A 113,523-nucleotide genomic window follows, 5' to 3' on the forward strand; every position below is an offset into this window, starting at 1 on the left:
GTAGCTGTGGCCGCCGGGGCCCTTGAAGGTCACTTCGTAGCGGTGGCTGCCCGTGCCCAGCATCAGTACCGTGCCGTCGGCGGCGGGCTCCAGGCCGACCATGCCGTCGATGTCGAGGTTGTCGCGAAAGATCGCCTTGATGCCGCGCAGGTTGCCGAGCTCTTCCTCGCCCACGTTGCCCACGATGAGCAGGTCGCCCACGGTCTGGATCTTGTTGTCGTTCAGCACCTTGAGCCACGACAGCAGCACCGACAGGCCGCGCGTGTCGTCGGAGATGCCGGGTGCGTAGAGCTTGCCGTCGCGCTCCTTGACCTTCACGTCGGTGCCGGCGGGGAACACGGTGTCGAGGTGGGCGGAGATCAGCAGCTTCGGCCCGTTGCCCGTGCCCTTGCGCAGGCCGACCACGTTGCCTTCGGCGTCGATCTTCGCGTCCGTGAGGCCCAGCGCCTTCATGCGGGCCAGGAAGGCCTCGGCGCGCTTCTGCTCCTTGAAGGGCGGGGCCTCGATCTCGGTGAGCATCTTCAGGTCCTCGACCGAGCGGTCGTGGTCGGCCTTGACGGCCTCCAGCAGCTTCTGGATCGCGGGCGAGGCCATCAGCTGGGTGTAGGCCTTGTCCACTTCGGGCCGCACCTGCGTCGGCGTGGCGGCGACGGAGCCGCCCTGGGCATGGGCGATGCCGGTGGCCGCAGCGGCCAGGGCAAAGACGACCGAGGCGAGCGGGGCGAGGCGAAGCGGCGCGTGACGAGGCATGGTGCGGGGATGTCCTTGTATTTGAGGCGAACCAGGTCGAGGTGAACGGCGCCGCGGAAGCTGGCCGGGTGCGGCGTCGTCAGCAATTCTTATGGCTGTGTTAGGCGCGCGCTCTGGTTTAATCTTCCGCGTTGTCAGTTTTTCTAACGAGGCTCCCATGCGCCGCCACATTCCCAGCACCCGAGCGCTGCTGATATTCGACGCGGTGGCTCGCCACCACGGCGTCGGCAAGGCCGCCGAGGAGCTGTGCCTCACGCACAGCGCAGTGAGCCAGCAGCTGCGGCTGCTGGAGGAGCAGATCGGCGTGCGGCTCGTGCAGCGCACCGCGCGCGGCACTGAGCTCACCGAGGCCGGGCGGCGCTATCACGGGCAGATTTCCGGCGACCTGCTGCGGCTGCAGAACCACACGCTGGAAGCCATGGCGCAGCGCGCCGACGGCCTGCGCCTGCTGGTGGGCGCTGTGCCGGTGCTGGCCGAGGGCTGGCTCACGCCGCGGCTGCCCGAGTTCGTCTCGCGGAATCCGGGCTGCAGCCTGCACCTGCAGGTGTTCCCTACGCATCTCTACATGGAGGACCAGCCCTTCGACGTGGGCGTGCAGTACGACGACGCCGTATGGCCGGGCGCGAATGCGCAGCCGTTGATGGGCGAATCCTGCGTCGCGGTGTGTTCTCCCCGGGCGAAGGGGCGCGCGGCCATGGCTCGGGGTGACTTCCGCGCGGCACAGCTGCTGCAACTGCGCACGCGCATGGGGGCGTGGGAGGAGTGGTTCGGGCAGGTCCCGAACCTGCGCGCGCCGGACAACCTGGTGGCGGGGCACCGCTTCGACCTGTTCTCGTCGCTGGTCGCGGCGGTGCGGGCGGACCTCGGCGTGGGGCTCGTGCCCGACTACTTCGTGGAGCGCGAACTGCGTTCGGGTGAACTGGTGCTGGCCTGCCCGCATCGTGCACCCTCGAGCCGGGGCTACAGCGTGTTCGTGGCGCCAAGCCGCACGGATGACCTGCTGGTCGGCGCCTTCGTGGCATGGCTGCGCGCGGCGGCCGCGCCGCCAGTGCAGGCGGTGGCCGCCTAGGCGCGCTTGAAAAGCAGCACCGAGTTCGTGCCGCCGAAGGCGAACGAGTTGCTGACGGCGGCTTCGAGCGACGGTGCTGCCGCGTCGTCCTGCGTCACGAGGTTGAGCTGGCAGTCGGGGTCGATCTCGCGGCAGTTCGCGTTGGGCGGCAGCTGCCGCTGGTTCAGCGCGAGCACGGTGACGAGCGCCTCGATGGCGCCCGCCGCACCGAGCATGTGGCCATGCAGCGCCTTGGTGGAGCTCACGCGCAGCGCGTCGAGATCGTCGCCCCACACCTCGGCCAGCGCGTTGCGCTCGACCACGTCGCCGATGCGCGTTGCCGTGCCGTGGGCGTTGCAGTAACCCACGTCGCGCGGCTGCAGTCCGGCCGTGCGCAACGCGGCGCGCAGCGCGCGGGCCTGGCCCGGCGAGTCGGGCTTGGTGAGATGGGTGGCATCGCTGCTCAGGCCCCAGCCGGCCAGCGTGGCGTAGCTGCGGGCGCCGCGCGCGCGTGCGCGTTCTGCCGATTCGAGGATCAGGAAGGCCGCGCCTTCACCGAGTACGAAGCCGCTGCGGTCGGTGGCGAAGGGCCGCACCGCGCCGGCAGCCTCGCCGGGCTGGAAGCTGGCCAGCGTCTGCATGGCCTGCCAGGCCACCACCACGCCCGGCACGATCAGCGCCTCGCTGCCGCCGGCAATGGCGAAGTCGACTTCGCCGCGCTGCACGGCCTTGGCCGCCTCGGCGATCGCGACCGACGACGAGGCGCAGGCGACCGAATAGGTGAGCACCGGGCCCTGCACGCCCTGGCGCATTGCCACATGGGCGGCCGGCGCGTTGGGCATGAAGGCGGGAATGGTGAGCGGCGACACGCGGCCGTTGCCGCGGTAGGCCGCCTCGAGTGCCGCGGCTCCGCCCATGCCGCAGCCGGAGAAGACGCCGACGCGCTCGGGGTCGGCATCTGAAACGGCCAGGCCCGCGTCGCGCATCGCCAGGTCGGCGGCGGCCACGGCCAGCTGGCTCACGCGGTCGACGCCGGCGAGCTGCAGCTTGGTGAACCAGCGGGTTTCGTCGAATGCCGCGGTGGCCGCGGCTGCCGGCTTGGGCAGGTCGGGAAAGACGGGCTGTATGGCGGAGCGGCCCTGCAGCAGGGCCTGGAACAGGGCGCCGGGTTCGTCGCCATGCGGTGCGACGACACCCAGCCCGGTGACTGCGACCTCGTGGTTCACGCGGCTTTCGCGGCCCTGACCTTGTCGACCAGCAGCGCGAGTTCGGCCAGGGTGTCGATGCTCGCGTCCTCGTCGGGCATGGTGATGCCGAAATGGTCTTCGATGGCGAACAGAAACTCGGCGAGGGCCAGCGAATCGAGTCCGCCGGTTTCACGCATGGAGGCGTGAGGGTCGAGCTTCGACGGTTCGATGCCGTACTTCTCGTGGATCAGGTCCTGCAATTCCTTCAGCGAACTCATCGTGCAATGCCTGTCGTCGTGTGCCGTCCGATCGATCGCCGCCCTGTGCGGTCCTTGAGTCAATCGATCCCTTCCTCGTCGGCCAGTGGTGAGTGGTCAGTGTTTACGGATGATATCCGCTCCCACGCAAGGGGAATCCCTGCGCTCGCGCGCGCCCGGCCGCCAGCGCATCGAGGGTAGGGCGAACGCCATACCCAGCAGCGCCCCGGCCGCCACGTCGAGCGCCACGTGCTGCTTGACCGCCAGCGTCGAATAGGCGATGGCGGCGAACCAGGCCCAGTTCAGCACACGCCAGAAGGCCGGCGTGCGCGCCTCGCGCAGCACGTCCTCGATGCGGATGGCGGTGAAGATGGCCACCGCCACGTGCATCGACGGGCAGGCATTGCCCGCCGCGTCCACGCCCTGCAGCATCGCGAAGCCCGGGTAGCCGGAGACGTCGATGGCCAAAGGGGGTATCTGGGTCGGCCAGAAGTAGAAGATGCCCAGGCCGGTGACGCACAGCCCCCCGATCCACAGCCCGTAGACCACCAGTTCGCGGAAGGTGAGCTGCAGCCCCGGCGCGATGCCCACGTACACCCAGAGCGAGAGGTACGGGCCCAGCAGGAAGGCCTGGAACGGGATCAGGTGGTCCAGCGGCGTCAACGGCATCACGACGATCGGGAACGACGGATTGCGCAGCAGGTGGAAGTAGCCGATGAAGAACAGCCACGTGAAGACCGTGGTGCCGACCGCCTTCAGCAGGAAATGGCGGCGCACGCGCAGCCAGATGTCGGCGGTCCATGTGGGCGGCCTGGCGCCGGATGCTGCGTTCAGGGAGATCGGTGAGTGCATGGTGTTTGTCGGCCGCCGATCTTGCCAGAGCGCCGTGAAGCACCCGCCGCTGCGTCGCCGTGTCAGGCGGGCGCGGGCCGCTTGCGGTGCTGGAACGAGGTGGGCGAGCGGCCTGTGGCGGCCTTGAACATCGCGCAGAAGGCGCTGTCGGTGGCGTAGCCGCTGGCGGCGGCCACCTGGCTCACCGCCATGCCGCGCGCCAGCAGCGGCAGCGCGTGCGCCATCACGGCCTGCTGGCGCCACTGCTGCCAGCTCATGCCGAGCTGGTCGCGGAACAGGCGCGCCACCGTGCGCTCGCTGGCGCCGATGGCGGCGGCGCGCTCGGCCAGCGTGGCGCGGTCGGCCGGGTTGCGCAGCAGCGTCTCGCAGAGCTGGCGCAAGCGTTTGTCGGTGGGCAGCGGCACGTCGATGCGGATCTGCGTGGCGCGCTCCAGCTCGTCGACCAGCAGCGGCGCGATCATGCGTTCGCGCTGCGGCGCATGCGCGTCGGCCGGCGGCAGGCCGTCGGGCGTGGTGTCGAGCGCGAGCATCAGCGCGCGCAGCAGGGGGCTGATCTCGAGCACCTCGCACTTCTCCCACGAGGGCGCGATCCAGGCGTGCAGGTAGACGGTGCGCAGTTCCGCGTCCTCGATCAGCGTGATGCTGTGCGGCATGTTGGCCGGCACCCAGAGCGCCCGCGAGGGCGGCACGATGTAGCTGCCGTCCTGCGTGCTCAGGCGGATCACGCCGCGCGTGGAAAAGGTGAGCTGCGGCCACGGGTGCTCGTGCAGCTCGACGAGCGTGTCGGCGCTCAGGAAATGCTCCTTGGCGCGCAGCGGCCGCACCGCGTCGGGGGCGTAGAGGTGCGGCGTGAGGGAGGCAACGCTGTTGATCGGGGTGGGCCCGCGCAGCCTGGCGGCGGACGCGGCGCTCCTTGGGGGGGATGAGGCGGCGCTTGGCATGGTTTCGACAAATGTTGTCGCTGTATCGCCATTCTGCCGCTTCCCCGCCGCATAGCATCGGTGCCCGCCCCGTTTTTTTGTAGCAATCCATGTCTTCAACCTCGCCCACGAGCGCCGCTTCCTCCTCTCCCCAGACAACCCTGCGCACCGACGCCAAGCTCATCGGGCTGGTCGGCCTGGCCCATGCGGTCAGCCACTTCAGCCAGCTCATCCTGGCGCCGCTGTTCCCGTGGCTGAAGGACGCGTTCAACGTGAGCTATGTCGAGCTGGGCGCGGTGCTCACCGTGTTCTTCGTGGTCTCCTGCATCGTGCAGGCGGCTTCGGGCTTCATCGTCGACAAGCTGGGGCCGCGGCCGGTGCTGTTCGTCGGACTCGGGGCGCTGGGGCTGGCGGCCTTCGGCTACTCGGTGGCCCAGAGCTACTGGATGCTGCTGGTGTGCGCGGTTGTCGGTGGCATCGGCAACGGCGTGTTCCACCCGGTCGACTACACGCTGTTCAACCGCAAGGTCGCGCCGACCCGCCTGGGCCATGCCTACAGCGTGCACGGCATCACGGGCAGCCTGGGCTGGGCGCTGGCGCCGGCCTTCGTGGTGCCGATCGCCATCGCCTTCTCGTGGCGCGTGGCGCTGGCCTCGGCCGGCGCGGTGGCGCTGCTGGTGCTGCTGGTGCTGTGGGTCTACCGCAGCGTGCTGTCGCTCGACGCGGCGGCCGTGCACAAGGCCACGGGGCAGGGCGAGCACGCACCCGCCGGCGGCGAGTTCGACTTCCTGCGCATCCCGGCCGTGTGGATGTGCTTTGGTTTCTTCTTCTTCTATGCCGTGGTGATCAGCGTGGTGCAGACCTTCGCGCCCGTGGCCGCGGGGCACCTGCACGCCGTGCCGGTGGCGCTGGTGGCGGTGTGCCTCACGGTCTACATGGTGGCGAGCGCCGCGGGCATGGTGGTGGGCGGCTTCCTGGCTTCCGATCCCTCGCGCTGCGAGCGCATCGTGGGCGTGGGCTTCGGCGTCGCCGCTGCGCTGGCTCTCGCGCTGGCCTTCGCCGACTTTCCGCCGATCGTGGTGCCGGTGCTCTTCGGTGCCATGGGCTTCGTCTCGGGCGTCGCGGGCCCGTCGCGCGACCTGCTGGTGAAGAAATCGACCCCGCCCAATGCGACCGGGCGCGTCTACGGCGTGGTGTACGCCGGCCTCGACATCGGACAGGCCGTGGCGCCGCTGGTGTTCGGCCGGCTCATGGACCACGGCCAGTACACCAGCGTGATCGTGGGCCTGGCGCTGGTGCAGGGCGTGCTGATCGCCAGTGCCTTCAACGTGCGTCGCGTGCGGCGCACGGCGCTGGTGGTGCCGGCCTCCGCCTGAGTCTGCGGCCCACGCGGCTGAACGAAGTGCGGTCGATATCATCGACCGCATGCAAGCCTTGTATGTCTATGTGGTCGCCGGCGCCGTGCTGGCGGGTTTCGTGCAGGGCCTGTCGGGCTTTGCGTTCGGCCTGGTGGCGATGTCCGTCTGGGCGTGGACCCTGGAGCCACAGCTTGCCGCCGTGCTCGCCTTGTTCGGGGCGCTGACGGGGCAGGTGATTGCCGCGGTCACCGTGCGGCGCTCCTTCGACAAGAGCGTTCTCTGGCCCTTCGTGCTCGGCGGGTTGGTCGGGGTGCCGTTCGGCGTTTGGCTGCTGCCGCACCTCGATCTTGTCGTCTTCAAGCTTTGTCTCGGTGTGTTGCTGGTGCTGTGGTGCCCTGCGATGCTGATGTCGCAGCATCTGCCGAAGGTCGAGTTCGGGGGGCGCGCGGCTGATGCTGTGGCTGGTGCCATCGGGGGAGCTATGGCGGGCATCGGAGGGTTCTCGGGGACCATTCCTACGCTGTGGTGCACGTTGCGTGGGTTTCAGCGGGATACGCAGCGGGCTGTGATCCAGAACTTCAATTTGTCGATGTTGCTGGTGGCGTTCGGGATTCACGTTTTCAGCGGGAATATCGGGCGGGCTGTTGTGCCGTTGCTGGGGGTTGTTGCGCTGGCGGTTGCTGTGCCTGTTTTGTTGGGGGCTCGGCTTTATATCGGGATCAGTGAAGGGGCGTTTCGGAAGGTTGTTTTGGGGTTGTTGACGGCTTCCGGGGTGGCTTTGTTGGCTTCTGCTGTTCCTGCTTTGTTGGCTCGTGGCTGAGGTTTGTTGGTTGTTTGCTTTCCGAGGCCGGGAGTTCCGCCCGGCGGCGGACCTACTTTCTTTTGCTTCGCCAAAAGAAAGTAGGCAAAGAAAAGGCGACCCCACTGTCTGCGACCCCTTCGCTGTGCGAAGGGGCAACCTGCGGTGCTCGCGTTTCGCGGGGTCTCGCAGAACTCGCTTCGCTCAAACAGCTGCGATCCCTGATCCGCGAAACGCTGCGCTCCTCGGCGCAGCCAGAGGGAGGGGAGATGTGCGGGCCTTTGCTTCGCTCGGCCCCCAAGGCACAGCAAACGCTTCGCGCCTGCTGTGCTTGGAATAGAGCGTAGTGTCTGCAGGAGTCGCGGGGACTCAATATGTGGCCGAGCGAAGCGAAGGCCAATCCAGGCTGTTCAGAAGGCCGAGCGCAGCGATGGCCTGCTCGGTCTCCAACTCCCTTCTGGCTGCGCCGAGGAGCGCAGACGTAGGAGGGATAAGGGCCGCAGCTGTTTGAGCGAAGCGAGTTCTGCGGACCCCCTCCTACGTCGAGCACCGCAGGTTGCCCGTAGCGCAGCGAAGGGACGCAGACAGTAGGGTCGCCTTTCTTTTGCCTACTTTTCTTTGGCGAAGCAAAGAAAAGTAGGTCGGCCGCCGGGCCGAGACCCGGCCCCGGGAAGCAAACACTCCGCTTACCGAGGCAAAGCCAAAGCAAACGGCAAACTGACAACCCCCAGCAAGGTAGACAAAGTCACCAGCCCAGCCACGTAGGGCCCGTTGTACCCCATGCGAGCCGCCAACACATAAGCACTAGAAGCAGTAGGCACAGCAGAAAACGCCATCAACACAGCCCCCTGCGCAGCATCGAGCCGCAACAACCGAGCCAACCCCCAGGCCACCAACGGCAGGAACAGATGCCGTATAGCCAGCACGGACACCGCCAGCGTCTTCCCTGCCCCCAGAGTAGAGAACTTCATCCCCGCCCCCGCGGCCAGCAGCCCGAGCGCCAGCGACGCAGCCCCGATTCGCGTAAGCGTAGGCGTGGCCCACGTAGGCACCGTGAGCCCCAGCACATTGGCCAGCAACCCCGCCACGGTCGCGACGATCAACGGATTGCGCACCAGCTGCCGCACGAACCCCGTCTGCGCATGCCGCGTCATAGGCCACACGGCCGCGATGTTGAAGATGGGCACGCACACGCCGATCAGCACGGCGATCAGCAGCAGTCCCTCGGAGCCTCCGAGCCGTTCGGCCAGTGCCAGGCAGATGAAGGAGTTGAAGCGGAAGGCGATCTGCGCGCTGGCCGCGTGGTCGCGCCGGTCGATGTGGGTGCCCAGGCCCGGGATGAAGGGCAGGGCATAGGCCAGCGCGATGCCGCAGGCTCCTACGCCGAAGCCCGCGGTGAGCAGGCTCGAGGTCGCGCCGAAGTCGAGCGGGCTGCGCACGATGGAGTGGAACAGCAGTACAGGAAAGAGAAAGTAGTAAACCAGGCTCTCGACCTGGTCCCACACGCGACGATCGAGGGCGGTGTAGCGGCAAAGGAGCCAGCCGATGGCGATGAGGGAGAAGTCGGGGAAGAGCAGCTGCGCGTAATTCACCGCTTCGAGGATAAACCCGCTTGACCATGGGTAATCCAGAGCACGGAGAACGCCCCCGAGCCGCTAGCATCCGTGCTTCGTTTTTCGACATCGGTCGAGTCAGATCAAATAAGGAGTTTTCGATGCAACGTCGTCAATGGGGCGCAATGGTGGGAGCCGCGGCACTGGTCATGGTCGCGGGTCAGAGCTTTGCGCAGGGTTATCCCAACAAGCCCGTCGAACTGAGCGTTCCGTTCGCACCGGGCGGCACGACGGACATCGTGGCGCGCGTGATCTCCGATCCGCTGGGCAAGGTGCTGGGCCAGCCGGTGGTGGTGATCAACCGCGCCGGTGGCGGCGGCATCGTCGGCGCGGCCGAGACGGCACGCGCCACGCCCGACGGCTACAAGCTCGGCATCGCCACGGTCTCGAGCACGGCGGCCAACCCGGCCATCAACCCGAAGACGCCGTACGACCCGATCAACGACTTCACGCCGATCATCAACATCGCGGCCACGCCGAACATCATCGCGGTCAACCCGAGCTTCCCGGCCAAGAACTACGCCGAGTTCGTTGCCGAGCTGAAGAAGAATCCCGGCAAGTACTCGTACGCCTCGTCGGGCACGGGCGGCATCGGCCACCTGCTGATGGAGCTCTACAAGAGCCTGACCAACACCTTCGTCACGCACATCCCGTACCGCGGCGCGGGCCCGGCGCTGAACGACGTGGTGGCCGGCCAGGTGCCGATCATGTTCGACAACATCCCCTCGGCAATGCCCTTCATCCAGAGCGGCAGGCTGGTTCCCATCGTGGTGTCGGCCCCGCAGCGCCTGGCCGCGCTGCCCAACGTGCCCACCTTCAAGGAAGTGGGCCTGGAGCCGGTGAACCGCATGGCCTACTACGGCATCCTCGGCCCGAAGGGCCTGCCGAAGGAAGTGGTCGAGAAGATCAGCGCGGGCGTGAAGAAGGCCGTAGAAGAGCCGGCGGTGCGCAAGCGCATCGAGGACACGGGCTCGCTGATCGTGGCGAACACGCCCGACCAGTTCTCGGCGCAGATCAAGGCCGAGTACGAGGTCTACAAGCAGGTCGTGAAGAAGCAGAACCTGAAGCTCGACTGACGGTCGCTCCTCGCACCAGCGAAGCCGCCCGCGTGCCGGGCGGCTTTTTCTTTTTGCTATCTTGCAAGGCATGACCGAGGCCGCCCCGCAGACACAGACGAAGACACCCGAGATCGACGATTTCATCGACGCCCTGTGGCTCGAGGACGGGTTGTCGAAGAACACGCTGGCGGCCTATCGCCGCGATCTCGCGCTGTTCGCGCAGTGGCTGGCCGCGCAGCGCAGCGGCACCGCGCTCGACGCAGCGAAGGAAACCGACCTGCAGGCCTACATGGGTGCGCGCCTGTCCACCAGGGGCAAGGCCACGTCGGCGAACCGGCGGCTCACGGTGTTCAAGCGCTACTACCGCTGGGCGCTGCGCGAGCGGCGCATCACGGCCGACCCGAGCATCCGGCTCATGCCCGCGCGGCAGATGCCGCGGGCCATCAAGACGCTTTCCGAAAAGCAGGTCGACGACCTGCTGGGCGCGCCCGACGTCGAGTCGCCGCTGGGCCTGCGCGACCGCGCGATGCTGGAGCTGATGTACGCGAGCGGTCTTCGCGTGAGCGAGCTGGTCGCGCTCAAGGCGATCGATATGAGCCTCAACGACGGCGTGCTGCGCGTGCTCGGCAAGGGCAGCAAGGAGCGGCTCGTGCCTTTCGGCGGCGAGGCGCGGCGCTGGATCGAGCGCTACCTGGAAGAGTCGCGCCCGGCCATCCTCGACGGACAGCAGACGCCCGACCTGTTCGTGACCGCACGTGGCGCGGGCATGACGCGCGTGATGTTCTGGATCATCGTGAAGAAGCACGCCACCGCGGCCGGCATCCACGTGCCCCTGTCGCCGCACACGCTGCGCCATGCCTTCGCCACGCACCTGCTGAACCACGGCGTCGACCTGCGCGCGGTGCAGCTGCTGCTGGGGCACGCCGACATCTCCACGACGACGATCTACACGCACGTGGCGCGCGAGCGCCTGAAGCAGCTGCATGCGCAGCACCATCCGCGCGGTTGAGGGCGCGCGGTTTCTTTCCCCGAAAAACAAGGAGACACGATTCATGAAAAAGAAGATGGCGACGCTGCTCGCGGCAGCACTGCTGGCTGCGGGCACCGCTGCGTTCGCGCAGGGCTTTCCGACAGCCAAGCCCATCCGCCTGATCGTCGGCTATCCGCCCGGCGGCGGTATCGACTTCGCGGCGCGCACAGTGCAGGTGCCGCTGCAGGAGGCGCTCAAGCAGCAGCTGGTGGTCGACTACAAACCCGGCGCGAGCGGCATGATCGCGGCCACCGAGCTCACGCGCCAGCCCGCCGACGGCTACACGCTGCTGCTGGCCAACACGGGGCCTTTCGCCATCGCGCCGTACCTGCAGAGCAAGCCGCCGTACGACCCGATCAGGCAGTTCACCTACATCGGGCAGATCAGCCAGGGCAGCTACATCGCGGTGACGCGGCCCGACCATCCGGCGAAGAACCTCAAGGAGTTCGTCTCCTGGGCCAAGGGCCAGCCGGGCAAGGTCAACTTCGCCTCGGGCGGCAACGGCACCTCGACGCACCTCAACGGCGAGCTGATGAACCAGGTTACGGGGCTCGACATGACCCACGTGCCGTACAAGGGCAGCGCGCCCGCCGTGCAGGACCTGATCGGCGGGCAGACGCAGATCCTGATCGACGCGGGCAGCGTGCTGCTGCCGCAGGTGAAGGGCGGCAAGCTCAAGGCGCTGGCGGTGACCGGCCCGGTGCGCGATCCGCAGCTGCCCGACGTGCCGACGGTGAAGGAGCTGGGCCTTGCGGGCATGGAGTCGGTCGGCTTCCAGGGGCTGGTCGGGCCGGCCAACATGCCGAAGGAGGTCGTCGAGCGGCTTTCCGGCGAGCTGGCGAAGGCACTGGCGCAGCCGGAGATCAAGGCCAAGTTCGCGACGGCGGGCGCCGAGGTGCATTCGCTCGGCCCGGTCGAGTTCGCGGCTTTCGTGAAGGCGGACAATGAGAAGTGGTCCAGGCTGATCAAGGAGCGCAAGCTGCAGCTGGACTGACGCCATCCATCACGCAAGCAGGCAGACGATCCGGGCTGCCAAACACACGACATGAATTTCCTCGCTTCCTCGAAGCCCTCGCGCCGCACGGCGACCCGACTCCTCGCCGCCGCCGCGCTGTGCGCCGCATCCGGCGCTTTCGCGCAGGCCGTGCCCAAGACCGTGCGCCTCATCGTCGCCTACCCGGCGGGCGGCGTCAGCGACGTGGTCGCGCGCGCACTGGGCGACCGGCTCGCGGCGCAGATGGGTGTCACGGTGATCGTTGACAACCGTGCCGGCGCGAGCGGCGCCATCGGCATGGACGCGGTCGCCAAGGCCGCGCCCGATGGCGCGACGCTGGGCTTCTCGGCCATCAGCCCTCTGGTGCTGAGCCCGCACCTGGGCAAGCTGCCCTTCGATCCGCTGAAGGACGTGGCGCCGGTGGCCAGCGTGATGTATTCGCCGGTGCTGCTGATCGCCACGCCGGCGAGCAAGGCCAAGGACTTCAAGGCGCTGATCGACGATGCCAAGGCGCATCCGGGCGCGGTGCGCTGGGCGACCTCGGGGCCGGCCTCGCTCGGCCACATCGTGCTGGAGCAGCTGCGCGCGGCGGCCGGCGTCGACATCACGCACGTGCCCTACAAGGGCGGCGGACAGCAGCTCAACGACGCGATCGGCGGGCAGTTCGAGATCCTGTCGACCAACGCGAGCCCGACGCTCTCTTCGCACATCCAGTCGGGCAAGCTGCGCCCGCTGGCGGTGGGCGCACCCGCGCGGCTCGAAAGCCTGCCGCAGGTGCCCACGCTGGGCGAGCTGGGCTACAAGGCGGCCAACATCAATTCGCTGTTCGGCGTGTTCGCGCCCGCAGCCACGCCTGCCGCGCTGGTCGCGAAGTACAACGCCGAGATCAACAAGGCGCTGGCCAGCCCCGAGCTACGCGCCAAGCTCACGGCCACCGACAACGTGCCGACCGGCGGCACTTCGGCGGCGTTCGCGAAGGAAATCGCCAGCGAGTTCGAGAGCAACGGGCGCATCGTCAAGGCGGCGGGCATCAAGGCCGACTGACGCCTTCATGACACCTCGGCTTGTGGGTTGATCTTCCCTACCTTATAGTAGGTAGATGACCAACGCCACAGCCCTGGCCACCGGCAGCACCCGCGAGCAGATCCTCGCGGTGGCGCGCGGCTTCATCGAAACGCGCTCCTACCTGGGCTTCAGCTTCCAGGACGTGGCCGACGCGGTCGGCGTGCGCAAGGCCAGCCTGTATCACCACTTCCCGACCAAGGAGGCGCTGGGCGTCGCGGTGATCCGCGGGGCGACGCAGGGCTTCAAGGACTGGGACGCCGCCCGGACGCGCGAGCCGAAGGACGCGCTCGAATCGTATTTCCGCATGTACCGCAATACGCTGCGGGCCGGCTCGGGCATGTGCCCCGCGGGGGCGGTGGCTCCCGGCTGGGGCGTCATCAACGACGAGCTGCGCCTGGCCGTGCAGGAGCTGCGCAACACGCAGGTGACCTGGCTCACCGGCGTGCTGGGTGCGCTGATGCCCGAGCGCAAGACGGGCGCCTCGGTGGCTTCGCTGGCCGCCTATGTGTTCTCGGTCTGCCAGGGCGCGCTGCTGTCGGCGCGCATGACGGGCCGCGTCGACGATTTCGACGAAGCCATCGCCCAACTCAGGAGTTCCTTGCCGGGCTGAGCGCCCGGCCTCGCGCAGGCACGCTTCGGCGTGCTTATTTTTCGACCTCGAAGCCTACCGATTGGAAGGTAGTCAAACCCGCTGGAGCACATCCCATGAAAGCCGTCATTTCCGCCTACGCCCGTTCCCCGTTCCATTTCGCGAAGAAAGGCGCGCTTGCCGAAGTGCGGCCCGACACGCTCGCCGCCGGCGTGGTGCGCGGCCTGCTGCAGCGCACCGATCTCGATCCCGCGCTGCTCGAAGACGTCATCCTCGGCTGCGCCTACCCCGAGGCCTCGCAGGGCAACAACCTGGCGCGCATCGTCGGGCTGCTGGCCGGCCTGCCGCACGAGGTGGGCGGCATGACGGTCAACCGCTTCTGCGGCTCGTCGATGCAGGCCGTGCACATCGCCGCCGCGCAGATCGAGGCGGGCATGGGCGATGCGTTCCTGTGCGTGGGCGTGGAGTCGATGACGATGGTGCCGCAGGGCGGCTTCAACTTCTCGCCGAGCCCGGAGCTCAAGGAGAACACCGACGCCTACATCTCGATGGGCGAGACCGCCGAGAACGTCGCGCAGCGCTGGAACGTGAGCCGCGTCGACCAGGAAGCCTTCGCGGTGGAGTCGCACCGCAAGGCGGCCGAGGCGCGCGCGCAGGGGCGGCTGGCGGGCGAGATCGTGCCGGTGCGCCTGGCTTCGGGCGATGTCGTCGATGCCGACGGCTGCATCCGTCCGACCACTTCCGCCGAGGCGCTGGCCAATCTGAAGCCCGCGTTCCGCCCCGACGGCGTGGTCACGGCCGGCACCTCCTCGCCGCTGACCGACGGCGCTGCAGCGGTGCTCGTCACCAGCGACGAATTCGCGGCGAAGCACGGGCTGAAGGCACTGGCGCGCATCCGCTCGTTCGCGACCGTGGGCGTCGACCCGGCGATCATGGGCATCGGCCCGATCCCCGCCACGCGCAAGGCGCTGGCGCGCGCAGGCCTGAGCGCAGCCGACCTCGACGTGATCGAGATCAACGAAGCCTTCTCCTCGCAGGCGCTGGCCTGCATCCGCGATCTCGGGCTCGACCCGGCGAAGATCAACCTCGACGGCGGCGGCCTTGCCATCGGTCATCCGCTGGGCGCGACCGGTGCGCGCATCACCGGCAAGGCGGCGTCGCTGCTCGCGCGCGAGAACGGCCGCTATGCGCTGGCCACGCAGTGCATCGGCGGAGGGCAGGGCATCGCGACGATCCTCGAGCGCGTCTGAGCGCCGAGCCGCCCGAGAATGGCGGCTGCCACTGACAACAAAGGAGACCCCATGGCCAAGCTGTATCTCGAAGACCTGAAGGTCGGCGACCGCTTCCGCAGCAGCGAGCACGCGCTGGACGTGGCGCAGATCAAGGCCTTCGCGCAGCAATTCGATCCACAGCCTTTCCACACCGACGAGGAGGCCGCGAAGAACACCTTCTTTGGCGGCCTCGCCGCGAGCGGTTGGCACACGGCCGCGCTCACGATGAAGCTGCTGGTCGAGAGCGGCATCCCGCTGGCCGACGGCATCATCGGCTCGGGCGGCGAGCTGCAGTGGCCCAGGCCCACGCGGCCCGGCGACGTGCTGCACGTGGAGGGCGAAGTGACCGCGATCGTGCCTTCGCGTTCCAAGCCAGGCCGCGCGATGGTGACGATGCACTGCCAGACGCTCAACCAGCGCGGGGAGGTGCTCCAGGACTTCTCGCCGAAGCTGGTGGTGCACGCCAGGCCCGCATCGGCCTGAGCCGCGTTCAGACCACGCGCAGGCCCAGTTCCTCCACCAGCGAGGCGGCCTGCCGGTGCGAGATGGTGGCGCCCTTGAACTGCGCCGCGTTCGCGAGCCGCAGCCCTCCCAGGTCGACCTCGCGCAGGTCGGCGCCCTCGAAGCGCGCGAGCTTCAGGTGCGCGTTGCGCAGGCTGCCGCCTTCGAACACCGCCTCGCGGAAATCGCAGCCGGACAGGTCGGCCTCGGAGAAGTCGAGCTGTTCGAGCTTCTGCTTGCGAAACGACATGCCGCGCAGGTGCGCGTCGACCAGCAGCGAATCCTTGAAACCGATGCCCAGCGCCGACACTTCGCCGAAGTGCGCGCCGGTGAGCTTCACGCCGCTGAAGAACGCCGAAGCCAGCTTGGCGCGCGCCCATTGCGTGTTGTTCAGGTCGCTGTCCTGGAAGCGGGCGTTCGTCAGGTCCGCGAGGCCGAAGTCGGCCTGGCGCGCCCTGCAGCCGGCCCAGCGGCTGTCCGACAGCAGGGTGCGGTCGAACGAGGTCTCGGCGAAGTTGCACAGCGTGAATTGCACGCCGCGCAGGTCGAGGCGCGACAGGTCGGCTTCGTCGAAATTGCAGCGCTCGAAGTGCAGCGGCTCGTTGCCCTTGCGGTCCTGCAGGCAGGCGAGCAGGTCGGGGCGCGACCAAGTCTGGTCGGAGATCACGATGGTCATTCGGGGCGGGAGTCGGTCAGCGCACGAAGCTCTTCGGGGCTGAAGCCCGCCCGGCTGCGTGCCTCGAGGTTGAAGGGCGGTTTGTGGCGCGGTGCGTCGTAGCGCGCGACCAGCGCCGGATAGGTCGCCTCCGCATCGAGGCCGGCGCCATCGCACAGCCAGCGATACCAGTGGTTGCCGATGGCCACGTGGCCCACTTCGTCGCGCAGGATGATGTCGAGGATCTCCACCGCGCGCAGCGCATCGGGCGTGTTCACGCGCTTGAGCTTGCCCTGGATGAGCGGCGTGGCGTCGAGCCCGCGTGCTTCGAGCGTGCGCGGCACCAGCGCCATGCGGGCGAGCACGTCGTCCTTCGTCTTCTCGCACATGTTCCACAGGCCGTCGTGGCCGGGGAAGTCTCCGTAGCGCCAGCCCATGTCCTGCAGGTGCGCGTGCAGCAGGGTGAAGTGCAGCGCCTCCTCGTCGGCCACGCGCAGCCAGTCGCGGTAGTAGGCCTCGGGCATGCCGTCGTAGCGCCAGACGGCGTCGAGCGCGAGGTTGATCGCGTTGAACTCGATGTGGCAGATCGAATGGATCAGCGCGGCCCGGCCTTCGGTGGTGAAGGGCGAACGCTTCTGCACGGCGGTGGCGGCCACGCGTTGCGGCCTGTCGGGGCGACCCGGAACGCCGATGTCGTCGCCCGCGACGCGGATGGGGTCTGTTGCTATGGATTCGGTAGCGCCGGACGCCGATATGGCGCGCGTCGCCGCTACCTTCTCATCGGGGTCTGTAAGGCGAAGCGCGGCCAGCGCGCTCAATCGGGGGTGCATCCCTACAATTCTAGGTTTTGACCTTGCAGGGACCGGAAACAATGGCGCTCTACGAACTCGACGGTGTGGCACCCCAGGTGGGCGAAGGTGCATGGGTGGCCGACAGCGCGGAGGTGATGGGCAACGTCAGGCTGGCGGACAACGCCAACGTGTGGTTCGGCGCCGTGTTGCGTGGCGACACCGAGACGCTGAGCATCGGGCGCAACAGCAACATCCAGGACCTGTCGGTGCTGCATGCCGACATCGGCTGCCCCCTGACCGTCGGCGACAACGTGACGGTAGGCCACCAGGTGATGCTGCACGGCTGCACCATCGGCGACAACACGCTGATCGGCATCCAGGCCGTGGTCTTGAATAACGCGAGGATCGGCCGCAACTCGATCGTTGGCGCAGGCAGCGTGGTGACCGAGGGCAAGGAGTTTCCCGACAACTCGCTCATCATGGGATCGCCCGCCAAGGTGGTGCGCACCCTCGACGACGAGGCGGCCGCCAAGCTGCGCCACGGCGCGGAGAACTACGTGGCCAACGCCCGGCGCTTCGCCAAGGGCCTGAAGAAAATTGGCTAACCCCCAGGCTTGCCCACTTCGTGTGGCCGCCAACCCCCTTGCAGGGGGCAATACCGGCGGCCCGGCAAAGCCGGTTCCGCGGTATTCCGCGCGAAGACTGTTTTATTGAGAGAGGACCAATGTTTTGAGCGAGCTGCACAAATTCCTGTTCGATGGCCTGCCGGTGCGCGGCATGATCGTGCGCCTGACGGATGCGTGGCAGGAGATCCTCGCGCGGCGCGCCTCCAACACCTCCACCGGCGCCTATCCGCAGCCCGTGGTCGAACTGCTCGGCGAGATGACGGCGGCGGCCACGCTGATGCAGGCCAACATCAAGTTCAACGGCGCGCTGATCCTGCAGATCTTCGGCGACGGCCCCGTCAAGGTGGCGGTGGCCGAGTCCAAGCCCGACCTGAGCCTGCGCGCCACCGCCAAGGTGATGGGCGATCTGCCCGCCGATGCGCACCTACCCGACATGGTCAACGTGAACAACAAGGGCCGCTGCGCCATCACGCTCGACCCCAAGGACAAGCTGCCGGGCACCACCCCCTACCAGGGCGTCGTGCCGCTCTTCGGCGACAACGGCGAGAAGCTCGGCAAGCTCAGCGACGTGCTTCAGCACTACATGCTGCAGAGCGAGCAGCTCGACACCACGCTGGTGCTGGCCGCCGACGACAAGGTCGCCGCGGGCCTGCTGATCCAGCGCCTGCCGGTGAAGGGCGAGGGCAACCTCGAAGGCACCGCCGACAAGGACCACGACCAGGCCAACGAAGACCAGATCGGCCGCAACGAGGACTACAACCGCATCTCGATCCTCGCGTCGAGCCTGACGCGCGACGAGCTGCTCACGCTCGACGTCGAGACCATCCTGCGCCGCCTGTTCTGGGAAGAGAAGCTGCTGCGCTTCGAGCCGCAGGCCGGCATGCTCGGCCCGCGCTTCGCCTGCACCTGCGGCCGCGAGCGCGTGGCGCAGATGATCCGCGGCCTCGGCGAGCAGGAGGCCGAGAGCATCCTCGCCGAGCGCGGCAACATCGAGGTGGGTTGCGACTTCTGCGGCAAGCAGTACCGCTTCGACGCGGTCGACGCTGCGCAGCTGTTCACGCCGCTGGGCGACCAGATCCCGGGCAGCCCGGTCGTGCAGTGAGCGGCTGCGCCAACGAGCCTTTCAGCGCAGCACCTTGACCATCGCGGCGAGCCGCTCGTTCGCGTAGCCGGCCGCCAGCGCGCGGTCGAACATGCCGGCCAGGAAATGGGGAAAGCTCGCGTCCAGCTTCGCCTCTCGCGCCTGCTTCACGAACAGCCGGCCCGAGCCCGCGCAGGTGGCCATCGAGCTCTCCGGCTCGCCGTAGCGTCCGGCCTCGATGGCGTCACCCTCGGCGCGGATCATTTCCCCCAGCACCGGCGATATCGCGCCGATCATCCGGCCGAACTCGCCCACGCCCAGCCCTTCGGACTCGCAGATGCGCGCGCCGTGGAAGAAACCGCTCATCGCGCCGAACATGCACGACAGCGTGGCCAGGTCCCAGGCCGCCGCGTTGCCGATGGCTTCGCCCATGTACATGAGATTGCCCGCGATGGTCTCGAGCACCGGGCGGCAGGCGGCCAGCGCGCGTTCCTCGCCGGAAATGAAGAGCGGCGTGTCGGGCCGGCCGATCTGGCCAGGCGTGGCGAGCAGGGCGCCGTCGAGATAGGCCACGCCGTCGGCGGCTGCCCAGGCCTCGCGCGCGTCCTGCGGCGTGCCGGTGCTCAGCTGCACGAGCACCTTGCCGCGCAAGGCGGCGGCCACGCCGGGCATGGCGAGGATCGCGCGCGCTGCCGCGTAGTCGGCCACGCACATCAGCACGATGGGGCTCGCTTCGACGGCGCTGCGTGCGTCGGCGGCGAGCAGCGTGCCCTGGTTCAGCAGCGGCTTCGCACGCTCGGCGGTGCGGTTCCAGAGGGTCAGCGTGTACCGGGGTTGAAGGGCGCGCGCGAGCGCGATGCCCATGGGGCCGAGGCCGATGAGGGATACGTCGGTCATGTCGTTCTCCGTTCCTTTTCTTGTCTGTTCGTCGTCAGGCCGCGGCGGGCGTCAGCTTCTGGCCCAGCCCGCCGTCGACGGTGAGCCGCGCGCCGGTCGTGAAGGTCGCCTCGAAGGCGAAGAACAGCACCGCGCGCGCCACCTCGTCGGCGGTGCCGTGGCGCCGCATCGGCGTGATCTGGTCGCCCAGCCGGATGAACTCCGCGCGTTCCTCCGGCGTCGCGTCGGCAACGCCTAGCGTGGGCGTGTCGATGAAGCCCGGGCTCACCACGTTCACGCGGATGCCGCGCGCCAGCAGCTCCGCCGCGAAGCCCGAGGCGAAGGAGCGCAGCGCGGCCTTGGTCGCGCTGTAGACGCTCAGGCCGTGCATGCCGCCTTCGTCGGCGATGGACGAGGTGACGACGATGGAGCCACCCTCGCGGATCAGCGGCGCGAGGCGTTGCACCGTGAAGAACGGGCCCTTGGTGTTGATCGCGAAGGCGCGGTCGTAGCCGGCCTCCGTCACCTGGTCGAAGGGTTCCAGCGTGGAGATGCCGGCGTTGATGTGCAGCAGGTCGATCTGGCCGAAGCGCTCGCGCACGGTGGCTGCCAGCGCGTCGATGTCGGCCAGCGAGCCTGCGTCGGACGCCAGCACATGGGCACCCGAGCCGAGCGTGCGCCGCGCGGATTCGAGGTTCTCGGGGTTGCGCCCGGTCACCAGCACCTCGGCACCGCCCGCGAGCAGCGCCTGCGCTGTCGCGAGGCCCATGCCGATGGTTCCGCCGGTGATGACGGCCTTCTTGCCGCCGTAGATGTTCGTCATGATTCGCTTGCCTTTGAGTGGATGAAGTTCAAGGCTGCGAATGATCCGGATCGGTGCCCGCCGGGTCGCGCACGTTCGGCCGTGCTGGAGCACGAACGGACGACGCCGCGCGATGCCGTGAAGCACCGCGCTCGATAATGTTCCGATGAGCGACACCGATCTCGACACGAGCCTGCGCGTGGACCTGCGCGAGACGCCCGGCGGCATCGTCGGCTACGACGCGCTGCCCGATCACCGCATCAAGCTGCACATCGGCGGACCGGTGGCTGGCGCCTGCAGGCTGCACAACTTCCTGTACACGCGCGGCGATCTCGACATCCTGCCGGCGGGCATCACCGACGTCTGGCACGAGGAAGCGCCGAGCACCTCGGTCGTCGTGCGCATGCCGCCCGTGCTGCTGAAGCGCACCGCCGAAGAGATGGGGCTGCCGCCCGAGCGGGCCGTGCTCGACCAGCGCCACCAGTTCCGCGACGCGCGCATCGAGCACGTCGCATGGGCGCTCGACGCCGAGCGGCGAGCGGGCTTTCCCAACGGCAGGCTCTACACCGACAGCCTGGGCACGGCACTCGCGGTGCAACTGCTCGCGGGGCAGGAAGCCGCCGCAGGCACCGCATCGACGCAAGGACTGACGCGGCCGCAGCTGCGCCGCGTGACCGAATTCATCGAGGCGAATCTCGACGGCGATCTTTCGCTGGCCGCGCTGGCCAACATTGCCGGCCTCAGCGCATCGCACCTGAAGACTCAGTTCAAGCGCTCCATCGGCCTGCCGGTGCACGAGTACGTGGTGCATCGCCGCGTAGACCGCGCGCGCGGCCTGCTGCTGCGCAGCGAGATGCCGGCGAGCATGGTCGCCCTGGAGAGCGGCTTCTCGCACCAGAGCCACATGGCGCGCTGCATGCGCCGCGTGCTCGGCGTCACGCCGGGCGAAGTGCGGCGCGCGGGCTAGGGCGCCTGCTCCGCCATCGGCCGGGCGACGCGGCCGATTTCTTCCCATCCTCCCTCCGAAACCTGCCTTGGCGGCACGGTGGCACGGCGGCGCTCAGGGCAAACCCGAGCTTGCCGCGCGCTGCCGCATGGCACACATTATGCAAATGGATTTGCGAATTTGATTTTCATGCAAATTCAATTGCACCAATTCGGTGAACTCTTACTCCGGAAGGATTGTCATGAAGAAACTCGTACTCCGACTGCTCGCGGCCGCGGCCGTCGCCACGTCGTTCATCGCCGCTCCCGCCACCGCGGCCGGCCCGCTGCTGGTGGCGGTCGATACCGCCTTCGTTCCCTTCGAGTTCAAGGAAGGCGACAAGTACGTGGGCTTCGACATCGACCTGTGGGAGGCCGTGGCCAAGGAGCTGAAGCTCGAATACAAGCTGCAGCCGATGGACTTCGCCGGCATCCTGCCCGCGCTGCAGACGAAGAACGTCGACGTGGCGCTGGCCGGCATCACCATCAAGGACGAGCGCAAGAAGGTCATCGACTTCTCCGACGGCTACTACGACAGCGGCTTCATCCTCATGGTGCCCGCCGCCAGCAAGATCGCCGGCGTGGCCGACCTGAAGGGCAAGACGCTGGCCATCAAGACCGGCACCTCCGCCGCCGACTACGCCAAGGCCAACTTCGCCGGCACCGAACTGCGCCAGTTCCCGAACATCGACAACGCCTACCTCGAACTGATGACCGGCCGTGTCGACGCCGCCATGCACGACACGCCGAACGTCCTGTACTACATCGCGACCGCCGGCGCGGGCAAGGCCAAGGCGGTGGGCCAGCAGATGATGGCGCAGCAGTACGGCATCGGCTTCCCCAAGGGCAGCCCGCTGGTGCCGCAGGTGAACGCGGCGCTCGCGAAGATCAAGGCCGACGGCCGCTACGCCGCCATCTACCGCAAGTGGTTCAAGGCCGAACCGCCGAAGCCCTGAGCGGCACGCCACGGAGCCATTCATGGATTTCGACTGGTCAGTGATCGCCGGCGCGCTGCCGGCGCTCTTGAAGGGCGCGCAACTCACGGTGCTCATCACCGTGGCGGGTCTTGCCGGAGGCACGCTGCTGGGCGTGCTGTTCGGCCTGATGCGCGCCTACGGAAACAGCCTCGTCGCGAGCATCGGCTTCGCCTACGTGGGGCTGGTGCGGGGCACGCCCATCGTGGTGCAGGTCATGTTCATCTACTTCGCATTGCCCGGCCTGCTGGGCGTGCGCGTCGACCCGATGACGGCGGCCATCGCCTCCATCGTCATCAATTCAGGCGCCTACATCGCGGAGATCGTGCGCGGCGCCTTCCTCTCCGTGCCCCGCGGCCTGAGCGAGGCGGGGCTGGCCATGGGCCTGCCGCGCTGGCGGGTGCTGGCGTTCGTCGTCGGCCCTGTCGCGTTCCGGCGCATGACGCCGGCGCTGGGCAACCAGTTCATCGTGAGCCTGAAGGACACCTCGCTCTTCATCGTCATCGGCGTCGGCGAGCTGACGCGCCAGGGACAGGAAATCATGGCAGCCAACTTCCGCGCCATCGAGATCTGGAGCGCGGTCGCGGCCATCTACCTGCTGCTGATCGGGCTGCTCACGCTCGGCCTGCGGACTGTCGAAAGAAGGATGCGCATCCTGTGAACATCGTCGAATTCAAGAATGTGGAGAAGCGCTTCGGCGCCAACAAGGTGCTCGACCGCGTGAGCCTGCAGATCCGCAAGGGCGAGGTCGTGGTGCTGATCGGCCCCTCGGGCTCGGGCAAGTCGACGCTGCTGCGCTGCATCAACGCGCTGGAGCAGATCGACGGCGGCGACCTGCTGGTGGACGGCCTCAGCGTGCGCGGCGGCAATGCCGTGGCGCGCGAGATCCGCCAGGAGGCCGGCATGGTGTTCCAGCAGTTCAACCTGTTCCCGCAGATGACCGCGCTCGAGAACGTCGCCTTCGGCCCGCGCCAGGTGCGCGGCGCCTCCAGGTCGCAGGCCCGGGCCCAGGCCGCGGAGCTGCTCGCCAAGGTGGGGCTCTCCGAGCGCGTGAACCACTATCCCAGCGAACTTTCCGGCGGACAGCAGCAGCGCGTGGCCATCGCACGCGCGTTGGCCGTCAGGCCGAAGCTGATGCTGTTCGACGAGCCGACCTCCGCGCTCGACCCCGAGTTGCGGCAGGAGGTGCTGCGCGTGATGCAGTCGCTCGCCGAGGAGGGCATGACGATGGTGGTCGTCACCCACGAGATGCAGTTCGCCCGCAAGGTCGGGACGCGACTGATCTTCATGGAGCACGGCCACATCACGGTCGACGGACCGCCGTCGCAGTTGCTGGACAACCCACCCAACCAGCGCCTGCGCGACTTTCTTCAGCACGTAGAGTGACATGCCGACATTGAATTACCTCGAAGCCGGAGGATCGCCCTTCGAGACGGGACGGACGCTGGGCCGCTTCGGCGCCGCGGCGATGCAGGACTACGCGCGGCATTCGCCCGCCTGGGCATCGGTGATGCACCATCGCGGCACACCCGCTGCCGGGGCGATGTCCGCCCTGGTGCGTTCGCGCTTCCCGCGCATATGGGACGAACTCCAGGGCCTTGCCGCGGGGCTGGAGCTGCCCCTCGAAGACGTGTTCCTGTGGAACTGCCGCGGCGACCTGTGGGCCATGGCGCCCGACGGCTGCACCACGGTGCAGGAATCGACGGGCACGCTGCGCCGCATCACGCACAACGAAGACGGCGACCCGGCCTTCGCGGGGCATTGCGCGATCGCGGAATGCACTGTCGAGGGCAGTGTGCCCTTCGCTTCCTTCGTCTATCCGGGATCGCTGCCGGGCCATACCTTCGCGGTGACCGACGGCGGCCTGGCGATGACGGTGAACAACCTTCGATGCCTGAACGTGCGGCCGGGCGTGCCGCGCATGGTGCTCACGCGGGCACTGCTCGAAGCCGCCAGCCTGCAGGATGTGCGCGCGCTGCTCGCGTCGAACGAACGCGCGGGCGGCTTTCACCTCACGGTGGCGCATCGGGCATCGCTCGGGCTGTTGAGCGTGGAGTTCAGCTCCGAGGCTTGCTCCATCGTGGAGATCGACGGGCGCCGGCTGCATGCCAACCATGCGCTGCACTCGACGCTGCGCGACCTGCCGCAGATCGTTACGGGATCTTCGCGGCACAGGCAGGAGCGCGGCGATGCGCTGCTGGCGGAAGATGGCGCGACGATCGATCCGCTGCGCCTGCTGGCCGACGGCAGCGATGCGTCGTTTCCGATCCTGCGTGCCGCCCCGGACGACAGCGACGCGGAGAACACGATGGCGACCGCAGACATCCGCATCGTCGCCGGTGCTTCGCACATCGAATGGGAGGTGTACGAGCACCCGGCCCGGCCGCCGCGATTCCATATGATCGACGGCCATGCAAGCACCGAAAAAAGCCAGCGTGCCCGCCCAGCCTGATGCCGATGACACCGACGGCGCAGGCGGCAGTGCGGACGGCGCCTCGCCGCCGCGAACCGTCGAGGAACTGCGCGCACTGACGGTGCGCCTCGGGCGCGGCGACGCGCTGATCTCGATGGGCAGCAAGGCGCACAGCGTGCTGGCTCGCCTGGTCGAGCGCCCGGAAGAGGTCGCGGTGCGCACCATCACCGAGCTGGCCGACTCGCTGGGCGTGAACGCATCGACGCTCACGCGCCTTGCCACCCGGCTTGGCTACGCCGGCTTCGTCGAGTTCCAGACCGTGTTCCGCGACGGGCTGGCGTCGCGGCACCGGCACTTCTACAGCGAACAGGCCGGCCGGCTGGTGGCGCACGCGTCGGAGCGTTCGCAGTCCGAAGGGCCGGGGCAGCGCCCGGAGATCGACACGATGGTGCAGATCGCCCGCGACTCGATCGCCAACACCGAAGGTTTTCTCGCGCAGCTGTCGGCCGACGAGCTGCAACAGGCTGCCCGGCTCCTTGCCGCCGCGCCACGGGTGCGGGTGCACGGCCTGCGGCAGTTCAGCGCGCTGGCGAGCTTCCTGGCCTACGGGCTGGCGATGGTGCGCGGCGACGTGGCGCTGCTCGATCCTCATGGCCTCGGTGTGGCCGAGGGGCTGGCGCAGTTGCAGCCAGGCGATCTGGTGGTCGTGACGAGTGTCGAGCCCTACACGCGCAGCATCGCCGAGACGGCCGAGGCCGCAGCCAAGGCCGGCATGGTCGTGATCGCCATCACCGACCACCGCGCCTCGCCGCTCGCGGCCTTCGCGAAGCACTCCTTCTTCGTGCCGCATGGCAGCACCTTCTTCAGCAATTCGATGGGCGCCTACGTCATCTTCTGCGAGGGCCTGCTGAACCTGGTCGCGACCGGCCTGGGCAAGAAGGCGCTGGAGGCGCTCGAGCGGCGCGAGCGCTTCATCGCCGACCTGGGTATCGAGTAGGGCTGGCCGCGCTCGGCGCTCAGTTCTGGTCGTCGAAGCCGCCGAAGGCGATGTCCGGCGCGCTCGTGTTGTGCTTCGACGGCAGGCTGCGGCCGAAGCGCACCTGCGTGGCCTGAAGGCTCTTCACCTCCGGCAGCGGCAGCACCTGATGCGCGGCACCGGGCGATGCCTGCCAGCGTACTTCGCTCACGTCGGCGTTGTCGGGCGTGACGTACATCGAGCGCAGCACCGCGAAGGGCTGGGCGCTTGCCGTCGGTTTCGACAGCGTCACGTCGAGCGCGGTGCGCGTGCGGCTGATTTCGTCGACCTTCACTGCTGCGCTGCCGCCATCGGTGAAGCGAACGTGGATGGCCAGCGGCCGCGGCACGATGCGGATCGACGCGATGTTCACCACCGGCCGCGCGGCCGCCTCGACCGGGCCGAGCAGGAAGGACGAGCCGTACACGCCGTCGCCGAAGCGCGGCTCGGGCAGCGGCTTGATGCGCCAGTAGCCGTCGGACGGATAGAGCACGATGGCTTCGAGCGGCTTGCCGTTTTCCTTCCGGAACACCTGCAGCAGGTGGAAGCCGCGGTCCTTGCGCTTGCCCACCTGCACGGGCACGCGCTGCGGACGCCAGAAGCTCGGCAGCGTCATGCCGACGACGCGCCACTGGGCGTTGTCCATCAGCACCACGGTGCGCTTGCGGAAGCGGTAGGCCGGGTCGGTGGGATGAGCGCCGCCGTCGAAGTTGCAGCCCGAGAAGTCGGGGGCGGTGACGTCGTTGCCGATCTTGTCGAGGTAATCGGGCTGCAGCGCCTCGATGCGCATGCGGCGGATGCCTTCGCCGCGCAGGGTGAGCGAGACGTTGTCTTCCTCGGCGCAGGCGGTGGTGGTGGTGCCGTTCTCGACGGTGGCGGCGACAGGGGCTGCATGGGCCGGGACGGTGGCTGCCAGCAGAAGGGCGGCCAAAGTGCCGGGAAGAAGCGCGATGCGCGCGGCGGTCGAAAGGGGCATCGGGTCTCCGGTAAGAGGAAAGGGGCGAGCGCGTTACTCGCGGCGCGCGATGAGATCGCTGAACAGCTTATGTTCGCATTCCGGGTCGGAGCATTTCTCGCAAGGCCATGACCACGAGGCGGGCTTCGCGTCGGACCGGGCGCGCGTGCGAGGCCGGCCCTCGTTGCCCGCGATGGAGACGATGGCGTTCCAGGCGTTCGCGAGCCGCTCGCCGCCTGTGCCGTGCACGACCGCGTACGAGAGCTTCGCTCCCGTGAGCGCGGCGCGCACCAGCGTGTCGGTCGGCTGCTGCGCATGCGGGCCGTCGCGCATGTCGTCGGCGACCCAGGGCAGGTCGAGCGCGGTGAGCAGTGTGATCGCATAGCGCCGCTGGGCCGCCAGTGCGCTGTCGTAGAGGGAGGTGTCGGCGAAGAGCTGTTCGCTGTAGACGGCCGTCATGAGCGCCGTGGTGTCGGCCACCACCACGCCGGTGGCCGCGGCCATCGCAATGCGGCGGGTCTGTTCGTCGGCGATGGCCTGCTGCTCGTCGGGGCGCGGCGTGCGGCCTTCGCGTTCGCACCATTCGCGCAGGTATTCGCTCACCAGCGTGACGGGCACGCCGCGGTCGTGCAGGCGCTGCGCGATGGCGCGGGCCAGTTCGGTCTTGCCGGTGCTCTCGGCGCCCACGAGGGCGATGACGCAGCCGGTCGGCAGCACGGGAGTCATGCGCGCGCAGCCCCGGCAGAGGGCATGCGCTGGCGCCAGGCAAGGTAGCCGGCCACGCTGAGCACGGCGAACACCGCGTACAGCCCCACGGTGAGCCACAGGCCCTTGTGGATGAAGAGGCCCACGCTCACGACGTTCACCGCCAGCCAGATCAGCCAGTTCTCGATGAACTTGCGCCCGAGCAGGAATTGCCCGACCAGGCTCAGGCCGGTGGCGAAGCCGTCCCACCAGGGCACGTCGGTGTCGGTGAAGCGGCGCAGGAAGAGGGCGACCGCCGGCCATGCGAGCGCGCAGGCGAGCAGCGTGAGCGCGATGCCGCGCGACGAAAGCCGGCTGACGCGCAGCGCGCTGCCGTCGGCCCGGTGGCCGCGCAGCCATTGCGCCCAGCCCCAGAAGGCGACGAGCGCGAAGAAGACCTGCAGCGAGGCGTCACCGTAGATGCGCGCCTTGGCGAACACCGCCACGTAGAGCAGCGAGCTGACGATGGCCAGCGGCCATCCCCAGTGGATCTCGCGCATGTTGCAGCCGACCATGGCGAGCGCCAGCGTCGACGCGACGAGCTCGAGCCAGCTCACGGGAGAGCCCCACAGCATGAACGCGGGGGCCGAGAGTAGCTCGGTCATCGGCTCGGCGGACGAAGAAAGAAAAGGGGAGGGAGGGGCGAGGGAAGGCCGAGGTCAGTGCGCGATCTGCACGAACACTTCGTTCGGCTTGACCATGCCGAGCTCGGCGCGCGCCCGTTCCTCGACCATCTCGAGGCCGTCCTTCAGGTCGTTGACCTCGGAGCTCAGGCGCTCGTTGTTCAGCGCGGCCTTGGCGTTGGCTTCCTTCTGGTCGGCCAGCTTGGTCCGCAACTGGGCCACGTCGCGCACGCTGCCGCGCCCGTTCCACAGCTGCCACTGCAGGATGGCCAACAGGAGCAGCAGAACGATCGGAGGAACGAGGCGGGCGCGCATGCCGCGTGGCGTCCGGGCGTTACTTCAGGTTGTAGAACGCGCCGCGGCCAGGGTAGACGGCGATGTCACCCAGGTCTTCCTCGATGCGCAGCAGCTGGTTGTACTTGGCGATGCGGTCCGAACGCGAGAGCGAGCCGGTCTTGATCTGGCCGGCGTTGGTGCCCACGGCGATGTCGGCGATGGTGCTGTCCTCGGTCTCGCCCGAGCGGTGCGAGATCACGGCGGTGTAGCCGGCGCGCTTGGCCATCTCGATGGCGGCGAAGGTCTCGGTCAGCGTGCCGATCTGGTTGATCTTGATCAGGATCGAATTGGCGATGCCCTTCTCGATGCCTTCCTGCAGGATCTTGGTGTTGGTGACGAACAGGTCGTCGCCCACCAGCTGCACGCGCTTGCCCAGGCGTTCGGTCAGGTGCTTCCAGCCGTCCCAGTCGCCTTCGTGCATGCCGTCCTCGATGCTGATGATCGGGTACTTGTCGACCCAGGTCGCCAGCATGTCGGTCCAGCTCTCGGACGTGAGCGAGAGGTTTTCGCCCGACAGCACGTACTTGCCGTCCTTGTAGAACTCGCTGGCCGCGCAATCGAGGCCCAGGGCGATCTGCTCGCCTGCGGTGTAGCCGGCCTTGTCGATGGCTTCCAGGATCAGCTGGATGGCCGCTTCATGGCTCTCGACGCTGGGAGCGAAGCCGCCTTCGTCGCCCACTGCCGTGCTGATGCCGCGGTCGCCCAGGATCTTCTTCAGTGCATGGAACACTTCGGCGCCGTAGCGCACTGCCTCGCGGAAGCTCTTGGCGCCCACGGGGATGATCATGAATTCCTGCAGGTCGAGGCTGTTGTTGGCGTGCGCGCCGCCGTTGATGACGTTCATCATCGGCACCGGCAGCTGCATGCCGCCCATGCCGCCGAAGTAGCGGTACAGCGGCAGGCCCGACTCCTCGGCCGCGGCGCGGGCCACGGCCATCGAGACGGCGAGGGTGGCGTTGGCACCCAGGCGGCCCTTGTTGTCGGTGCCGTCGAGGTCGATCATCGTGCGATCGAGGAAGGCCTGTTCGCTGGCGTCGAGGCCCAGCACGGCTTCCGAGATCTCGGTGTTGATGTTCTCCACGGCCTTGAGCACGCCCTTGCCGAGGTAGCGGCTCTTGTCGCCGTCACGCAGCTCGATGGCTTCGCGCGAGCCGGTCGATGCGCCCGAGGGCACGGCCGCGCGGCCCATGGTGCCCGATTCGAGCAGCACGTCGCACTCGACGGTGGGATTGCCTCGGCTGTCGAGAATTTCGCGGCCGACGATGTCAACGATTGCACTCATCTTCTGTCTTTCTCTTTCTGGTCTCTTTGGGCGGATGAATAGATGGGGGAACGGGTCGGAGGGAGCGGAAGGATCAGAGGCCTTCGACGGCGATCATGTTCATGATCGCGGCGCCGGCACGCGCCTCGCGCGCCTTCAGGTATTCGGGCGTCTCGTAGAAGGCCTTGGCCTTCTCGAAGCTGGGGAACTTGAGGATCACGACGCGCGTGGGCTTCCAGTCGCCTTCCAGCGGCTGGATCTGGCCACCGCGCACGCACACCTCGGCGCCGTGCGCCTGCATGGCGACGGTCGACCACTTGCGGTATTCCTCGTACTGCGTCGGGTTGGTCACCTCGACCTGGGCGATGACGTATCCGCTGCTCATGCAACAGCCTTCAGCGTCTTGTTGGTGCTGCCCGCGCCCTTTTCCTTGTGCTCGAGCGCCGCCTTGATGAAGGCGTTGAACAGCGGGTGGCCGCCCCACGGGGTCGACTTGAACTCGGGGTGGAACTGCACGCCCATGAACCACGGGTGCACGTCCTGCGGCAGTTCGACGATCTCGGTCAGGTGCTCGCGCTGCGTGAGCGCGGAGATCACGAGGCCGGCGTTGCGCAGCTCGTCGAGGTAGTTCACGTTGGCTTCGTAGCGGTGGCGGTGGCGCTCGGTGACCACGTCGCCGTAGATGCTGTGTGCCAGCGTGCCGGGCGACACGTCGGAGCTCTGAGCGCCCAGGCGCATGGTGCCGCCGAGGTCGGACTTCTCGTCGCGCGTCTTCACCGTGCCGTCGCGATCCTTCCACTCGGTGATCAGCGCGATCACGGGGGTGGGCGTCTCGGGGTCGAACTCGGTGCTGTTGGCGTTCTTCAGGCCGGCCACGTGGCGGGCGTACTCGATGGTGGCGACCTGCATGCCCAGGCAGATGCCCAGGTAGGGCACCTTGCCTTCGCGGGCGAAGCGGGCAGCCGAGATCTTGCCTTCCACGCCGCGCTGGCCGAAGCCGCCGGGCACCAGGATGGCGTCGTACTTGGCCAGGCGGGACACGTCCTGCGGCGAGATCGTTTCGGAGTCGATGTAGTCGATCTTCACGCGGGCATGGTTCTTCATGCCGGCATGGCGCAGCGCCTCGTTCAGCGACTTGTAGCTGTCCGACAGGTCGACGTACTTGCCGACCATGGCAATGGAGACTTCCTTCTGCGGATGCTCGACCTCGTACACCAGCTCGTCCCAGCGCTGCAGCTTGGCGGGCGGGGTGTTGATGCGCAGCTTGTCGCAGATCAGGCCGTCCAGGCCCTGCTCGTGCAGCATGCGGGGCACCTTGTAGATGGTGTCCACGTCCCACATCGAGATCACGCCCCATTCGGGCACGTTCGAGAACAGCGAGATCTTGGCGCGCTCGTCGTCGGGGATCGGGCGGTCGGCGCGGCACAGCAGGGCGTCGGCCTGGATGCCGATTTCGCGCAGCTTCTGCGCGGTGTGCTGGGTGGGCTTGGTCTTGAGTTCGCCGGCGGCGGCGATCCAGGGTACGTAGCTCAGGTGCACGAAGGCCGAATTGTTCGGGCCCATGCGCAGGCTCATCTGGCGCACGGCCTCCAGGAAGGGCAGCGACTCGATGTCGCCCACGGTACCGCCGATCTCGACGATGGCCACGTCCACCTCGTGCGCCGTGCCGATGCCGGCGCCGCGCTTGATGTATTCCTGGATCTCGTTGGTGATGTGCGGGATCACCTGCACCGTCTTGCCGAGGTAGTCGCCGCGGCGTTCCTTCTCGAGCACGGTCTTGTAGATCTGGCCGGTCGTGAAGTTGTTGGCCTTGCGCATCCGCGTGTTGATGAAGCGCTCGTAGTGGCCGAGGTCGAGGTCGGTCTCGGCGCCGTCATCGGTGACGAACACTTCCCCATGCTGGAAGGGCGACATCGTGCCGGGGTCGACATTGATGTACGGATCGAGCTTGATGAGGGTGACTTGGAGGCCGCGCGATTCGAGGATCGCGGCGAGCGAGGCGGAGGCGATTCCCTTGCCAAGGGAAGAAACGACACCACCGGTGACGAAGACAAATTTGGTCATGCCAGTTCCGGACGCTGTGAATCCGGGCAGTGGGAAATTGCGATTATAGGTGTGCCCTTCGCGACACCTTTCGCCAAGGGCTTGTTGCCCCGGGGGACGATGGCATGTGAGCAACAATACGCCCCATGCAAGATCTCGCCGGCAAACACATCGTCCTGGGCCTCACCGGAGGCATCGCCTGCTACAAGTCGGCCGAGCTGTGCCGGCTTTTCGTCAAGGCGGGAGCGACCGTCCAGGTGGTCATGACGGAGGCGGCCGAGCAGTTCATCACGTCCGTGACCATGCAGGCGCTCTCGGGGCGTACCGTCTACACCTCGCAGTGGGACACGCGCGAGCCCAACAACATGCCGCACATCAACCTGAGCCGCGAGGCCGACGCGATCGTGCTGGCGCCCTGCAGCGCCGACTTCATCGCCCGGCTGGTGCAGGGTCGCTCCGACGACCTGCTGAGCCTGATGTGCCTGGCCCGCCCCATGGACCGCATCCCGCTGCTGATCGCGCCGGCCATGAACCGCGAGATGTGGGTCCATCCGGCCACGCAGCGCAACCTGATGCAGGTGGCGGCCGACGGCGCGACCGTGCTGGGCGTGGGCAACGGCTGGCAGGCCTGCGGCGAAACCGGCGATGGCCGCATGCTGGAGCCGGCGCAGCTGCTGGAGGACATCACGGCTTTCTTCGCCCCCAAGTTGCTGGCGGGGCAGAAGGTGCTGGTCACGGCCGGCCCGACCTTCGAGGCGCTGGACCCGATCCGGGGCATCACCAACCATTCGTCCGGCAAGATGGGCTTCGCCATTGCCCGGGCGGCCCGCGAGGCGGGCGCCGAGGTCACGCTGGTGGCCGGTCCGGTGCACCTGCCCACGCCTCGCGGCGTGACGCGCGTCGACGTGCTCTCGGCGCAGGACATGCTCGAAGCCACGACCCGTGCTGCGCAGAGTGCTAGCATTTTTGTAGCTACGGCTGCTGTAGCCGACTGGCGCCCGGCCGCCCAGAGCGACCAGAAGATCAAGAAGGACGGCAGCGGCAAGACGCCGGTGCTCGATTTCGTCGAGAACGCGGACATCCTCCTCACGGTGGCGAAGAGCGAGCGGGCGCAGTCGAAGAAGCTCTTCTGCGTGGGCTTCGCCGCCGAGAGCGAGAACCTCGCCGAACATGCCAAGGCCAAGCGCGAGCGCAAGGGCATCCCGCTGCTGGTGGGCAACATCGGCCCGCTGACCTTCGGACAGGACGACAACGCGATGCTGCTGGTGGACGCCAAGGGCGTGCGCGAGCTTCCCCGCGCGCCCAAGCTCACGCTGGCGCGCGAACTCATGGCCGAGATCGCGGCCCGGCTTCCCGACTGGAGGGTCTGATGAATCCCCAATGGAACACGCCGCCGAACGGCGATTTCGCGCGCTATGTGGAGCGGCTGGCCGCGCAGGCGGCGCTGCCGAAGCGAGCTGCTTCGCCCGGTGAGCACGGCCTCGACGTCGGCATGACGCAGACCTCCGGCCCGCAGCAGGGGCAGGGGCCCGTCACGGCCGCGATGCAGCGTGCCGAGCTGCCGAACGGCGAGGTGCCGAAGAAGCAGCCGGGCTCATTCGACCCGGCGCTGCTCAAGGTGCTGGGCGCCGTCGGCGCGGTGGTGTTCCTCGTGTTGTGGGCCGCGGGCGTGCCGTTCGGCGTGCTGGTGCTGCTCGCGGCGCTGGCCATGTGGTTCGGCAGGAAATTGAAGGGCGTGAAGCTCACCCCGGGCGTCGCCAAGTGGCAGCAGGTGCTCGAAGAGGCAGCCCGAAAGCAAAGAGAACAGCAACAGAAGCAAGGCAACAACTAAGTGAAAGTCGACGTCCGCATCCTCGATCCGCGCATGGTGGATCAACTCCCCGCATATGCCACCCCCGGAAGCGCCGGCCTCGACCTGAGAGCCTGCCTCGACGCTCCCATCACGCTGGAGCCCAACGGCTGGCAGCTGGTGGGCACCGGCATCGCAATCCACCTGGCCGACCCTGCCTATGCGGCGCTGATCCTTCCTCGCTCGGGGCTTGGCCACAAGCACGGCATCGTGCTGGGCAACCTCGTCGGCCTGATCGACAGCGACTACCAGGGCGAGCTGAAGATCAGCGCCTGGAACCGCAGCGACACGCCCTTCGTGCTGAACCCGATGGAGCGGCTGGCGCAACTGGTGATCGTGCCCGTGGTGCAGGCGCAGTTTCGAGTGGTCACGGAATTTGCACCTACGCAACGTGGCGAGGGCGGATACGGCTCCACCGGCAAACATTGAGCGGATCTTGAAGGCCGAGAAGGGCCGGAAGGGGATCTGCAGGGTTTCCGGGCGGTAAAGAACGGAACCGGCACGGGCCGCGCGGCCTCGAAGGTTTCAGTGTGTGAACGGCGTCATCGCGGCGGATGCTGCGGCGTTAGTCAGGCACACGCAGGGTGCATGCATTCATCATCCGTGCATCGTTCTTTCCGAGGAGCCTCCCAACATGAAGATCTCAACGCGCTTTGTTTCCGTCACCGCTTCCGTGCTGGCCCTGGCCACGCTCACGGCGTGCGTGGCCCCGGCGCCGGTCTACCAGACCTCGCGCTACCCCTACCAGGCGCCCCCGCAGGCCATCCAGTACCGTGAAGCCTCCTACGTCGAATACGGCCACGTAGCCAACATCGAGGTGCTGCGCAGCGAAACCGCCGGTACCGGCACCACGGGCGGCGGCGCCGTCGCCGGTGGCGTGATCGGCGGCGTGGTGGGCAACCAGTTCGGCCGCGGCAACGGCCGTGCCGCGGCAACCGCGCTGGGCATCGTCGGTGGCGCCCTGCTGGGCAACACCATCGAGGCGCAGCAGAACGGCCCGCGCGCCTACGAAATCTACCGGGTGTCGGTGCAGACCGACCGAGGCGGCTACCGCGCCTTCGACGTGCAGAGCCCCGGCGACCTGCGCATCGGCGACCGCGTTCGCATCGACAACGGTCAGATTTCGCGCATGTAAGCGAACCCGATCCATCGGGGCACACACAAAAAAGCCGGGCACTGCCCGGCTTTTTTCATGGGTGCTGCGCGGCGGTCAGTGCAGCGTCTGGTTGCCCGGCGCCATCGGCGCGACCTTGAAGAAGCCCGTGCCCGCCGTGCCGCGGCCCACTTCTTCCTCCGTGGCCTCGCGCACCGAGCGCACCGTGATGTCGAGCCGGATCGCGATGCCGGCCAGCGGGTGGTTGCCGTCGAGCACCAGGTGCTCGGGGTAGATCTCGGCCACGGTGTAGATCGTGTCCTTGGGAATGTCGCCGCTCACGCCCTTGGGCAGGGCGGAGCCGTCGAAGGTCATGCCTTCTTCGGTGCCTTCGGGGAAGAGGGAGCGCGGCTCCAGGAAGAGCAGCTGGTCGTTGAAGTCGCCGAAGCCCTGCTCGGGCTCGATCTGCAGTTGCACCCGGGCGCCGGGTTCATGGCCCTGCAGGGCCGCTTCGATCACGTCGAAGAGATCGTCGCCGCCGATCAGGAATTCGACCGGCTCGTCGAGCACGTCCAGCACGTCGCCGAGCGTGTCTTTCATCGTCCAGGTCAGGCCGACCACGCATTGTTCAGAGATTTCCATTGCAGAATTCTCCCATGGAGATTAACGAACCGCTGCCCTTGCTGGGCGGCCTGAGCGCCGCGCAGTTCATGCGGCGGCATTGGCAGAAGAAACCCTTGCTCGTGCGGCAGGCGATACCCGCGATGGTGCCACCGATCGAGCGTTCCGAGTTGTTCGCGCTTGCCGAACGCGAAGATGTCGAATCGCGCCTGATACGCCACGGCAAGGCCGGCTGGTCGCTCAAGCACGGGCCGCTGGCCCGGCGCGCCCTGCCGCCGCTGAAGCAGCCGGCCTGGACGCTGCTGGTGCAGGGCGTCGACCTGCATCACGAGGGCGTGCACCAGTTGCTGCGGCAGTTCCGCTTCCTGCCCGACGCCCGGCTCGACGACCTGATGATCAGCTACGCGAGCGACACCGGCGGCGTCGGCGCGCATTTCGACAGCTACGACGTGTTCCTGCTGCAGGCGCAGGGGCGCCGCCGCTGGTCCATCGGCAAGCAGAGCGACCTGCGCCTGCAGCCTGGGTTGCCGCTCAAGATCCTCGAGAACTTCGAGCCCGAGCAGACCTTCGTGCTCGAGCCCGGCGACATGCTCTACCTGCCGCCGCGCTATGCACACGACGGCGTGGCCGTGGGCGACGACTGCATGACCTGTTCCATCGGCCTGCGTTCGTCGGCCGTGGGCGAGCTTGGTGCCGACCTGCTCGCGCGCATGGCGCAGGCCTATGCGGAAGACCTGGAAGACGCCGGCCCGGCCGAGCTGGCGCGTTACCGCGATCCGACGCAGCCCGCGGTCGATGCACCGGCCGCGATGCCCGCCGCGCTGCAAGGCTTCGCGCGCAAGGCCATCGAGGCTGCGCTGCGCGATGCCGACGCCATCGACCGCGCGCTGGGCGAGTCGCTCACCGAGCCCAAGGCCAACGTCTGGTTCGGCGAAGGCGGCGAGGCGCCCGACGCCATGCAGCACGTGCGGCTCGATCGCCGCACGCGCATGCTCTACGACGCGCGGCACGTCTACATCAACGGCGAGAGCTTTCGCGCGGGCGGCGCCGACGCGACGCTGATGCGCAAGCTGGCCGACCGTCGCGAACTCGGCCCGCGCGAACTCGCGCGGGCCAGCGAAGGTGCCCTCGCGTTACTGGGCGAATGGTGCGAGGCAGGGTGGCTTCATGCCGGATGAGACTCCTGCTCCTTCGCTGCCGGAAGGGCGCTTCGACGGCCGCGAAGCCTTCGACGTGCTCCTGCGCAATGCGCTGTCAGCCGCGGCGCGCGAGGGTTGGAAGGAGATCGTCTTCAGCGACATCGATTTCGCCGAGTGGCCCCTTGGCGAGCGCGCGACCATCGAAGCGCTGCAGGCCTGGTCGGCAAGTGGTCGCCGCCTGATGCTGCTCGCGCAGCGCTTCGACATTCTCGAACGTGGCCACGCGCGCTTCGTGTCGTGGCGTCGCATGTGGGACCACATCATCGAATGCCGCGCCACCGGCAAGGCCGCAGGCTCGGATGTACCGAGCGCCATCTGGACGCCCACGTGGTTCGTGCACCGCATCGACCCCGAACGCAGCAGGGGCGTGAGCGGCACCGATTCGCGCGCGCGCCGCGAGCTGCGCGAGGCCATCGACGAATGCTGGCGCCTCGGGCGCCCCGCGTTTCCGGCATCGACGCTCGGCTTGTAAGCCAATGCCGCGAATGCGGCCGCGAGACATATTCGGGCGGATATGCAGGTCTAGAATTTTTTCGTTCCAGACCTTCATTGCCAAAGGAGATTCCATGAAGAAGTCATCATCCGTCCTGATCGCCTCGCTGATTGCCGCTGCCGCGCTCGTCGCCTGCGGGAAGAAGGAGGATGCAGCGCCGGCTGTCGTGACGCCGCCTCCTGCGCCCGTGACCGAACCAGCGCCTGCCCCCGCAGCTCCGGCACCTGCGCCATCGGCCGATCCGGGCACATCGTCTTCGTCCTCGACCACGCCGTCCCCGGGCGCGCAGTCCGCGCTCGACGCCGCGAATGCCGCCACCGAGGCCGCGAAGAAGAATGAAGCGCCGAAGCAGTAATCAGCGCTGCATCAGACATGCAAAAAGCCGCCATGAGGCGGCTTTTTTTTCTTAGGAGAGCGTGAGCGTCTTGTGCCTTGTAAGGGGCTGGGTGCTCAGACGTCGAGCCAGGGCGAGCCCCCTGCCGCCGTGGCGGTCAGCATCTCCGACTCGTTGCCACCCAGCGCTTCGGCCATGAGGCGCCGCACGATCTCGGGCCGGTTGTTCTGCTCGCTCAGGTGTGCCGCAACGACGTGCCGCAGGCCGTCGTGAAGAAGCGCGCGCGCGATCTCCGCTGCGGCGGTGTTCGACAGGTGCCCGTAGTTGCCGCCCACGCGGTGCTTGAGAAAGGGCGGGTAGCTAGAGTTGGCCAGCAACTCGCTGTCGTGGTTGAACTCCAGCAGCAGCGAATGCACGCCGCCCAGCCTGGCCAGCACATGAGCGGTGGCGTGACCCAGGTCGGTCAGCACGCCCAGGGTACGGTTGCCATCGGTACAGCGCAATTGCAGCGGTTCGCGCGCATCGTGCGGAACGGTGAAGGGCTGCACGCAGATGTCGCCGACCGTGAACTCGGCATCGTCGCGCGCCAGGTTCAGCAAGCCCTCGAAGTCGCGCCCGCCGGTGGCGAGCCACGTGCCTTCGCTCATCCAGACGGGAATGCGGTTGCGCCGCGACAGCGAATGGGCGCAGCCGATGTGGTCGCCGTGCTCGTGGGTCACGAAGACCGCATCGATGTCGCTGGCTGCAAGGCCCGCCTGGGCCAGGCGCAGGTCGAGCTGCTTGAGGCCGAAGCCGCAGTCGACGAGGAGGCGGGAGGTGCGGCCGCCGCTGGTCGTTTCGACCAGCGCGGCGTTGCCCGTGCTGCCGCTGCCGAGGCTTCGGAAGCGGAGCATGCGGGTTATCTCAGGTCGTCGGCGATGACCTTGACGATGCGCTCGGCATTGGCCGAGGTTTCGGGCGCGCCGGCTTCGTTGAGCACCGACACCGTGGTGGCTTCGCCCTGGCCCTTGACCGAGATGCGGAACTTCGCAGGCGCCTCGGTCTTGCTCGAGCCACCGAACAGCTTGCCGAAGAAGCCGGGTTCCTTCTTGTCGGGGTTCGGCGGCACGTAGCGCACGTAGTAGAGGCCGGCGCTGCGGTCGCGGTCTTCCACGGTGAAGCCGGTGCGGTCGAGCGCGAGGCCGACGCGGCGCCATGCGCGGTCGAAGCCTTCGCTGATCTGCACGACCGGCTGGTTGCCGACCTTGGAGATGGTCGCGGTCTTGGGCGTCGCGGTGGTCGCGGCCAGGATCTTCGACTGCTCCTGCGACACGCCGAGCTTGACCATCAGGCGACGGAGGAATTCGGTCTCGAGTTCAGGATCGCTCGGGCGGGGCTGCCACACGGTCTGGTCCTGGCGGGAGTTGTTGTAGACCTCCTGCATGCCGCGGTGGCTGATGAAGATCTCGGTGCCGGTACCGGTGGTGCTGCGCTCCAGGCGGGTGCGGAAGCGGTCGAGTTCGCCGGTCGAGTAGACCGAGTCGACCAGCTTGCCCAGAGTGCCGCGGATGATGTCCTGCGGCAGCTTGGCGCGGTTCTCGGCCCAGTCGGTTTCCATGATGCCCAGGTTGCGCTGGTCGGTGGTCAGCAGGAAGCCGTTTTCCTGCCAGAAGTCCTTCACCGGATCCCAGAGCTGGTCGGGGGTGCGGTTGACGACGATCCAGCGCTGCGTGCCCGAGCGCTCCATGCGCACGTCGCCGATGTTGGCCACCGCGGTGGGGATGCCGGGGGCGTTGGCGATGCCTGCCTGGTAGGAGTTGGCCGTCACGGCGCCGCCGGGGATGGCGTAGCGGTTGTCGCGCGAAAGCTGGGAGAGATCTGGTGGGACTTCGAGCGTCGGGGCCTTGCCTGCGCTCTTGTAGTCGATCTTGTCGCTCTCGAGGACGGAGCAGGCGGCGAGGCTGGCAACGAGGGCCAGCAGTGCAAGTCGCGAAATGTTCTTCAACGTCGTCTTCCTTGTTGGAATGGTTCGGTCAATCTAGGGGCCGCAGTGCCCGCCGCCATCTCTGAGCGCGGTTCGGGCAAAAGGTTGCTTAACCTTGCTGCGGCCAGGGGAAAGGCGGGTCCGGGACGTGCTGGAGAGGAGTGCTCAGCCCTTCAGCAGGCCGGTGGCGCGCAGGGCGCCTTCGACCGCGGGGCGGCTCGCTTCGCCGAGTTCGGTGAGCGGCAGGCGCAGCGCGCCGCCGCACAGGCCGAGCCGTGCCATCGCCCACTTCAGCGGGATCGGATTGGGCTCGACGAACAGGTTGCGATGCAGCGGCATGAGCTCGAACTGGAGTTCCATGGCGCGCTTCACGTCGCCCGCCAGCGCTGCCACGCACAGCTCGTGCATCTTGCGCGGCGCGATGTTGGCCGTGACGCTGATGTTGCCCTGGCCGCCGCAGAGCATGAGCGCGACCGCGGTCGGGTCGTCGCCGGAATAGACGGCGAAGTTCTTCGGCACTTCGCGGATGAGCCACTGGGCCCGCTCGATGTTGCCGGTGGCTTCCTTGATGCCGATGATGCCGGGCACCTGTGCCAGGCGCAGCACGGTGTCGTGCGCCATATCGGCGACGGTGCGGCCGGGCACGTTGTAGAGCACGATGGGCAGGTCGCCCACGGCTTCGGCGATGGCCTTGAAGTGCTGGTACTGGCCTTCCTGCGTGGGCTTGTTGTAGTACGGCACGACCTGGAGCTGGGAGTCGGCGCCGACGCCCTTGGCGAACTTGGCGAGCTCGATGGCTTCCTTGGTGGAATTCGCGCCGCAGCCGGCCATCACGGGCACGCGGCCCTTGGCCTGCTCGACCGAGACACGGATGATTTCGCAGTGCTCCTCGACATCGACCGTCGGCGACTCGCCGGTGGTGCCGACTACGCCCAGGCAGTCGGTGCCTTCTTCGATGTGCCAGTCGATGAGTCGCCGCAGGGCGGGGTAGTCGACACTGCCGTCGTCGTGCATCGGCGTGACGAGCGCGACGATGCTGCCTGTCAGTTGCTCCAAGGGGAATCTCTTTGTCGGTGGACGAAAGCGCCGATTCTACTTACTCCGGCGCCCCGCCAGACAGCGGCCCCGGGCCCCTTAGTTTCCCTTAAGGAAGTGGCGCGCCGGCAGCCCGGAGCCGGCCACGGCCGGGCGGACGGCGGCGATGCGCTGCACGAATCGTTCCGGCTGCGCGATGAAGCCGTCCTCGTACGCCACCACGCGCATTCCGGCGCAGGCCGCCAGCAGCTCGCCCGGTTGCAGCAGGAAGTCGGGCCGCGAGGGCTTGCCGACGGTTTCGTTGCCCGCGGCGAAGGTCTCGTAGAGCAGCACGCCGCTTGGCGCGACCGCGGCCACGATGTCGGCCATGCGCGGCCGCCACAGGTAGTTGGTGACGATCACGGCCCCGAAGGCCTGGCCGGTGAAGGGCCATGGGCCCGATTCGATGTCGGCCTCGACGACCTTGCCGAACGCGCCGGCAGCCTCGACGGCTTCAGGAGACCGGTCGACACCGGTGACCGCGTGCCCGCGTCCGGCGAGCCACTTCATGTGCCGCCCGCCGCCGCAGGCCACGTCCAGCACGCCGGCTTCGGGGGCGAGCAGGTGCGACCAGCGGACGATCCACTCGGAAGGGGTTCTCAGGCCGTGCACTGGCGCTATTTCTTTCATAGCAATCCGAAGCTCAGAAGCAGGACCAGATCTGGTCGACCAGCGTCACGAGGAAGTCGGGGTGCACGTACAGCGCGAACACGCCGCCCAGCACCGCCAGCGCGGCGGCCAGCCAGCCCGCGTGGACGACGTGATGGCGCATTCGAGGAGTCATGGCCCCGATTCTTGCGCAACCGGGCCGATCAGACGGTGGCGCCCGCCGGCCGCGGCGAAGGGCGCGAGATCGCGCTTTCCTTCACCGGCAGGTTGACCACCGCCGCGAACACGCCCAAGGCGATCGCGATGTACCAGACGATGTCGTAGCTGCCCGTGGTGTCGTACAGGTAGCCGCCCAGCCACACGCCCAGGAACGAGCCGACCTGGTGGCTCAGGAACACGAAGCCGCTGAGCATCGACAGATGCGCCACGCCGAAGATGCCCGCCACGATCGCGTTAGTCGCAGGCACCGTGGAAAGCCACAGGAAGCCCATCGCGGCGGAGAAGAGATACACGCTCATCGGCGAGATGGGCGCCATCAGGAAGAGCGCGATCGACACCGCCCGCGCGAAATAGATGGCCGCCAGGATCTTCCGCTTGGCCAGCTTCTGCCCCAGCAGCCCCACCGTGTAGGTGCCGAACACGTTGAAGAGCCCGATCAGCGCCAGCGCATAGCCGGCCACCTCGGCCGGCAGGCTGCGGTCGCGCAGGTAGGTCGGCATGTGGATGCCGATGAAGGCCAGCTGGAAGCCGCAGACGAAGTAGCCCGCCATCAGCAGGCCGAAGCTCGGGTACCGGAAGGCCTCGCCGACCGCCTGCATCACCGACTGCTCGCGGTGCCCGGCCTGCGCCGCCGTCTTCGGCTCGCGCAGCCCGAAGGCCAGGGGAACGATCACCAGCGCCAGCACTGCCACCACGGCCAGCGCCGTCTGCCAGCCCAGGTGGCCGATCAGCCGTCCCTCGATGGGCGCCATCAGGAACTGACCGAAGGAGCCGGCCGCGGCCGCCACGCCCATGGCCCACGAGCGCCGCTCGGCCGGAATCTGCCGCCCGATCACGCCGTAGATCACCGCGTAGGTCGAGCCCGCCTGCGCCGCGCCGATCAGGATGCCCGCGCTCAGCGTGAAGAGCACCGGCGTCGGCGAATGCGCCATGCCGAAGAGCCCCAGCGCATAGAGCAGCGAGCCGCCGATCAGCACCCGGAACGCACCGAACCTGTCGGCCAGCATGCCCGCGAACACGCCGAAGATGCCCCAGGAAAGATTCTGGATAGCCAGCGCGAAGGAAAAGGTCTGCCGGCTCCAGTCCTGCGCCTGAGTGATCGGCTGCAGCCAGAGGCCGAAGCCGTGGCGTATGCCCATCGACAGCGTGACGATCATCGCCCCGCAGAAAAGGACTTGCTTGACCGAGAGCGCGGGGGCGGAGGGGGATTGCATGACTTCGAATGTAACGATTCGCCTGCTCCGGCAGGTGGCGTGGCGGCCGGAGCCATTGATGATTTATCCGCGGCTTTTCGATGCGCATGTCGCATCAAAGCGCGGCCTGTATGAACATCCAGTTGTTTTGGCGGCGACTGACTACAATTCGCCCCCATGGCGACTCCCCCCAAGACTCCCCCCAGCTCATCGTCCGCATCCTCCGGCTACTCGGAAGGCTCCATCCGCGTGCTCAAGGGCCTCGAGCCCGTCAAGCAGCGCCCGGGCATGTACACCCGCACCGACAACCCGCTGCACATCATCCAGGAAGTGCTCGACAACGCCGCCGACGAGGCGCTGGCGGGCCACGGCAAGAAGATCAAGGTCACGCTGCACACCGATGGCTCGGTCAGCGTCGAGGACGACGGCCGGGGCATTCCCTTCGGCCTGCATCCCGAAGAGAAGGCCCCCGTGGTCGAGCTGGTCTACACCCGGCTGCATGCCGGCGGCAAGTTCGACAAGGGCTCCGGCGGCGCCTACAGCTTCTCGGGCGGCCTGCACGGCGTGGGCGTGTCGGTGACCAACGCGCTGTCGAAGCGCCTCGAAGTGGCGACGCACCGCGAGGGTTCGGTCGCCAGGCTGGCCTTCAGCGGCGGCGACGTGATCGAGCAGCTAGAAGTGCGCAAGCTGGAGGCCGGCGAGCGCAAGCAGGGCACCACTGTGCGCGCCTGGCCCGACGCCAAGTATTTCGAGACCGCCGCGCTGCCCATGGGCGAACTCACCCACTTGCTGCGCAGCAAGGCCGTGCTGATGCCCGGCGTGAGCGTCACGCTGGTCAACGAGAAGACCAAGGAAACGCAGCAGTGGCTCTACAAGGGCGGCCTGAGCGACTACCTGATGCAGACGCTCAACGGCGACCCGGTCATTCCGCTCTTCGAGGGCAGCGGCCACGCCGACAAGAACGCCGACAACTTCGCCGAGGGCGAGGGCGCCGACTGGGCCGTGGCCTTCACCGAAGAAGGCCAGCCAGTGCGCGAGAGCTACGTCAACCTGATTCCCACCAGCGCCGGCGGCACGCACGAAAGCGGCCTGCGCGACGGCCTGTTCACCGCGGTGAAGAGCTTCATCGAGCTGCACTCGCTGCTGCCCAAGGGCGTGAAGCTCCTGCCCGAGGACGTGTTCGCGCGCGCCTCGTACGTGCTGAGCGCCAAGGTGCTCGACCCGCAGTTCCAGGGCCAGATCAAGGAGCGCCTGAATTCGCGCGACGCCGTGCGTCTCGTGTCGAGCTTCGTGCGCCCCGCGCTCGAGCTGTGGCTCAACCAGCACGTCGACTACGGCCGCAAGCTGGCCGAACTGGCCATCAAGGCCGCCCAGACCCGCCAGCGCGCCGGCCAGAAGGTCGAGAAGCGCAAGGGCTCCGGCGTGGCCGTGCTGCCCGGCAAGCTGACCGATTGCGAGAGCAAGGACACCAGCCACAACGAAGTCTTCCTGGTCGAGGGCGATTCCGCCGGCGGCAGCGCCAAGATGGGCCGCGACAAGGAAAGCCAGGCCATCCTGCCGCTGCGCGGCAAGGTGCTCAACACCTGGGAAGTCGAGCGCGACCGCCTCTTCGCCAACACCGAAATCCACGACATCTCGGTGGCCGTGGGCGTCGATCCGCACGGCCCCAACGACACGCCGGACATGAGCGGCCTGCGCTACGGCAAGATCTGCATCCTGAGCGATGCCGACGTGGACGGCTCCCACATCCAGGTGCTGCTGCTCACGCTGTTCTTCCGGCACTTTCCGAAACTCATCGAAGCCGGCCACGTGTATGTCGCGAAGCCGCCATTGTTCCGGGTCGACGCCCCCGCGCGCGGCAAGAAACCGGCCTCCAAGGTCTATGCTCTGGACGAAGGCGAACTGACCGCCACGCTGGACAAACTGCGCAAGGACGGCGTGCGCGAAGGCGCTTGGAGCATCAGCCGCTTCAAGGGCCTGGGCGAAATGAGCGCGGAACAATTGTGGGAAACCACGCTCAATCCGGACACCCGGCGCCTGATGCAGGTCCAATTGGGCCGGTTCGATTTCACGTCCACCCAGGGCGAAATCACCAAGCTGATGGGCAAGGGCGAAGCGGCGGCGCGGCGCGAGCTCATGGAGTTGCGCGCCGACGATGTCGATATCGACGTCTGATTCCGGCCGGAACATTTCTCACGACAGGGCATGAACGGGCACAAGATCATTTGCGGTTCGCTGGCAGGGGCTTGCGTTGCTGGAGCGGCAGGACTGCTGCTGGCTCAGCGCGACCCGGTCGGGCAGGCCGCGAACATGTTCTTCGCCGGTGTCTGCATCCTGCTGGCATTCGTGTTCGTCTGGATGGGTTGGTGGGATGACGCGGTGAACGACAACGCCGAGCCCGGCAGGATCGAGCGCGTTGTCGCCACCACATGGCTCTGGATGCGCCGCGTTCTTTGCTGGAGTGCCGCGCTGGTCTTCCTGGGGATGGCCGTGTCGATGATCCTCAATGGCGTCGTACTCGAGCACATGCCCGTCTTCCTCATCGTTCTTGCATTGGGCGGCATGTCGCTCTGGGTCGGGCTGAAGGGTGGCGGCCAGGTTCAAAGCATGGGTGACGATGCCGCAGTCCACGCCGAGCGCCGCAAGCGCTACGGCTGGTGGTTCTGAGCACAGGCCCCGCATCGCCATGAAACGCTGGTTCCGTCCGTTCATGCTGTGCGCAGCCCTCGTGCTGTCGCTGCAGGGCGCGCACGCCGCCGACATCTACGGCTACATCGACAGCAAGGGCAACGCGCACTTCGCCTCCGAGAAGATCGACGAGCGCTACCAGATCTTCTTCCGCGGCGGACAGAGCTTCGACACCGCCAAAGGCATCTCCCCGCTGGGCCGTGGTGCCGGCAGGCTCGACGGCAAGGTGCCGGCCGCCTCGCAGAGCCTGCTTGCCATGTTCGAGGCCTCGCCCAGCTACAAGATCGCCAAGTCGGCGCTGCGCGATGCGTCGAACAAGCACGACATCGACTACGAGCTGCTGCAGGCGCTGGTCGCCACCGAGTCGGGCTTCGACGCGCAGGCTGTCTCGCCCAAGGGCGCGATGGGGCTGATGCAGCTGATGCCCGCTACCGCGCAGCGCTACGGCGTGTCGGCGGACAAGCGCGCGACCATCGAGAAGAAGCTGTTCGACCCGCGCATCAACATCGCCGCCGGATCGCGCTACCTGCGTGACCTGATCGCGATGTTCCCGGGACAGATCGAGCTCGCGCTGGCCGCCTACAACGCGGGCGAGGGCGCGGTGCAGCGCGCGGGCAACAAGATCCCGAACTACAAGGAAACTCAGAACTACGTGCAGACCGTGCTGCAGCTGTATGCGTACCTGAAGCCCTCCGTTGCTGCGGGTGGCGGCGTTGCGCGCGGCGGCGGCAAGGCGCCCGGGCGTATCCGCATGGAGTTGACGGTGCCGCAGGGCGGCGCGCTCGGCCGAGGCAACATGCCTTCAGACGCGCCGCGCAGCATGCCGACCATGCCCGACATACCCGAGCCGTCGGCGGTGCCCACAGGCGCGGCTGATGCACCACCGGGCACGCCGTTGTCCTGATCGACCGGAGTAGGGAGGAGACCATGCACCGTCGAAGCTTCGTTCTCGCGACCGCCGCCGGCATGGTGGCGGGCACGGCGCGTGCGCAGCATCCGGCCACGCACGACACGCTGCCGGCCGTGCCCTCGTCGGCCGAGCCCTATGCGCGACTGCAGGGCGGCGTGCCGCACCACATGACGCCCGAGCAGGAGGCGCAGCGCTTCACCGAGAGTTCCGCGCCGCCCGGTCCGCAGGGCCGCTGGGAGCCGCGCGCGGCACTTCCGATCCCGCGCAGCGAGATGGCCTGGGCCACCGCCGCGATGGGCCGCATGCACGTGGTCGGCGGGTACGGCGAAGGCAAGGTCAATCGCGACTACCACCACATCTACGACCCGAAGGCCGACCGCTGGCTCGACGGCGCGCCATTGCCGCGAGGCGCCAACCACGTGGCGGTGACGGCCGACGGCGGCCGCGTCTATGCGCTTGGCGGCTTCGTCGAGCAGAACCGGCGCTCGGACACCAACGCCTACGTCTACGACATCGCCGCCAACCGCTGGAGCGCCATCGCGCCGCTGCCGCGCCCGCGTGGCGCCGCCGCCGCCGTGATGCTCGACGGCGCGCTGCACCTGATCGGCGGCGCTTCGGAGCCCGCGGCGGAGCGCGCGAGCGTCGGCTGGCACGAGGTCTACGACCCCAAGGCCGACCGCTGGTCGGCACGCAAGCCGCTGCCCGGCGCGCGCGACCATGTGGGCTGCGTGTCGCACGGCGGGCAGATCCACGTGATCGGCGGGCGTTTCAACACCTTCGAATACAACACCGACCTGCACCACGTCTATCTGCCCGCGCGCGACACCTGGGAGCTGCGCTCGCCGCTGCCCACCGCGCGCTCGGGCCACGGGCTCGTGGTGTATCGCGGCCGCTTCTTCGCCATGGGCGGGGAGGGCGGCATCCTCGTCAGCGGCGTGCCGCGCCAGGCGAAGGTGTTCGGCCAGATGGAAAGCTACAACCCCGTCGACGACACCTGGCAGCGACACGCCCCGATGACCACGCCGCGCCACGCCGTGGGCGCGGCCGTCATCGGCGACTGGATCTACGTCGCCGGCGGCGGCGCGGTGCTCGGCGGCGCCGTGCAGTCCGCCGTCCACGAAGCCTTTACCCTGGGCTGAGCGCGCAGCCTGCAGCCACAACAACAGTTTTTCTCACCAGCTCTTTCATGGATTCCCAACCTCCGCTCGATCTACTCGGTCCCACCGACGGCGACACGACCCTGACCCTCGCCGACTACGCCCAGACCGCCTACCTCGAATACGCGCTCAGCGTGGTCAAGGGCCGCGCGCTGCCCGATGTGTCCGACGGCCAGAAGCCGGTGCAGCGCCGCATCCTGTACTCGATGTCGCGCATGGGCCTGGGCTTCGGCGGCACCAACGGCACCGTGGGCGCCAAGCCCGTGAAGAGCGCGCGCGTGGTAGGCGACGTGCTCGGCCGCTTCCACCCGCACAGCGACCAGGCCGCCTACGACGCGCTGGTGCGCATGGCGCAGGACTTCTCGCAGCGCTACCCGCTGGTCGACGGCCAGGGCAACTTCGGCAGCCGCGACGGCGACGGCGCCGCCGCCATGCGATACACCGAAGCGCGCCTGGCGCGCATCACCAGCCTGCTGCTCGACGAGATCGACGAAGGCACGGTCGACTTCATTCCCAACTACGACGGCAGCACCGAAGAGCCGCGCCTCTTGCCCGCGCGGCTGCCGTTCACGCTGCTCAATGGCGCGAGCGGCATCGCGGTCGGCCTCGCCACCGAGATCCCGAGCCACAACCTGCGCGAGATCGCCGACGCGTGCGTGGCGCTGATCAAGTCGAACGGCAAGCTCAGCGAGGAAGAACTCTTCGCCATCGTGCCCGGCCCCGACTATCCGGGCGGCGCGCAGATCATCAGCAGCCCGACCGACATCGCCGACGCCTACCGCACCGGCCGCGGCTCGCTCAAGGTGCGCGCGCGCTGGAAGATCGAGGAACTGGCGCGCGGCCAGTGGCAGCTCGTGGTCAACGAGCTGCCGCCGGGCGTGAGCTCGCAGCGCGTGCTGGAAGAAATCGAGGAAATCACCAATCCCAAGGTCAAGGCCGGCAAGAAGGCGCTGAGCGCGGAACAGACGCAGCTCAAGGCCGCGATGCTGTCGGTGCTCGACGTGGTGCGCGACGAGTCCAGCAAGGACGCCGCCGTGCGCCTGGTGTTCGAGCCCAAGACCTCGCGCATCAGCCAGGAAGAGTTCATCACCACGCTGCTCGCGCAGACCTCGCTCGAGACTTCGTCGCCGATCAACCTCACGATGGTCGGCATCGACGGCAAGCCCACGCAGAAGTCGCTGCGCCAGATGCTCAACGAGTGGATTGCCTTCCGCGAGATCACCGTGGAGAAGCGCTCGCGCTTCCGCCTTGGCAAGGTGCAGGATCGCATCCACATCCTCGAAGGCCGGCAGCTGGTGCTGCTGAACATCGACGAGGTGATCGCGATCATCCGCGCTGCGGAAGATCCGAAGGCGGCGCTGATTGCGCGCTTCAACCTCAGCGAGGTGCAAGCCGAGGACATCCTCGAAATCAGGTTGCGCCAGCTTGCGCGGCTCGAAGCCATCAAGATCGAGCAACAGCTCAAGGAGCTGCGCGAGGAGCAGAAGAAGCTCGAAGACATCCTCGCCAGCCCCGCCGCGCTGCGCCGCCTGCTGGTGAAGGAAATCGAAGCCGATGCCAAGACCTTCGAAGACGCGCGCCGCACGCTGATCCAGGCCGAGAAGCGTGCCGTGGCCGAAGTGAAGGTGGTCGACGAGCCCGTCACCGTCATCGTGTCGCAGAAGGGCTGGGTTCGCGCGCAGAAGGGCTGGGCCAGCGAGAAGGCTGCCGGCAACGGAAACGGCGCGGCGCCCGAGTACAGCTTCAAGTCGGGCGACGCGCTCTACGAGGCCTTCGAATGCCGCAGCGTCGACACGCTGCTGGTCTTCGGCAGCGCCAAGGACAAGAGCGTGCGCGTCTACACCGTGCCCGTGGCCTCGCTGCCGGGCGGTCGCGGCGACGGCCAGCCCGTGACCACGCTCATCGACCTGGATGCCGGCACGCACGTCACGCACTTCTTCGCAGGGCCGGTGGGTGCCAGCCTGCTGCTGGCCAACACCGGCGGCTACGGCTTCATCGCCACGGTCGAGAACATGATGTCGCGCCAGCGCGGCGGCAAGGCCTTCGTCGACGTGGGCGAGGGCGAGCAGCTGTGCCGTCCGTCGCTGGTGGGCGGCGCGAGCGGCGCCGAGCCCATGCCCGCTGCCACGCACGTGGCCTGCGCCTCGACGGGCGGGCGCATCCTGACCTTCGACATCGCCGAGCTCAAGAGCCTGCCCAAGGGCGGCCGCGGCCTCACGCTGATCGACCTGGAAGCCAAGGACACCCTGGCCGGTGCGGCTGCCTATACGCGCAGCGTGAAGATCGAAGGCATCGGCCGCGGCGGCAAGGAGCGCGAGGAAACGCTGGAGATCCGCACGCTGAACAACGCGCGCGGCAGCCGCGCGCGCAAGGGCAAGGCGGCCGACCTCGGCTTCAAGCCGGCGAGCATCGTGCGGGTGCAATAGCCATGGGCGGCATCGACATCAGCGTCATCGGCGTCTTCATCGCCGTGGTTACCGGCATCGGCAGCTATGTGCTGGGCCGGCGCATGCGCGAGAAGAGGGCGGCGAAGAAGCGCGAGAAGGACCGTATCGCCTCTCAGGCGAACGAGACGCGCCAGGTGCGGCGCGCCCGTGAACGCAAGGAGCGCGGCGGGTAGTCCTCCGCCGGCTCAGGAAGGGAAGGGCCGATCAGCGCAGATCGGTCCACCAGCGCGTGTTGGTGCGCGCTGCGCCCACCGTCACCACCTCGCCGATCACCGGCGTGGCCAGCTCGATCTTCCTGGCTTCCGTGAGGGCCGCGATGCGGTCCAGCGGGTCGCGCCAGGCGTGGAAGGCGAGATCGAAGGTGCTGTTGTGCACCGAGAAGAACACCTTGCCGCGCAGGTCCTCGAAGGCCTGCACGCTCTGTTCGGGCGTCATGTGCACGGCGGGCCACATGCTGTCGTAGGCGCCGTTCTCCATCAGTGCGATGTCGAAGCCGCCGAAGCGCTCGCCGATCTGACGAAAGCCCGGAAAGTAGCCCGAGTCGCCGCTGTAGAAGATGCGCTGGTCGCCGCTTTGCACCACCCATGAGGCCCACAGCGTGCGGTCGCGGTCGCCCAGCGTGCGGCCCGAGAAGTGCTGCGCGGGCGTGGCGGTGAGCTTCACGCCGTCGTGCTCGGCGGACTGCCACCAGTCGAGCTCGGTCACGCGCTCGGCCGGCACGCCCATCGCCACCAGCCGGGAGCGCACGCCCAGCGGCACGAAGTAGCGCTTCACGTCCTTCGAGAGGTACTCGATGGTCGCCACGTCGAGGTGGTCGTAGTGGTCGTGCGAGAGGATCACGCCCTCGATCGACGGCAGATCCTCGAGCGCGATCGGCGTCTTGTGAAAGCGCTTCGGCCCCGCCCACTGCACGGGCGACGCGCGGTCGCTGAACACCGGGTCGATCAGCCAGTACTTGTCGCGCAGCTTCAGCAGGTGCGACGAATGGCCCAGGCGCACCACGTGGTTGGTCTTCGTGTCGAGCGCATCGAGCGCGGCCTTGTCCAGCGGCTTCACGGGAATGGGATCGACCGGCACGGTGTCGACCTTGCTGCCGACTATGAAGCGCGACCAGATGCGCCATGCGCTGGCCTGCGCGGGCAGGTCGGGGTTGGCCATGTTGTGGAAGCCGCCGTCCTTGAACTGGGGCGAGTTCTCGTAGCGCGTCTCGCCGCCCCCGGCGGCGCTGCAGCCCGCGACGAAGGCACAGCCGGCCGCGGCGAGCGCGGTGCCGCGGCGCAGGAGTTGGGGCAGGTAGGAGCCTTGCGAGCCCGGGTCTTCAGCCATGGGAGAGCCTTCTGGATTGTGTTTGTCGGATGGCCGGAGACTATCGAAGGCGCGTGTTTCAATGGTTTCAGCGATAGAAACATTCGGGCAGGAGGGGCATTCCGGTGCTATGCCATGCGCCGTATGGCGGGCGCCGCCGAGGCCCGGCACACTGCCGGACTTCATCGGTTTCACCCGTTCTGAGGAGGCACAAGATCCATGAGTACCAACCGCTATCCCATCATCTACGTGCGCGGCTACGCCATGACCGAGTCGGAGCGCGACGAGACCGCGGCCGATCCGTTCTGCGGCTTCAACATCGGCTCCACGGTTTACCGGGCCACCGTGAAGAAGGAAGCGCCGGCGCAGAAGTTCGTCTTCGAATCGCCGATGGTGCGGCTGCTGGCCGACTTCCAGTACCAGAGCGTCTACCAGAACGGCCTGGACATCCTCGACCCCGATTGGAAGCCCTCGCCCGACGCGAACGGCAACGACGTCGACGGCATTCCCTCGGCCTCGGTCATCATCTACCGCTACTACGACTCGGGCTCCGAGCTGCTGGGCGACGGCAAGGCCAAGGACGTCAAGGTGTACGCGCAGGGCCTGAGCCAGCTGATCCTTCGCGTGCGCGACCTCGTGGTGCAGCGCGAAGGGCCCTCGGGCTTCACGGCCGACGACTTCCGCTGCTACCTCGTCGCGCATTCCATGGGCGGGCTGGTGGTGCGCGCCTTCCTGCAGAACCCGGCGCTCGGCGACGCGAAGGCCCGTGCCTGCGTCGACAAGGTGTTCACCTACGCCACGCCGCACAACGGCATCGACATGGGCGGCATCAACGTGCCGGCCTGGCTCACGGTGAACGAGATGAATACCTTCAACCGCGACAAAATGTCCGAGTTCCTGGCGACGCCGGCCGTCAACGGCCGCATGGACTACCTGCCGGCCGCCGCCTTTCCGCCCGAGCGCTTCTTCTGCATGGTCGGAACCAACCGCGGCGACTACGAAACCGCCAAGGGCCTTTCGCGCATGTTCGCGGGCCACGGCAGCGACGGCCTCGTGCGCATCGAGAACGCCTCGCTCTGGGCCGTCGACGATGCTGGCAAGACGCAGCCGGTGGCCACCGCGTATACCTACCGCTCGCACTCGGGCTACTTCGGCATCGTGAATTCGGAGGAGGCCTACCAGAACCTCACGCGCTTCCTGTTCGGCGACGTGCGCGTGGACCTGTGGTTCGACGTCGACGGCGTCACCTTGCCGCCCGACCTGCCCAAGGACGCGGATGTCGATGCGCTCTACCAGGTCGAGCTGCTTGCCGCGCCGCGCGGCAAGCGCTGGTACCTGAGCCGCCGCATCGCCGAAGAAGACTCGCCCGCCTGCCGCACGCACAAGGAGCTGACCGACCCGGCAACGGCCGCCCGCCGCTCGATCTATCTGTCGACCGTGTTCCTCGCCAACAGGGCGCGCGTGAAGCAGGACCGTCCGACGCTGGCCTACGCCATGACGCTGGGCGTGCGCGTGCCCGACTACCAGGTCAACAACAAGTTCTGGCTCGACGGCCACTACGAAGGCAGCTCGCTCTTTCGTGACACGCTGATCATCGAGATCGCGCCGCCCCAGCCCGGCGACCCGGCCGAGAACTGGAACGTCAAGTACGGCTGGCAGACCGACACCGCCGGCCGTGCCTCGCTGCCCATGAGCCCGAAGCAGCTGGCGAGCGGCAAGCTGCAGTTCGTGGTGCCGTTGTCGAGCCTGGGCGCCGCGCCGGCCGCGCCCGGCATCAGCGGCAAGGTGCGGCTGGAGGTGAGCGCCTGGGAGTGAGCTTCCAGAGAGTGCGTTTCCGGTGAGTGGGCTTGTGGGAATGCAGGCAGGCTGAAAGTCAGGTCCGATCGGGGCCGGATCGGCCACAATCCCGCCCCATGCACTACCTCCTGTTCATCGGCGCGATCCTGTTCTTCGCGTTCATGACGCCGCTGAAGCTCGCAGTGGCCGTGTGTGCACTGGTGCTGGTCGTCACCGTGGTCGTCAAGGTGTCGGCGCAGGTCGTCGCCGGCAATTCGCCGACGCTGGGCGAATCGTTCAAGTCGGTCTTCTATGCGTCGCTTCTCGTGGCGCTGGCCCTGCTGGCCTTCATGAGCTTCTCCAGCGGCACCGGCATGCACCACGTCGATGGCTGGCCCGCGGTGGCGGTACTGGCGGGCCTGTTCATGGCCTACACGCTGGGCTTCCAGATCGGCATCGGCACTTCCTTCGGCGCCAGCGCGGTCGTGGCGCTGATCTCCACGCTGGTGTCGGGCGCCATACTCTGGTCGGTCAAGAACCTCGCCTCCTTCTGATCTCCTTCCGATCGCCTTCTGCTCGATGGATCACATGAAAACTGCCGTTCTCGTCATCGACGTCCAGCGTGGCCTTTGCGACGATCCGCCGCGCCCCCATGAGGCCGGCGAGGTGATGGAGCGCATCAACGCGCTCACCGCGCGTGCCCGCGCGGCCGGCGCGCCGGTGGCCTTCATCCAGCACGAGAACGCCGTCGACCTCGAGTTCGATTCCGAGCGCTGGCAGCTCGCGAGCGCGCTGAGCACCGATTCGCGCGACGCGCGCATCCGCAAGACCACGCCCGACTCCTTCCTGCGCACGCCGCTGGAAGCCTGGCTCTCCGAGCACGGCGTGAAGCGCGTGGTGGTCTGCGGCTACTCGTCGGAGTTCTGCGTCGACACCACCGTGCGCCGCGCCGCTGCGCTGGGCTATCACGTAGTGCTCGCGGCCGACGCCCACACCTCGCACGACAAGCCGCACGCCACGGGTGCGCAGATCCGCGAGCATCACAACGCCACGCTCGCGGACATCACGAGCTTCGGCGTGCCGATCCGCGCGGTGGCCAGCGCGGAAGTCGCGTTCGGCGACTGATCCGGTCTCAGGGCATCCGGCCGGTGGCGAGGGCGCTGGCCCAGTCAGGCCTGCCGTTGGACATCGCGAGCGCCGCCATGCTCGCGTGGTCGTAGGGCACCGAAACCAGAGTCGAAACCCAGCCTGCGGCCAGCCGTTCGACGATGGCGTAGCGCGCATCGGGCGATCCCGTCTCGACGGCGTGCGGATGCGGGTGAACATCGTCGTAGGCCTGTAGCCCGACGCTGCCCGGATTGACGATCAACTGCCCGCCCGAAGCACGAACCACGCGTGGCACGTGCGTATGCCCGCAGGCGACGAGTCGCACCCGCGCATCGACCTGACCGAGCCGTGCATCGATCTCCGGCATCGTGGCCGGCCTGAGCAGTGACGGCTCGACCGTCTCCAGGAAGTAGTGCAGGTCGCTCTCGGGCGTGCCGTGGCACAGCAGCACTTCGGGGCTCAACTGGAGCCTGTGTTCGAGCGAGGCCATCCAGGCGAACTCCTGCGGGCCGAGGCGAGCGTGAGCGAACTCGTCGGATGCACCGCGCTTGCCGGCGGGCAGCGTGAGCACCTGGCGCTCGTGGTTGCCCGCAAGATGAACCCAGCCTTGTGCCATCAGGAAGCGCGCCGTTTCCAGCGGCATCAGCGGCCCGGAGAGGCTGTCGCCCAGGTTGACGACGGTGTCCGCGCCGCGGCGGCCGATGTCCGCGACGACGGCTTCGAGGGCGGGGAGGTTTCCGTGGATGTCGGAGACGATGGCGATGCGCATGCGCTGATTCTGGGGGAATCGTGAGCCAGTTCGCCGCCACGAGCACCACGCCGAACCACACGGTCCATAAGGCAACTGCATGGCTATACTGCGCCCGTCACGTCGAACAAGGCGTGATCGGGTTTGACAGCCTGACGCAATCTCTGCGACGTAAGCCGCAGTTTTCCCGAAGGGCGAGTGCGGCGGTTTCTACAAATCGCAACCTCAGGAGGTCGTCCGTGACCAAGTCTGCCCGCGTGCTCAAGCACGCGCCGAAAACCGATACCGCTTCAACGCCGAAGTCGGTTCATCTCCATTCAGATGCCGAGTCGGCTGCCCTGCAAGCAGGCGACGACATCGAGAGCATTCGCCAAGTGCACAGCGCCTACGTATGCCTCGAAAAGCTCGTCGTTCCGATGCAGGTGGATGAGCGCGAGGAGATCTATCCGACCCGATCCGAACTCGGCGCACTGTTCCGCGTGGTCAATGAGGAAATGCAGCGGCGAATCGAAGCCGCGGACAGTACGATCGGTTCCTTGCGCGATGCTCTGAGCAAGCAGGTCCGCGAACCTCATTGATGACCGGCTCGGGACAAGCGCCGGTCAATCCGCCCCAGGCCTCCACACCTTCGCCAGCGCAGCCAGCTTGCCCCTGAACCTCAGCCTGTCGTTCGACAGCGCATCGATGAAGTCCGACAGCCGCTGCGACTTCACCATCGTGTAGATCGTGAGCCACGTCGTCGCGACGAACACCACGCCGAACCACACGGCTTTGCGCCACAGCGGCGCCTCGGCCTCCGCCAGCAGGTTCATGCCCAGGAAGCCGGTGGTGATGGTGCCGATCAGCCCGAACAGCGTGACCACCGTGAGCCGCACCACGGTGGCAGCCTGCCGGCGCAGGCTGTCGGCGTCGAGGTACGTGTTCATGTCGGCGATGCGCGCCTTGACCTCGTCGTAGAGCGGGTCGAGCCCGAGGTGCGTGGCGCACATGTGGGAGAGGGCGCGCACCTGCGCCTGCTCCGAGATCTCGTGGAACCAGTAGCGGTGCGTGAAGCGCAGGAAGCGCTCGAAGCTCGCGCGGATGGCGCGCTTGAACTGCTTCACGCTCGGCGTGCTGCGTATGTCCAGCCGCTTGAGCGCCTCCACCAGCTGGTCGGAAAACATCAGCAGCGAAGCCTTCTGGAAGTGCGCGATGAGGAACAGCAGGAAGTGCTGGTGCCTGAACTGCGCGAGCACGCCGCGGTCGCGGCAGCAGAAGAACTCGGAGCGCGCGTCGCCCACCACGATGAGCGCGTGGCCGTTGCACAGGTAGCGCGTGTTGGGCGCCGCGCCCGCGTTCACCCAGAAGCGGTCGTAGCAGTACTTGTGCTCGAAGTCGGCGAGATGGTGGTCGGCGTAGGGCAGGTGGGCCTCGCTCGTGCCGGAGCCCGCGCCGGTGACCAGCGCCAGCCGCACGAAGTCGTCGCGCGTGAGGCGGCGCGGGTCGTCCAGCGACAGGTACGCCATCACCGGCATGCGGTAGTACTCGATCTGCCGGTAGCGCAGCACGCCCGCGTCTTCGGAATGGTCGCTCACCAGTGGCTGCATCAGGTAGGCCCAGTGCGCGGCGATGCGCGGCGCGCGGTGCTGTGCCACGTGCGAGAGAAAGGCCTCGCGCTGCTGCGCGTCGGAGCTCGCGAGCACGCGGCCGTCGGCGCCCAGCCATTCGACGCTGGCCATGCAGTGCAGCGCCGAGCCGTCGGCCTCCCAGCCCGAGGGGTAGGCGCGGCCGAAGCGATAGAGGATGTCCTGCGCCTGCGCGAGGCTCAGGTTGCTCGCGCCGACTTCGAGGTTGAGCATCACCACGTCGATGTCGAAGAAGAAGTACAGGTCGCAATGGATCACGTCGAGCGTGACCGGCGCATCGCCCGGGCGTGACACGAGGCGCACGGCCGAGATGTCATGGCGGCGGAAGATGCGCATCGGCGAGTCGCCGTCGCTGCCGCCGTCCTTGCCACGCGAGCGGCCCTCGCCGTAGAGGAAGCGCTGCACGTACGGCAGGAAGCTCACGAACTCGTTGTAGTGCCGTTCGTGGAAGCGGCTGCTGTCGCCGGTGTATTCGTCGACTTCCTCGCGCCAGGGCGACGCGTCGCCCATCTCGCGCAGCACGTGCCAGGGAGCGTGGTGGTGTCCGGCGTGCGGCGCGGGCATCAGCCGCAGGGGCCAGAGCAGCGCCTGCCTGAAGTGCTGCACGGTGGGCGCGTTCGTGGAAGACGCATTTGCCTCTGTGGGCATGTTGGCCGCGGGTGGATTCAGCATGACATTGAAGTAGGCAGAAGGTGGGACAAAACGACCACCTAGGGGAATCCCTATGAAATCCTGAAACCGGTTTCATATAAGCTGCAAGCATTGCTTTCAGGGTATGCGTGCGTCCGCGCCGCGCAGATTCCGGGTCCGCCCTCCATGAACTACCAGTTTCAATTCGACGCCGTCTTCGCCGCCTGGCCGCTGCTGCTCAAGGGCACGTGGATCACGATCCAGCTCTCGCTCATCGCCACGGTGCTGGGGCTGGTGGTGGCCATCTTCTGCGCCTGGGGCAAGACCTCGGGGCCGGGCTGGCTGCGCTTCATCGTCAATGCCTACATCGAGGTGATCCGCAACACGCCGTTCCTCGTGCAGCTGTTCTTTTTCTTCTTCGCGCTGCCGGCCATCGGGCTGCGGTGGTCGCCGCAGACGGCCGCGCTGGTGGCCATGGTGGTGAACCTGGGCGCCTACGCCACGGAAATCATCCGCGCGGGCATCGAGTCGATTCCCAAGGGGCAGATCGAGGCGGGCAGGGCGCTCAACCTGAAGTCCTGGGAGATCTTCCGCTTCGTCATCATCAAGCCCGCGCTGAAGGCCATCTACCCGGCGCTCACGAGCCAGTTCATTTTGCTGATGCTGAGCTCGGCGGTGGTGTCGGTGATCTCTGCCGACGACCTGACCTCGGTGGCCGCCAACCTGCAGTCGCAGACCTTCCGCAGCTTCGAGATCTACATCGTCGTGGCCGCCATCTACCTCGCGCTGGCGCTGGCCTTCTCGGCCATGTTCAAGCTGATCTACAAGCGCACGCTCGACTACCCGGACCGCCGGTGAACACAGACGACGGACGGAGCACAACACCATGCGTACCTTCGGTTTTCCCGAATTCCTTTTCATCCTCGAAGCGGCCAAGTGGACGCTCGCGCTGTCGGCCATCGCCTTCGTGGGCGGCGCGATCCTGGGCCTGATCATCGCCCTGATGCGCACGTCGGAATCGACATGGGCGCGCGGCATCTCGACCACCTTCATCCAGATCTTCCAGGGCACGCCGCTGCTGCTGCAGCTGTTCCTGGTGTTCTTCGGCGCGCCGGTGCTGGGGCTGGACATCAACCCGTGGATCGCCGCCGGCGTGGCGCTCATCCTCAACAGCGCCGCCTTCCTCGGCGAGATCTGGCGCGGCTGCATCGAGGCCATTCCGCGTGGCCAGTGGGAGGCTGCGCAGGCGCTCAACCTCAAGTACGTCGACCGCATGCGCGACGTGGTGCTGCCGCAGGCCTTCAAGATCGCGCTGGCGCCCACGGTGGGCTACCTGGTGCAGATCATCAAGGGCACATCGCTCGCGGCCATCATCGGCTTCGTCGAGGTCACGCGCGCGGGGCAGATCGTCAACAACGCAACCTTCCAGCCGCTCATCGTGTTCTCGGTGGTGGCGGCGATCTACTTCGTCATCTGCTGGCCGCTGTCGCTGCTGGCCGCAAGCATGGAGCGCAAGCGCGCCCGGGCGCTGGCGCGCTGAGCCTTCCACTCTTTCCGGTTTCGTTTTTTTCTTTCCCGTCCTTCCTTTCATATCCAGGAGACATACCCCATGACCAGTTCCACCTCCCGCCGCGTCGCGCTCGCAGCCCTCGGCCTCGGCGCAGCCCTCACCGTGTTCGCTCCCTTCGCCTCGGCGCAGAGCGTGGCCGACATCAAGAAGAAGGGCGAGATCACCATCGGCATGCTGGTCGACTTCCCGCCCTACGGCACCACCGACGCGAAGAACCAGCCCGACGGCTACGACGCCGACGTGGCCAAGCTGCTGGCCAAGGACTGGGGCGTGAAGGCCAACATCGTGCCGGTCACCGGCCCGAACCGCATTCCCTTCCTGCTGACCAACAAGGTCGACCTGCTGGTGGCATCGCTGGCCGTGACGCCAGAGCGCGCCAAGCAGGTGCAGTTCTCGCAGCCCTATGCGGCCGCCACCATCGTGCTGTATGGCGCGACCAAGACCCCCATCAAGGCCGCAGGCGACCTGAAGGGCCTGCGCGTGGGTGTTGCCCGCGCCTCGACGCAGGACGTGGCCGTGACCAAGGCCGCGCCCGAAGGCACCGAAATCCGCCGCTTCGACGATGACGCCTCCGCCATGCAGGCGCTGATCTCGGGCCAGGTCGACGCCATCGGCTGCTCGGTGACCGTGGCTGCGCAGATCGCCAAGCGCGTGCCCGCCAACACCTTCGAAAACAAGTTCACGCTGGTGCAGCAGTCGATGGGCATCGCGATGCGCCCCGGCCAGGAAGAGCTGCACAAGGCGGTGAACGAGTTCGTGCAGAAGAACACTGCAAACGGTGAACTCAACAAGCTGTATCAGAAGTGGCTGCAGGCCGACCTGCCGAAAATGAACTAACCCCCAGGCTTCGCGCACTTCGTGTCGCTACGCCAACCCCCTTGCAGGGGGCAACACCTGCGGCCCGGCAAAGCCGGTTCCGCGGTGTTCCTTGAGAAGGCGCAGGGCGCCCCACAGTGAGTATCGGAACAACGAGCATGACGACGGAATCGATCATCCGCATGGAAGCGGTCAACAAGTGGTACGGTGAATTCCAGGTGTTGACCGGCATCGACCTGTCGGTGCGCCAGGGCGAGCGCATCGTGATCTGCGGGCCCTCGGGCTCGGGCAAGTCCACGCTGATCCGCTGCATCAACCGTCTCGAGACGGTGCAGAAGGGCCGCATCGTGGTCGACGGCATCGACCTCACCGCTGGCGGCAAGAACGTCGATGCCGTGCGTGCCGAGGTCGGCATGGTGTTCCAGCAGTTCAACCTGTTCCCGCACCTCACCATCCTCGAGAACTGCACGCTCGCGCCGATGCGCTCGCGCGGCATGACGAAGGCGCAGGCGGAGGAGGTGGCCATGAAGTACCTCACGCGCGTGCGCATTCCCGAGCAGGCCGGCAAGTACCCCAGCCAGCTCTCGGGCGGCCAGCAGCAGCGCGTGGCGATCGCGCGGGCGCTGTGCATGGCGCCCAAGATCATGCTGTTCGACGAGCCTACTTCCGCGCTCGACCCCGAGATGGTCAAGGAAGTGCTCGACACCATGATCGCCCTGGCCGAAGACGGCATGACCATGCTGTGCGTGACGCACGAGATGGGCTTCGCCCGCAGCGTGGCCGATCGCGTGATCTTCATGGCCGAGGGCAAGATCGTCGAGCAGGCGCCGCCCGAAGAATTCTTCGGCAACCCGAAGGACGAGCGCACGCGCCAGTTCCTCGGCCAGATCCTCAGCTCCCACCAAGCCCACTGATGTCCTTCGAGGTTCTTGTTTCCCTGTCGTCCTTCGGTGCGGCCGAGGTGGGGCGGCACGGCCAGCTCTGGTGCTCGCAGCTTTCGCGCGTGGCCGGCGCCGATTCGGTGGAAGTGCGCGGCGAGATGCTGCGCGACGCCGATGCGGAACTGCCCGCGCTGAACGGGCTAGCCTCCGTGTACTCCAGCCCCGAAGGCCTCTGGGCCCAGGGCGGCTGGCTCGACAGCGCCGCGCTCAAGCGCGGCATCGCTGCCGCCACGCGGGTGGGCGCCAAGCGGCTGAAGATGTCCATCGGCGACTTCCAGCCCTCGTCGCACGGCTCGCTCTGGGGCCTGAAGGTGGAGCTGGCCGAAACCCGCGTCGAGCTGCTGATCGAGAACGACCAGACAGTGCGCGCCGGCACGCTGCCCGCGCTGCAGGCCTTCTTCGACGCGGCCGACCGCGCGGGCCTGTCGCTGGGCATGACCTTCGACATGGGCAACTGGCACTGGCTCGGCGAGTGCCCGCTGCAGGCCGCGCAGGCGCTCGGCCACCGCGTACGCTACGTGCACTGCAAGGGTGCGCAGCGGCTGCCGCACAAGTGGGTGGCGGTGCCGCTGGGCGACTCGGTCGCGCCGTGGCGCTCGGTGCTGCGCGCGCTGCCTGCCGACGTGCCGCACGCCATCGAATACCCTCTGGTGGGCGACGACCTGCTGGCCGTTACCCGCGCACAGATCGACTTCATCCGCGCCTCGCGCGCATAAGCACACAAGAAAACACATGACGGAACCCGCTGCCTTCGACGTCGCGCTTTTCGGCGAGGCCATGCTGCTGCTCGTGGCCGACCGGCCCGGCCCGCTGGAGGACGCACAGTCCTTCCACAAGCGCACCGCCGGCGCCGAGACCAACGTGGCCATCGGCCTCTCGCGCCTGGGCCTCAAGGTGGGCTGGGCCAGCCGGCTCGGCACCGACTCGATGGGCCGCGCGCTGCTGGCCGCGATGCGCGCCGAAGGCATCGACTGCTCGCACGTGATCACCGACGCGACGCAGCGCACCGGCTTCCAGTTCAAGGGCCGCGTCACCGACGGCAGCGATCCGCCGATCGAATACCACCGCAAGGGCTCGGCCGCGAGCCACATGGGCCCGGCCGATGTCGACGAGGCCTGGCTGCGCTCGGCGCGCCACCTGCACGCCACCGGCGTGTTCGCCGCCATCTCCGACACCAGCCTGCAGGCCGCGCTCAAGAGCATGGACGTGATGCGCGCCGCCGGCCGCACCATCTCCTTCGACACCAACCTGCGTCCCACGCTGTGGTCGTCCACCGAGACCATGCGCCACTGGGTCAACGAGCTCGCCTCGCGCGCCGACTGGGTGCTGCCCGGCATCGAGGAGGGCCTGCTGCTCACCGGCCACACCAAGCCGGAAGACGTGGCGAAGTTCTACCGCGAGCGCGGTGCGAAGCTGGTGGTCGTGAAGCTTGGCGCCGAGGGTGCCTACTACGACAGCGACGTGGCCGGCACCGGCCGTGTCGACGGCTTCCCGGTGAAGGAAGTGATCGACACCGTGGGCGCCGGCGACGGCTTCGCGGCCGGCGTGGTGAGCGCATTGCTCGAAGGCCGCAGCGTTCCCGACGCCGTGCGCCGCGGCGCCTGGATCGGCGCGCGCGCCGTGCAGGTGCTGGGCGATACCGAAGGCCTGCCGACGCGGGCGCAGCTCGAGGAAGCGGGGCTCTGAACGCCATGACGCAACAGAAGAACGTCCTTGTCTTCCGCCCGTTGCCCGCAGACCAGTTGGCTCGCCTGCAGGCCGTGCACCACGTGGTGGTGGCCGATCCGCGCAAGGAGCCCGAGGCCTTTGCCGCCGCGCTGCGCACCGCGAACGGGCTGATCGGCTCCAGCCACCCGGTCGATGCCGCGCTGCTCGACGCGGCGCCGCAGCTGCAGGTGATCTCGAGCGTGTCCGTCGGCGTCGACAACTACCCGCTCGCCGAACTCCACAAGCGCGGCATCGTGCTGTGCCACACGCCCGACGTGCTCACCGAGACGGTGGCCGACACGGTGTTCGCGATTCTCATGGCCACGCAGCGCCGCGTGGTCGAGCTCTCGACCATGGTGCGCGAAGGCCGCTGGACGAAGAACATCGGCGAGGAACTCTTCGGCACCGACGTGCACGGCAAGACGCTGGGCATCCTCGGCTTCGGCCGCATCGGCCAGGCCGTGGCACGCCGTGCTGCGCTGGGCTTCGGCATGCCGGTGCTGTACCACTCGCGCCGCCCGGTCGACCTGGCCGCGCAGGCGCCCGAGCTGCAGGGTCGCGCCACGCACACGCCGCTGGACGACCTGCTCGCGCGCGCCGACATCGTGCTCGCGATGCTGCCGCTGACCGACGCCACGCGCGGCATGATCGACGCCGCCTTCTTCGCGCGCATGAAGCCCGGCGCGGCTTTCATCAACGGCGGCCGTGGTGCCACGGTGAACGAAGAAGCGTTGCTGAATGCGCTCGACCACGGCACGTTGCGCGCCGCCGGCCTCGACGTGTTCGCGAAGGAACCACTGCCGGCCGATTCGCCGCTGCGTACCCATCCGCGCGTGACGCCGCTGCCGCACATCGGCTCGGCCACGCACGAGACGCGCCATGCCATGGCCGAGCTCGCGACAACCAATCTGCTGCAGGTGCTGGCGGGCGAGAAGCCCACGGCGCCGTACGACACGGCAAGCGCATGACCGGTGCCAGGCTTTTCTCCCTCCCCCGCTGGGGGAGGGCCGGGGTGGGGGCAAGCGGCGCATCCACGGAGCGCTCTGCCTGCCCCCATCCCGACCTTCCCCCAGAGGGGGAAGGAGCAAGACCATGAAGCCCACGGGCCGCGCCACCATCGCCGATGTCGCCGAAGCCGCCGGCGTCTCCAAGGCCACCGTCTCGCGCTTCCTCAATCACCGAGAGCGTCTGCTGAGCCCCGACATCGCCGCTCGCGTCGAGGTCGCCATCGCCAAGCTGGGCTATTCGCCCAGTCCGATGGCGCAGGCGCTGAGCCATGGCCGCTCGCGGCTCGTCGGCCTGATCGTGGCCGACATCACCAACCCGTATTCCGTCGCGGTGCTGCGCGGCGCCGAGAAGGCCTGCCAGGACGCCGGCTACCTCGTGATGCTGTTCAACCTCGGCAACGAGAGCGAACGCGAGCGCGAGGCCATCGACGCGCTCGCGGGCTACCAGGTCGACGGCTTCATCCTCAACACGCTCGGGCGCGGCAGCAACGTGGTCGACGCGGTCACGCTGCACGGCAAGCCCGCGGTGCTGGTGGACCGGCGCCACACGGGCATGCACACCGATTTCGTCTCGCTCGACAACCATTCCGCGATGGCTGCCACCTGCGGCCATCTGGTCGAGGGCGGATACCGCGAGCTGCTCTACGTCACGGAGCCGCAGAAGGGCGTGAGCTCGCGGCGCGAACGCACGGCGGCGTTCGGCGCCTGCGTGGCCGCGCACGAGCCGCGCGTGGCAGGCGAGGTGTTCGAGTCCGTCGAAGGGGAGACCGATGCGCTCGACGAGGCCCTGCGCGCCCTGCGCCAGCGTGCGAAGCGCGGCCGTCGCGCGGCGGTGGTCGCGGGCAATGCCGTGGTCACGCTGCGCATCGCGCAGGCGATGGCGCGACTGGGCTGGCAGTTCGGCGCCGACCTCGGCTTCGTGGGCTTCGACGATCCCGAATGGGCCTCGCTCATCGGGCCCGGCCTGAGTACCGTGGCGCAGCCCACCGATGCCATCGGCCGCGCGGCCGCTACATGCCTGATCGAACGGTTGCGGGGGCTGGATGCTGCGCCGCGCCAGCTCCTGCTGCCTGGAGAACTGGTGGTGCGGGGATCGTCGCGGGCCGTCTAGCGTCGAGCTCGGCGCGGTCGAAGGTGAGCGGGCCGCGCATCCACTCGGCGGCACGCTCGGCGATCATGATCGTCGGTGCATTGGTGTTGCCGCCGATCAGCGTGGGCATCACCGAGGCATCGACCAGGCGCAGGTTCGCGATGCCGTGCACGCGCAGCTTCGCGTCGACCACTGCCATGGCGTCGGTGCCCATCTTGCAGGTGCCCACGGGGTGGTAGATGGTGTCGGCGCGCGAGCGGATGTGCGAGAGCAGCTCTTCGTCGGTGTTCACGCCGGCCGTGTAGAGCTCGGCCTGCCGGTACTTCTGCAGCGCGGGCGCGCGCAGGATCTCGCGCATCTTCTTCACGCCCGCCAGCAGCCGCGCCACGTCTTCCTCGTCCGACAGGAACTTCGGATCGATGCGCGGCGCCGACGCCGGATTGACGTCGTTCAGCCGCACGTCGCCGCGTCCGTTGGGGCGCAGCACGCAGGCATGGCATGAGAAGCCGAAGCCTCCGTGCAGCTTGCGCGCATGGTCGTCGACCAGCGCGATCACGAAGTGAAGCTGCAGGTCGGGCTTGCCCAGCCCGGGATCTGTCCTGATGAAGGCGCCGGCCTCGGCGTAGGGCGTGGCGACCAGCCCCTTGCCGCTGCGCCGCCATTCGGGAATCGCCTTCGCGAAGTTGAGCAGGCCGGCGGGGCCGAGCCCGGGCAGGCCCTTTTCCTTCGTGCGATAGGAGAGGATGAAGTCGACGTGGTCCTGCAGGTTGCGCCCCACGCCCGGCAGCGCGTGCCGCACCTCGATGCCGTGGCGCGCCAGTTCTTCCGGGTCACCGATGCCCGAGAGCATCAGCAGCTGCGGCGAGTTGAAGGCGCCGCCGCACAGCACCACCTCGCGGCGTGCGAAGAGGGTGTCGATCTCGCCGTCGCGACGTATCTCGACGCCGGTGGCGCGGCGCTCGTCGAGCAGCACGCGTTGCGCCTGCACGCCGGTCATCACCGTGAGATTCGAGCGCGAGTTCATGACCGGGTGCAGGTAGGCAGCCGCCGCCGAGCAGCGCTCGCCGTTCTTCGCGCCGTCGTGGAACTGCGTGACCTGGTAGAGCCCGGCGCCTTCCTGCCGCACGCCGTCGTTGAAGTCGTCGTTGCGCGCAATGCCGCATTCCATGGCGGCGCGCACGAAAGCCTCACCGATCTCGCGCGGCGACTGCTGGTCGGCCACCTGCAGCGGGCCGCCGGCGCCGTGCATCGCGCTCTCGCCGCGCTGGTTGCCCTCGGCGCGCTTGAAGAAGGGCAGCACGTCGTCGAAGGACCAGCCCTTGCAGCCGGCGCGTTCCCAGTCGTCGTAGTCGTCGGGATGGCCGCGCACGTAGAGCATGGCGTTGATGGCGCTGGAGCCGCCCAGGCAGCGCCCGCGCGGCTGGTAGCCGCGGCGCCCGTTCAGGCCGGGCTGGGGCACTGTGTGGTAGGCGTAGTTGTTGATGCGCGGGCGTCCCGAGATCATGGCCGCCGCGCCGGCCGGTGCCCGCACCAGGATGCCGCGACCGTCGCCGCCGGCCTCTACCAGGCAGACACGCACGGCCGGGTCTTCGCTGAGCCGGCTGGCCAGGGTGGCGCCGCCGGAGCCGCCGCCCACGATGACGTAGTCGAATTCCATGGCGCTTCTTCCTTTTGTTGTCGTGTCCCGCCTCGCCCTTTCGGGGCGGGATCGACTGTAGGAACAACGCGGAGGCGCATTCCTAGCGTTTTCCCGTTGGCCGAAGGTACGCAGCCTGTGTCAGCGTGGTGGTTTTTTCCCGATGGTTCCCGGGTTTCCCCTGCCGTCGGCGACAGGCGATTGACAGGTCTCCGCACGAAACTGGTGCATCCCTCCGTGCGGCAGGACGGAGCCTCCAGGAGCATTCAAGAGACAACGATGACGACTACAACAACAGCACCTTCTTCCTCTTCCATCTCGCGCCGCGGCCTGCTGCGCCTTTCGCTCGGCGGCACCGCCATGGCCTCGCTGCCGGGCATCGGCTGGGCAGCGACCGGCGCCGCGAGCACGGCCGCCTTCTCCGACGGCCTGCCGCGAAGCCGGCCCGAGGCGCAGGGCATCTCGCCGGCGTCGATCCTCGCCTTCCTCGACGACGCTGAGCGCGGCGCGTTCGAGCTGCACGGCTTCATGCTGTGGCGCAACGGCCATGTGGTGGCCGAGGGCTGGTGGGACCCGTACAAGCCCGAGCGCAGGCACATGACGCACTCGCTGACCAAGAGCGTGACCGTGTGCGCGGTCGGCATGGCCATCGCCGAGGGGCGCTTCAAGCCAGACGACAAGGTCGTCTCTTTCTTTCCCGAGCATCTGCCGCCCGCGGTCAGCGCCAACCTCGCGGCCATGACGGTGCGCGACCTGCTGACCATGCGCACCGGCCACGAGTCGATGGTGTCGGGCTCGGTGTGGCGGCCGATCCGCACGAGCTGGATCGCGGAGTTCTTCAAGATCCCGGTGGTCCATGCGCCGGGCAGCAAGTTCGTCTACACCAGCGCTGCGACCTACATGCTCTCGGCCATCGTCACCAAGACCACCGGTCAATCGGTGGCCGACTATCTCAAGCCGCGCTTCTTCGAGCCGCTGGGCATCACCGGCTACGAGTGGGACGTGGGCCCCGAGGGCATCTCGCCCGGCGCCAACGGCCTGAGCTGGAAGACGGTCGACTCGCTCAAGCTCGGCATCCTGCATGCGCAGAACGGCATGTGGAACGGCAAGCAGATCCTCACGAAGGAATGGGTCGACTCTGTGCACGCGCCGCACACCAAGGACCGCTACGGCTACCAGTGGTGGCTGGGCCCCAACGGCGCCTACAACGCCGATGGCCTCTTCGGCCAGTACTCGGTGGTGTTCCCGGAGCACAACGCGGTGCTCGCGCTCAACTCGGCGCTGCCGCCCAAGGCGGGCTTCAACGCGGGCATGCTCTACAAGCACTTTCCGGCGGCCTTCGGCCCGGCCTCGGGCGTGCCCGCCAGCGAGAAGGACAACGCCGCGCTCAAGGCCCGCACGCGCGCGCTGCATCTGCTGCCTCCTGTGAAGCCGACGAGCTCGCCGGTTGCAGCGAACGTCTCCGGCCGGCGCTACGACTTCGCGGACAACCCCGAGAAGATCAAGTCGATGCAGCTCGACTTCGCCGCTTCCGGCGAGGCCTGCACCTTTACCATGGAGGACGAGCGCGGCACGCACAAGGTGCAGGTCGGCCTGCGCAAGCCGGTGGAAGGCGACACCACCATCACCGGCAACAAGCTGCACCACGAGTACCAGCCCGACGTGATGCGCGTGGTGGCCAGCGGCGAATGGCTCGACGCGCGAACCTTCGTCATGACCTGGACCTTCGTGGAGTCGGCCTTTCGCGACACCGCGGTGTGCCGCTTCTCCGGGCCGTACCTGCGTTTCGACCGCAGCGTGAACGTCAACTCCAGTGCGACCGAGATGCCCACGCTCACCGGAACGCGCGCGAAGGCGGCCGCCTAGAGGGGCTTCACCATTTGAGAGGCGCTTTTACCGGCGCTTCACCTGCCGGACAAACTGCTGCGCGCGCTTCGTGGCTCAATCGGCCACCATGCATGCACTGTCCGATGCCAGCCTCTTCACGCAGGTGCGCTTCTGGGTGCTGGTGCTGTGTTCGCTCGTCATCCCGGGCGCGATCTTCATCACGCTCTTCGTGCGGCGCGAGTTCTCCAAGAGAACGGTGCTTGCCTTCGGCCTGCTGCTGATCGTGCTCGCGGGCATGGACATCTTCCTGCTGCGGGCGCTTTCTCTGGAGGCGCAGGCCACGCCTTCGCTGGCCGACGACATCGTCTTCTCCTCGGAGCTGTCGATCGCGCTCTACATCTTTCCGGCCGCGTTCGGCACCTTCGGGCTGAACATGGTCTCGCACGTGCTCATGCACTACCTGAAGCAGAAGGAAGCGCGCTTCGAGGCGCATCGGAATTCTGCGCAGCCAGCGCTTGTTGTCGAGGCAGTGCAGCGGGGGCGTGCGAGGGTGCCGGCCTGGCGTCGGACTCGACCCGCCAAGCTTCGCGGCCGGCGGGAAAGAACACACATCGCTGCCACACGGCGGGATACCCGAGCGTTCGAGCGCGAGCCGAGTTGAAGTGCAACTGGCCTGTCAATCGGCCTGCACGGATTCAGGCACAACCACCTGAAGCCATGGCCATCTCGCCTGATAGTCGCCAGCCTTCCTGAGGAAAAGCTCGCGCATCGGCAGCAAGGGATTCATGCGCAGGATGCCTGCTGCCAGATCGCCAAGCCCGTCGGGTGCGTAAAGCGTTCCGGAAGCAAGGTCGATGCCGACGCGGGTGCAGGCGATCAGGTAGCGATCGATGCCGTCGCGCGAACAGCGGAGTCGAGGATAGGGCGAGTGGAATCGCTTCTCGTACCAGAGGTGAACGCGCGCCTGGTTCTTCACCTCGACGGACACCCCCAGGTCCGCCACCGCTTCGTGCACGCGCCGGATCACGGCGTCTTCGGCATTCCACGAGAGATCCGAATCATCGAAATAGAAGACGTCGTAGTCCTTCACGCCCCACCCGGGTGGCTTGTCGGAGAGGTGATTCCATGTCGCCTGGAAGAGACTGCCGGCTGTCAGGAAACCCTGCTGCAGGCCGAGGCCTGGCAGCCGCGACATCAGCGCGGCATTGACTGGGTCCCGCATGGCCTGATCGATGAATTCGGTTGAAGTCAATGTCATGGTGCCAAATGAAAAGAGGCTTGGCGACCATCGCTGCCAAGCCTCGAATCCTGCGAGTGGAGGGATCAGCCGACTTCGGCGATCAGCTCGATCTCCACGCAGGCACCCAGCGGAACCTGGGCCACGCCGAAGGCGCTGCGCGCATGCGCGCCCTTCTCGGGGCCGAAGACTTCGGCGAAGAACTCGCTCGCGCCGTTGGTCACGAGGTGCTGCTCGGTGAAGGTGCCGACGGAGTTGACCAGGCTCATCACCTTGACGATGCGCTTGACCTTGTTCAGGTCGCCCACGGCCGCATGCAGCGTGCCAAGCAGGTCGATGGCGATGGCGCGCGCGGCCTGCTTGCCTTCTTCGGTGCTGATGTTGGCGCCGAGCTGGCCGGTCCAGACCTTGCCGTCCTTCTTCGCGATGTGGCCCGAGAGGAACACGAGGTTGCCGGTCTGCACGAAGGGCACGTACGCGGCGGCGGGGGCGGCGACGGGCGGGAGGGTGATGCCGAGGCTGGAAAGTTTGTCGTAAACGCTCATGGAGACTCCTTGTCTTGGGAAGGCGATTGTGTCTGTGTTTGCGGCAGGCCATCGACCACTTCCCCCACCGGCTGCACGGTCACGCCGACGCTCAGCGTGTGCCTTGCGCCGCCATGGAGTACGCCGCGCATCGGCGAGACGTCGGAGTAGTCGCGGCCGATGGCCAGCGTGACGTAGTCCTCGCCGGGCTGGCGGCCGTTGGTGGGGTCGAAGTCGACCCAGTCGCCGGGGCTGCCCCCGGTGCCGTCGTCCTCGCCGGGCAGGTACACCGACACCCACGCGTGCGAGGCGTCGGCGCCCACCAGCCGGGGCTGGCCGGGCGGCGGCTGCGTGAGCAGGTAGCCGCTCACGTAGCGCGCGGGCAGGCCCATGGTGCGGAAGCACGCGATCATGATGTGGGCGAAGTCCTGGCACACGCCCTTGCGCTGCGCGAGGGCCTCGACAGCGGGGGTGTTGATCTCGGTGCTGTCGGCGTCGTAGGCGAAGTCCTCGTACATGCGCTCGGTGAGGTCCATCGCCACGTCGAAGGTCGGACGCCCGGGGATGAAGCTGGCGCGTGCGTAGGCCACGAAGTCGTCGTGTCGCGGCACGTAGGGCGAGGGGAAGACGAATTCCGAAGCCGCGTCGAAGGTGGCGTCCTTGCGGAAGCGGAAGCGCTCGCGCACGGCCTCCCAGGGCAGGTCGCGCGCCACGGCGGGCGAGAGCACGGGCACCGAGGTCTCGACCACGCTCTCGGCCGTGACCACCAGCCGGTCGTGCGTGGCCTCGAGCGCGAAGAAGGCGCGCGTGTTGCCGTACAGGTCGGCCTGCTCGCTGCGCTGCGCGGGCGCGGGATCGATGGCGAGCTTGTGGCTCACGAGCTTCTGCGAACCGGTGGCCAGCGGCTTCAGGTGCGCGAGGTGCTGTGCCGTCTCGACCGGCGGCGAGTATTCGTAGCGCGTTTCGTGGGTGACGTGGAGCAGCATGGCCGATGCCCGTTGGATGGCTTGCGTCGCCTGCCTACTTCGACTCGGAGCCGAAGTACGAAGCGTAGATCTTCGCGTAGGTGCCGTCGGCACGAATGGCCTCCAGCCCCTGGTTGATCTTGGCGAGCAGCTCGGCGTTGCCCTTCTTCACGGCAATGCCGTACTTCTCGACCGGAAAGCTCGTGTCGCTCACGGTCTTGAAGCCGCCGGCGGTGTTGTTGGCGAGGTAGTGCACCACCACGCCGTTGTCGGCCACCACGGCCTGCACGCCGCCGGCCTCCAGTTCCTTCAGCGCCAGCGGCGTCGATTCGAAGCGCTTGATGGCCGTGCTCGACTTGCCCAGCAGCTTGCCCACCACCTCGTCGCCGGTGGTGCCGTTCTGCACGCCGACCTTCAGCGTCTTGATGTCCTCGAACCTGGTGATGGGCGCATCGTTGCGCACGGCGATGAGCTGGCGCGCATCGAAGTAGGACTGCGAGAAGTCCATGGTCTGGCGGCGCTCGTCGGTGATGGTGATGGCCGACACCAGCAGGTCGCGGTCGCCCTGGTCGAGCGAGTTGAAGATGCCTTCCCACGGCGTGTTGACGAACTTCACCTCGAAGCCGGCCTTCTGCGCAACCGCCTTCACCACCTCGATGTCGAAGCCCACGATCTCGCCCTTGTCGTTCTGCGACTCGAAGGGCGTGTAGGCGGCGTCGGTGCCCACCACGAGCACGCGCGCGGCGGCCGGTGCGGGCGGCGCGCCGGCGGCGGGGGCGGACGCGGATTCCTGCTTGCTGCAGCCGGCGATGGCCAGAGCCGCGAAGAGGCCCGCGGCGGTGAGTGCCAAGCGGCGGTTGATGTTGTTGTCGAGCATGGGTGCCTCCTTGGGGTTTATCGAGAAACGCCGCGGAACCGGCTTTGCCGGGCCGCAGGCGTTGCCCCCGGTGAGGGGGTGTGCGAAGCGACACGAAATGCGCGAAGCATGGGGGAGTACCAGTTCACGCTCCGACGGAGCGAAGCGATTCGGAAGTCAGCGTGAAGTAGCGCGTGCCGATGGCGTCGGACACATGGTAGGCCGCCGCCTCGCAGCTGGCGAGCAGCTTCACGAGTTCCGGATAGTCGGCATCCGGCCCTGCGGCGCAGAGGTGCTCGAGCGTCCAGCCGGCGGGGTCGGGCAGCTCGTACGACAGCGCCGTCAGCTTGCCCGGCGCGCTGCCGGCCAGCCGCGCGATGCGCCCGCGCAGGGTCTGCGTGACCCATGCCAGCGAGCGCGGGTTCTCGGCGTCGAGCACCAGCAGGTCGACCATGGTGGCGACGTCGCGGCGCTGCTGGTAGCGGGCGTGGAAGGTGATGGTGCTGTCGAAGAGCGCCACCATGGCCTCGAAGCCGCTCACCTCGTGCACCGCGCCGTTGTCGAAGCCGGCCTCCAGCGCGTTCGCCAGGAAGCCCAGCCGCTCGATGTGGCGGCCGATGGAAAGCAGCCGCCAGGCATCGTCGCGCGTCATGCGGTCGGTCTGTGCGCCGGTCATGGCGGCGAGCGCGGTGCTGGCGGATTCGAGTGCGCGCAGAGCGGCGCTGGCGGCGAAGCTGCCTTCGTCGGCCTGCTCGGCGGCACGGCGCAGGAAGTCGGCCTCGGTGCGCACGATCTGGTTCCAGTTGTCCTGCGACAGGCGCTCGCGCACCGCCGCCGCGGCCTGCCGGATGCAGCGCAGGCTGAAGCCGACGCTGCCGCCTCGCGTCACGTCGCCCAGCTCGGCGATCAGCGCGCGCTCGAACACGCGGCGCGACTGCGGCGCGCTCGGCACGCCCGACGGCACCAGCGCATTGCGCAGCGCCATGTGGTGCAGCCATTCGAGCAGCGGGCGCGAGGACTGGTCCTCGCTGCCCAGCAGGCTGAGCGTGAGGCGGGCGAGCCGCACGGCGTTCTCGGCGCGCTCGGTGTAGCGGCCGAGCCAGAACATGTTCTCCGCCGCGCGACTGGTGACCGGCGCGCGGTGCCGCGCGAGCGAGGCCGGCGTGCTGTGCGGCTGCAGCAGCGTGGTCCGGTCGACCTCGCCGTGCGTCTGCACCCACACGTCGGCGCTGCTGCCGCCGCGCTGCATCGAGGCGAACTGCGCATCGGGCTCGGTGAGCCGCGCCAGCCCGCCGGGCAGCACGCGCCACGACCGCGCGCCGTCGCTCACCGCGAAGACGCGCAGCATCACCGCGCGCGGCGCGATGTGGCCCGGGCCCATGTCGTTGGCCCAGGTGGGCATCTGCGACAGCGGCAGGTAGCCCTGCACGGTGTGGACGTCGCCCTCGCGCACGATGCGGCCGGCCCATTCGTCGAGCTCGCGCCGGCCGAGCTGGCTGCCGAGCACCGCGTCGAAGCTGGCGCGGCCGTCGAAGCCGGGGTAGGTGGGCTTGATGGCGCAGTCGCCCAGCTGCGGCAGCACCGATTCGAGCGCGGCGCGCTCGCCGCACCACCAGGTGGGCAGGGCGGGCAGCATGAGCTTCTCGTCGATCAGCCGGCGCGCCAGACCCGGCAGGAAGCCCAGCAGCGCGGGCGATTCGAGAAACGCCGAGCCCGGCATGTTGGCCACCAGCACGTTGCCCGCGCGGATCGCCTGCAGCAGGCCCGGCACGCCGAGCGTGGAATCGGGGCGCAGCTCCAGCGGGTCGAGGAACTGGTCGTCCAGCCGCTTGATGAGGCCGTGCACCGGGCGCAGGCCCTGCAGCGTCTTGAGGTAGAGCCGCTGGTCGCGCACCGTGAGGTCGCTGCCCTCGACCAGCGTGATGCCCAGGTAGCGCGCTAGGTAGGCGTGCTCGAAGTAGGTCTCGTTGTACGGGCCGGGCGTGAGCAGCGCGATGTGCGGCGGCACGCCGGCCGGGCACATGCGCTGCAGGCCTTCCATCATGGCGCTGTAGGTGGCGGCCAGGCGCTGCACGTGCAGCGCCTCGAAGGCCTGCGGAAACTGCCGGGTGATCGCGAGGCGGTTCTCCAGCAGGTAGCCCAGGCCCGAGGGCGCCTGGGTGCGCTGCGAGACCACCCACCAGTTGCCGTCGGGGCCGCGCGCGAGGTCGAAAGCGGCGATGTGCAGCCAGGTGTCGCCCGGCGGCTTCACGCCGTGCAGCGCGCGCAGGTAGCCGGGGTGGCCGCGTACCAGCGCCGGGGGAATGAGCCCTTCGGCCAGCAGCTGCTGCGGGCCGTAGGCGTCGGCCATCACGCGGTCGAGCACGCGCACGCGCTGCAGCACGCCGGCCTCGATCTGGCTCCAGCTCTCGGGCGAGACGATCAGCGGGAACAGGTCGAGCGACCATGGCCGCTGCGGGCCGTTGGCGTCGGCATACACGTTGTAGGTGACGCCGTTGTCGCGGATCTGCCGCTCCAGGCTGGCCGCGCGCCGAGGCAGGTCGTTGAAGCCGCCCGGGCCGAGCTGTTCGAAAAAGGCGTTCCAGGCGGGGGTGAGGGGCGGCTGCTCGCTTGCCGGGGCCTGCGTCTGTGTCTGGGATTGCGACTGGGACTGAGACTGCGATTGGCCGGCTGCCACCGGCCGCTCGGCCGCGGCATCGTAGAGCTGCGGGGCGGCTGGGGCGGGGGGCGTCGCGGGCCCGGGCGCCGGCCGGACGGGCGCCACCGGAGTGGCCTGGCCGCGCAGTTCGTCGTAGTGGCCGGGCAGGGCGGGCGGGGCGAGCGCCGACGCCAGGGCCGCCGGAAACTCCAGTGCCTGGGCGTCGAACAGGGATTCGTTCAAAGGTTCCACAGGGGATGGATTGTCACACTGCCGTCACGGGGTGGCCGTTCGGGCAGTGTGCTGAATGTCCCCTTCAGCGCCGCAGATCGAGCGTGAACGGGAATTCGCGGCTGCCCGGCAGCTCGATGGTCGCGGGAGGCGTGCGCAGCAGCCCGGGCGTGTGGCCGGTGCGGGTGAAGCGCGAATGGCGGCGGCTCTCGGCCTCGTAGGCGTTGACCGGGAAGGTCTCGTAGTTGCGCCCGCCCGGGTGGGCGACGAAGTACTGGCAGCCGCCCAGCGAACGCTTCATCCAGGTGTCGACCAGGTCGAAGGTCAGCGGCGCATGGGCCTTGATGCTGGGGTGCAGCGACGAGGGCGGGTTCCAGGCCTTGTAGCGCACGCCGGCCACGAACTCGCCGGCCACGCCCGTGGGCTGCAGCGGCAGCACCTTGCCGTTGACGGTGACGACGTGGCGGCTCTCGTTCAGGCCGGTCACGCGCACCTCGATGCGCTCCAGCGACGAATCGACGTAGCGCACCGTGCCGCCGGCCGCGCCTTCCTCGCCCATCACGTGCCAGGGCTCCAGCGCGTTGCGCAGCGAGAACTCCACGCCCATGGCCTGCATCTGGCCCACCAGCGGGAAGCGGAACTCGAAGTGCGGCGCGAACCAGTCGGGGTCGAAGGCGAAGCCGGCCTGGCGCATCTCGCTGATGACGTCGTCGAAGTCCATCTTCACGAAAGTCGGCAGCAGGAAGCGGTCGTGCAGCTCGGTGCCCCAGCGGGTGACGGGAGCCTTGTAGGGCTCATTCCAGAAGCGGGCCACCAGCGCGCGGATGAGCAGCTGCTGCGCGACGCTCATGCGCGCATGCGGTGGCATCTCGAAGGCGCGCAGCTCGAGCAGGCCGAGGCGGCCGGTGCTGGAGTCGGGCGAGTAGAGCTTGTCGATGCAGAACTCGCTGCGGTGCGTGTTGCCCGACACGTCGATCAGGATGTTGCGCAGCGTGCGGTCGACCAGCCACGCCGGCATGTTCTGGCCGTAGATCTCGCGGTTCTTCGCGATTTCCTTCAGCGCGATTTCCAGCTCGTAGACCTGGTCGTTGCGCGCCTCGTCCACGCGCGGCGCCTGGCTCGTCGGGCCGATGAACATGCCCGAGAACAGGTAGCTCAGCGACGGATGGTTGTGCCAGTACAGCAGCAGGCTGGCCAGCAGCTCCGGCCGGCGCAGGAAGGGGCTGTCGGCGGGCGTTGCGCCGCCCAGCACGAAGTGGTTGCCGCCGCCGGTGCCGGTGTGGCGGCCGTCGGTCATGAACTTCTCGGCCGACAGGCGGGTTTCGAAGGCGGCGTTGTAGAGGAACTCGGTGTGGTCGACCAGTTCCTTCCAGTTGTGCGCCGGATGGATGTTGACCTCGATCACGCCCGGGTCGGGCGTGACCTGCAGCATCTTCAGGCGAGGGTCGCGCGGCGGCGGATAGCCTTCCATCACGATGCGCACGCCCAGGTCGCGCGCGGTGGCTTCCACGGCGGCCACGAGGTCGAGATAGTCTTCCAGTCGGGCCAGCGGCGGCATGAAGACGTAGAGCACGCCCGACGCATCGCCCTTCTTCTCGGCGGCGGGGCCGTTGGCGCGGCGCGGGTCGCGCACTTCGACGCACAGCGCGGTGCGCGTGATCCAGTGGGCCGATTCGCCGCGGCGGGGCTGGCGGGCCGAGAGGGAGTCGGCGGCGTCGTTGTCGTCCGCGCCGTCGCCTTCACCGTCGCTCGCGGCGCCCGGCGTCTGCATGCGCAATGCAGAGGGCACGACGGGCGGCGTGCCGAAGGCGTAGGGCACGGCGCCGAGGTCTGCGCCCGCGCTGCCAATTTCACCCGTGCCCACGGCGTAGCGCGCACGGTAGTCGGCAGAGCTCGGCAGAGCGCCGCGCGGCGCGGTGGGGTCGCGTTCGATCAGGTAGGGGTAGTCGCCCTTGCTGGCCCACGGCTGCGAGTCGAGCGGCAGGCGGTAGCCCATGGGCGAGTCGCCCGGAATGAGATAGAGCCTGTCGTCGCGCAGGAACCAGGGGCCGGTCTTCCAGGCCGGGCCCGCGAGCGCGGGAGCATCACCGTTCGCGTTGCCGGGCTCGATGGGCAGCATGTAGCCGATCACCGCGTCGAGCTTCTGCGTGAACACGCGGCGCAGGCGCACGCGTTCGAGTTCGTCGTCGAGCTTCGAGTCGAAGGGGTCGACGTTGACGGGAAGGCGGCGTTCGCGCCAGAGGTAGTAGTAGATGTCCTCGTAGCCCGGCTGGATGTAGCGCTCGGTCAGCCCCAGCTTCTGCGCGAGCAGGTTGGTGAAGCGGCGTGCGTCCTCGCTCGTGTAGTGCGTGGGAAAGCGCTCGTCGGCGAAGAGGGCAGGGTCGTGCCACAGCTGCTGGCCGTCGGCGCGCCAGAAGATCGAGAGTGCCCAGCGCGGCAGCTGCTCGCCCGGATACCACTTGCCCTGGCCGAAATGCAGGAAGCCGCCCTGGCCGTATTCGGCGCGCAGCTTGTGCACGAGCTCGGTGGCGTAGCCGCGCTTGGTGGGGCCGAGCGCGTCGGTGTTCCACTCGGGCGCGTCGCGGTCGGTGGTGGCCACGTAGGTGGGCTCGCCGCCCATGGTCAGGCGCACGTCGCCGGCCTTCAGGCGCGCATCGACCGCGTCGCCCAGGGCCAGCACCTCGGCCCACTGGTCTTCGGTGTAGGGCTTGGTGACGCGTGGCGATTCGTAGATGCGCGTGACCTTCATCTCGTGGCCGAACTCGACCTCGGATTCGTCGACCCCGCCCTCGATGGGCGCGGCGCTCGAAGGCGTGGGCGTACAGGCCAGCGGGATGTGGCCTTCACCGGCCAGCAGGCCCGATGTGGCGTCGAGGCCGATCCATCCGGCGCCGGGCAGGAACACCTCGCACCAGGCGTGCAGGTCGGTGAAGTCGACGGTGGTGCCGCTCGGGCCGTCGAGCGCCTTCACGTCGGGCGTGAGCTGGATCAGGTAGCCCGAGACGAAGCGCGCGGCCAGTCCGCAGTGGCGCAGCAGCTGCACCAGCAGCCAGCCCGAGTCGCGGCAGGAGCCGCTGCCGTTGGTGAGCGTTTCTTCCGGCGTCTGCACGCCGGGCTCCATGCGGATGAGATAGTTGACGTCCTTCTGGACCTGCTGGTTGATGCCGACCAGGAAGTCGATGGTGCGCTGCTCCTTGCGGTCGATCTTGTCGAGGTAGGCCTGCAGCAGCGGCGTGACCGGGTCGGCCACGAGGTAGGGCGCGAGCTCCTCGGCCTGCGAGGGCTTGTACTTGAAGGGGAAGTTCTCGGCCTGCGGCTCGAGGAAGAAGTCGAAGGGGTTGTAGACCGCCATCTCGACCACGAGGTCGACAGTGACCTTGAACTCGCGCGTCTTCTCGGGAAACACGAGCCGCGCCTGGTAGTTGGCGAACGGGTCTTGCATCCAGTTGACGAAGTGCTCGGCCGGCTCGACGCGCAGCGAATACGAGATGACGTTGCTGCGGCAATGCGGCGCGGGCCGCAAGCGCACGACCTGCGGGCCCAGCTGCACCAGGCGGTCGTACTTGTAGTGGGTGACGTGGTGGAGAGCGGCGTGAATGGACATGCGTTTTTGTGTGCAGAGCTGGCAGATTGCATCGAGAAGATGTCTCTGGTGAGACGCATACTAGCCCAGATGCTTAGCAATTAACGCGCCACTGAGCGTGAGTCTGGGGAGGGTTTGCATCATGGTTTCGGGAGTCGTCCGATGACGCCGTCGCGTGCGTCCGGCAGTGCCGTGGGCGGGGCTCGCGCGTTCGCCGCGCTGGGTGGTTCGCTCGTCGGGGCGGCCTTGCAGTTGCAGCAGGAAGCGCTCTGGCCGGCATGGATCTACATGGGCTTGTCGGGCCTCGGCGTCGCCGCTGCATGGTGGCGGCGCATGCCGGGCAGGGCGCTCGTGATCGTCGCCTTCGCATGTGGCGCAATGGCCGGCGCGGGGCTCGCTGGATGGCGCGCGACGGCCTACCTGGGCGGCGCGCTCGACCCGTCGCTCGAAGGGCGCGACCTCCGGCTCACGGGCGTCGTGTCGGAGATGCCCCAGCGCAGCGAAGCCGGAACGCGGTTTCGTCTCGATGTCGAGTCCGCGCGCTGGGCCGACCCGGAAATCGCCGGACTACCTGCCGTACCCGATCGCATCGCCCTCGGCTGGTACGCCGACGGCTCCAGCCTGTGGAGCCGGGCTTCCGGGAGCCCGATGCCGTCGTCGGATACCAACCGCTTTCCGCACGCCGGCGAGCGATGGCAGCTCACAGTGCGCCTGAGAGCACCCCACGGCAACCGCAACCCCCACGGTTTCGACAGCGAACTCTGGATGTGGGAGCAAGGCCTCCACGCCAGCGGCCATGTACGAACAGGCGCGCGCGACGCCGATCCCGTGCTGCTGGAAAACACCTGGTGGCATCCCGTCGAGAGAGCTCGCGAGGCGGTGCGCGATGCCGTCTTCGAGCGCGTGCCGGACCGCGCCAGGGCCGGCGTGATCGCGGCCCTGGTCACCGGCGACCAGGGCGCCATCGACCGTGCGGGCTGGGACGTGTTCCGCGCCACGGGCGTGGCGCACCTGATGTCGATCTCCGGCCTCCACGTCACGATGTTCGCCTGGCTGGCGGCCCATGCCGTGGGCCTGCTCTGGCGGCGGGGCACGCGGCTGATGCTGTGCCTGCCCGCGCAGCAGGCCGCGCTGGTCGGCGGCGTGCTGCTGGCCACGCTCTATGCGCTTTTCAGTGGCTGGGGCGTGCCCGCGCAGCGCACGGTCTGGATGCTTGCGACGGTCGGGCTGCTGCGCCTCACGGGCCGGCGCTGGCCGTGGCCGAACGTGTGGCTGCTGACGGCCGCCGTGGTGGTCGCGCTCGACCCGTGGGCCCTGATGCAGGCCGGCTTCTGGCTGAGCTTCGTGGCAGTGGGCGTGCTCTTCGCCACGGATGGGCCGTCGGACGGGCAGAAGGCCGGCGCGGCCCTGCGCATGCTCCGGTTCTTCCGCGAGCAATGGACCATCACGCTGGCGATCACGCCCTTGAGCCTGCTGCTGTTCCAACAGGTGTCGCTGGTCGGGCTGCTGGCCAATGCCGTGGCGATTCCGTGGGTCACGCTCGTCATCACGCCGCTTGCCATGCTCGGCGTGTTCGTTCCCACGCTGTGGGATCTCGCGGCCTGGGCCGTGCATGTGCTGGCGCTCCTGCTGCAATGGCTGGCCGGCCTGCCTCATGCCACGCTGTCTATGGCGGCGCCTCCGCTGTGGATGGCCGCCTGCGGCGTGGGCGGTGGCGCGCTGCTGGCGATGCGGCTGCCATGGTCGCTGCGCAGCCTCGGCGTTCCTCTGCTCCTGCCGGTGCTGCTTTGGCAGGCGCCCCGGCCCGCGGTGGGCGAGTTCGAGCTGCTCGCAGCCGACGTGGGCCAGGGCAACGCGGTGCTGGTGCGCACCGCCACGCACAGCCTGCTCTACGACGCCGGTCCGCGCTACAGCCTGGAGAGCGACGCGGGCCATCGCGTGCTCGTGCCGCTGCTGCGGGCCTACGGCGAGCGCCTCGACACGCTGGTGGTGAGCCATCGCGATGCCGATCACATCGGCGGCGCGCCCGCAGTGCTCGCGATGCAGCCGGGCGCCGCGCTGCTGAGCTCCATCGAGGCCGCGCACCCGCTGCAGGCGGTGCGCCCGGCACGGCGCTGCGAGGCCGGGCAGGCGTGGACCTGGGACGGCGTGCGCTTCGAGGTGTTGCATCCGTTCGAGAGCGACTACAGGAGCTTCACCAAACCCAATGCCGTGTCGTGCGTGCTGCGCATCGACAACGGGCGCGCATCGGCGCTGCTGGCCGGTGACATCGAGCGGCTGCAGGAAACCGCGCTTGTCATGCGCACGCCGCAACTGCTGCGCGCCGACGTGCTGCTGGCGCCGCACCATGGCAGCAGGACTTCGTCGGGCGAAGCGTTTCTCGGCGCGGTCCAGCCTCGCATCGCGCTCGTGCAGGCGGGGTACCGCAACCGCTTCGGCCATCCGGCGCCGGAGGTGGTCGCGCGCTACCTGGACCGGGGCGTGCAGCTGGTCGAGAACACCCGCTGCGGCGCCGCGCATTGGAGCAGCGCCCGTCCCGCCGAGGTGGCCTGCGAGCGCGAGCGCCGCGCCCGGTATTGGCAGCATCGCTTGTCTCCGTCGGAGCCGCCGGATTCTTGAAATCGTGAACTAATTGTCAAAAGTAGCTTGAAAGTACTCTTTTTATGAATCCACGCGGGGGCCTTCCGCGTTGTATCGTTTGGCTACAACTCGACAACCAGGGGGCAACATGTACAACCGTCCACGCTTCAGGTGGGGCATGACTGCGGGGTGCGTTTCATGACGACAGCGGTTCCGGCCATCACCAGCGTGAGCGCCGCGCCTGCGCCGGGCGCGCGGCTCAAGATGCACCGCGAAGGTCCGGTGCTCGTGCTCACGCTGAGCAATCCGACTGCGCGCAATGCGATCAATCCGTCGGTCTATCGTGCAGCCGCCAAGGCGATGCGGGCCACCTCGGGCTTTCGCACGGTGCGCGCAATCGTCCTGTGCGGCGAGGGCGAACACTTCAGCGGCGGCGGCGACCTCCGCCGCCTTGCGCGGCAACGCAAGCTGCCGGCCTCCGAGCAGCACGGCCACATCGGCGCGCTGCACGAATGGATCATGGCGATACAGGAGGCGCCCCAGCCCGTCATCGCGGCGGTGGAGGGCGCGGCGATGGGCGGCGGCTTCTCGCTGTGCCTGGCCTGCGACCTGATCGTGGCGGCCGAGGACGCGAAGTTCGCAATGTCGTACGTCAACGTCGGCCTGTCGCCCGACGGCGGCGGCACCGATTCGCTCGTGCGCGCGCTGCCGCCGCAGGCCGCGCTCGAGATGCTGCTCGACGGCACGCCCTGCACCGCCGGGCGGCTGCACGAGCTGGGCGTGGTCAACAAGGTCGTGCCGCACGGGGAAGCCTGCACCACGGCTCTCGCCTGGGCGCAGCAACTCGCGCGCGGCCCGTTCGAGGTGCAGGCGCGCATCAAGCAGCTGGTGTATTCGGCGCGCGGACGCAGCCGGCGCGAGCAGCTCGAGGCCGAGCGCGAGTCCTTCCTGGCCAGCCTCTACGGCGACGAGAGCGGGGAGCGCATCAAGGAATTTCTGTCGCCCCGCAAGAAGCAGGAAACGAGCGAGGAGGGCCCCGCGACCTGAGCGCGGAAAGATCATCCGACCCGTCTCCGGCCTTGGCATCAGGGGTTCTACTGGCCCTGAACTTGCTAAGCTATGAACTCAAGGAGATTGGTCGTTCCATGCACAAATTTGACGAGATGTACGAGCAGCTTCCCTACGCTGGAGCTGCGATCCGACAGCATTACAAGCGCTACGACCAATGGCTCGCGAAGCAACCCGGTGAGGTGATGCGTTCGCGACGCGAAGAGGCGGAAATGATCTTCCGCCGGGTCGGCATCACCTTCGCGGTGTACGGCGCCAAGGACGAGGACGGCTCCGGCACCGAGCGGCTCATACCGTTCGACCTGCTGCCTCGCATCATTCCCGCCCACGAGTGGGCGAGCATGGAAAAAGGGCTGGTGCAGCGCGTCACGGCGCTCAACCGCTTTCTTCACGATGTCTACCACGACCAGGAAATCATCAAGGCCGGCATCATCCCGGCCGAGCAGATCCTGAACAACGCCCAGTTCCGCCCCGAGATGATGGGCGTGAACGTGCCGCACAACGTCTACTCGAACATCTCCGGCATCGACATCGTGCGTGCCCCCGATGCCTCGGGCAACGGCGAGTACTACGTGCTCGAAGACAACCTGCGGGTGCCAAGCGGCGTGAGCTACATGCTCGAGAACCGCAAGATGATGATGCGGCTCTTCCCGGAGCTCTTCAACCAGAACCGCATCGCGCCGGTCGCGCACTACCCCGACCTGCTGCTCGAGACCCTGCGCGCCAGCGCGCCGCCGGCCACGGCCGAGCCCACGGTGGTGGTGCTCACGCCCGGCATGTACAACAGCGCCTACTTCGAGCACGCCTTCCTCGCCCAGCAGATGGGCGTGGAGCTGGTCGAGGGGCAGGACCTGTTCGTCAAGGACAACTTCGTCTACATGCGCACCACGCGCGGGCCGAAGCGAGTCGACGTCATCTACCGCCGCGTGGACGACGACTTCCTCGACCCCGAGGTGTTCCGGCCTACGTCGACGCTGGGCTGCTCGGGCCTGATGCGCGCATACCGCGACGGCAACGTCGTCATCTGCAATGCGGTGGGCACCGGCGTGGCCGACGACAAGTCGATCTACCCCTACGTGCCGAAGATGGTGGAGTTCTACCTCGGCGAGAAGCCGATCCTGAAGAACGTGCCCACCTACATGTGCCGCAACAAGGACGAGCTGCAATACACGCTCGACAACATGAAGGACCTGGTCGTCAAGGAAGTGCACGGCGCCGGCGGCTACGGCATGCTGATCGGCCCGGCCGCCACGCAGGCCGAGATCGAGGACTTCAAGAAGGCCGTGATCGCCAAGCCCGACGGCTACATCGCCCAGCCCACGCTGAGCCTTTCGACCTCGCCCACCTTCGTCGACGCCGGCATCGCGCCGCGCCACATCGACCTGCGGCCCTTCGTGCTCTCGGGCAGCGAGGTGCAGATGGTGCCCGGCGGCCTCACGCGCGTGGCGCTGAAAGAAGGCTCGCTGGTGGTCAACTCGTCGCAGGGCGGCGGCACCAAGGACACCTGGATCCTCGAGGCCGACCGAACCCCCAAGCCCAAGGCTGCGGCCGAGCAGTCGCAAAGCCAATCGTAGGAGGACAACGAAGATGCTGTCACGTACCGCCGACCATCTCTACTGGATGTCCCGCTACACCGAGCGCGCGGAGAACACCGCGCGCATGCTGGACGTCAACTACCAGACCTCGCTCTTGCCGCAGTCCGCCGAAGTGGCCAAGTACGGCTGGCAGGGCGTGCTTTCCATCAGCGAGCTGCTGCCCTGGTACAACCAGAAGTACGACCAGATCGCGCCCAAGGAGGTGATGGAGTTCATGGTCAAGGACGAGAGCAACGCCTCGTCGATCGTCTCCTGCCTCAAGGCCGCTCGCGAGAACGCTCGCGCCGTGCGCGGCGCGCTCACCACCGAAGCCTGGGAAACGCAGAACACCACCTGGCTCGAAGTCAACCGCATGCTGCGCTCGGGCGACTTCGAGCGCGACCCCGGCCAGTTCTTCGAATGGGTCAAGTTCCGCTCGCACCTGTCGCGCGGCGTCACGCTGGGCACCATGCTGCAGGACGAGGCCTTCTACTTCTCGCGCCTCGGCACCTTCCTGGAGCGCGCCGACAACACCGCGCGCCTGGTGGACGTGAAGTTCCACGCCCTCAACAGCGAGTTCTTCGGCGCCGCCACCGAGGAGGATCAGGAATACGACTTCTATCACTGGAGCGCGATCCTGCGCAGCGTTTCGGCCTTCGAGGTCTATCGCAAGGTGTACCGCGACGTGATCAAGCCCGAGCGCGTGGCGGAGCTGCTCATTCTTCGCGCCGACATGCCGCGCTCGCTGCACGCCAGCCTGGTCGAGGTGGTCAACAACCTCGCGAAGGTGCAGAACGAGCAGAGCGCCGAAACCCAGCGCCGCGCCGGAAAGCTGCTTGCCGATCTGCAATATGCGCGCGTCGACGAAATTCTGGCGACGGGGCTGCATGCGTATCTCACGCAATTCCTCGATCGCGTGAATGAGCTGGGTGTGCGGATCAGCCAGGATTTTCTGGTTCCGGCGCATTGATTGGGAATGCGGAGGCTTCATCCTTTTCCGGGGGTGAAGCCTGCCTAGCTTGATGCGAATTTTTGACAATTGTTGACGGGTCGATCTCCGTTAATAGAAACTTAATAAATAAGGATTAACTCAACGGAATTGAGCAAATTCTGTCGTTGAAAAGCATGTATTAATTCCTTGAAAGCAAGCGCCGCTCTTTCATAATCGCGCCCCTGCAGCTTTCATTTCGTCACAGATTTGACTGCGAAATGACAACTACCAGGGAGCGTCAGAAGAATGAATCGGCACTTGCACCGCGTGGTCTTCAACGCGGCCAGAGGGATGCGCATGGCGGTCCAGGAAACGGCCGCCAGCACCGGCAAGGGCGCCAGCAAAGCGACGAGTGCTGGTGTCTCCGTCGCCATCGCAGGCGCGTTGATGGCAATGTCGACGCAGGCGCAAATCGTCGGCGCTCCCAACGTCTCCGGCAATCTTCGCCCGACCGTGCTGGTGGCGCCCAACGGCGTGCCGCTGGTCAATATCCAGACGCCTTCCGCCGCAGGTGTCTCGCGCAACGTCTACAACCAGTTCAACGTCGGTGCGAACGGCGCCATCCTGAACAACAGCCGGGTGAACGTGCAGACCCAGCTGGGCGGGTTTGTCCAGGGCAATCCCAGCCTGGCTACTGGCCCCGCACGGATCATCCTCAATGAGGTCAACGGCGGAACGCCCAGCCAGCTCCGCGGCTACATCGAAGTGGGTGGCCAGCGCGCCGAAGTGATCATCGCGAACCCGGCGGGCATCAGCGTCGATGGCGGTGGCTTCATCAATGCCAGTCGCGCCACGCTCACTACCGGCACGCCGCAGTTCAACGCCGTCGGCGGCCTCGACAGTTTCCTTGTTCGTGGCGGCACCGTCACCATCGACGGCGCGGGCCTCGATGCCAGCAAGACCGACTACGCCGCCATCCTCGCGCGCGCCGTGCAGGCCAATGCGAGCATCTGGGCCAGCGAGCTCAAGGTGGTGACCGGCGCAAATCAGATCAGCGCCGACCATGGCCAGATCACGCCCACGGCGGGTACGGGCGCTGCTCCGACCTTTGCGCTCGACGTTGCTGCATTGGGCGGCATGTACGCAAACAAGATCGTCTTGATCGGGAGCGAGGCCGGCCTGGGCGTGCGTAACGCGGGCAGCATCGGCGCCGGTGCTGGGGGGCTTGTCGTTACGGCGGCAGGCCGCCTCGAGAACATCGGCACGCTGGAGGGTCAACGCGTCGAACTGACCACGCCTGGCGATATTTCGAATCGTGGAGGCACGATCCGCCAGGGCAGCTCGGCGGGCCTGACGATTGCTTCGCCGGTCTTGAGCAATACCAACGGTGGGGTGATCGGTGCTGAGCCTGTGAGTGCCAGTGCAAGCGGCGGCGGCGCGGCAACTCCTGGGACCCCGACACCAAGCGGCGGTGGAGGCTCGGCCACACCATCGACAACGGCCGCTGGTGGCACCAGCACCGGTGGCGCGTCCACTCCTACAACGTACACACCGCCCATGCCGGGCGTCATCACTGCCGGTGGCACCATCTCCAACGATGGAGGCAGGATCTACGCGGGCGGCCCCATCACGCTCAACACACCGCAGATCAACAACGCAGGCGGCTCGCTCAATGTCGCGACGATGGCGGTGAGCGGTCCGAACTTCAGCAATGCGGGCGGCACGCTCAACGTCAGCAACAGCTTTAGCGCCAGCGTCGGACAACTGGACAACACGGGTGGCAAGCTGAATGTCGGCTCGTTGAACATCGCCGCTAGCGGCGACCTGATCAACGCTGATGGCGTATTGAGCAGTGCCACCGATGCCAACCTCACGGTCGGCGGCAAGATCGAGAACACGCGCGGATCAATCTCGGTAGCAGGCGCGCTGACAGCGAACGTGGCTGGGGCCACCATCAGCAATAGCGGCACCTTAGCTGCCAATCAGGCGCTGACCCTAAACACGAGCTCGCTGGAGAATGCCGGCGGTAGCATCCAGTCCGCACAGGGCGGCGTGCAGCTCGGGGTGACCAACGCCCTGACCAACGGCACCGGCGGCAGTATCAACGCAGCCACGGACCTGGGTATTCAGGCCGGTTCGCTTGCCAACGGCGGCAGCCTGCGCAGTGGCAATGATGCCAACATCGCAGTCGGCGGTGCGCTGACCAATGACGGCAGCGTCACGGCGGGCCGCAACACCACGATCACGGCAGGCAGCGTGCAGAGCGCGACGGCCAGCGTGCTCGGCGCTGGCATCCAGAGCGACGGCAAGCTTGGCGGGGCTGGCGATCTGCGCGTCACCACCACCGGCGCACTGGTCACCAACGGCACAAATCTCGCGGGCGGCAACGCCACTCTCCAAGGCACGAGCGTCGATCTGTCGACCAGCCAGACCAGCGCCGCCAACATCGCGGTCACGGCCACACAGAGCAATGTCATCACCAGCAAGGCCACGGTGGTCACCCCCGGCACGCTGGCAATCACCGCCAATAGCAACGCCGCGCAAACCCTCGTCAACGACGCTGGCCAGCTCAACGCCGGCCAGTTGCAGATCAATGTCTCGAACCTTGCGAACACGAACAATGCCGAGATCGTGCAAACAGGGACGGGCACGACGACTATCGCCACCAGCGGCACGCTGAACAACGACGGCAGCCGCATCGCCAGCAACGGCCAGGATCTCACGCTGCAGGCCACGGCCATCACCAGCAACGGGGGCAAGATCGAGCATGCCGGCACCGGCACCCTGGCCATCGCAGGCGGCAGCTTCAATGGTGCCAACGGCCAGATCACGACGAACAACGCGTTGGTCGTCGCCATGTCAGGGACCTTCAACCAAGACGGTGACAAAGCCGCAGCCAGTGCCAAGCAAATCACCATCGACGCTGGCTCCTTGAGCAGTCGCGGCGGCCGGATCGTCCAGACCGAAGCCGATGCCACGCGCATCACCATCGTTGGCGCATTGGACAACAGCAATGCGGGTGTCATTGCCAGCAATGGAAACACGACCATCGCAGCCGGCAGCTTGTCGAACCAAAGCGGTTCCATCCGTGCTGCGGAAACGTCCAGCCTCGCCCTGAACGTGGGAGGCCTGCTGGACAACAGCAACAAGGGGGTGATCGGCGCGGGCGGCAACACATCCGTTACGGCGGGCAGCCTCAACAACAATGCGGGCAGCGTGACCGCAGTCGGCGATCTCAGCGCCACCATCGCTGGCGCGGCCACGAACGTCGGCGGCACGCTCGCAGCTAACGGCAACACCACGGTCAGCGCCGCCAGCCTGGACAACAGCAAGGGGACGACGGGCGCCGTCAATGGCAATCTGGGTGTCACAACCTCGGGCCAGACGATCAACAACGGTGGCACTTTGCAAGCTGGCGGCGTCACCACCTTGAGCAACGGCGGTCTGGTCAATCAAGGCGGCAAGGTCTTCGGCAACAGCCTGAGCATCGACACACACAAGAACGCCTTGGACAACAGTGCGAGCGGTACGATCGCTGCGACGACCACGGTAGCCATCAGCTCGGGCGCTCTTTCCAACGATGCCGGCCTGGTGCAAAGCGGTGGCGCCATGATCATCAACACGAATGGTCAGAGCCTGAGCAACACCAACGCGGCAGGCTACAGCAGTAAGCAGGGTGGCATCACCAGCGCCGACGCGCTCGACCTGAAGACCGGCGCGATCAACAACTCGGCCGGCTTCATCGGCTCGAAGAACGCTCTCACGGCCGACATCCAGAAGTTTTCAAACGCTGCGGGCGGTCAGGTCATCGGACAGTCTGCCGTTGCCATCAACACCAACGGCGCGAGCTACGACAACAGCGGCGGCAAGACGCAGGCTGTGGGCAATCTGTCGATCAACGCGGGTGACATCCAGAATGTTGGCGGCCTCATGCGCTCTCTGGCAACCACCAGCCTGAATGCCGATTCCATCGTCAATACGAATACGCTGGGCACAGATCAGGGCATCGACGGCAAGAGCGTTGCCATCGGCACTGGCAATCTGAACAACGACGCCGGGGCGATTCGGGCTGACGTCAACGCGACGGTCACCAGTGGTGGCACCGTCACGAATACCAGCAATGGCCTAATCTCGGCCGGTGACACCCTGAGCATCGTCGATCCGAATCGCGCGAACCCTGCTGCGAAGTCGCTGAGTGTCGTGAACACAGGCGGCAATCTGATCTCAGGCACGGCTGCCGTGCTCGGCGCGGATGGCAAGGTACAGACCGCAGCCTTCGGCAAGCTGGCAATCGACGCTAGTGGTTTCAGCGGTGACGGCTCTACCGTGGGCGTCAATGACCTGAGCATCGCCCTGACGCAGGACGTGACGAATAACGTCGAAGTCAAGGCCGGGCGCAATCTGACCTATGCGACCACCGGCAAGCTAACCAACAACGGCAAGCTGCTCGCAGGTGGCACGGCCACGGCCAGCGGCACCGACGTCGAGAACACCGCCAACGCCGAAATCACGGGCAAGACGACGATTGTCAATGCGGCGGGGACGCTGACCAATCGTGGGTTGATCGATGGCGTCGACACGCAACTCAACGGAGGGACCGTCAACAATCTCGGCACTGGCCGCATCTACGGCGACGCGATCTCCGTGGCCGCTGGCACGCTCAACAATGATTCAGAGACGGTCAATGGGGCGACCAAGGCCGGGACTATTGCGTCACGGGGTGATCTTGACATCGGTGCTCAGAACATCATGAACCGCGAGCACGCGCTGCTCTTCAGCGCTGGCGACATGTTCATCGGTGGCGGCCTCGATGCCAACCGCTATGCCACTGGCAAGGGCGCCACGCTCAACAATCTGAGTGCCACGATCGAATCGCTGGGCGACATGAACATCGCCATGGGGTCGATCAACAACTTCGACAACCACTTTGCTGTCGTGCGTACCAGCAGCGGCCCGGTCAACGACAAGTACACCATCACCCCGCTCGGCGGCATTGAGATGCCTTACGACCAATTTGTGCTGGATCGCGGCAACCGGGTGTGGTCCACCATCGTGAATGGTCAGGTGCTGACTGGTAAAGGATGGATCGAGCGTCAATACACAACCACCACCGAAATCGATCAACCGGCCAATCCGCCAGACCCTGGACGCATCTACTCGGGCGGCAACATGACCATCGACGGCAAGTTGCACAACCGCGACAGCCAGGTCATGGCGGGCGGTACGTTCACCATTGATCCGGCCAATGTCGACAACACCCCCACGCAGGGTCAGCGCATCGTGACCGTCAGTGGCCTGCAAGCCTATGCGCCGCCGCAGCCGGGCAGCCAGGTCATCGGCAGCTTCATTCCGGAGCAGAAGTCGATCTACACCATCGACGTGGGGACGAGTTGCATCAACACTTGCACCGATGTGACTCCGTCGGGTACGAAGATCAGTGGGGCACAGGGCGTCTCGGTCAGCGATCGGGCTGGCGCTGCTGGCTCGGTGACGGCGGGAACACGTGCACGCGCCATCGTCGAAGTGCCTTCCGCGGTTGGTGGAGTCATCAAGACAGGCGGAAATTCTGCCAATGGTGCAGGTGGTGCTGATGGCGCTTCTGGCACCGGCGGAACCGCCACGATTCCGCTGGTCGTGCGCACCAGCCTGCCCAACACGACCATCCCCACCGCCAGCTTGTTCAATATCCGCGGGGGTGGCGGCTATCTGATCGAGACCGATCCACGCTTCGCCAGCTACCGCAACTGGCTCAGCAGCGACTACCTTTTGAACAACCTCGGGCTGGACCCCAACAACATCCTCAAGCGTCTGGGCGATGGTTTCTACGAGCAGAAGCTCATCCGTGAGCAAGTCGCGCAGCTCACGGGGTATCGCTTCCTTGACGGCTACTACAGTGACGAAGAGCAATACGCGGCACTGATGAACGCCGGCGCGACCTTTGCCAAGGAATACGGTCTGCGCCCCGGCATCGCGCTCACGCCGGCGCAGATGGCCCAGCTCACCAGCGATATCGTCTGGTTGGTGGAGCAGACCGTGACGCTGCCGGACGGAACGACGCAGCAGGTCCTGGTGCCACAGGTCTACGTGCGCGTGCAGCCCGGCGACATTACCGGATCGGGCAGCGTGCTGTCAGCCGACCGAATGATCATAAAGGGTGCTCCAGGCGCCGGTGACTTGACCAATAGCGGCACCATCGCGGGCCGCACGCTGGTGGACATCAAGGCCGACAACATCAACAACCTCGGTGGGCGTATCGCGGGCGGCAGCGTTGCGCTAGACGCTAGGAATGACATCAATAACATCGGGGGCCTGATCACTGGGGCCAACTCGGTGTCGTTGAAGGCCGGCAACAACATCAACATCGAGACGACGACCAAGACGCAAAACGGCTGGTTCGCCAACAACACCAACATCGACCGCGTGGCGGGTGTTTACGTTACCAACCCTGGTGGAACGTTGATTGCAAGCGCGGGCAATGACGTCAATGTCATCGGCGGCATCCTGTCGAACAAGGGCGCGAACAGCTTCACCTCGGTCACGGCGGGCAAGAACATCAACCTGGCCACCGTCACCGAATCCAGCAGTCGGCTGTCGGTCATCAACGCCCATACCTATACCGGAGACGCCGTAAGCAAGGAGACGGGCAGCACCATCTCAGGCAATGGTACGGTGTTGCTCAATGCCAAGGGCGGCGACATCAACGCCCGTGCAGCCACCGTGGACGCCGGCAGCGGCCTGTTGAGCCTCACGGCAGCCAATGACATCAACATCACCTCGGGTGTTGATGCCAGGGCTTCCATCGGGGGCGGCCAATCGACCAACAAGAGCTTCCTGAAGTCCACCACGACCACGTTTACGGGCGAGGCCAGCGCGAGTGCCAGCATCGGCAGCAGCTTCACGGGTGGGGTTGTCTCGATGGACGCGGCCAACAACCTCAACATCGAGGGGGCGCGGATCGCTGGGCGCGATGGTGTCGCGCTTCATGGTGGCAACAGCGTCAATATCTACGAAGCGCGCAATACCGTCAGCGTCAGTTCAGGCCTCGAAAAGAAGACCTCCGGCCTGAACTTCAACCCCACGCTCGGCGCAGTCATTGGCCCGAGAGGAAGCGGCAACACACTGGAGATCAAGACCGACACCGCCGCGCCAACCACCATCAGTAGCCAAAACGGTGGCGTCCTGATCGAAGGCGGCGTGGTGAACATGCGCGGCGTGCAGGTTGATGCGGCCAAGGACATCAAGATTGAAGGCACCGACGTCAACATTGCCGCTGCGGAAAACCGACTGAACGTCAATTCCAGCGAATCGAGCCGGGGTGGCACCTTCAATGCGGTTGGCTTCCATTCTTTCGGCAAGGGCATCAATGCCAAGCTGACCGACAAGATGGAAAGCTCCGCCACGTCGCTGACGGACACCACGCTCAACGGGGCGAACGTCAGCATTGCAGCCATCGGCACCCCAGGCAGCGCGGGCGGAACGTTGAATCTTGCAGGGACCACGGTCAACACGCCAGGCACGCTGACTCTCAAGGGGGATCAGGTCAATCTGCTTCCGCAACTGACGGAGACCAGCGTGCGCAACACCAGCCAGGGCGGTGACGTCGCCTGGCAGAAGACCACGGACAAGGGAAACACCGACCAGAAGCTGAACTACAACCAACTGAACTTCGGAAAATTGGTGATCGACGCCAATCACGTCCAGGTGGGCTTGAATGCCAAGGACAGCGTTGAAGCACTGGGTAAGCAGCCCGGGATGGATTGGGTCAATCAGCTCCAGAACGATCCCAAGATCAAGGACAAGGTTGACTGGGCCAAGGTCGAGGAAGCGCACAAGAACTGGGACTATCGTCAGCAGGGCTTGACGCCTGCAGCGGCGGCAGTGATCACGGTGGTTGTGGCCTACTTCACGGCAGGCGCTGCGTCGGGGGCCGGCGAAGCGGCGGGCAGCTCTTTGGGCGGGCTCGAGACGATCACGCTTGCGGACGGCGCCGCGTTCACAGGTGGCCTTACAACGACTGGGACCATCATCAGCGGCGCAGTGACTGCAGGTGTTACGGCGCTCGCGAGTCAAGCAACTGTTGCGTTGATCAATAACCAAGGCGACATCGGGAGGGCATTGCACGACCTGGGTAGCAACGCCAATGTCCGAAGCCTGCTGACAGCCATCGTCACCGGAGGTGCTCTTGCTGGATTGAATATGAACCCGACCGGCCTGCCTACGGCTGGCGGGGGCAGCCAGGAGTTCCTTACCCAGCTGGGGCAAAACTTGCAGGCTGGTGCAGCTCGTGCGGTGATCGGAACGGCTATCAATGGCGGCAGCCTCGAAAAGAACCTGAAAGACGCGCTCAAAACAAGCATCCTTGATACCGTTGCCGCTCAGGCAGCGAATGCGATCGGGAACTGGAAAGACGCGGGGAAGCTGGACGAGTTCACCAACAAGGTCGCGCATGCGATTGCGGGGTGCATGGTCGGAGCTGCAAGGACAGGTGATGCGGGCGGATGCGGTGCGGGCGCACTGGGAGCGGCCGTTGGGGAGATGGCCGCCGAGGTCTATGGAAGGCAGGCTGACACGGTGCAGTTCGCGGCCATGATCAGCGCGATGGCAGCTGCGATCACGGGGGCGGATGCAGCGCAGATAAATCTCGCAAGCGCTGCCGGCGGCAATGCTGCGGCCAACAACTATCTGAATCATCCGGATGCAGTGAAGCTTCGTGAACTCACGGCCGCCTGCAAAACGAATTGCACGCCGAGTCAACGTGAACAGCTCGCCGACTTATTAATGAAGGACACGGCTTCCACTGCAGCTCTGAACAGCTGCGGAAATAGTCAAACCGCATATTGCCAGGCGGTTCGAGCTGATTTTTCTTCAGCAGTGGCCAGCTTCTTGCCGAACGACGACGATATCTGGAATTGGGCTCGCAAACAGGAGAGTGCTTCGGGAGGGCGATATTCTGCCGCTCAAATCTACGACGCCTATCGTACGAGTTTCATTCCTGGCGCTGTACCGAACATGTCAGTGGAGGATTTGACCGACGTAGCGGCGTGGATGAGAGGTCGAATCGTCGGTGACGGCAGCGCGAAGAACCCTGGGGAGGAGCCGCTCAGCGTCATAGCAATGGGCTGGGCGATGGGGAATTCTGCGTCTGCCCAAGGGGCGTTGATGTCCGTGACTGCAGCGGTTGCTGGCGTTATTCGAAGCGGAATGCGAACTGCCGGCCTAACATTTTCCAATGTAGGTGGAGCTACATCTGTAGAACCTGTCAAGCCATTGGATTTCAAGAGTGATCGCGCGTATGGTTCTTTTACGTACCAAGATGCGAATGGGAACCCTATTCCTGTCGCTGGCGGAGCACCGTTCACAATGCGTTGGCCCGTCACCAATGTCAAGGATGTACCTTCGTTTGTTCAAAGCGGAGAATACACATGTGGTGCTGCCTGCGCTGCGCGAATGGCGCAGGCAATGGGATACACGACAGTGACGGAGCAGACCATGATCAATGGTCTTGGCATTGGCACTACCACACCGGACGCAATAGCGAGAGAGCTTCGGGCTATTACTGGAAAGCCGATTCAAGGGGGCGTCTTAGATGTCAAAGTCGCGGAGATGACGGACCCACAAATTAGAGGGCTGGTTAATCAGCTCTCAGGAAAAGGAGATAGTCCTTATCTTTCTTTATTCGGCTCCTCTCCAACCATGGGAATGAAGAACGGGCATTGGGTAATAGTTGAAGGATTGGATTCTGCGGGAAACATCAAAATCCTCGATCCAGTAGGCAAGTCTTATACAATGACGCCTTCTTCTTTTAGATCGGCTTGGGAGGGCGGTGCAATCGTGAAATGACGAGCCATGGAAAGCAAACTCTTTTTTGATTTAATAGAAATTTCACGTACTTCGGACGAAAAGAAGATTGTGATTCTTTTCTCTGGGGTGGAGCATATTGTGCGGATCGAAAGGATTCGCGGAACCGATCTCTGGATCATCCCTACCGGGCAAAGTAAAGATATTTTCGGTGGAGACGATCATTTTGATGATCGCATATGGGGAAGGATTGAAAAGATTGGAGAGGATTTGAATGTTCGCCACCCAGTTCGACAGTTGAACTGGTCGGAACTTTCCGAGTGTCTAGCCAGAAATGGAGACTTGGATTTGCTGATTGAGGAAATGCTGAGAAATGGCAATGGGCCCAATTTGGATTGATTTTTCTCGATGCCTAAAGAATGCAGATTTTTGCGCTCCCCGATCTCCAAGCGGAATTTTCGTGCGAATCAATTTCTTAGCATCTCTTCTGGCGTTCAGCTTGTTGGTAGGCTGCGCCCGATCACCAGTTTCAACCGCGGTTCAACCGCCGGTGACTCGCATCATGGTCATTCCCGTGACCCCTATCACCAAGATGCATACCGAGAACAAGGGCATCCCGCTCGGGATCCTGTGGCAGTCGTTGGCCGACCGCATTAAGAGTTCGGACTTCGACAAACTCATGGAGACAGCGCGCAGGGACATGGGGCCGAAGCTGACGGTTGCACTGGTTCGTGAACTGATCGCTCAGGGTTATGACGCTCAGGTACTCGAAGGGGTAGTGAGGCCCGCAAATTCGCCGGATCGCATCGACTACTCGCGGCTGCCAACGACGGATCCAGTCCTGCACATCTACCTCAATGAGGTTGGTATGTACTCGGCACGCTTCTCCATGGACTATGTGCCACGTGTCAACTTGAGCGCGTACCTGCTACGTCCGTCAAACGAGGACGAGATTTACAGCGAGACCATCTACTACGGTGCGGACTCAAACGGAAACACGTCGAGCAGCATCCCAGCAGATGCTCGTCATCACTGGTCGAGCTTCAACGAAATGTATGAGCATCCAGAGCAGGTTTCGCAGAGCTACGACGTTGCGATCGATGCTCTGGCAGCAAAGATCGCCGCGAACATTCGAGCGCAAACTGCACCGCCGCCAAGAGCTGCTGTCACTGTCCACTGAATAGCTGAGTCTTGACCATCGTCTTGGTCAAGCGAAAGAGGGAGTCCGATTTGAAGCGCAACTTGTTGGCCGCAGCCATGGCGGCGGGACCGCTGTTGGCCTGGGCCCAGCAGTCACCCACCACTCCACTGCCCATCATCGAGCAGCAGCGCCAGCAAGAGCGTGAACGCGCACTGCGCGAGCAGAACGAGCGTACCGTCGACCAGCGCCCGCAGGCTGCGCCGCCTGCGCCTGTTCAGCGCATTCCAGAGTCCGAGTCCCCCTGCTTCCGAATCGGCCGCGTGCTGCTCGTTGGCGAACAGTCGGAATCTTTCCAATGGGCCGTTGCCGATTTGTTCGGTCCCGGCGGAAATGATTCACCTGTCGGCCGCTGCCTCGGCACGGCCGGCGTCAATGTCGTCCTCGCACGTGCACAGCAAGCAGTTATCGCCCGCGGATTCGTCACAACCCGAGTCCTCGCTGCGCCGCAGGATCTGTCCACAGGTACGCTGACACTCTCCCTGGTGCCCGGCCGCATCGCAGCCATCCGCACGACGCCTGATTCCTCCTCCACGCTGCTCGGCAGTTCCGCCTTGCTCGCCTCCGCAATCCCTGCTAATCCCGGCGACCTGCTGAACTTGCGCGACATCGAACAAGGCCTCGAAAACCTCAAGCGTTCCCCGACCGCAGAAGCCGACATCCAGATCGAACCGTCGACCGCCCTCAACGCCAAGCCCGGCGACAGCGATCTCGTCGTCAAGTACGTCCAATCCAAGAAATGGCGAGTCACCCTGAGCCTGGACGACAGCGGCACCGAAGCCACCGGCCGCTACCAGGCCGGTGCCACCCTGTCCCTGGACAACCCCTTCGGCCTGAACGACCTGTTCTACGTCAGCGCCAACCACAGCATCAACAACCACGTCTTCGGCGACCCGGCCAAAGGCACCGAAGGCCAGACTGTTCACTACTCGCTGCCGTATGGCTACTGGCTGCTGGGCCTCACGGCCTCCAACAGCCAGTACCACCAGAGCGTGGCCGGCCTGAACCAAAACTACGTCTACGCCGGCAAGTCTAACAACGCCGATGTCAAGCTCTCGCGCCTCGTCTACCGCGACCAGAGCCGCAAGACGAGCGTGGCGATCAAGGGTTGGCGCCGCGAGTCGCGCAACTTCGTGGACGACACCGAGGTCGAGGTGCAGCACCGCGTGGTCGGTGGCTGGGAGCTCAGCCTCAATCACAAGGAATACATCGGCGAGGCGACGCTCGAAGGCACGCTGGCCTACAAGCGCGGCACCGGCGGCTTCGGCTCGCGTACTGCACCGGAAGAGGAGTTCGGCGAAGGCACGTCGCGCCTGAAGCTCTACACCGCCGACATCAGCCTCAACGCACCGTTCAAGCTCGGCGAGCAGAAGATGCGCTACTCAGGTCTGATCCGAGCCCAATGGAACCGCACGCCGCTGACGCCGCAGGACCGCTTCGCCATCGGCGGGCGCTACACGGTGCGCGGCTTCGACGGCGAGACGAGCCTGATGGGCGAGCGCGGCTGGCTCATCCGCAACGACATCGGATGGGCCGTGGGGCAGAGCGGGGCGGAGCTGTACGTCGGTGCCGACTATGGCCATGTGGGTGGCCGCTCGACGGTCGACCTGCTCGGCCGAAGCCTGGCCGGCGCCGTCATTGGCGTGCGCGGCCAGTGGAGCAAGCTGAGCTACGACTTCTTCGTCGGCGCGCCGATCAGCAAGCCCGAGGGCTATCGCACCGCGAAGGTCACGCTGGGCTTCAATCTCAACGCAAGTTTCTAGTCAACTACAAATCAGAGGGAGAGTTCTTAATGGAAAAACAAGCAATCGCAAAAGCGGTGGTAATACTCGCAATCGGTGCACTTCATGGATGCGGCGGGGGCGGTAGCGGAGGAGGGGCCGTCTTCCCGGTAGCTACCGCACCTGTGGCTTCGCCGGCATCTGCCGAAGCCTCAGCTCAGGCGTCTGCACCAAGCCCGGCAGCTTCATCCGCCGCAGCACCGGCTCCAGCCGCAGTTCCCGTTGCATCTCTTCGCCGGGCCCTCGACACCGTCAGTCCCGTTGCGGCGAACGGAGATCTTGATGTCGAGTTGTCTCCGGCGTTTGCCTCGGCTGTCGTTGTGACCTATTCGCTCGAGAATCCCGATGGCACGAATGCGGGGACAGTCTCGTTGCGAGGCGGCTCTGCCGGGCTGTTCTTCCCGCGTACCGCCAATCTGGTCAAGCTGCTCATGCCCAAGGTCAATCCGGGTTCTTATGTACTGAGAGCAAAAGGTCAGATCCTCAATCTAGCCACGGCAACCTCGACTTACGTCGAGGCGACCATGCCAGTTGAGTTGAACACGCTCTCGTTGAATCTGGCGAGCCTGAGCTACTCGTCAGGCCTGGTTATCGGCGGATCTTCGCGCTTCCTGTCTCTGACCTATACCAGCGATGTCAATGGCACCTTGTTCTTCTATCCGACCGGTCAGGCGTTCGGGGTGTGTGCGTCGAAAACTGCTGCAGAACTCGCATTGGTGCCAGACGTCAAGACCTTTGCAGTCACCGGCTCTGCAAACTCTTCCTCTGGCGCATTGACGTCGGCTACATCATTTGCTGATGCCGATACGGGTTGTCTGCAATTTGTCCGCGCCAGCGACTCCGTGGCGGAAGCACCGTACACCTTCAATTTCCGCTATCAACCGCTGCCGACTTCGGGCGATCTGATTTTTTCCCTGAACGCAGACCCTGCGGCCATTGCCAAGAACGCCATCGGCCTGATGTCGATGCCTCGAAGCGGAAATTCGAGTGGCTTCTTCGATTGGCTGGAGCGTCGACAAGTTTTCACTTCCGGTGACGTGCCCCAGCAGACGACCGCCAACAGCGCGCGCATCAGCCTGGAGCAGGCGGGCGGGACTTGGCAATACAGGCTGACCGCACCAGTGGCGACTGATCATCCGTACTACGTTGCGAAGATCGAAGGGCGTCCTCCGCTGGTCTTTTTTGTCAAACCCTGACTTCATGCCGCGTTGTTTGCGGTAGCGAGCAAATACAGCGCTGCCCGATAGGCCTGCGCTTATATGGAGCTTGACTTCTGGGTACCCGGATGTCGTCGAAATGATCGTGCGGGACCAGCGCAGCAGGCACTGGTCTCCTTGCAGATAACGGCCGCGCATCGGCCCCGATGAACCGTTCAAGCTCGATGAGCAAGCCGAGCTACGACCTTTTCGTCGGTACACCAATCTGCGAGGCGGAGGGTCATCGCACTGCGAAGGTCAGGCAGGGATTCAATTTCAACGCGAGTTTTTAACAAAAGGGGGAGTGAGATGAGGAAGATGAAGAGGGTGAGCGCGATTGCGACCGCAGTCGCGTTGCTCACTCTTACGGGGTGCATGAGCGTTTCCGAGGTCGTTCAAGTCCCCGTCGACAAGCAAGTGGCTGTAGCGAGCTACCGGCTGCCAGTGACACCTTCGGACATGAAAGAAGCCGTTGTCTATGTCGTCAACAAGGCCGAGACCGCTTCGAACAAATGGGACCGAGGCGTCATCTTCACGACAGCATTCGCAATCGAGGGGGCGATAGCACCTCTTGAAACCATTCCTGGGCAATACGCGGTCGCGAAGATCAAGCCTGGCAGGTACGCCCTGCGCGCTCAGCGCCTTTGCCATCCAGACGGGCCTGGTGGGAGCGATAACGAACGCTTTCCGGTGGCCGGAACCATCATGCCGGCGTGGCAGACAGGCTGGAGTACCTATACGCGTTCTTATGGCCCGGGCTTGCGCAGCGGCGAAGAGGTTTTCGAGTTCCTGGGCGGGAAGACTTATGTGTTTTCGATCAACCCCAACTGCGCCCTCGTCATCAAGGCGGGGGGCGTTTTGCTGTATCCGCGCATCCGCGAGGTGGATGAGCCAGGTGGAAAGTACCTGATCATGAGCAGCACCCCAGCGAAGAAGCCGTGAACCACCTAATGATTGTCTGGGCTTCAACGCGCTGAACTTGCCCGCAATGGAAGAGGTACGCCATGCATAGAAGCTTCGGACTACTGGCCACGGCCCTGGTGATGACAGCTGCGCTGCTCACAGGTTGCGCAGCCCCACCATATCGTGTGCCGGGCACCGAGACGCAACCGTTGTCTAGCCTCGCTGTCGTCAAGTCAGGACCGCGTGGAGCCAGCTATTTCGTTTCGATCGACGGAGAGAGGGTTCCCCACGTTCTTCGACCGGTAGATCGTTGGGAACTCTCGCCCGGCGAGCACACGGCAGTGGTCGGTCTTAGGACACATCCGCAGTTCTATGCCGATCGCATCTATCTGAAATTTGTTGTGCTCCCGGGGAAGAACTACGTCATTCCATACGAGGTCAACACCAGATGGGGGCGAGGCACCTGGCGGGGATGGATCGAAGACGAGGGTGGCACCACCGTCTCCGCGCCTGAGCCCAGGCCGTCAGTTTCGGCAACGAAATAGAAGGCGCATTTATCGCGTCGGAAGCCGAGGGCTATCGCACTGCGAAGGTCATGCCGGGCTTCACAACGCAAACTTCTGACGCGGCAGGCGGATCGTGCAACTTGCGAGCTACCGCGAGAACGACTCGACGGCCACCGGGATCTGCGGCGCCTGCCAGCGATAGAAATCCCCCAGCACATCCCGCTCGGGCTTCTGCCCGTTCCACCGGATGTTGAGCAGGTCCATCAAGGTCCAGCCTGTCCAGTCCGCTCGGAAAGGTTGCTGCGCGGCCACCTGGGGCAGTGGCTGCCGGTTGCGCCACACCACGGCGGGAATGCGATAGCCCGAGGCGGTCGACGGGCTATGCCCCGCGCGGTCGCTCACGTGCCCCACCTCCTGCCCGTGATCCGAGAGATACATCCACGCCCGGTACTCGCCCTGCTTGCCCGGCGCACGCGTCTGCTGCAGCAACTCCGACACCACGAAGTCGTGATACAGCAACGCCGCGTCGTACTCCTGCCGGAAGCGCCGCACCCAGGCCGAGCGGCCGTCCTTCACCAAGCCGTTTTCCACCGCATCGACGTTGTCGTCGAAGGGATTTGCGTTCTCGGGAAAGCGCAGGCTGTAGTGCGGGTGCGCGCCCATCAGGTGGACGACGATGAGCTTGCGGTCTGTGCTGGTGTCGGCCAGTGCTTCCTGCACGCAGTCGAGGATCTCGCCGTCGAGTGACGCGCTTGCGCGGCCCGGCGTGCGGTTGACCATGTCGACCACGTCGGCGAGGCGCGCGTGCTGCTGCTCGATGGCCAGGTCGTCGTGGTTGCTGATCCACCAGACCTTGTAGCCGGCGGCGCGCGCGAGTGCCAGCACGTGCGGCGGGTTCTCCGCCTCGGGCAGGCCGAAGTGGAACATGTTGCGCAGGGCGGGGAGGGTGCTGGCGTCCACCGACCATGCGTTCTTCAGCACGGCCATCTGGTCGCCGGTCTGCGCCTTGTGCGCCAGCAGGCGCGGCGTGGTGGGGCGGCCGTAGCCGTAGAGCGCCATGTTGTCGCGGTTGATGCTGTCGGTGATGACCAGCACCACGGTGGAAGGTCCAGCCTGCGTCATCACCGGCGCGATGGCCTTGGCCTGCGCCATCAGGCGGTCGCGCTGCTTCTGCTGGTCGGCCCAGGCGGAGCGCAGCGTGTGGAGGGAGTCGAACCACTGCGTCCAGAAGATCGCGGGATGCAGCCTGCGCCAGGGCTTGCTCGCATAGGCCACGCAGGAGAGCAGGAGCAGGAGGGCGATCAGCGCCACGATCCATCGCGACGGTCGGGCGGATGCGGCATTGGCCACCGCGCCGCGCCGCGCGAACACGCCCACGAGCACGCCGGCCACGACCAGCGCCGCCCCCCACACGGCGGCCGAGCGCCAGTGCATCAACAGGTATTCGGAGCCCTCGCGCACATTGGTGTTGGCCGCGGCGCCCAGCACCATCGCGCCATCGGGCGCGGCCTGGTAGGTGTCGAGCAGATAGGCGCGCACCGCGCCGTCGAGCGCGAAGCCCATGGCCCAGAGCCAGACCAGCAGCGTGCGAACGCGCCGCATGCGCGCGCTGCGCAGCGGCCACGCCAGCCACAGCACCATCGGCATCGCGAGCACGGCGAGCTGCGCCATGCGTCGGCCGTCATGGCCCAGTGCGATGAGCGCCAGCAGCGTCGCGCCCACCACGCCGCAGGCGAGCAGCGCGTTGCGCGACGACGACGTGGATGCGTCTTTGGGCAGGGTGGTCAAGCGGGTGGCGCGGCGAGTCGGGGGGCGGGCGGATTCTGCCCCGGGGCTCGCGCGGCAGCCCCCAGTGCCCCGATGACGGCGAGGCCCTTTGGCGAGCCGGTGCACTCAGGGATATCCCCGCGGAACTTATCCGGCGGCAGGTGCCCAGACGGGCTTTCCTCAACTCCCCGGAAAGGAACCCCCGCTCCATGCTCAGATTCAGCCGTCTGCCCGCGCTCCTGCTCGCCTTCGCTCTTTCGTGGATGGCACTGCCGCCCGCGAATGCCGCCCAGACACAGATGGTGAGCGTTGCCGTCAAGACGCTGAACATGCGCACCGGCCCCGGCCAGCGCTACGAGACGCACTGGACGGTCACCAGGGGCTATCCGTTCCGCGTGATCGGCAAGAAGGGCGACTGGCTCAGGGTCAGCGACTTCGAGGGCGACAAGGCCTGGGTCTTCCGTCCGATGACGAACAAGACGCCGCACCATGTGGTGAAGGCCCAGTCGGCCAACCTTCGTCGTGCGCCCGGTGCGCGCAGCCCGGTCGTGAAGAAGGCGGGCTACGGCGACGTGCTGCGCACGATCGAGCGGCGTGGCAACTGGCTCAAGGTGCAGCACGAAGGCGGCGCCACCGGCTGGGTGCAGCGCAGCTTCGTCTGGGGCTGGTAGGAGGGCTCAGGTCGCGGTGGCCTGGCGCACGGCGCGCTCCCAGCGCGCCATCGATTCCTCGGCCTGCGCCCGGCCCATGGTCGGCATGAAGCGCCGCTCGATCTTCCACAGCTTCGAAAGCTGGCGCGCGTCGGTGTAGACGCCGGTTGAAAGGCCCGCGAGGTACGCGGCGCCCAGCGCGGTGGTTTCGATGACCTCGGGCCGCACCACCGGAATGCCCAGCAGGTCGGCCTGGAACTGCATCAGCAGGTCGTTCACGCTCGCGCCGCCATCCACGCGCAGTTCGGCCACCGGCTTGCCGCCGGCGGCCACCGCGTCGCGGCTCATGGCCTGCAGCAACGCGGCGCTCTGGTAGGCGATGCTCTCCAGCGCGGCGCGCGCGATGTGCGCCACAGTGGTCCCGCGCGTGAGGCCGGTGATCGTGCCGCGCGCGTCGGCATCCCAGTAGGGCGCGCCGAGGCCGGTGAAGGCTGGCACCATCATCACGCCGCCCGCATCGGGCACGCTCTCGGCGAGCGACTGCACCTCCGCGCTGCCCTTGATGGCCTTGAGCCCGTCGCGCAGCCACTGCACCACGGCGCCGCCGACGAACACGCTGCCTTCCATCGCGTACTGCGGCTTCGCATCGGTCTGCGCGGCGCTGGTCACGAGCAGGCCGTTGTGCGAGGGCTGGAACTCGCCGCCGGTGTGCATCAGCAGGAAGCAGCCGGTGCCGTAGGTGTTCTTGGCCATGCCGGCCTCGAAGCAGGCCTGGCCGAAGAGGGCGCTCTGCTGGTCGCCGGCCACGCCGCCGATGGGCAGCGCGTGGCCCAGCAGGGCCGCGTCGGTGTCGGCGAAGTGGGAGCTCGAGGGCTGCACCTTCGGCATCAGCGAGGCCGGAATGTCGAGCGCCTTCAGCAGGTCGGCGTCCCACTCGTTGCCGTGCACGTTGAAGAGCATGGTGCGCGAGGCGTTGCTCACGTCGGTCACGTGCACCTTGCCGCCGGTGAGCTGCCACATGAGCCAGCTGTCGACGGTGCCGAAGGCGAGCTCGCCGCGTGCAGCCTGCTCGCGCGCGCCCGGCACGTTGTCGAGCAGCCAGCGCAGCTTGGTGCCGGAGAAGTACGCGTCGATGACGAGGCCGGTCTTCTCGCGGATGGTGTCGGTCATGCCTTCGTCGCGCAGCTGCGCGCACAGCGGCTCGGCGCGACGGTCCTGCCAGACGATGGCGTGGTGCACCGGCTGGCCTGTCTTGCGGTTCCACAGTACGGTGGTCTCGCGCTGGTTGGTGATGCCGATGGCGTGGATGTCGGCGGGCTGGAGCTTCGCCTTCGCGAGCACTTCGCGCGCGGTGGCGAGCTGGCTGCGCCAGATTTCCATGGGGTCGTGCTCCACCCAGCCCGGCTGCGGATAGATCTGCGTGAGTTCCTTCTGGGCGATGGCGACGATGTGGCCTTCGCGGTCGAACACGATGCTGCGCGAGCTGGAAGTGCCCTGGTCCAGGGCGAGCAGGTAGGTGGTCATTCGTTCGTGTTCCTTCTTGTCAGTTTTCGCGCGCGATCTCCAGGCGCACCTGCGCCGCGTGCAGCAGGTCGGCGAACGGCGCCGGCGGCTCCGCGTCGGTGAAGAGCCGGTCGATCTGCGAGAGCGTGCCCAGCTGGATCATCGCCGGCCGGTTGAACTTGCTCGCGTCGGCGGCCAGCCACACCTCGCGCGCCTGCGCGATGATGGTCTGCGCCACCTTCACCTCGCGCAGGTCGAAGTCGCGCAGCGAGCCGTCGGCCTCGATGCTCGACACGCCGATCAGCGCGATGTCGACCTTGAACTGGCGGATGAAGTCGATGGTGGCCTCGCCCACGATGGCGCGGTCGCGCGGGCGCACCGAGCCGCCCGCCACGATCACCTCGCACGAGGTGTTGCCGCTGAGGATGGTGGCCACGTTCAGGTTGTTGGTGATCACGCGCAGGCCCGTGTGGCGCAGCAGCGCCTTGGCGATGGCCTCGGTGGTGGTGCCGATGTTCAGGATCAGCGAGCAGTCGTTGGGCACCAGCTGTGCTACGCGGCGCGCGATTCGCGCCTTGCCTTCGGCGTGCAGCGTCTCGCGCTGCTGGTAGCCGATGTTCTCCGTGGTCGAGCTGGGCACGCGCACGCCGCCATGGAAGCGCGTGAGCAGCCCTTCGTCGGCCAGCCGCTGCACGTCGCGCCGCACGGTCTGCAGGGTGACGCCGAGCATGTCGGCCAGTTGCTCGACGGTGACGGAACCGCGCGCGCGCACGGTGTCCAGGAGGTTGATCTGGCGCGGGTTGGAGTTCACAGGAGCGTCGTGGAAAGCGGGAAGACTTCGGCCGCGGAGGCCGGGCGCGTCACTTTAAAGCGAAAAAAAACGAAGCCAACTAAGGGAAAACTCGTAGGAAAATCGCGCCAAAAGGAATCCAAATGAAAAAACACGAAAATACAATGGCCGCCGTCAGTGACCAAAGTCACGCTTCAACGGACCCAATTCCTGTGAGCGATTTTTCTTCCGTTTCGCCAGCGCCGGCCACCGATTGCGACGTGCTCATCGTCGGCGGCGGCATCAACGGCTGCGGCATCGCGCGCGACCTCGCGGGCCGCGGCTGGCGCGTGGTGCTTTGCGAAAAGGACGATCTCGCCTCGCACACCTCGTCTTCCTCCACCAAGCTGATCCACGGCGGTCTTCGCTACCTCGAGTACTACGAGTTCTCGCTGGTGCGCAAGGCGCTGCAGGAGCGCGAGGTGCTGCTCAAGAGCGCGCCGCACATCATGTGGCCGCTGCGCTTCGTGATGCCGCACGACCCGTCGATGCGCCCGGCCTGGATGATCCGCATCGGCCTGTTCATGTACGACCACCTGGCCCGCCGCGAGGTGCTGCCCGGTTCGCGCAGCGTCGACCTGCGCCGCCACGCCGCCGGCAAGCCGCTGAAGGAGCAGTACAAGCGCGGCTTCATCTATTCCGACGGCTGGGTGGACGACGCGCGCCTCGTGGTGCTGAATGCGCTGGACGCCCAGGCGCGCGGCGCCGAGGTGCTGACCCGCACGCGCTGCGTGCACGCGAAGCGCGACGCCGACGGCTGGACCGCCACGCTGCTGGGGGCCGACGGCAACAAGCGCACGCTGCGTGCCCGCGCGGTGGTCAATGCCGCGGGGCCGTGGGCCGAATCCTTCCTGCGCGGCGTTGCGCAGTCGGCAAGGGGCGAAGCCCTGGCCACCAAGAGCCTGCGGCTCGTGAAGGGCAGCCACATCGTGGTGCCGCGCCTGTTCGAGCACGACCACGCCTACATCTTCCAGAACCCCGACAAGCGGATCATCTTCGCCATTCCCTACCAGGACGAGTTCACGCTGATCGGCACCACCGACATCGAGCTCACCGGCGACGACCCCGGCGCCGCGCGCATCGCGCAGGAAGAGATCGACTACCTCTGCACCCAGGCCAGCCGCTACTTCGACAAGCCCATCGCGCCTTCCGACGTGGTCTGGACCTACTCGGGCGTGCGTCCGCTGCTGGACGACGATTCGGGCGATCCCTCGGCCGTCACGCGCGACTACCTGCTCGAGTCGAACACCGAGGCCGCGCCGCTGCTGTCGGTGTGGGGCGGAAAGATCACCACCTTCCGCAAGCTGGCGGAGGACGCGGCCGACGAAGTCGGGCGCATGCTGGGCCAGACGGGCGCGCAACGCCCGGCATGGACCGACGGCGCCTTCCTCGCGGGCGGCGACCTGTCGGGCTGGATCGGCGCGGCGAAGCGGCCCGACGACGACTTCGAGCGCTTCGTGTCGGCCGTGCAGGCTAAGTACCCGTGGCTCTACGGCCAGCTGGCGCGCCGACTCGCACGGGCCTACGGCGCGCGCATCGATCAACTGCTGGGCGAGGCGAAGTCCTTCGCCGACCTGGGTGCCGAAGTGGCGCCCGGCCTGTTCGAGCGCGAACTGCGCTTCCTGCAGGACAACGAGTGGGCCGTGAGCGCCGAAGACGTGCTCTGGCGGCGCTCCAAGCTGGGCCTGCACTACACGCCCGAAGAGCGCGAGCAGGTCGCGCGCTGGCTGCAGCAGCAACAACCCCGCGCCAGCGACAACTAGGCCGGACACAAGGGAAGAGGAAGAGCGCCAATGCAATTGACACTCGAGCGCGTCACCAAGAAGGTGGGAGCGCAGACATGGCTCTACGAGCAGAGCATCGCGCCGAAGAGCGGCGCGGTCACCGTGCTGCTCGGCGCCACGCAGGCCGGCAAGACCAGCCTCATGCGGCTGATGGCGGGCCTCGATGCGCCGACCACCGGCAAGGTGCTGGTTGACGGCAAGGACGTGACCGGCATGCCCGTGCGCGAACGCAACGTCGCGATGGTCTACCAGCAGTTCATCAACTATCCGTCGCTCAAGGTGGCGGACAACATCGCGTCGCCGCTCAAGCTGCGCGGCGAATCGAACATCGATGCGCGCGTGAAGGCGCTGGCCGACAAGCTGCACATCGGCATGTTCCTCGACCGCTATCCGCAGGAGCTCTCGGGCGGGCAGCAGCAGCGCGTGGCGCTGGCGCGCGCGCTCGCCAAGAACGCGCCGCTGATGCTGCTCGACGAGCCGCTGGTCAACCTCGACTACAAGCTGCGCGAAGGCCTGCGCGAGGAGCTCACGCAGCTCTTCGCCACCGGTGGCTCGACCGTGATCTATGCGACCACCGAGCCGGGCGAAGCCCTGCTGCTCGGCGGCTACACCGCGGTGATGGACGCCGGCGAGCTGCTGCAGTACGGCCCCACGGCCGAGGTGTTCCATGCGCCGCAGTCGCTGCGCGTGGCGCGCGCCTTCAGCGATCCGCCGATGAACCTGCTGGCCGGCACCGCCACCGCCGGCCGCGTGCAGATGGCGGGCGGCCCCGCGTTGGCGCTGGCATTGTCCGAGAGCGTGTCGGGCCCCGTCACCGTGGGCCTGCGCGCGAGCGCATTGAACGTCGATGCGGGGGAGGGCGACATCGCCCTGCCGGGCAAGGTGGAGCTGGCCGAAATCTCGGGCTCCGACACCTTCGTGCACGTGGAAACCGCGGTGGGCGAACTGGTGGCGCAGCTCACCGGCGTGCACCGCTTCGAACTGGGCGCTTCGCTCACGCTGTACTTCAGCGCGTCGCAAGCTTATGTGTTCGATGCCAGCGAAAAGCTGGCGCTGGCGCCTGCATGGCGCAAGGGATACTAGTCATGGCACGCATCGACCTCGACCTGGCTCACGCTTACCGCCCGAACCCCACGCAGGACAGCGACTACGCGCTGCTCCCGCTGAAGATGAGCTTCCGCGACGGCGGCGCGTACGCCTTGCTCGGCCCCTCGGGCTGCGGCAAGACGACCATGCTGAACATCATCTCCGGCCTGCTGGTGCCTTCGCAGGGCACGGTGACCTTCGACGGCCGCGACATGACGCGCGCCACGCCTCAGGAACGCAACATCGCTCAGGTGTTCCAGTTTCCGGTGATCTACGACACCATGACCGTGGCCGAGAACCTCGCGTTCCCGCTGCGCAACCGGAAGGTGCCGGCCGACCAGATCAAGAAGCGCGTCGGCGAGATCGCCGAGATGCTCGACATGAGCGGCCAGCTCAACCAGCGCGCCGCCGGCCTCGCGGCCGACGCCAAGCAGAAGATCTCGCTCGGTCGCGGGCTGGTGCGCAGCGACGTGTCGGCGGTGCTGTTCGACGAGCCGCTCACCGTGATCGATCCGCACCTGAAGTGGCAGCTGCGCCGCAAGCTCAAGCAGATCCACCGCGAGCTGAAGCTCACGTTGATCTACGTGACGCACGACCAGGTCGAGGCGCTCACCTTCGCCGAGGAGGTGGTGGTGATGACGCGCGGCAAGGCCGTGCAGGTGGGCAGCGCCGATGCGCTCTTCGAGCGGCCGGCCCACACCTTCGTCGGGCACTTCATCGGCTCGCCGGGCATGAACTTCCTTTCGGCGCAGAGCGCGAACGGCACCATCGAAGTGGCTGGAACGCCGCTGGTGCCCACGCGCGAACTGCCGCAGGGGCCGCTGAAGATCGGCATCCGCCCCGAATACCTGCGCCTGTCGAACGCGGGCGCTGCCGGCGCCGTGCCGGCGGTGGCGAAGCAGGTGCAGGACGTGGGCACGCACGTGATGCTGACGGTGGACGCCGGCGGCAGCCTGCTGAAGGTGCGTCTGCATTCGGACGACCGCCCGCCGGCGGTGGGGGACACGGTGTGGGTGCGCGTGCTCGACACGCACACCTGCTATTACAAGGATGAGGAACTGGTGGCATGAACGCAACCAACAAGCCGATCAATCAAAAGGCCTGGTGGCTCGTGCTGCCGGTGCTGATCTGCGTGGCCTTCTCGGCCATCGTGCCGCTCATGACGGTGGTCAACTACTCGGTGCAGGACATCATCTCGCCCGAGCGCCGCGTGTTCGTGGGCACCGAATGGTTCGCCTCGGTGATGCGCGACGACGAGCTGCACGAGGCGCTGTGGCGCCAGCTGGGCTTCTCGCTGTCGGTGCTGCTGGTGGAGATTCCGCTGGGCATCGGCCTGGCGCTGTCGATGCCGGCCAAGGGCTGGAAGTCGTCGGCGGTGCTGGTGGTGGTGGCGCTGTCGCTGCTGATTCCATGGAACGTGGTCGGCACCATCTGGCAGATCTACGGTCGCGCCGACATCGGCCTGCTGGGCCACACCCTGCAGAGGCTGGGCATCGAATACAACTACACCGGCAGCGCCGCCGACGCATGGCTCACCGTGCTGGTGATGGACGTGTGGCACTGGACGCCGCTGGTGGCGCTGCTCTGCTACGCGGGCCTGCGCTCCATTCCCGACGCCTACTACCAGGCCGCGCGCATCGACGGCGCAAGCAAGTTCGCGGTGTTCCGCTACATCCAGCTGCCCAAGATGCGCGGCGTGCTCATGATCGCGGTGCTGCTGCGCTTCATGGACAGCTTCATGATCTACACCGAGCCCTTCGTGCTGACCGGCGGCGGGCCGGGCAACGCCACCACCTTCCTGAGCCAGTACCTCACGCAGAAGGCCGTGGGCCAGTTCGACCTGGGGCCGGCGGCGGCGTTCTCGCTGATCTACTTCCTCATCATCCTGCTGTTCTGCTTCGTGCTCTACAACTGGATGCAGCGGGTCGGCACGCAGGAAGCGGAGGTGGAGAAATGAACGAGAAGAGATTTCACAAGCGCAGCATCTTCCTGGTGCTGTACATCCTGTTCGCGCTGTTGCCCATCTACTGGATGATCAACATGAGCTTCAAGACGAACGAGGAGATTCTCTCGAGCTTCTCGTTCTTCCCGCAGCAGCTCACCTGGTCGAACTACGCGCGCATCTTCACCGACGAGTCGTGGTACTCGGGCTACATCAACAGCCTGATCTACGTGGCCATCAACACGGTGATCTCGCTCACCGTGGCGCTGCCGGCGGCCTATGCGTTCTCGCGCTATTCGTTCCTGGGCGACAAGCACGTCTTCTTCTGGTTGCTGACCAACCGCATGACGCCGCCCGCGGTGTTCCTGCTGCCGTTCTTCCAGCTCTACAGCACCGTCGGCCTGATGGACACGCACCTCGGCGTGGCGCTCGCGCACCTGCTGTTCAACGTGCCGCTGGCGGTGTGGATCCTGGAAGGCTTCATGAGCGGCATTCCGCGCGAGATCGACGAGACGGCGTACATCGACGGCTACTCGTTCCCGCGCTTCTTCCTCACGATCTTCCTGCCGCTCATCAAGGCCGGCGTGGGCGTGGCGGCGTTCTTCTGCTTCATGTTCAGCTGGGTCGAGCTGCTGCTGGCGCGCACGCTCACCAGCGTGAACGCCAAGCCCATCGTGGCGACCATGACGCGCACGGTGAGCGCGTCGGGCATGGACTGGGCGACGCTGGCAGCGGCCGGCGTGCTCACCATCGTGCCGGGCGCCATCGTGATCTGGTTCGTGCGTCACTACATCGCGAAGGGTTTCGCGATGGGTCGTGTTTGAGGAGGCACGGAAATGTTCGATTGGATGGTCTGGACCACCCCGGTGGCCGTGTTCTTCATCTGCATCGCGCTCATGCTGGTCGGCATGACGATCTGGGAGCTCAAGTCGCCCACCACGCTGCGGCGCGGCTGGTTGCCGATGGCCACCACGCGCGGCGACAGACTCTTCATCGGGCTGCTGTCGGCGGCCTACGTGAACCTGGTCTTCGTCGGCCTGGCGGGCAAGTTCCAGGAGTGGTTCAGCCTCGAGGCCGAGCCCTCGGTCTGGATCAGCTTCGTGCTGTCGATGGCCCTGCTCGCGCTGGTGATGCGCAAGGGTTGAGCGGGCGCCGCTTCGCTTCTTTCCTTCTTCCAAAAGCGTTCCGGCTCTCCGCCTCCCCGGAGCCGTGATCGGACACAACACCGGGGAAGCAACAACCGAGGAGACAGTTCCATGAAGATGCGCTACACGGCACTGGCACTTGCAGCGGCGATGTTCGCCGCGCATGGCGCCGCAACGGCCGGCGAGGCCGAAGCCAAGAAATGGATCGACAGCGAGTTCCAGCCATCGACCTTGTCCAAGGACAAGCAGATGGAGGAAATGAAGTGGTTCATCGAGGCCGCCAAGAAACTGCAGGCCAAGGGCGTCAAGGAGGTGTCCGTCGTCTCCGAGACCCTGACCACCCACGAGTACGAATCGAAGACGCTGGCCAAGGCCTTCGAGGAAATCACCGGCATCAAGGTCAAGCATGACCTGATCCAGGAAGGCGACGTCGTCGAGAAGCTGCAGACCTCGATGCAGTCGGGCAAGTCGATCTACGACGGCTGGGTGTCCGACTCCGACCTGATCGGCACGCACTACCGCTACGGCAAGATCATGTCGCTGACCGAGTACATGGGCGGCGCCGGCAAGGAGTTCACCAACCCCGGCCTCGACCTGAAGGACTTCATCGGCACCAGCTTCACCACCGCGCCCGACGGCCAGCTCTACCAGCTGCCCGACCAGCAGTTCGCCAACCTGTACTGGTTCCGCGCCGACCTGTTCGCGCGCAAGGACCTGCAGGACAAGTTCAAGGCCAAGTACGGCTACGACCTGGGCGTGCCGCTGAACTGGAGCGCGTACGAAGACATCGCCGAGTTCTTCAGCACCGACGTGAAGACCATCGACGGCAAGCCGATCTACGGTCACATGGACTACGGCAAGAAGGACCCGTCGCTGGGCTGGCGCTTCACCGACGCATGGCTGTCGATGGCAGGCTCCGCCGACAAGGGCATCCCCAACGGCATGCCGATCGACGAGTGGGGCATCCGCGTGGCTGCCGACAAGTGCACGCCCACCGGCGCCTCGGTGGCTCGCGGCGGCGCGACCAACTCGCCGGCTGCCGTGTACGCGCTCACCAAGTACATCGACTGGATGAAGAAGTACGCGCCCAAGGAAGCCATGGGCATGACCTTCGGCGAAGCCGGCCCGGTGCCCGCGCAGGGCCAGATCGCCCAGCAGATCTTCTGGTACACGGCCTTCACCGCCGACATGACCAAGAAGGGCCTGCCCGTGGTGAACGAAGACGGCTCGCCCAAGTGGCGCATGGCCCCCGGCCCGAACGGCCCGTACTGGAAGCAGGGCATGCAGAACGGCTACCAGGACGTGGGCTCGTGGACCTTCTTCAAGGGCCATGACGCCAACAAGACGGCCGCAGCCTGGCTCTACGCCCAGTTCATCACCGCCAAGACCACCTCGCTGAAGAAGTCGATCACCGGCCTGACCTTCATCCGCGACAGCGACATCCGCTCGGACTACTTCACGCAGAACGCCAACAAGTACGGCGGCCTGATCGAGTTCTACCGCAGCCCGGCGCGCGTGGCCTGGACCCCGACCGGCACCAACGTGCCCGACTACCCCAAGCTCGCGCAGCTGTGGTGGAAGAACGTGGCCGAGGCCGTGACGGGCGAGAAGACCCCGCAGAAGGCCATGGACAACCTGGCCGACGAGATGGACAACGTGATGGCCCGCCTGGAACGCGCCGGCATGGCCAAGTGCGCGCCCAAGCTCAACCCGAAGGGCGACCCGGCCAAGTACCTGAGCGACGACCACGCCCCGTGGAAGAAGCTGGCCAACGAGAAGCCGAAGGGCGAGACCATCGACTACAACAAGCTGCTGAGCGCCTGGAAGGAAGGCAAGGTGCGCTGAGCGCCGCCAGACCGTTACCCGGCAATACAAAGGGCCGTGCCGCGAGGCACGGCCTTTTTTTGTGCTCGTTTTTCCGCATTGCCGGGCGTTTGCCGCCATTTGGCCGTTTCGAGCGTCTGATTGCCGCGACGCCATGACCATTGGCAGATGCTTTCGCTACCTGCTTCGCGTACATTCGACGGCCCCCGAAAAGCCCCAGCCAGTGAATTCCAGTCTTTCCAGCCCTTCCAACGCGTCTCCGAGCGTCAAGCGCGTCCTCGTCCTGCGCTATTCGCAGTCCGGCCAGCTCGACGAGGTCGCCGACCGGATCGTGGCGCCGCTGCGGGCCGATCCGGCAATACAGGTGCATGAGGAAGTGCTCCGCCCGCTGCAGCCGTACCCCTTTCCCTGGCCCTTCCTGACGTTCTTCGACGCCTTCCCGGAGTCGGCCCACATGAAGCCGCAGCCGCTGGCGCCGCTCTCGCTGACGGGCGACGAAGACTTCGACCTCGTCGTGCTGCCGTACCAGGTATGGTTCCTGGCGCCCTCGCAGCCGGTGGCCGCCTTCCTCAAGCATCCGGTGGCGGCGCGGCTGCTCAGGGGCAAGCCGGTGGTCACGGTCATCGCCTGCCGCAACATGTGGCTGCTGGCGCAGGAAAAGCTCAAGGGCATGCTCGACGACGTGGGCGCGCGGCTGATCGACAACGTAGTGCTGACCGACCCCGGCCCCACGCTCGCCACCTTCTTCACCACGCCGGCCTGGCTGATCTGGGGCCGCAAGCGCGGCTTCTGGGGCATGCCCGACGCCGGGCTCAGTACCGACCAGATCGCGGGTACGGCCCGTTTCGGGCGGGCCCTGCGCGATGCGCTGCACAAGGACCTGGAGCGCGGCTCGCAGCCGCTGCTGGCCGGCCTCGGGGCGGTGCAGGCCAACGCCAGGCTGCTCATCAGCGAGAAGGCCGGCACCCGCAGCTTCTACCTCTGGGGCAAGCTCATCATGGCCGCCGGCGGGCCCGGCGCGTGGCAGCGCAAGCCGCTGCTTCTTTTGTACGTGCTGTTTCTGCTGGTACTGATCATTACGGTGGTGCCCGTGAGCCTGAGCCTGCAGGCGCTTCTGCGACCTCTGTTCAGAGGGTGGCTGACTAGAATGACCGCCAAATTCGAGTGCCCGTCGGGCTCAGCCACGGACCGCACCCCTCTCTATGACGACTGATGTCTTCCTGACCCGCACCGCCGCCTTTCTGCCCTTTTCTCCGGTCAGCAATGAAGACATCGAAGACGTCCTCGGTCGCATCGGCGGCAAGGCGTCCCGCGCGCGGCGGCTGATCCTTCGCAGCAACGGCATCCAGTCGCGCCACTACGCCATCGATCGCGCCACCGGCGAGCTGGCGATGACCAACGCCCAGCTCACGGCCAGCGCCATCCGCGCGCTGGGCGACGTGGGGCAGGTCGACTGCCTCGTCACGGGCACCTCGTTGCCCGACCAGCTCATGCCCAATCACGCGGTGATGGTGCACGGCGAGCTCGGCTGGCCGCGCCTCGAGGTGGTGGCCTGCGCGGGCATCTGCCTGGCCGGCGCCGCGGCGCTGAAGCATGCATGGCTCTCGGTGCGCGCGGGCGACGCACGCCGCGCAGTGGCCACGGGCTCCGAACTGGCCTCGGCCGTGATGCGCGGCTCGCGCTTCGAGGCCGAGTTCGAGCACAAGCTCGAGGCGCTGGAGGCGCGGCCCGAGCTGGCCTTCGAGAAGGACTTCCTGCGCTGGATGCTCTCCGACGGCGCCGGCGCCGTGCTGCTGGAGCGCGAGCCGCGCGGGCCGCTGTCGCTGCGCGTCGACTGGATCGACCTTTCCTCGGCCGCGCACGAGCTGCCGGCCTGCATGTACGCGGGCGCCGAGAAGAACGCCGAGGGCGGCCTCGACGGCTGGGCGCGCAAGTCGCCCGAGGAATGGCGCAGCGAATCGACCTTCGCCGTGAAGCAGGACGTGCGCCTGCTCAACGAGAACATCGTGCGCGCCACGCTGGCAGAGCCGCTGGCGCAGGTCATCGAGCGCAGGGGGCTCAGGCCTGCCGACGTCGACTGGTTCCTGCCGCACCTGTCGTCGCAATACTTCGTGGAGCCGGTGAGTCGCAGCCTCGAGGAGCTGGGCTTCCCGATTCCGCGCGAGCGCTGGTTCAGCAACCTCGCGACCAAGGGCAACACAGGCTCGGCTTCGCCGTACATCATGCTCGACGAGCTGTTCCGCTCGGGCCGCATCAAGCCCGGCCAGAAGCTGCTGATGTTCGTGCCGGAAAGCGGCCGCTTCTCCAGCGGCTTCATCT

Annotated in this window: 102 protein-coding genes (2 of these 102 only partly in view); 65 read left to right on the plus strand and 37 right to left on the minus strand. The window is 66.8% G+C overall.

What is annotated here, in order from left to right; all coding sequences use genetic code 11:
- Nucleotides 1-750: the 5' portion of a M20/M25/M40 family metallo-hydrolase gene (locus EJP69_RS24520; protein ID WP_093303907.1), read on the minus strand. It extends 615 nt beyond the left edge of the window; 750 of the gene's 1,365 nt are visible here — the first part of the coding sequence; its start codon is at nt 748-750; the stop codon falls past the left edge of the window.
- Between the two features lie 157 nt (nt 751-907).
- On the opposite strand from EJP69_RS24520, the gene EJP69_RS24525 reads away from it, so the two are divergent.
- Nucleotides 908-1,819, plus strand: a complete 912-nt coding sequence (locus EJP69_RS24525; protein WP_093303910.1) for a LysR substrate-binding domain-containing protein — start codon at nt 908-910, stop codon at nt 1,817-1,819.
- Here EJP69_RS24525 and EJP69_RS24530 read toward each other — a convergent pair.
- From EJP69_RS24530 to EJP69_RS24545, 4 genes are all read right to left on the minus strand, one after another.
- On the minus strand, nt 1,816-3,024 hold the full coding sequence (locus EJP69_RS24530; protein ID WP_093203261.1) for a beta-ketoacyl-[acyl-carrier-protein] synthase family protein: 1,209 nt from the start codon (nt 3,022-3,024) through the stop codon (nt 1,816-1,818). The two genes, EJP69_RS24525 and EJP69_RS24530, sit on opposite strands and share 4 nt — an antisense overlap.
- Nucleotides 3,021-3,263 (minus strand): acyl carrier protein, encoded by a 243-nt coding sequence (locus tag EJP69_RS24535; protein WP_093203258.1) that lies wholly within the window; start codon nt 3,261-3,263, stop codon nt 3,021-3,023. The genes EJP69_RS24530 and EJP69_RS24535 overlap by 4 nt, the downstream gene beginning before the upstream one ends.
- A gap of 96 nt (nt 3,264-3,359) precedes the next feature.
- Complete coding sequence (locus EJP69_RS24540) at nt 3,360-4,094, minus strand: phosphatase PAP2 family protein (RefSeq protein ID WP_093303913.1); 735 nt, start codon at nt 4,092-4,094, stop codon at nt 3,360-3,362.
- Nucleotides 4,095-4,156: 62 nt separating this feature from the next.
- Nucleotides 4,157-5,035, minus strand: coding sequence for an AraC family transcriptional regulator (locus EJP69_RS24545; RefSeq protein ID WP_093203253.1), 879 nt, complete (start codon nt 5,033-5,035; stop codon nt 4,157-4,159).
- Nucleotides 5,036-5,124: 89 nt separating this feature from the next.
- Between EJP69_RS24545 and EJP69_RS24550 the strand changes: the two genes are divergently transcribed.
- Entirely contained in the window at nt 5,125-6,390 is a 1,266-nt protein-coding gene (locus EJP69_RS24550) for an MFS transporter (RefSeq protein ID WP_126472830.1), read from the plus strand.
- 49 nt (nt 6,391-6,439) lie between these two features.
- Entirely contained in the window at nt 6,440-7,192 is a 753-nt protein-coding gene (locus tag EJP69_RS24555) for a sulfite exporter TauE/SafE family protein (protein ID WP_093303918.1), read from the plus strand.
- 665 nt (nt 7,193-7,857) lie between these two features.
- On the opposite strand, the gene EJP69_RS24570 is transcribed toward EJP69_RS24555, so the two are convergent.
- Complete coding sequence (locus EJP69_RS24570; RefSeq protein ID WP_170217227.1) at nt 7,858-8,775, minus strand: AEC family transporter; 918 nt, start codon at nt 8,773-8,775, stop codon at nt 7,858-7,860.
- Between the two features lie 110 nt (nt 8,776-8,885).
- Between EJP69_RS24570 and EJP69_RS24575 the strand changes: the two genes are divergently transcribed.
- The 7 genes from EJP69_RS24575 (at nt 8,886) to EJP69_RS24605 (ending at nt 15,274) form a co-directional block, all read left to right on the plus strand.
- Complete coding sequence (locus EJP69_RS24575) at nt 8,886-9,860, plus strand: tripartite tricarboxylate transporter substrate binding protein BugE (protein WP_093203242.1); 975 nt, start codon at nt 8,886-8,888, stop codon at nt 9,858-9,860.
- A gap of 70 nt (nt 9,861-9,930) precedes the next feature.
- The gene (gene xerD, locus EJP69_RS24580; protein WP_126472834.1) at nt 9,931-10,851 is read left to right on the plus strand and encodes a site-specific tyrosine recombinase XerD; all 921 of its coding nucleotides are present in this window, start codon (nt 9,931-9,933) and stop codon (nt 10,849-10,851) included.
- Between the two features lie 43 nt (nt 10,852-10,894).
- The gene (locus EJP69_RS24585) at nt 10,895-11,866 is read left to right on the plus strand and encodes a Bug family tripartite tricarboxylate transporter substrate binding protein (RefSeq protein WP_126472835.1); all 972 of its coding nucleotides are present in this window, start codon (nt 10,895-10,897) and stop codon (nt 11,864-11,866) included.
- A 51-nt stretch (nt 11,867-11,917) separates the two neighbouring features.
- Nucleotides 11,918-12,910, plus strand: coding sequence for a Bug family tripartite tricarboxylate transporter substrate binding protein (locus EJP69_RS24590; protein WP_093203237.1), 993 nt, complete (start codon nt 11,918-11,920; stop codon nt 12,908-12,910).
- 55 nt (nt 12,911-12,965) lie between these two features.
- A complete protein-coding gene (locus tag EJP69_RS24595) occupies nt 12,966-13,541 on the plus strand; it encodes a TetR/AcrR family transcriptional regulator (protein WP_126472837.1) in 576 nt (191 codons plus the stop codon).
- A 95-nt stretch (nt 13,542-13,636) separates the two neighbouring features.
- A complete protein-coding gene (locus EJP69_RS24600; protein WP_126472838.1) occupies nt 13,637-14,770 on the plus strand; it encodes a thiolase family protein in 1,134 nt (377 codons plus the stop codon).
- Between the two features lie 51 nt (nt 14,771-14,821).
- Entirely contained in the window at nt 14,822-15,274 is a 453-nt protein-coding gene (locus EJP69_RS24605) for a MaoC family dehydratase (protein WP_126472840.1), read from the plus strand.
- Between the two features lie 7 nt (nt 15,275-15,281).
- Here EJP69_RS24605 and EJP69_RS24610 read toward each other — a convergent pair whose 3' ends face one another.
- Nucleotides 15,282-15,968: a pentapeptide repeat-containing protein gene (locus EJP69_RS24610; RefSeq protein WP_126472842.1), complete on the minus strand. Its 687-nt coding sequence runs from the start codon at nt 15,966-15,968 to the stop codon at nt 15,282-15,284.
- Nucleotides 15,965-16,777: a ferritin-like domain-containing protein gene (locus tag EJP69_RS24615; protein WP_126472844.1), complete on the minus strand. Its 813-nt coding sequence runs from the start codon at nt 16,775-16,777 to the stop codon at nt 15,965-15,967. Before EJP69_RS24615 ends, EJP69_RS24610 begins: the two co-directional genes overlap by 4 nt.
- Nucleotides 16,778-16,818: 41 nt before the next feature.
- On the opposite strand from EJP69_RS24615, the gene EJP69_RS24620 reads away from it, so the two are divergent.
- Nucleotides 16,819-17,343: a gamma carbonic anhydrase family protein gene (locus EJP69_RS24620; protein WP_093303938.1), complete on the plus strand. Its 525-nt coding sequence runs from the start codon at nt 16,819-16,821 to the stop codon at nt 17,341-17,343.
- A gap of 124 nt (nt 17,344-17,467) precedes the next feature.
- A complete protein-coding gene (gene hslO / locus EJP69_RS24625) occupies nt 17,468-18,466 on the plus strand; it encodes an Hsp33 family molecular chaperone HslO (RefSeq protein WP_126472845.1) in 999 nt (332 codons plus the stop codon).
- Nucleotides 18,467-18,487: 21 nt separating this feature from the next.
- Here hslO and EJP69_RS24630 read toward each other — a convergent pair whose 3' ends face one another.
- Together EJP69_RS24630 and EJP69_RS24635 are read right to left on the minus strand one after the other, a co-directional pair.
- Nucleotides 18,488-19,342, minus strand: a complete 855-nt coding sequence (locus EJP69_RS24630; RefSeq protein WP_126472847.1) for an NAD(P)-dependent oxidoreductase — start codon at nt 19,340-19,342, stop codon at nt 18,488-18,490.
- Nucleotides 19,343-19,376: 34 nt separating this feature from the next.
- The gene (locus EJP69_RS24635) at nt 19,377-20,144 is read right to left on the minus strand and encodes an SDR family oxidoreductase (protein WP_126472849.1); all 768 of its coding nucleotides are present in this window, start codon (nt 20,142-20,144) and stop codon (nt 19,377-19,379) included.
- 145 nt (nt 20,145-20,289) lie between these two features.
- On the opposite strand from EJP69_RS24635, the gene EJP69_RS24640 reads away from it, so the two are divergent.
- The 6 genes from EJP69_RS24640 to EJP69_RS24665 all read left to right on the plus strand — a co-directional run bounded on the left by EJP69_RS24640 (nt 20,290) and on the right by EJP69_RS24665 (nt 25,491).
- A complete protein-coding gene (locus EJP69_RS24640) occupies nt 20,290-21,090 on the plus strand; it encodes an AraC family transcriptional regulator (protein ID WP_126472851.1) in 801 nt (266 codons plus the stop codon).
- A gap of 220 nt (nt 21,091-21,310) precedes the next feature.
- Nucleotides 21,311-22,063, plus strand: a complete 753-nt coding sequence (gene glnH, locus EJP69_RS24645; protein WP_126472852.1) for a glutamine ABC transporter substrate-binding protein GlnH — start codon at nt 21,311-21,313, stop codon at nt 22,061-22,063.
- Nucleotides 22,064-22,085: 22 nt separating this feature from the next.
- Nucleotides 22,086-22,742, plus strand: coding sequence for a glutamine ABC transporter permease GlnP (gene glnP / locus EJP69_RS24650; RefSeq protein ID WP_093203207.1), 657 nt, complete (start codon nt 22,086-22,088; stop codon nt 22,740-22,742).
- Nucleotides 22,739-23,467 (plus strand): glutamine ABC transporter ATP-binding protein GlnQ, encoded by a 729-nt coding sequence (gene glnQ / locus EJP69_RS24655; RefSeq protein WP_126472854.1) that lies wholly within the window; start codon nt 22,739-22,741, stop codon nt 23,465-23,467. Before glnP ends, glnQ begins: the two co-directional genes overlap by 4 nt.
- 1 nt (nt 23,468) lies before the next feature.
- Nucleotides 23,469-24,533: a C45 family autoproteolytic acyltransferase/hydrolase gene (locus EJP69_RS24660; RefSeq protein ID WP_126472856.1), complete on the plus strand. Its 1,065-nt coding sequence runs from the start codon at nt 23,469-23,471 to the stop codon at nt 24,531-24,533.
- Entirely contained in the window at nt 24,493-25,491 is a 999-nt protein-coding gene (locus EJP69_RS24665) for a MurR/RpiR family transcriptional regulator (RefSeq protein ID WP_093203200.1), read from the plus strand. The genes EJP69_RS24660 and EJP69_RS24665 overlap by 41 nt, the downstream gene beginning before the upstream one ends.
- 19 nt (nt 25,492-25,510) lie before the next feature.
- Here the strand turns inward: EJP69_RS24665 and EJP69_RS24670 are convergent, their stop codons facing one another.
- From EJP69_RS24670 to EJP69_RS24700, 7 genes are all read right to left on the minus strand, one after another.
- Nucleotides 25,511-26,485, minus strand: coding sequence for a hypothetical protein (locus tag EJP69_RS24670; RefSeq protein WP_126472858.1), 975 nt, complete (start codon nt 26,483-26,485; stop codon nt 25,511-25,513).
- Nucleotides 26,486-26,518: 33 nt separating this feature from the next.
- The gene (locus EJP69_RS24675; RefSeq protein ID WP_126472860.1) at nt 26,519-27,190 is read right to left on the minus strand and encodes an AAA family ATPase; all 672 of its coding nucleotides are present in this window, start codon (nt 27,188-27,190) and stop codon (nt 26,519-26,521) included.
- Nucleotides 27,187-27,813: a nicotinamide riboside transporter PnuC gene (gene pnuC / locus EJP69_RS24680; RefSeq protein ID WP_093203192.1), complete on the minus strand. Its 627-nt coding sequence runs from the start codon at nt 27,811-27,813 to the stop codon at nt 27,187-27,189. The genes EJP69_RS24675 and pnuC overlap by 4 nt, the downstream gene beginning before the upstream one ends.
- Nucleotides 27,814-27,867: 54 nt before the next feature.
- On the minus strand, nt 27,868-28,146 hold the full coding sequence (ftsB, locus tag EJP69_RS24685) for a cell division protein FtsB (protein WP_093203189.1): 279 nt from the start codon (nt 28,144-28,146) through the stop codon (nt 27,868-27,870).
- Between the two features lie 19 nt (nt 28,147-28,165).
- A complete protein-coding gene (gene eno, locus EJP69_RS24690) occupies nt 28,166-29,449 on the minus strand; it encodes a phosphopyruvate hydratase (protein ID WP_093203187.1) in 1,284 nt (427 codons plus the stop codon).
- A gap of 73 nt (nt 29,450-29,522) precedes the next feature.
- Nucleotides 29,523-29,813 carry a DUF1330 domain-containing protein gene (locus EJP69_RS24695; protein ID WP_093203184.1) on the minus strand — a complete coding sequence of 97 codons (291 nt, stop codon included), beginning with the start codon at nt 29,811-29,813 and terminating at the stop codon, nt 29,523-29,525.
- The gene (locus EJP69_RS24700) at nt 29,810-31,492 is read right to left on the minus strand and encodes a CTP synthase (protein WP_126472861.1); all 1,683 of its coding nucleotides are present in this window, start codon (nt 31,490-31,492) and stop codon (nt 29,810-29,812) included. The genes EJP69_RS24695 and EJP69_RS24700 overlap by 4 nt, the downstream gene beginning before the upstream one ends.
- A gap of 125 nt (nt 31,493-31,617) precedes the next feature.
- On the opposite strand from EJP69_RS24700, the gene coaBC reads away from it, so the two are divergent.
- The 4 genes from coaBC to EJP69_RS24720 all read left to right on the plus strand — a co-directional run bounded on the left by coaBC (nt 31,618) and on the right by EJP69_RS24720 (nt 34,455).
- Nucleotides 31,618-32,841: a bifunctional phosphopantothenoylcysteine decarboxylase/phosphopantothenate--cysteine ligase CoaBC gene (coaBC, locus tag EJP69_RS24705; RefSeq protein WP_126472863.1), complete on the plus strand. Its 1,224-nt coding sequence runs from the start codon at nt 31,618-31,620 to the stop codon at nt 32,839-32,841.
- The gene (locus EJP69_RS24710; RefSeq protein WP_093203177.1) at nt 32,841-33,302 is read left to right on the plus strand and encodes a hypothetical protein; all 462 of its coding nucleotides are present in this window, start codon (nt 32,841-32,843) and stop codon (nt 33,300-33,302) included. The genes coaBC and EJP69_RS24710 overlap by 1 nt, the downstream gene beginning before the upstream one ends.
- Entirely contained in the window at nt 33,303-33,749 is a 447-nt protein-coding gene (gene dut / locus EJP69_RS24715) for a dUTP diphosphatase (protein ID WP_019655978.1), read from the plus strand. It begins immediately after the preceding gene.
- Between the two features lie 205 nt (nt 33,750-33,954).
- Entirely contained in the window at nt 33,955-34,455 is a 501-nt protein-coding gene (locus EJP69_RS24720; RefSeq protein ID WP_093203174.1) for a glycine zipper 2TM domain-containing protein, read from the plus strand.
- A 75-nt stretch (nt 34,456-34,530) separates the two neighbouring features.
- Here EJP69_RS24720 and EJP69_RS24725 read toward each other — a convergent pair whose 3' ends face one another.
- The gene (locus tag EJP69_RS24725; protein WP_093203171.1) at nt 34,531-35,055 is read right to left on the minus strand and encodes an FKBP-type peptidyl-prolyl cis-trans isomerase; all 525 of its coding nucleotides are present in this window, start codon (nt 35,053-35,055) and stop codon (nt 34,531-34,533) included.
- 14 nt (nt 35,056-35,069) lie between these two features.
- Here EJP69_RS24725 and EJP69_RS24730 point away from each other — a divergent pair, with 14 nt between their 5' ends.
- The 3 genes from EJP69_RS24730 (at nt 35,070) to EJP69_RS24740 (ending at nt 37,081) form a co-directional block, all read left to right on the plus strand.
- Nucleotides 35,070-36,212 (plus strand): JmjC domain-containing protein, encoded by a 1,143-nt coding sequence (locus tag EJP69_RS24730; RefSeq protein ID WP_126472865.1) that lies wholly within the window; start codon nt 35,070-35,072, stop codon nt 36,210-36,212.
- On the plus strand, nt 36,202-36,705 hold the full coding sequence (locus tag EJP69_RS24735) for a hypothetical protein (RefSeq protein WP_126472867.1): 504 nt from the start codon (nt 36,202-36,204) through the stop codon (nt 36,703-36,705). The genes EJP69_RS24730 and EJP69_RS24735 overlap by 11 nt, the downstream gene beginning before the upstream one ends.
- A gap of 94 nt (nt 36,706-36,799) precedes the next feature.
- Complete coding sequence (locus EJP69_RS24740; RefSeq protein ID WP_093203164.1) at nt 36,800-37,081, plus strand: hypothetical protein; 282 nt, start codon at nt 36,800-36,802, stop codon at nt 37,079-37,081.
- Nucleotides 37,082-37,176: 95 nt separating this feature from the next.
- Here the strand turns inward: EJP69_RS24740 and EJP69_RS24745 are convergent, their stop codons facing one another.
- From EJP69_RS24745 to EJP69_RS24765, 6 genes are all read right to left on the minus strand, one after another.
- Entirely contained in the window at nt 37,177-37,953 is a 777-nt protein-coding gene (locus EJP69_RS24745) for an MBL fold metallo-hydrolase (protein WP_093203161.1), read from the minus strand.
- Nucleotides 37,954-37,958: 5 nt separating this feature from the next.
- Nucleotides 37,959-39,044, minus strand: coding sequence for an outer membrane protein assembly factor BamC (bamC, locus tag EJP69_RS24750; protein ID WP_093203159.1), 1,086 nt, complete (start codon nt 39,042-39,044; stop codon nt 37,959-37,961).
- Between the two features lie 144 nt (nt 39,045-39,188).
- On the minus strand, nt 39,189-40,079 hold the full coding sequence (gene dapA / locus EJP69_RS24755) for a 4-hydroxy-tetrahydrodipicolinate synthase (RefSeq protein WP_093303968.1): 891 nt from the start codon (nt 40,077-40,079) through the stop codon (nt 39,189-39,191).
- Nucleotides 40,080-40,157: 78 nt separating this feature from the next.
- Nucleotides 40,158-40,727 (minus strand): class I SAM-dependent methyltransferase, encoded by a 570-nt coding sequence (locus EJP69_RS24760; RefSeq protein ID WP_126472869.1) that lies wholly within the window; start codon nt 40,725-40,727, stop codon nt 40,158-40,160.
- Between the two features lie 13 nt (nt 40,728-40,740).
- Nucleotides 40,741-40,881 carry a hypothetical protein gene (locus tag EJP69_RS29570; RefSeq protein WP_170217221.1) on the minus strand — a complete coding sequence of 47 codons (141 nt, stop codon included), beginning with the start codon at nt 40,879-40,881 and terminating at the stop codon, nt 40,741-40,743.
- Between the two features lie 28 nt (nt 40,882-40,909).
- Entirely contained in the window at nt 40,910-42,139 is a 1,230-nt protein-coding gene (locus EJP69_RS24765; protein ID WP_126472871.1) for an MFS transporter, read from the minus strand.
- A gap of 156 nt (nt 42,140-42,295) precedes the next feature.
- Here EJP69_RS24765 and EJP69_RS24770 point away from each other — a divergent pair, with 156 nt between their 5' ends.
- The 6 genes from EJP69_RS24770 to EJP69_RS24795 are packed head-to-tail and all read left to right on the plus strand — an operon-like array spanning nt 42,296 to nt 49,493.
- The gene (locus EJP69_RS24770; protein WP_126472873.1) at nt 42,296-44,293 is read left to right on the plus strand and encodes a DNA topoisomerase IV subunit B; all 1,998 of its coding nucleotides are present in this window, start codon (nt 42,296-42,298) and stop codon (nt 44,291-44,293) included.
- 30 nt (nt 44,294-44,323) lie between these two features.
- Complete coding sequence (locus tag EJP69_RS24775; protein ID WP_093303977.1) at nt 44,324-44,785, plus strand: hypothetical protein; 462 nt, start codon at nt 44,324-44,326, stop codon at nt 44,783-44,785.
- A gap of 19 nt (nt 44,786-44,804) precedes the next feature.
- On the plus strand, nt 44,805-45,710 hold the full coding sequence (locus EJP69_RS24780; RefSeq protein WP_126472876.1) for a lytic transglycosylase domain-containing protein: 906 nt from the start codon (nt 44,805-44,807) through the stop codon (nt 45,708-45,710).
- A gap of 23 nt (nt 45,711-45,733) precedes the next feature.
- Nucleotides 45,734-46,855, plus strand: a complete 1,122-nt coding sequence (locus EJP69_RS24785) for a Kelch repeat-containing protein (protein ID WP_126472878.1) — start codon at nt 45,734-45,736, stop codon at nt 46,853-46,855.
- A gap of 47 nt (nt 46,856-46,902) precedes the next feature.
- Nucleotides 46,903-49,299, plus strand: a complete 2,397-nt coding sequence (gene parC, locus EJP69_RS24790) for a DNA topoisomerase IV subunit A (RefSeq protein ID WP_126472880.1) — start codon at nt 46,903-46,905, stop codon at nt 49,297-49,299.
- Nucleotides 49,300-49,301: 2 nt separating this feature from the next.
- Nucleotides 49,302-49,493 carry a hypothetical protein gene (locus tag EJP69_RS24795; protein WP_126472883.1) on the plus strand — a complete coding sequence of 64 codons (192 nt, stop codon included), beginning with the start codon at nt 49,302-49,304 and terminating at the stop codon, nt 49,491-49,493.
- A gap of 31 nt (nt 49,494-49,524) precedes the next feature.
- On the opposite strand, the gene EJP69_RS24800 is transcribed toward EJP69_RS24795, so the two are convergent.
- A complete protein-coding gene (locus tag EJP69_RS24800; protein ID WP_126472885.1) occupies nt 49,525-50,646 on the minus strand; it encodes an MBL fold metallo-hydrolase in 1,122 nt (373 codons plus the stop codon).
- 198 nt (nt 50,647-50,844) lie between these two features.
- On the opposite strand from EJP69_RS24800, the gene EJP69_RS24805 reads away from it, so the two are divergent.
- The 3 genes from EJP69_RS24805 to EJP69_RS24815 all read left to right on the plus strand — a co-directional run bounded on the left by EJP69_RS24805 (nt 50,845) and on the right by EJP69_RS24815 (nt 53,526).
- Nucleotides 50,845-52,440 (plus strand): esterase/lipase family protein, encoded by a 1,596-nt coding sequence (locus tag EJP69_RS24805; RefSeq protein WP_093203132.1) that lies wholly within the window; start codon nt 50,845-50,847, stop codon nt 52,438-52,440.
- A gap of 98 nt (nt 52,441-52,538) precedes the next feature.
- Nucleotides 52,539-52,955: a hypothetical protein gene (locus EJP69_RS24810; RefSeq protein ID WP_126472887.1), complete on the plus strand. Its 417-nt coding sequence runs from the start codon at nt 52,539-52,541 to the stop codon at nt 52,953-52,955.
- A 34-nt stretch (nt 52,956-52,989) separates the two neighbouring features.
- The gene (locus EJP69_RS24815; RefSeq protein WP_126472889.1) at nt 52,990-53,526 is read left to right on the plus strand and encodes a cysteine hydrolase family protein; all 537 of its coding nucleotides are present in this window, start codon (nt 52,990-52,992) and stop codon (nt 53,524-53,526) included.
- Nucleotides 53,527-53,533: 7 nt separating this feature from the next.
- Here the strand turns inward: EJP69_RS24815 and EJP69_RS24820 are convergent, their stop codons facing one another.
- Nucleotides 53,534-54,277, minus strand: coding sequence for a metallophosphoesterase family protein (locus EJP69_RS24820; RefSeq protein WP_126472891.1), 744 nt, complete (start codon nt 54,275-54,277; stop codon nt 53,534-53,536).
- A 218-nt stretch (nt 54,278-54,495) separates the two neighbouring features.
- On the opposite strand from EJP69_RS24820, the gene EJP69_RS29915 reads away from it, so the two are divergent.
- On the plus strand, nt 54,496-54,834 hold the full coding sequence (locus EJP69_RS29915) for a hypothetical protein (RefSeq protein WP_240652280.1): 339 nt from the start codon (nt 54,496-54,498) through the stop codon (nt 54,832-54,834).
- Nucleotides 54,835-54,858: 24 nt separating this feature from the next.
- Here EJP69_RS29915 and EJP69_RS24830 read toward each other — a convergent pair whose 3' ends face one another.
- Nucleotides 54,859-56,529, minus strand: coding sequence for a magnesium transporter CorA family protein (locus EJP69_RS24830; RefSeq protein WP_126472962.1), 1,671 nt, complete (start codon nt 56,527-56,529; stop codon nt 54,859-54,861).
- 168 nt (nt 56,530-56,697) lie between these two features.
- On the opposite strand from EJP69_RS24830, the gene EJP69_RS24835 reads away from it, so the two are divergent.
- The 8 genes from EJP69_RS24835 (at nt 56,698) to EJP69_RS24870 (ending at nt 63,663) form a co-directional block, all read left to right on the plus strand.
- Nucleotides 56,698-57,369 carry an amino acid ABC transporter permease gene (locus tag EJP69_RS24835; protein WP_093203119.1) on the plus strand — a complete coding sequence of 224 codons (672 nt, stop codon included), beginning with the start codon at nt 56,698-56,700 and terminating at the stop codon, nt 57,367-57,369.
- Between the two features lie 28 nt (nt 57,370-57,397).
- A complete protein-coding gene (locus tag EJP69_RS24840) occupies nt 57,398-58,051 on the plus strand; it encodes an amino acid ABC transporter permease (RefSeq protein ID WP_093203117.1) in 654 nt (217 codons plus the stop codon).
- A gap of 69 nt (nt 58,052-58,120) precedes the next feature.
- Entirely contained in the window at nt 58,121-58,918 is a 798-nt protein-coding gene (locus EJP69_RS24845; protein WP_126472893.1) for a transporter substrate-binding domain-containing protein, read from the plus strand.
- A gap of 137 nt (nt 58,919-59,055) precedes the next feature.
- Entirely contained in the window at nt 59,056-59,811 is a 756-nt protein-coding gene (locus EJP69_RS24850; protein ID WP_126472895.1) for an amino acid ABC transporter ATP-binding protein, read from the plus strand.
- On the plus strand, nt 59,811-60,554 hold the full coding sequence (locus EJP69_RS24855) for a sugar phosphate isomerase/epimerase family protein (RefSeq protein ID WP_126472897.1): 744 nt from the start codon (nt 59,811-59,813) through the stop codon (nt 60,552-60,554). The genes EJP69_RS24850 and EJP69_RS24855 overlap by 1 nt, the downstream gene beginning before the upstream one ends.
- A gap of 16 nt (nt 60,555-60,570) precedes the next feature.
- Nucleotides 60,571-61,524, plus strand: a complete 954-nt coding sequence (locus EJP69_RS24860; protein ID WP_125951841.1) for a sugar kinase — start codon at nt 60,571-60,573, stop codon at nt 61,522-61,524.
- A gap of 5 nt (nt 61,525-61,529) precedes the next feature.
- Nucleotides 61,530-62,513, plus strand: a complete 984-nt coding sequence (locus tag EJP69_RS24865; protein ID WP_126472898.1) for a 2-hydroxyacid dehydrogenase — start codon at nt 61,530-61,532, stop codon at nt 62,511-62,513.
- Between the two features lie 124 nt (nt 62,514-62,637).
- Nucleotides 62,638-63,663, plus strand: a complete 1,026-nt coding sequence (locus EJP69_RS24870; protein ID WP_093304013.1) for a LacI family DNA-binding transcriptional regulator — start codon at nt 62,638-62,640, stop codon at nt 63,661-63,663.
- Here EJP69_RS24870 and EJP69_RS24875 read toward each other — a convergent pair.
- Nucleotides 63,563-65,299, minus strand: a complete 1,737-nt coding sequence (locus EJP69_RS24875) for a GMC family oxidoreductase (protein WP_126472900.1) — start codon at nt 65,297-65,299, stop codon at nt 63,563-63,565. The two genes, EJP69_RS24870 and EJP69_RS24875, sit on opposite strands and share 101 nt — an antisense overlap.
- 258 nt (nt 65,300-65,557) lie before the next feature.
- Here EJP69_RS24875 and EJP69_RS24880 point away from each other — a divergent pair, with 258 nt between their 5' ends.
- Nucleotides 65,558-67,144: a serine hydrolase domain-containing protein gene (locus tag EJP69_RS24880; protein ID WP_126472902.1), complete on the plus strand. Its 1,587-nt coding sequence runs from the start codon at nt 65,558-65,560 to the stop codon at nt 67,142-67,144.
- A gap of 88 nt (nt 67,145-67,232) precedes the next feature.
- Nucleotides 67,233-67,766 (plus strand): hypothetical protein, encoded by a 534-nt coding sequence (locus tag EJP69_RS24885; RefSeq protein WP_206169380.1) that lies wholly within the window; start codon nt 67,233-67,235, stop codon nt 67,764-67,766.
- 15 nt (nt 67,767-67,781) lie between these two features.
- Here the strand turns inward: EJP69_RS24885 and EJP69_RS24890 are convergent, their stop codons facing one another.
- From EJP69_RS24890 to EJP69_RS24915, 6 genes are all read right to left on the minus strand, one after another.
- Nucleotides 67,782-68,363, minus strand: coding sequence for a nucleotidyltransferase family protein (locus tag EJP69_RS24890; RefSeq protein ID WP_126472904.1), 582 nt, complete (start codon nt 68,361-68,363; stop codon nt 67,782-67,784).
- A gap of 65 nt (nt 68,364-68,428) precedes the next feature.
- The gene (locus EJP69_RS24895; RefSeq protein ID WP_093203089.1) at nt 68,429-68,887 is read right to left on the minus strand and encodes a RidA family protein; all 459 of its coding nucleotides are present in this window, start codon (nt 68,885-68,887) and stop codon (nt 68,429-68,431) included.
- The gene (locus EJP69_RS24900; protein WP_093203086.1) at nt 68,884-69,852 is read right to left on the minus strand and encodes a transglutaminase family protein; all 969 of its coding nucleotides are present in this window, start codon (nt 69,850-69,852) and stop codon (nt 68,884-68,886) included. Before EJP69_RS24900 ends, EJP69_RS24895 begins: the two co-directional genes overlap by 4 nt.
- Before the next feature lie 34 nt (nt 69,853-69,886).
- Nucleotides 69,887-70,708 carry a basic amino acid ABC transporter substrate-binding protein gene (locus EJP69_RS24905; protein ID WP_126472906.1) on the minus strand — a complete coding sequence of 274 codons (822 nt, stop codon included), beginning with the start codon at nt 70,706-70,708 and terminating at the stop codon, nt 69,887-69,889.
- A gap of 124 nt (nt 70,709-70,832) precedes the next feature.
- The gene (locus EJP69_RS24910) at nt 70,833-73,577 is read right to left on the minus strand and encodes a circularly permuted type 2 ATP-grasp protein (protein ID WP_126472908.1); all 2,745 of its coding nucleotides are present in this window, start codon (nt 73,575-73,577) and stop codon (nt 70,833-70,835) included.
- A 64-nt stretch (nt 73,578-73,641) separates the two neighbouring features.
- On the minus strand, nt 73,642-77,160 hold the full coding sequence (locus EJP69_RS24915) for a transglutaminase family protein (protein ID WP_126472910.1): 3,519 nt from the start codon (nt 77,158-77,160) through the stop codon (nt 73,642-73,644).
- A 141-nt stretch (nt 77,161-77,301) separates the two neighbouring features.
- Between EJP69_RS24915 and EJP69_RS24920 the strand changes: the two genes are divergently transcribed.
- The 10 genes from EJP69_RS24920 to EJP69_RS24965 all read left to right on the plus strand — a co-directional run bounded on the left by EJP69_RS24920 (nt 77,302) and on the right by EJP69_RS24965 (nt 98,207).
- Complete coding sequence (locus EJP69_RS24920) at nt 77,302-79,758, plus strand: DNA internalization-related competence protein ComEC/Rec2 (RefSeq protein ID WP_126472912.1); 2,457 nt, start codon at nt 77,302-77,304, stop codon at nt 79,756-79,758.
- Nucleotides 79,759-79,917: 159 nt separating this feature from the next.
- The gene (locus tag EJP69_RS24925) at nt 79,918-80,766 is read left to right on the plus strand and encodes an oxepin-CoA hydrolase, alternative type (RefSeq protein ID WP_126472913.1); all 849 of its coding nucleotides are present in this window, start codon (nt 79,918-79,920) and stop codon (nt 80,764-80,766) included.
- Between the two features lie 98 nt (nt 80,767-80,864).
- Nucleotides 80,865-82,361 (plus strand): circularly permuted type 2 ATP-grasp protein, encoded by a 1,497-nt coding sequence (locus EJP69_RS24930; RefSeq protein ID WP_093203071.1) that lies wholly within the window; start codon nt 80,865-80,867, stop codon nt 82,359-82,361.
- A gap of 13 nt (nt 82,362-82,374) precedes the next feature.
- Nucleotides 82,375-83,331, plus strand: a complete 957-nt coding sequence (locus EJP69_RS24935) for an alpha-E domain-containing protein (protein ID WP_019656032.1) — start codon at nt 82,375-82,377, stop codon at nt 83,329-83,331.
- Nucleotides 83,332-83,610: 279 nt separating this feature from the next.
- On the plus strand, nt 83,611-93,132 hold the full coding sequence (locus EJP69_RS24940) for a two-partner secretion domain-containing protein (RefSeq protein WP_276318399.1): 9,522 nt from the start codon (nt 83,611-83,613) through the stop codon (nt 93,130-93,132).
- A 6-nt stretch (nt 93,133-93,138) separates the two neighbouring features.
- A complete protein-coding gene (locus EJP69_RS24945; RefSeq protein WP_126472915.1) occupies nt 93,139-93,489 on the plus strand; it encodes a hypothetical protein in 351 nt (116 codons plus the stop codon).
- Between the two features lie 163 nt (nt 93,490-93,652).
- A complete protein-coding gene (locus tag EJP69_RS24950; protein ID WP_126472917.1) occupies nt 93,653-94,270 on the plus strand; it encodes a hypothetical protein in 618 nt (205 codons plus the stop codon).
- A gap of 77 nt (nt 94,271-94,347) precedes the next feature.
- The gene (locus tag EJP69_RS24955) at nt 94,348-96,051 is read left to right on the plus strand and encodes a ShlB/FhaC/HecB family hemolysin secretion/activation protein (protein WP_126472964.1); all 1,704 of its coding nucleotides are present in this window, start codon (nt 94,348-94,350) and stop codon (nt 96,049-96,051) included.
- A gap of 29 nt (nt 96,052-96,080) precedes the next feature.
- Nucleotides 96,081-97,265, plus strand: a complete 1,185-nt coding sequence (locus EJP69_RS24960; RefSeq protein ID WP_126472918.1) for a hypothetical protein — start codon at nt 96,081-96,083, stop codon at nt 97,263-97,265.
- A gap of 375 nt (nt 97,266-97,640) precedes the next feature.
- A complete protein-coding gene (locus tag EJP69_RS24965; RefSeq protein WP_170217222.1) occupies nt 97,641-98,207 on the plus strand; it encodes a hypothetical protein in 567 nt (188 codons plus the stop codon).
- Nucleotides 98,208-98,821: 614 nt separating this feature from the next.
- On the opposite strand, the gene EJP69_RS24970 is transcribed toward EJP69_RS24965, so the two are convergent.
- Nucleotides 98,822-100,462 (minus strand): phosphoethanolamine transferase, encoded by a 1,641-nt coding sequence (locus EJP69_RS24970; RefSeq protein ID WP_170217223.1) that lies wholly within the window; start codon nt 100,460-100,462, stop codon nt 98,822-98,824.
- Between the two features lie 188 nt (nt 100,463-100,650).
- On the opposite strand from EJP69_RS24970, the gene EJP69_RS24975 reads away from it, so the two are divergent.
- On the plus strand, nt 100,651-101,112 hold the full coding sequence (locus EJP69_RS24975; RefSeq protein WP_093304040.1) for an SH3 domain-containing protein: 462 nt from the start codon (nt 100,651-100,653) through the stop codon (nt 101,110-101,112).
- Nucleotides 101,113-101,118: 6 nt separating this feature from the next.
- Here the strand turns inward: EJP69_RS24975 and glpK are convergent, their stop codons facing one another.
- Together glpK and EJP69_RS24985 are read right to left on the minus strand one after the other, a co-directional pair.
- Nucleotides 101,119-102,615: a glycerol kinase GlpK gene (gene glpK / locus EJP69_RS24980; RefSeq protein ID WP_093304042.1), complete on the minus strand. Its 1,497-nt coding sequence runs from the start codon at nt 102,613-102,615 to the stop codon at nt 101,119-101,121.
- A 19-nt stretch (nt 102,616-102,634) separates the two neighbouring features.
- Nucleotides 102,635-103,405, minus strand: coding sequence for a DeoR/GlpR family DNA-binding transcription regulator (locus EJP69_RS24985; RefSeq protein WP_093203053.1), 771 nt, complete (start codon nt 103,403-103,405; stop codon nt 102,635-102,637).
- Nucleotides 103,406-103,527: 122 nt separating this feature from the next.
- Here EJP69_RS24985 and glpD point away from each other — a divergent pair, with 122 nt between their 5' ends.
- From glpD to EJP69_RS25030, 9 genes are all read left to right on the plus strand, one after another.
- Nucleotides 103,528-105,186 (plus strand): glycerol-3-phosphate dehydrogenase, encoded by a 1,659-nt coding sequence (gene glpD, locus EJP69_RS24990; RefSeq protein ID WP_126472922.1) that lies wholly within the window; start codon nt 103,528-103,530, stop codon nt 105,184-105,186.
- 30 nt (nt 105,187-105,216) lie between these two features.
- A complete protein-coding gene (locus EJP69_RS24995; RefSeq protein ID WP_126472924.1) occupies nt 105,217-106,290 on the plus strand; it encodes an ABC transporter ATP-binding protein in 1,074 nt (357 codons plus the stop codon).
- 2 nt (nt 106,291-106,292) lie between these two features.
- Nucleotides 106,293-107,363 carry an ABC transporter ATP-binding protein gene (locus EJP69_RS25000; RefSeq protein ID WP_093203046.1) on the plus strand — a complete coding sequence of 357 codons (1,071 nt, stop codon included), beginning with the start codon at nt 106,293-106,295 and terminating at the stop codon, nt 107,361-107,363.
- Nucleotides 107,360-108,250, plus strand: coding sequence for a carbohydrate ABC transporter permease (locus tag EJP69_RS25005; RefSeq protein ID WP_093203043.1), 891 nt, complete (start codon nt 107,360-107,362; stop codon nt 108,248-108,250). Before EJP69_RS25000 ends, EJP69_RS25005 begins: the two co-directional genes overlap by 4 nt.
- Nucleotides 108,247-109,059, plus strand: a complete 813-nt coding sequence (locus EJP69_RS25010) for a carbohydrate ABC transporter permease (RefSeq protein WP_093203041.1) — start codon at nt 108,247-108,249, stop codon at nt 109,057-109,059. Before EJP69_RS25005 ends, EJP69_RS25010 begins: the two co-directional genes overlap by 4 nt.
- 12 nt (nt 109,060-109,071) lie before the next feature.
- Entirely contained in the window at nt 109,072-109,380 is a 309-nt protein-coding gene (locus EJP69_RS25015; RefSeq protein WP_093203039.1) for a DUF2160 domain-containing protein, read from the plus strand.
- 111 nt (nt 109,381-109,491) lie between these two features.
- Nucleotides 109,492-111,225, plus strand: coding sequence for an ABC transporter substrate-binding protein (locus EJP69_RS25020; RefSeq protein WP_093203037.1), 1,734 nt, complete (start codon nt 109,492-109,494; stop codon nt 111,223-111,225).
- A 202-nt stretch (nt 111,226-111,427) separates the two neighbouring features.
- Nucleotides 111,428-112,417, plus strand: coding sequence for a hypothetical protein (locus tag EJP69_RS25025; protein WP_093304046.1), 990 nt, complete (start codon nt 111,428-111,430; stop codon nt 112,415-112,417).
- Nucleotides 112,407-113,523 carry the 5' portion of a beta-ketoacyl-ACP synthase III gene (locus EJP69_RS25030; RefSeq protein ID WP_126472926.1) on the plus strand. The gene runs 17 nt beyond the window's last position, so 1,117 of the gene's 1,134 nt are visible here — the first part of the coding sequence; the start codon lies at nt 112,407-112,409; the stop codon falls past the right edge of the window. Before EJP69_RS25025 ends, EJP69_RS25030 begins: the two co-directional genes overlap by 11 nt.

The organism is Variovorax gossypii, from assembly GCF_003965815.1.
Classification (GTDB): Bacteria; Pseudomonadota; Gammaproteobacteria; order Burkholderiales; family Burkholderiaceae_C; genus Variovorax; species Variovorax gossypii.

Excerpts from the sequence above, each read along its gene's own strand:
- EJP69_RS24525 (WP_093303910.1), top strand. The coding sequence starts at position 908 with ATGCGCCGCCACATTCCCAGCACCCGAGCGCTGCTGATATTCGACGCG.
- EJP69_RS24535 (WP_093203258.1), bottom strand. The coding sequence starts at position 3,263 with ATGAGTTCGCTGAAGGAATTGCAGGACCTGATCCACGAGAAGTACGGC.
- EJP69_RS24540 (WP_093303913.1), bottom strand. The coding sequence starts at position 4,094 with ATGCACTCACCGATCTCCCTGAACGCAGCATCCGGCGCCAGGCCGCCC.
- EJP69_RS24545 (WP_093203253.1), bottom strand. The coding sequence starts at position 5,035 with ATGCCAAGCGCCGCCTCATCCCCCCCAAGGAGCGCCGCGTCCGCCGCC.
- EJP69_RS24550 (WP_126472830.1), top strand. The coding sequence starts at position 5,125 with ATGTCTTCAACCTCGCCCACGAGCGCCGCTTCCTCCTCTCCCCAGACA.
- EJP69_RS24555 (WP_093303918.1), top strand. The coding sequence starts at position 6,440 with ATGCAAGCCTTGTATGTCTATGTGGTCGCCGGCGCCGTGCTGGCGGGT.
- EJP69_RS24575 (WP_093203242.1), top strand. The coding sequence starts at position 8,886 with ATGCAACGTCGTCAATGGGGCGCAATGGTGGGAGCCGCGGCACTGGTC.
- xerD (WP_126472834.1), top strand. The coding sequence starts at position 9,931 with ATGACCGAGGCCGCCCCGCAGACACAGACGAAGACACCCGAGATCGAC.
- EJP69_RS24585 (WP_126472835.1), top strand. The coding sequence starts at position 10,895 with ATGAAAAAGAAGATGGCGACGCTGCTCGCGGCAGCACTGCTGGCTGCG.
- EJP69_RS24590 (WP_093203237.1), top strand. The coding sequence starts at position 11,918 with ATGAATTTCCTCGCTTCCTCGAAGCCCTCGCGCCGCACGGCGACCCGA.
- EJP69_RS24595 (WP_126472837.1), top strand. The coding sequence starts at position 12,966 with ATGACCAACGCCACAGCCCTGGCCACCGGCAGCACCCGCGAGCAGATC.
- EJP69_RS24600 (WP_126472838.1), top strand. The coding sequence starts at position 13,637 with ATGAAAGCCGTCATTTCCGCCTACGCCCGTTCCCCGTTCCATTTCGCG.
- EJP69_RS24605 (WP_126472840.1), top strand. The coding sequence starts at position 14,822 with ATGGCCAAGCTGTATCTCGAAGACCTGAAGGTCGGCGACCGCTTCCGC.
- EJP69_RS24610 (WP_126472842.1), bottom strand. The coding sequence starts at position 15,968 with ATGACCATCGTGATCTCCGACCAGACTTGGTCGCGCCCCGACCTGCTC.
- EJP69_RS24615 (WP_126472844.1), bottom strand. The coding sequence starts at position 16,777 with ATGCACCCCCGATTGAGCGCGCTGGCCGCGCTTCGCCTTACAGACCCC.
- EJP69_RS24620 (WP_093303938.1), top strand. The coding sequence starts at position 16,819 with ATGGCGCTCTACGAACTCGACGGTGTGGCACCCCAGGTGGGCGAAGGT.
- EJP69_RS24630 (WP_126472847.1), bottom strand. The coding sequence starts at position 19,342 with ATGACCGACGTATCCCTCATCGGCCTCGGCCCCATGGGCATCGCGCTC.
- EJP69_RS24635 (WP_126472849.1), bottom strand. The coding sequence starts at position 20,144 with ATGACGAACATCTACGGCGGCAAGAAGGCCGTCATCACCGGCGGAACC.
- EJP69_RS24640 (WP_126472851.1), top strand. The coding sequence starts at position 20,290 with ATGAGCGACACCGATCTCGACACGAGCCTGCGCGTGGACCTGCGCGAG.
- glnH (WP_126472852.1), top strand. The coding sequence starts at position 21,311 with ATGAAGAAACTCGTACTCCGACTGCTCGCGGCCGCGGCCGTCGCCACG.
- glnP (WP_093203207.1), top strand. The coding sequence starts at position 22,086 with ATGGATTTCGACTGGTCAGTGATCGCCGGCGCGCTGCCGGCGCTCTTG.
- EJP69_RS24660 (WP_126472856.1), top strand. The coding sequence starts at position 23,469 with ATGCCGACATTGAATTACCTCGAAGCCGGAGGATCGCCCTTCGAGACG.
- EJP69_RS24665 (WP_093203200.1), top strand. The coding sequence starts at position 24,493 with ATGCAAGCACCGAAAAAAGCCAGCGTGCCCGCCCAGCCTGATGCCGAT.
- EJP69_RS24670 (WP_126472858.1), bottom strand. The coding sequence starts at position 26,485 with ATGCCCCTTTCGACCGCCGCGCGCATCGCGCTTCTTCCCGGCACTTTG.
- EJP69_RS24675 (WP_126472860.1), bottom strand. The coding sequence starts at position 27,190 with ATGACTCCCGTGCTGCCGACCGGCTGCGTCATCGCCCTCGTGGGCGCC.
- pnuC (WP_093203192.1), bottom strand. The coding sequence starts at position 27,813 with ATGACCGAGCTACTCTCGGCCCCCGCGTTCATGCTGTGGGGCTCTCCC.
- ftsB (WP_093203189.1), bottom strand. The coding sequence starts at position 28,146 with ATGCGCGCCCGCCTCGTTCCTCCGATCGTTCTGCTGCTCCTGTTGGCC.
- eno (WP_093203187.1), bottom strand. The coding sequence starts at position 29,449 with ATGAGTGCAATCGTTGACATCGTCGGCCGCGAAATTCTCGACAGCCGA.
- EJP69_RS24695 (WP_093203184.1), bottom strand. The coding sequence starts at position 29,813 with ATGAGCAGCGGATACGTCATCGCCCAGGTCGAGGTGACCAACCCGACG.
- EJP69_RS24700 (WP_126472861.1), bottom strand. The coding sequence starts at position 31,492 with ATGACCAAATTTGTCTTCGTCACCGGTGGTGTCGTTTCTTCCCTTGGC.
- coaBC (WP_126472863.1), top strand. The coding sequence starts at position 31,618 with ATGCAAGATCTCGCCGGCAAACACATCGTCCTGGGCCTCACCGGAGGC.
- EJP69_RS24710 (WP_093203177.1), top strand. The coding sequence starts at position 32,841 with ATGAATCCCCAATGGAACACGCCGCCGAACGGCGATTTCGCGCGCTAT.
- EJP69_RS24720 (WP_093203174.1), top strand. The coding sequence starts at position 33,955 with ATGAAGATCTCAACGCGCTTTGTTTCCGTCACCGCTTCCGTGCTGGCC.
- EJP69_RS24725 (WP_093203171.1), bottom strand. The coding sequence starts at position 35,055 with ATGGAAATCTCTGAACAATGCGTGGTCGGCCTGACCTGGACGATGAAA.
- EJP69_RS24730 (WP_126472865.1), top strand. The coding sequence starts at position 35,070 with ATGGAGATTAACGAACCGCTGCCCTTGCTGGGCGGCCTGAGCGCCGCG.
- EJP69_RS24735 (WP_126472867.1), top strand. The coding sequence starts at position 36,202 with ATGCCGGATGAGACTCCTGCTCCTTCGCTGCCGGAAGGGCGCTTCGAC.
- EJP69_RS24740 (WP_093203164.1), top strand. The coding sequence starts at position 36,800 with ATGAAGAAGTCATCATCCGTCCTGATCGCCTCGCTGATTGCCGCTGCC.
- EJP69_RS24745 (WP_093203161.1), bottom strand. The coding sequence starts at position 37,953 with ATGCTCCGCTTCCGAAGCCTCGGCAGCGGCAGCACGGGCAACGCCGCG.
- EJP69_RS24760 (WP_126472869.1), bottom strand. The coding sequence starts at position 40,727 with ATGAAAGAAATAGCGCCAGTGCACGGCCTGAGAACCCCTTCCGAGTGG.
- EJP69_RS29570 (WP_170217221.1), bottom strand. The coding sequence starts at position 40,881 with ATGACTCCTCGAATGCGCCATCACGTCGTCCACGCGGGCTGGCTGGCC.
- EJP69_RS24765 (WP_126472871.1), bottom strand. The coding sequence starts at position 42,139 with ATGCAATCCCCCTCCGCCCCCGCGCTCTCGGTCAAGCAAGTCCTTTTC.
- EJP69_RS24770 (WP_126472873.1), top strand. The coding sequence starts at position 42,296 with ATGGCGACTCCCCCCAAGACTCCCCCCAGCTCATCGTCCGCATCCTCC.
- EJP69_RS24775 (WP_093303977.1), top strand. The coding sequence starts at position 44,324 with ATGAACGGGCACAAGATCATTTGCGGTTCGCTGGCAGGGGCTTGCGTT.
- EJP69_RS24780 (WP_126472876.1), top strand. The coding sequence starts at position 44,805 with ATGAAACGCTGGTTCCGTCCGTTCATGCTGTGCGCAGCCCTCGTGCTG.
- EJP69_RS24785 (WP_126472878.1), top strand. The coding sequence starts at position 45,734 with ATGCACCGTCGAAGCTTCGTTCTCGCGACCGCCGCCGGCATGGTGGCG.
- parC (WP_126472880.1), top strand. The coding sequence starts at position 46,903 with ATGGATTCCCAACCTCCGCTCGATCTACTCGGTCCCACCGACGGCGAC.
- EJP69_RS24795 (WP_126472883.1), top strand. The coding sequence starts at position 49,302 with ATGGGCGGCATCGACATCAGCGTCATCGGCGTCTTCATCGCCGTGGTT.
- EJP69_RS24800 (WP_126472885.1), bottom strand. The coding sequence starts at position 50,646 with ATGGCTGAAGACCCGGGCTCGCAAGGCTCCTACCTGCCCCAACTCCTG.
- EJP69_RS24805 (WP_093203132.1), top strand. The coding sequence starts at position 50,845 with ATGAGTACCAACCGCTATCCCATCATCTACGTGCGCGGCTACGCCATG.
- EJP69_RS24810 (WP_126472887.1), top strand. The coding sequence starts at position 52,539 with ATGCACTACCTCCTGTTCATCGGCGCGATCCTGTTCTTCGCGTTCATG.
- EJP69_RS24815 (WP_126472889.1), top strand. The coding sequence starts at position 52,990 with ATGAAAACTGCCGTTCTCGTCATCGACGTCCAGCGTGGCCTTTGCGAC.
- EJP69_RS24820 (WP_126472891.1), bottom strand. The coding sequence starts at position 54,277 with ATGCGCATCGCCATCGTCTCCGACATCCACGGAAACCTCCCCGCCCTC.
- EJP69_RS24830 (WP_126472962.1), bottom strand. The coding sequence starts at position 56,529 with ATGCCCACAGAGGCAAATGCGTCTTCCACGAACGCGCCCACCGTGCAG.
- EJP69_RS24835 (WP_093203119.1), top strand. The coding sequence starts at position 56,698 with ATGAACTACCAGTTTCAATTCGACGCCGTCTTCGCCGCCTGGCCGCTG.
- EJP69_RS24840 (WP_093203117.1), top strand. The coding sequence starts at position 57,398 with ATGCGTACCTTCGGTTTTCCCGAATTCCTTTTCATCCTCGAAGCGGCC.
- EJP69_RS24845 (WP_126472893.1), top strand. The coding sequence starts at position 58,121 with ATGACCAGTTCCACCTCCCGCCGCGTCGCGCTCGCAGCCCTCGGCCTC.
- EJP69_RS24850 (WP_126472895.1), top strand. The coding sequence starts at position 59,056 with ATGACGACGGAATCGATCATCCGCATGGAAGCGGTCAACAAGTGGTAC.
- EJP69_RS24855 (WP_126472897.1), top strand. The coding sequence starts at position 59,811 with ATGTCCTTCGAGGTTCTTGTTTCCCTGTCGTCCTTCGGTGCGGCCGAG.
- EJP69_RS24860 (WP_125951841.1), top strand. The coding sequence starts at position 60,571 with ATGACGGAACCCGCTGCCTTCGACGTCGCGCTTTTCGGCGAGGCCATG.
- EJP69_RS24865 (WP_126472898.1), top strand. The coding sequence starts at position 61,530 with ATGACGCAACAGAAGAACGTCCTTGTCTTCCGCCCGTTGCCCGCAGAC.
- EJP69_RS24870 (WP_093304013.1), top strand. The coding sequence starts at position 62,638 with ATGAAGCCCACGGGCCGCGCCACCATCGCCGATGTCGCCGAAGCCGCC.
- EJP69_RS24875 (WP_126472900.1), bottom strand. The coding sequence starts at position 65,299 with ATGGAATTCGACTACGTCATCGTGGGCGGCGGCTCCGGCGGCGCCACC.
- EJP69_RS24880 (WP_126472902.1), top strand. The coding sequence starts at position 65,558 with ATGACGACTACAACAACAGCACCTTCTTCCTCTTCCATCTCGCGCCGC.
- EJP69_RS24885 (WP_206169380.1), top strand. The coding sequence starts at position 67,233 with ATGCATGCACTGTCCGATGCCAGCCTCTTCACGCAGGTGCGCTTCTGG.
- EJP69_RS24890 (WP_126472904.1), bottom strand. The coding sequence starts at position 68,363 with ATGACATTGACTTCAACCGAATTCATCGATCAGGCCATGCGGGACCCA.
- EJP69_RS24895 (WP_093203089.1), bottom strand. The coding sequence starts at position 68,887 with ATGAGCGTTTACGACAAACTTTCCAGCCTCGGCATCACCCTCCCGCCC.
- EJP69_RS24900 (WP_093203086.1), bottom strand. The coding sequence starts at position 69,852 with ATGCTGCTCCACGTCACCCACGAAACGCGCTACGAATACTCGCCGCCG.
- EJP69_RS24905 (WP_126472906.1), bottom strand. The coding sequence starts at position 70,708 with ATGCTCGACAACAACATCAACCGCCGCTTGGCACTCACCGCCGCGGGC.
- EJP69_RS24915 (WP_126472910.1), bottom strand. The coding sequence starts at position 77,160 with ATGTCCATTCACGCCGCTCTCCACCACGTCACCCACTACAAGTACGAC.
- EJP69_RS24920 (WP_126472912.1), top strand. The coding sequence starts at position 77,302 with ATGACGCCGTCGCGTGCGTCCGGCAGTGCCGTGGGCGGGGCTCGCGCG.
- EJP69_RS24925 (WP_126472913.1), top strand. The coding sequence starts at position 79,918 with ATGACGACAGCGGTTCCGGCCATCACCAGCGTGAGCGCCGCGCCTGCG.
- EJP69_RS24930 (WP_093203071.1), top strand. The coding sequence starts at position 80,865 with ATGCACAAATTTGACGAGATGTACGAGCAGCTTCCCTACGCTGGAGCT.
- EJP69_RS24935 (WP_019656032.1), top strand. The coding sequence starts at position 82,375 with ATGCTGTCACGTACCGCCGACCATCTCTACTGGATGTCCCGCTACACC.
- EJP69_RS24945 (WP_126472915.1), top strand. The coding sequence starts at position 93,139 with ATGGAAAGCAAACTCTTTTTTGATTTAATAGAAATTTCACGTACTTCG.
- EJP69_RS24950 (WP_126472917.1), top strand. The coding sequence starts at position 93,653 with ATGGTCATTCCCGTGACCCCTATCACCAAGATGCATACCGAGAACAAG.
- EJP69_RS24955 (WP_126472964.1), top strand. The coding sequence starts at position 94,348 with ATGGCGGCGGGACCGCTGTTGGCCTGGGCCCAGCAGTCACCCACCACT.
- EJP69_RS24960 (WP_126472918.1), top strand. The coding sequence starts at position 96,081 with ATGGAAAAACAAGCAATCGCAAAAGCGGTGGTAATACTCGCAATCGGT.
- EJP69_RS24965 (WP_170217222.1), top strand. The coding sequence starts at position 97,641 with ATGAGCGTTTCCGAGGTCGTTCAAGTCCCCGTCGACAAGCAAGTGGCT.
- EJP69_RS24975 (WP_093304040.1), top strand. The coding sequence starts at position 100,651 with ATGCTCAGATTCAGCCGTCTGCCCGCGCTCCTGCTCGCCTTCGCTCTT.
- glpK (WP_093304042.1), bottom strand. The coding sequence starts at position 102,615 with ATGACCACCTACCTGCTCGCCCTGGACCAGGGCACTTCCAGCTCGCGC.
- glpD (WP_126472922.1), top strand. The coding sequence starts at position 103,528 with ATGAAAAAACACGAAAATACAATGGCCGCCGTCAGTGACCAAAGTCAC.
- EJP69_RS24995 (WP_126472924.1), top strand. The coding sequence starts at position 105,217 with ATGCAATTGACACTCGAGCGCGTCACCAAGAAGGTGGGAGCGCAGACA.
- EJP69_RS25000 (WP_093203046.1), top strand. The coding sequence starts at position 106,293 with ATGGCACGCATCGACCTCGACCTGGCTCACGCTTACCGCCCGAACCCC.
- EJP69_RS25005 (WP_093203043.1), top strand. The coding sequence starts at position 107,360 with ATGAACGCAACCAACAAGCCGATCAATCAAAAGGCCTGGTGGCTCGTG.
- EJP69_RS25010 (WP_093203041.1), top strand. The coding sequence starts at position 108,247 with ATGAACGAGAAGAGATTTCACAAGCGCAGCATCTTCCTGGTGCTGTAC.
- EJP69_RS25015 (WP_093203039.1), top strand. The coding sequence starts at position 109,072 with ATGTTCGATTGGATGGTCTGGACCACCCCGGTGGCCGTGTTCTTCATC.
- EJP69_RS25020 (WP_093203037.1), top strand. The coding sequence starts at position 109,492 with ATGAAGATGCGCTACACGGCACTGGCACTTGCAGCGGCGATGTTCGCC.